The 115,343-nt window shown below is 34.3% G+C and carries 109 protein-coding genes, 1 tRNA gene, 1 pseudogene, 1 riboswitch and 1 other annotated feature (2 of these 113 only partly in view); of the genes and pseudogenes, 14 read left to right on the top strand and 97 right to left on the bottom strand.

Annotation, left to right across the window (positions count from 1 at the left end; translation table 11 throughout):
- The 3 genes in view from aroC to SPB_RS01435 are tightly spaced (at most 60 nt apart) and all read right to left on the bottom strand, a layout consistent with a single transcriptional unit that may run on beyond the window.
- A protein-coding gene (gene aroC, locus SPB_RS01445; protein ID WP_003102401.1) for a chorismate synthase crosses the window boundary here: on the bottom strand, nucleotides 1-40 show its beginning. 1,127 nt of this gene lie to the left of the window's left edge; 40 of the gene's 1,167 nt are visible here — the first part of the coding sequence; the start codon lies at nucleotides 38-40; the stop codon falls past the left edge of the window.
- 60 nt (nucleotides 41-100) lie between these two features.
- Complete coding sequence (aroD, locus tag SPB_RS01440; RefSeq protein WP_003103566.1) at nucleotides 101-781, bottom strand: type I 3-dehydroquinate dehydratase; 681 nt, start codon at nucleotides 779-781, stop codon at nucleotides 101-103.
- On the bottom strand, nucleotides 781-1,941 hold the full coding sequence (locus tag SPB_RS01435) for a class I SAM-dependent rRNA methyltransferase (RefSeq protein WP_003104611.1): 1,161 nt from the start codon (nucleotides 1,939-1,941) through the stop codon (nucleotides 781-783). The genes aroD and SPB_RS01435 overlap by 1 nt, the downstream gene beginning before the upstream one ends.
- Before the next feature lie 309 nt (nucleotides 1,942-2,250).
- Here SPB_RS01435 and SPB_RS01430 point away from each other — a divergent pair, with 309 nt between their 5' ends.
- Complete coding sequence (locus SPB_RS01430; protein WP_003105988.1) at nucleotides 2,251-4,461, top strand: LTA synthase family protein; 2,211 nt, start codon at nucleotides 2,251-2,253, stop codon at nucleotides 4,459-4,461.
- A gap of 68 nt (nucleotides 4,462-4,529) precedes the next feature.
- Here SPB_RS01430 and rplT read toward each other — a convergent pair whose 3' ends face one another.
- The 5 genes from rplT to SPB_RS01405 all read right to left on the bottom strand — a co-directional run bounded on the left by rplT (nucleotide 4,530) and on the right by SPB_RS01405 (nucleotide 7,072).
- A complete protein-coding gene (gene rplT / locus SPB_RS01425; RefSeq protein WP_003103029.1) occupies nucleotides 4,530-4,889 on the bottom strand; it encodes a 50S ribosomal protein L20 in 360 nt (119 codons plus the stop codon).
- A 52-nt stretch (nucleotides 4,890-4,941) separates the two neighbouring features.
- Nucleotides 4,942-5,142, bottom strand: coding sequence for a 50S ribosomal protein L35 (gene rpmI / locus SPB_RS01420; protein WP_003099936.1), 201 nt, complete (start codon nucleotides 5,140-5,142; stop codon nucleotides 4,942-4,944).
- A 40-nt stretch (nucleotides 5,143-5,182) separates the two neighbouring features.
- Entirely contained in the window at nucleotides 5,183-5,713 is a 531-nt protein-coding gene (infC, locus tag SPB_RS01415; RefSeq protein ID WP_003105630.1) for a translation initiation factor IF-3, read from the bottom strand.
- Nucleotides 5,714-5,727: 14 nt separating this feature from the next.
- Nucleotides 5,728-5,850 (bottom strand) — a sequence feature (ribosomal protein L20 leader region).
- A 23-nt stretch (nucleotides 5,851-5,873) separates the two neighbouring features.
- Nucleotides 5,874-6,554, bottom strand: coding sequence for a (d)CMP kinase (gene cmk, locus SPB_RS01410; protein WP_003102803.1), 681 nt, complete (start codon nucleotides 6,552-6,554; stop codon nucleotides 5,874-5,876).
- Nucleotides 6,555-6,568: 14 nt separating this feature from the next.
- The gene (locus SPB_RS01405) at nucleotides 6,569-7,072 is read right to left on the bottom strand and encodes an SAG1386/EF1546 family surface-associated protein (RefSeq protein ID WP_003103656.1); all 504 of its coding nucleotides are present in this window, start codon (nucleotides 7,070-7,072) and stop codon (nucleotides 6,569-6,571) included.
- Between the two features lie 46 nt (nucleotides 7,073-7,118).
- Here SPB_RS01405 and SPB_RS01400 point away from each other — a divergent pair, with 46 nt between their 5' ends.
- Nucleotides 7,119-7,316, top strand: coding sequence for a ferredoxin (locus SPB_RS01400; RefSeq protein ID WP_003102781.1), 198 nt, complete (start codon nucleotides 7,119-7,121; stop codon nucleotides 7,314-7,316).
- Here SPB_RS01400 and SPB_RS01395 read toward each other — a convergent pair.
- From SPB_RS01395 to dnaG, 17 genes are all read right to left on the bottom strand, one after another.
- Nucleotides 7,303-7,794, bottom strand: coding sequence for an EbsA family protein (locus tag SPB_RS01395; protein WP_003104539.1), 492 nt, complete (start codon nucleotides 7,792-7,794; stop codon nucleotides 7,303-7,305). The two genes, SPB_RS01400 and SPB_RS01395, sit on opposite strands and share 14 nt — an antisense overlap.
- Nucleotides 7,795-7,819: 25 nt before the next feature.
- Entirely contained in the window at nucleotides 7,820-9,043 is a 1,224-nt protein-coding gene (gene pepT / locus SPB_RS01390) for a peptidase T (RefSeq protein ID WP_003103632.1), read from the bottom strand.
- 90 nt (nucleotides 9,044-9,133) lie between these two features.
- On the bottom strand, nucleotides 9,134-11,377 hold the full coding sequence (locus SPB_RS01385; RefSeq protein WP_003104221.1) for a GBS Bsp-like repeat-containing protein: 2,244 nt from the start codon (nucleotides 11,375-11,377) through the stop codon (nucleotides 9,134-9,136).
- Nucleotides 11,378-11,547: 170 nt separating this feature from the next.
- Nucleotides 11,548-11,976 (bottom strand): GtrA family protein, encoded by a 429-nt coding sequence (locus tag SPB_RS01380; RefSeq protein WP_003102735.1) that lies wholly within the window; start codon nucleotides 11,974-11,976, stop codon nucleotides 11,548-11,550.
- A 2-nt stretch (nucleotides 11,977-11,978) separates the two neighbouring features.
- Nucleotides 11,979-12,911 carry a glycosyltransferase family 2 protein gene (locus SPB_RS01375; protein WP_003104402.1) on the bottom strand — a complete coding sequence of 311 codons (933 nt, stop codon included), beginning with the start codon at nucleotides 12,909-12,911 and terminating at the stop codon, nucleotides 11,979-11,981.
- Nucleotides 12,912-12,930: 19 nt separating this feature from the next.
- Complete coding sequence (locus SPB_RS01370; protein WP_003103673.1) at nucleotides 12,931-14,448, bottom strand: glycosyltransferase-like membrane protein; 1,518 nt, start codon at nucleotides 14,446-14,448, stop codon at nucleotides 12,931-12,933.
- 9 nt (nucleotides 14,449-14,457) lie between these two features.
- Complete coding sequence (locus SPB_RS01365) at nucleotides 14,458-16,086, bottom strand: LTA synthase family protein (RefSeq protein ID WP_050795554.1); 1,629 nt, start codon at nucleotides 16,084-16,086, stop codon at nucleotides 14,458-14,460.
- Nucleotide 16,087: 1 nt separating this feature from the next.
- Nucleotides 16,088-17,857: a rhamnan synthesis F family protein gene (locus tag SPB_RS01360; RefSeq protein WP_003103275.1), complete on the bottom strand. Its 1,770-nt coding sequence runs from the start codon at nucleotides 17,855-17,857 to the stop codon at nucleotides 16,088-16,090.
- A 37-nt stretch (nucleotides 17,858-17,894) separates the two neighbouring features.
- A complete protein-coding gene (locus tag SPB_RS01355) occupies nucleotides 17,895-19,247 on the bottom strand; it encodes a glycosyltransferase family 2 protein (protein ID WP_037621083.1) in 1,353 nt (450 codons plus the stop codon).
- Nucleotides 19,240-20,463 (bottom strand): ATP-binding cassette domain-containing protein, encoded by a 1,224-nt coding sequence (locus tag SPB_RS01350; protein ID WP_003104219.1) that lies wholly within the window; start codon nucleotides 20,461-20,463, stop codon nucleotides 19,240-19,242. The genes SPB_RS01355 and SPB_RS01350 overlap by 8 nt, the downstream gene beginning before the upstream one ends.
- Nucleotides 20,463-21,266 (bottom strand): ABC transporter permease, encoded by an 804-nt coding sequence (locus SPB_RS01345; protein WP_003103004.1) that lies wholly within the window; start codon nucleotides 21,264-21,266, stop codon nucleotides 20,463-20,465. The genes SPB_RS01350 and SPB_RS01345 overlap by 1 nt, the downstream gene beginning before the upstream one ends.
- Nucleotides 21,267-21,269: 3 nt before the next feature.
- Nucleotides 21,270-22,202 (bottom strand): glycosyltransferase family 2 protein, encoded by a 933-nt coding sequence (locus SPB_RS01340; protein ID WP_003105744.1) that lies wholly within the window; start codon nucleotides 22,200-22,202, stop codon nucleotides 21,270-21,272.
- On the bottom strand, nucleotides 22,192-23,346 hold the full coding sequence (gene cps2T / locus SPB_RS01335) for a beta 1-4 rhamnosyltransferase Cps2T (protein ID WP_003103766.1): 1,155 nt from the start codon (nucleotides 23,344-23,346) through the stop codon (nucleotides 22,192-22,194). The genes SPB_RS01340 and cps2T overlap by 11 nt, the downstream gene beginning before the upstream one ends.
- A gap of 115 nt (nucleotides 23,347-23,461) precedes the next feature.
- Nucleotides 23,462-24,313: a dTDP-4-dehydrorhamnose reductase gene (rfbD, locus tag SPB_RS01330; protein ID WP_003103693.1), complete on the bottom strand. Its 852-nt coding sequence runs from the start codon at nucleotides 24,311-24,313 to the stop codon at nucleotides 23,462-23,464.
- A 91-nt stretch (nucleotides 24,314-24,404) separates the two neighbouring features.
- Entirely contained in the window at nucleotides 24,405-24,743 is a 339-nt protein-coding gene (locus tag SPB_RS01325) for a metal-sulfur cluster assembly factor (RefSeq protein ID WP_003104519.1), read from the bottom strand.
- A 153-nt stretch (nucleotides 24,744-24,896) separates the two neighbouring features.
- Nucleotides 24,897-26,006, bottom strand: coding sequence for an RNA polymerase sigma factor RpoD (gene rpoD / locus SPB_RS01320; protein ID WP_003105447.1), 1,110 nt, complete (start codon nucleotides 26,004-26,006; stop codon nucleotides 24,897-24,899).
- 8 nt (nucleotides 26,007-26,014) lie between these two features.
- The gene (gene dnaG, locus SPB_RS01315; RefSeq protein ID WP_003103627.1) at nucleotides 26,015-27,826 is read right to left on the bottom strand and encodes a DNA primase; all 1,812 of its coding nucleotides are present in this window, start codon (nucleotides 27,824-27,826) and stop codon (nucleotides 26,015-26,017) included.
- Between the two features lie 126 nt (nucleotides 27,827-27,952).
- Between dnaG and mscL the strand changes: the two genes are divergently transcribed.
- Nucleotides 27,953-28,333 (top strand): large conductance mechanosensitive channel protein MscL, encoded by a 381-nt coding sequence (mscL, locus tag SPB_RS01310; protein WP_003104850.1) that lies wholly within the window; start codon nucleotides 27,953-27,955, stop codon nucleotides 28,331-28,333.
- 109 nt (nucleotides 28,334-28,442) lie between these two features.
- Here the strand turns inward: mscL and rpsU are convergent, their stop codons facing one another.
- From rpsU to rexB, 5 genes are all read right to left on the bottom strand, one after another.
- Nucleotides 28,443-28,619 (bottom strand): 30S ribosomal protein S21, encoded by a 177-nt coding sequence (gene rpsU / locus SPB_RS01305; protein ID WP_000048058.1) that lies wholly within the window; start codon nucleotides 28,617-28,619, stop codon nucleotides 28,443-28,445.
- 127 nt (nucleotides 28,620-28,746) lie between these two features.
- Nucleotides 28,747-29,559 (bottom strand): transporter substrate-binding domain-containing protein, encoded by an 813-nt coding sequence (locus SPB_RS01300; RefSeq protein WP_003104103.1) that lies wholly within the window; start codon nucleotides 29,557-29,559, stop codon nucleotides 28,747-28,749.
- Between the two features lie 14 nt (nucleotides 29,560-29,573).
- Nucleotides 29,574-30,704 (bottom strand): aminotransferase, encoded by a 1,131-nt coding sequence (locus SPB_RS01295; protein ID WP_003104056.1) that lies wholly within the window; start codon nucleotides 30,702-30,704, stop codon nucleotides 29,574-29,576.
- A 110-nt stretch (nucleotides 30,705-30,814) separates the two neighbouring features.
- Nucleotides 30,815-34,453, bottom strand: coding sequence for a helicase-exonuclease AddAB subunit AddA (addA, locus tag SPB_RS01290; protein WP_003105105.1), 3,639 nt, complete (start codon nucleotides 34,451-34,453; stop codon nucleotides 30,815-30,817).
- The gene (gene rexB / locus SPB_RS01285; RefSeq protein WP_037621282.1) at nucleotides 34,443-37,706 is read right to left on the bottom strand and encodes an ATP-dependent nuclease subunit B; all 3,264 of its coding nucleotides are present in this window, start codon (nucleotides 37,704-37,706) and stop codon (nucleotides 34,443-34,445) included. Before rexB ends, addA begins: the two co-directional genes overlap by 11 nt.
- 187 nt (nucleotides 37,707-37,893) lie before the next feature.
- On the opposite strand from rexB, the gene ypfJ reads away from it, so the two are divergent.
- Nucleotides 37,894-38,838 (top strand): KPN_02809 family neutral zinc metallopeptidase, encoded by a 945-nt coding sequence (gene ypfJ / locus SPB_RS01280; protein ID WP_003103764.1) that lies wholly within the window; start codon nucleotides 37,894-37,896, stop codon nucleotides 38,836-38,838.
- A gap of 22 nt (nucleotides 38,839-38,860) precedes the next feature.
- Here ypfJ and SPB_RS01275 read toward each other — a convergent pair whose 3' ends face one another.
- From SPB_RS01275 to SPB_RS01140, 28 genes are all read right to left on the bottom strand, one after another.
- On the bottom strand, nucleotides 38,861-39,529 hold the full coding sequence (locus tag SPB_RS01275; RefSeq protein WP_003103564.1) for an ABC transporter ATP-binding protein: 669 nt from the start codon (nucleotides 39,527-39,529) through the stop codon (nucleotides 38,861-38,863).
- Between the two features lie 8 nt (nucleotides 39,530-39,537).
- Nucleotides 39,538-40,611 (bottom strand): ABC transporter permease, encoded by a 1,074-nt coding sequence (locus tag SPB_RS01270; protein ID WP_003103215.1) that lies wholly within the window; start codon nucleotides 40,609-40,611, stop codon nucleotides 39,538-39,540.
- Between the two features lie 52 nt (nucleotides 40,612-40,663).
- Nucleotides 40,664-41,029, bottom strand: a complete 366-nt coding sequence (locus tag SPB_RS01265) for an OsmC family protein (RefSeq protein WP_003105864.1) — start codon at nucleotides 41,027-41,029, stop codon at nucleotides 40,664-40,666.
- A 72-nt stretch (nucleotides 41,030-41,101) separates the two neighbouring features.
- Entirely contained in the window at nucleotides 41,102-41,344 is a 243-nt protein-coding gene (locus tag SPB_RS01260; protein ID WP_003104897.1) for a PfkB family carbohydrate kinase, read from the bottom strand.
- A 179-nt stretch (nucleotides 41,345-41,523) separates the two neighbouring features.
- Nucleotides 41,524-43,929 carry a phenylalanine--tRNA ligase subunit beta gene (gene pheT, locus SPB_RS01255; protein ID WP_003103886.1) on the bottom strand — a complete coding sequence of 802 codons (2,406 nt, stop codon included), beginning with the start codon at nucleotides 43,927-43,929 and terminating at the stop codon, nucleotides 41,524-41,526.
- 14 nt (nucleotides 43,930-43,943) lie between these two features.
- Entirely contained in the window at nucleotides 43,944-44,468 is a 525-nt protein-coding gene (locus SPB_RS01250; RefSeq protein WP_003105886.1) for a GNAT family N-acetyltransferase, read from the bottom strand.
- Between the two features lie 85 nt (nucleotides 44,469-44,553).
- A complete protein-coding gene (pheS, locus tag SPB_RS01245; RefSeq protein WP_003105357.1) occupies nucleotides 44,554-45,597 on the bottom strand; it encodes a phenylalanine--tRNA ligase subunit alpha in 1,044 nt (347 codons plus the stop codon).
- A gap of 275 nt (nucleotides 45,598-45,872) precedes the next feature.
- Nucleotides 45,873-46,742: a DNA/RNA non-specific endonuclease gene (locus SPB_RS01240; RefSeq protein WP_003104439.1), complete on the bottom strand. Its 870-nt coding sequence runs from the start codon at nucleotides 46,740-46,742 to the stop codon at nucleotides 45,873-45,875.
- Nucleotides 46,743-46,772: 30 nt separating this feature from the next.
- Nucleotides 46,773-46,961, bottom strand: a complete 189-nt coding sequence (locus SPB_RS01235) for a DNA-directed RNA polymerase subunit beta (RefSeq protein ID WP_003104489.1) — start codon at nucleotides 46,959-46,961, stop codon at nucleotides 46,773-46,775.
- Nucleotides 46,962-46,964: 3 nt separating this feature from the next.
- Nucleotides 46,965-48,236 (bottom strand): UDP-N-acetylglucosamine 1-carboxyvinyltransferase, encoded by a 1,272-nt coding sequence (gene murA, locus SPB_RS01230; protein ID WP_003105265.1) that lies wholly within the window; start codon nucleotides 48,234-48,236, stop codon nucleotides 46,965-46,967.
- A 64-nt stretch (nucleotides 48,237-48,300) separates the two neighbouring features.
- A complete protein-coding gene (locus SPB_RS01225; RefSeq protein WP_003105566.1) occupies nucleotides 48,301-48,537 on the bottom strand; it encodes a DUF1146 family protein in 237 nt (78 codons plus the stop codon).
- 125 nt (nucleotides 48,538-48,662) lie between these two features.
- Nucleotides 48,663-49,079 carry a F0F1 ATP synthase subunit epsilon gene (locus SPB_RS01220; RefSeq protein WP_003103020.1) on the bottom strand — a complete coding sequence of 139 codons (417 nt, stop codon included), beginning with the start codon at nucleotides 49,077-49,079 and terminating at the stop codon, nucleotides 48,663-48,665.
- A 12-nt stretch (nucleotides 49,080-49,091) separates the two neighbouring features.
- Nucleotides 49,092-50,498, bottom strand: coding sequence for a F0F1 ATP synthase subunit beta (gene atpD, locus SPB_RS01215; protein WP_003104762.1), 1,407 nt, complete (start codon nucleotides 50,496-50,498; stop codon nucleotides 49,092-49,094).
- Nucleotides 50,499-50,598: 100 nt separating this feature from the next.
- Nucleotides 50,599-51,477, bottom strand: coding sequence for a F0F1 ATP synthase subunit gamma (locus SPB_RS01210; RefSeq protein WP_003105640.1), 879 nt, complete (start codon nucleotides 51,475-51,477; stop codon nucleotides 50,599-50,601).
- A gap of 18 nt (nucleotides 51,478-51,495) precedes the next feature.
- Nucleotides 51,496-53,001: a F0F1 ATP synthase subunit alpha gene (gene atpA, locus SPB_RS01205; RefSeq protein WP_003102559.1), complete on the bottom strand. Its 1,506-nt coding sequence runs from the start codon at nucleotides 52,999-53,001 to the stop codon at nucleotides 51,496-51,498.
- 15 nt (nucleotides 53,002-53,016) lie between these two features.
- Nucleotides 53,017-53,553: a F0F1 ATP synthase subunit delta gene (locus SPB_RS01200; RefSeq protein WP_003103493.1), complete on the bottom strand. Its 537-nt coding sequence runs from the start codon at nucleotides 53,551-53,553 to the stop codon at nucleotides 53,017-53,019.
- Between the two features lies 1 nt (nucleotide 53,554).
- The gene (atpF, locus tag SPB_RS01195) at nucleotides 53,555-54,049 is read right to left on the bottom strand and encodes a F0F1 ATP synthase subunit B (RefSeq protein WP_003102869.1); all 495 of its coding nucleotides are present in this window, start codon (nucleotides 54,047-54,049) and stop codon (nucleotides 53,555-53,557) included.
- Between the two features lie 15 nt (nucleotides 54,050-54,064).
- Nucleotides 54,065-54,778, bottom strand: a complete 714-nt coding sequence (atpB, locus tag SPB_RS01190) for a F0F1 ATP synthase subunit A (RefSeq protein WP_003104296.1) — start codon at nucleotides 54,776-54,778, stop codon at nucleotides 54,065-54,067.
- 91 nt (nucleotides 54,779-54,869) lie between these two features.
- On the bottom strand, nucleotides 54,870-55,067 hold the full coding sequence (locus SPB_RS01185) for a F0F1 ATP synthase subunit C (protein WP_003104945.1): 198 nt from the start codon (nucleotides 55,065-55,067) through the stop codon (nucleotides 54,870-54,872).
- 258 nt (nucleotides 55,068-55,325) lie between these two features.
- Nucleotides 55,326-57,722 carry a glycogen/starch/alpha-glucan phosphorylase gene (locus SPB_RS01180; RefSeq protein ID WP_003106125.1) on the bottom strand — a complete coding sequence of 799 codons (2,397 nt, stop codon included), beginning with the start codon at nucleotides 57,720-57,722 and terminating at the stop codon, nucleotides 55,326-55,328.
- A 19-nt stretch (nucleotides 57,723-57,741) separates the two neighbouring features.
- Nucleotides 57,742-59,172 carry a glycogen synthase GlgA gene (gene glgA / locus SPB_RS01175; RefSeq protein ID WP_003102958.1) on the bottom strand — a complete coding sequence of 477 codons (1,431 nt, stop codon included), beginning with the start codon at nucleotides 59,170-59,172 and terminating at the stop codon, nucleotides 57,742-57,744.
- Complete coding sequence (gene glgD, locus SPB_RS01170; protein ID WP_003104088.1) at nucleotides 59,169-60,302, bottom strand: glucose-1-phosphate adenylyltransferase subunit GlgD; 1,134 nt, start codon at nucleotides 60,300-60,302, stop codon at nucleotides 59,169-59,171. The genes glgA and glgD overlap by 4 nt, the downstream gene beginning before the upstream one ends.
- Nucleotides 60,292-61,431, bottom strand: a complete 1,140-nt coding sequence (locus SPB_RS01165) for a glucose-1-phosphate adenylyltransferase (protein WP_003104625.1) — start codon at nucleotides 61,429-61,431, stop codon at nucleotides 60,292-60,294. The genes glgD and SPB_RS01165 overlap by 11 nt, the downstream gene beginning before the upstream one ends.
- A gap of 70 nt (nucleotides 61,432-61,501) precedes the next feature.
- A complete protein-coding gene (gene glgB / locus SPB_RS01160; protein WP_003105694.1) occupies nucleotides 61,502-63,385 on the bottom strand; it encodes a 1,4-alpha-glucan branching protein GlgB in 1,884 nt (627 codons plus the stop codon).
- 65 nt (nucleotides 63,386-63,450) lie between these two features.
- Nucleotides 63,451-65,763, bottom strand: coding sequence for a type I pullulanase (gene pulA, locus SPB_RS01155; RefSeq protein ID WP_003104494.1), 2,313 nt, complete (start codon nucleotides 65,761-65,763; stop codon nucleotides 63,451-63,453).
- A 4-nt stretch (nucleotides 65,764-65,767) separates the two neighbouring features.
- A complete protein-coding gene (locus SPB_RS01150; protein WP_003105693.1) occupies nucleotides 65,768-66,790 on the bottom strand; it encodes a diacylglycerol kinase family lipid kinase in 1,023 nt (340 codons plus the stop codon).
- 11 nt (nucleotides 66,791-66,801) lie between these two features.
- A complete protein-coding gene (gene ligA / locus SPB_RS01145; RefSeq protein ID WP_003104335.1) occupies nucleotides 66,802-68,766 on the bottom strand; it encodes an NAD-dependent DNA ligase LigA in 1,965 nt (654 codons plus the stop codon).
- A gap of 117 nt (nucleotides 68,767-68,883) precedes the next feature.
- Nucleotides 68,884-69,390, bottom strand: a complete 507-nt coding sequence (locus SPB_RS01140; RefSeq protein WP_003103402.1) for a QueT transporter family protein — start codon at nucleotides 69,388-69,390, stop codon at nucleotides 68,884-68,886.
- Nucleotides 69,388-69,502, bottom strand: a riboswitch (PreQ1 riboswitch). (Overlaps the previous gene by 3 nt.)
- A gap of 172 nt (nucleotides 69,503-69,674) precedes the next feature.
- Here SPB_RS01140 and SPB_RS01135 point away from each other — a divergent pair.
- On the top strand, nucleotides 69,675-70,271 hold the full coding sequence (locus SPB_RS01135; RefSeq protein WP_003106112.1) for a TMEM175 family protein: 597 nt from the start codon (nucleotides 69,675-69,677) through the stop codon (nucleotides 70,269-70,271).
- Nucleotides 70,272-70,626: 355 nt separating this feature from the next.
- On the opposite strand, the gene nfsA is transcribed toward SPB_RS01135, so the two are convergent.
- The 12 genes from nfsA to SPB_RS01075 form a co-directional block, all read right to left on the bottom strand.
- On the bottom strand, nucleotides 70,627-71,367 hold the full coding sequence (gene nfsA, locus SPB_RS01130) for an oxygen-insensitive NADPH nitroreductase (protein ID WP_003105205.1): 741 nt from the start codon (nucleotides 71,365-71,367) through the stop codon (nucleotides 70,627-70,629).
- 197 nt (nucleotides 71,368-71,564) lie between these two features.
- The gene (locus tag SPB_RS01125) at nucleotides 71,565-72,182 is read right to left on the bottom strand and encodes a V-type ATP synthase subunit D (RefSeq protein ID WP_003102890.1); all 618 of its coding nucleotides are present in this window, start codon (nucleotides 72,180-72,182) and stop codon (nucleotides 71,565-71,567) included.
- 39 nt (nucleotides 72,183-72,221) lie between these two features.
- Complete coding sequence (locus tag SPB_RS01120; RefSeq protein ID WP_003103945.1) at nucleotides 72,222-73,601, bottom strand: V-type ATP synthase subunit B; 1,380 nt, start codon at nucleotides 73,599-73,601, stop codon at nucleotides 72,222-72,224.
- A 1-nt stretch (nucleotide 73,602) separates the two neighbouring features.
- Nucleotides 73,603-75,378 (bottom strand): V-type ATP synthase subunit A, encoded by a 1,776-nt coding sequence (locus SPB_RS01115; RefSeq protein ID WP_003105724.1) that lies wholly within the window; start codon nucleotides 75,376-75,378, stop codon nucleotides 73,603-73,605.
- A gap of 107 nt (nucleotides 75,379-75,485) precedes the next feature.
- Nucleotides 75,486-75,806 carry a V-type ATP synthase subunit F gene (locus tag SPB_RS01110; protein WP_003104675.1) on the bottom strand — a complete coding sequence of 107 codons (321 nt, stop codon included), beginning with the start codon at nucleotides 75,804-75,806 and terminating at the stop codon, nucleotides 75,486-75,488.
- Complete coding sequence (locus SPB_RS01105; RefSeq protein ID WP_003103592.1) at nucleotides 75,799-76,806, bottom strand: V-type ATPase subunit; 1,008 nt, start codon at nucleotides 76,804-76,806, stop codon at nucleotides 75,799-75,801. The genes SPB_RS01110 and SPB_RS01105 overlap by 8 nt, the downstream gene beginning before the upstream one ends.
- Before the next feature lie 8 nt (nucleotides 76,807-76,814).
- Entirely contained in the window at nucleotides 76,815-77,399 is a 585-nt protein-coding gene (locus SPB_RS01100) for a V-type ATP synthase subunit E family protein (RefSeq protein WP_003105512.1), read from the bottom strand.
- Between the two features lie 63 nt (nucleotides 77,400-77,462).
- Nucleotides 77,463-77,942 carry a V-type ATP synthase subunit K gene (locus SPB_RS01095; RefSeq protein WP_003104626.1) on the bottom strand — a complete coding sequence of 160 codons (480 nt, stop codon included), beginning with the start codon at nucleotides 77,940-77,942 and terminating at the stop codon, nucleotides 77,463-77,465.
- Nucleotides 77,942-79,942, bottom strand: a complete 2,001-nt coding sequence (locus tag SPB_RS01090; protein ID WP_003103755.1) for a V-type ATP synthase subunit I — start codon at nucleotides 79,940-79,942, stop codon at nucleotides 77,942-77,944. The genes SPB_RS01095 and SPB_RS01090 overlap by 1 nt, the downstream gene beginning before the upstream one ends.
- Nucleotides 79,932-80,255 (bottom strand): hypothetical protein, encoded by a 324-nt coding sequence (locus SPB_RS01085; RefSeq protein ID WP_003102480.1) that lies wholly within the window; start codon nucleotides 80,253-80,255, stop codon nucleotides 79,932-79,934. Before SPB_RS01085 ends, SPB_RS01090 begins: the two co-directional genes overlap by 11 nt.
- Nucleotides 80,256-80,715: 460 nt before the next feature.
- Nucleotides 80,716-81,738, bottom strand: a complete 1,023-nt coding sequence (locus SPB_RS01080; RefSeq protein ID WP_003103404.1) for a PTS sugar transporter subunit IIC — start codon at nucleotides 81,736-81,738, stop codon at nucleotides 80,716-80,718.
- Between the two features lie 36 nt (nucleotides 81,739-81,774).
- Nucleotides 81,775-82,134, bottom strand: coding sequence for a RidA family protein (locus SPB_RS01075; protein ID WP_003102474.1), 360 nt, complete (start codon nucleotides 82,132-82,134; stop codon nucleotides 81,775-81,777).
- 165 nt (nucleotides 82,135-82,299) lie between these two features.
- On the opposite strand from SPB_RS01075, the gene SPB_RS01070 reads away from it, so the two are divergent.
- Entirely contained in the window at nucleotides 82,300-82,974 is a 675-nt protein-coding gene (locus SPB_RS01070; RefSeq protein ID WP_003105103.1) for a helix-turn-helix transcriptional regulator, read from the top strand.
- Nucleotides 82,975-83,067: 93 nt separating this feature from the next.
- Here the strand turns inward: SPB_RS01070 and SPB_RS01065 are convergent, their stop codons facing one another.
- The 3 genes and pseudogenes from SPB_RS01065 to SPB_RS01045 all read right to left on the bottom strand — a co-directional run bounded on the left by SPB_RS01065 (nucleotide 83,068) and on the right by SPB_RS01045 (nucleotide 86,770).
- A complete protein-coding gene (locus tag SPB_RS01065) occupies nucleotides 83,068-84,258 on the bottom strand; it encodes an acetyl-CoA C-acetyltransferase (protein WP_003104257.1) in 1,191 nt (396 codons plus the stop codon).
- A 555-nt stretch (nucleotides 84,259-84,813) separates the two neighbouring features.
- Nucleotides 84,814-85,454 (bottom strand): annotated as a pseudogene (locus SPB_RS11420) (TIGR00366 family protein); the annotation flags it as partial.
- Between the two features lie 404 nt (nucleotides 85,455-85,858).
- Nucleotides 85,859-86,770 carry a hypothetical protein gene (locus tag SPB_RS01045; RefSeq protein WP_003103873.1) on the bottom strand — a complete coding sequence of 304 codons (912 nt, stop codon included), beginning with the start codon at nucleotides 86,768-86,770 and terminating at the stop codon, nucleotides 85,859-85,861.
- A 318-nt stretch (nucleotides 86,771-87,088) separates the two neighbouring features.
- Between SPB_RS01045 and SPB_RS01040 the strand changes: the two genes are divergently transcribed.
- Nucleotides 87,089-87,526 carry a hypothetical protein gene (locus SPB_RS01040; protein ID WP_003104530.1) on the top strand — a complete coding sequence of 146 codons (438 nt, stop codon included), beginning with the start codon at nucleotides 87,089-87,091 and terminating at the stop codon, nucleotides 87,524-87,526.
- A 647-nt stretch (nucleotides 87,527-88,173) separates the two neighbouring features.
- Here SPB_RS01040 and eno read toward each other — a convergent pair.
- Complete coding sequence (eno, locus tag SPB_RS01035) at nucleotides 88,174-89,481, bottom strand: surface-displayed alpha-enolase (RefSeq protein ID WP_003104921.1); 1,308 nt, start codon at nucleotides 89,479-89,481, stop codon at nucleotides 88,174-88,176.
- Between the two features lie 221 nt (nucleotides 89,482-89,702).
- On the opposite strand from eno, the gene SPB_RS01030 reads away from it, so the two are divergent.
- On the top strand, nucleotides 89,703-90,146 hold the full coding sequence (locus SPB_RS01030; RefSeq protein WP_003105906.1) for a YueI family protein: 444 nt from the start codon (nucleotides 89,703-89,705) through the stop codon (nucleotides 90,144-90,146).
- Between the two features lie 20 nt (nucleotides 90,147-90,166).
- Here the strand turns inward: SPB_RS01030 and SPB_RS01025 are convergent, their stop codons facing one another.
- From SPB_RS01025 to add, 14 genes are all read right to left on the bottom strand, one after another.
- Complete coding sequence (locus SPB_RS01025) at nucleotides 90,167-90,712, bottom strand: DUF1697 domain-containing protein (protein ID WP_003102762.1); 546 nt, start codon at nucleotides 90,710-90,712, stop codon at nucleotides 90,167-90,169.
- Nucleotides 90,712-91,143 (bottom strand): VOC family protein, encoded by a 432-nt coding sequence (locus SPB_RS01020; RefSeq protein ID WP_003103416.1) that lies wholly within the window; start codon nucleotides 91,141-91,143, stop codon nucleotides 90,712-90,714. The genes SPB_RS01025 and SPB_RS01020 overlap by 1 nt, the downstream gene beginning before the upstream one ends.
- Before the next feature lies 1 nt (nucleotide 91,144).
- Nucleotides 91,145-91,792, bottom strand: coding sequence for a phosphoserine phosphatase SerB (serB, locus tag SPB_RS01015; protein ID WP_003104464.1), 648 nt, complete (start codon nucleotides 91,790-91,792; stop codon nucleotides 91,145-91,147).
- A gap of 98 nt (nucleotides 91,793-91,890) precedes the next feature.
- A complete protein-coding gene (ezrA, locus tag SPB_RS01010; protein WP_003103143.1) occupies nucleotides 91,891-93,615 on the bottom strand; it encodes a septation ring formation regulator EzrA in 1,725 nt (574 codons plus the stop codon).
- 140 nt (nucleotides 93,616-93,755) lie between these two features.
- Complete coding sequence (gyrB, locus tag SPB_RS01005; RefSeq protein WP_003104170.1) at nucleotides 93,756-95,708, bottom strand: DNA topoisomerase (ATP-hydrolyzing) subunit B; 1,953 nt, start codon at nucleotides 95,706-95,708, stop codon at nucleotides 93,756-93,758.
- Nucleotides 95,709-96,269, bottom strand: coding sequence for an HAD-IA family hydrolase (locus tag SPB_RS01000; RefSeq protein ID WP_003104906.1), 561 nt, complete (start codon nucleotides 96,267-96,269; stop codon nucleotides 95,709-95,711).
- Between the two features lie 86 nt (nucleotides 96,270-96,355).
- A complete protein-coding gene (locus SPB_RS00995) occupies nucleotides 96,356-97,570 on the bottom strand; it encodes an FtsW/RodA/SpoVE family cell cycle protein (RefSeq protein WP_003105904.1) in 1,215 nt (404 codons plus the stop codon).
- Nucleotides 97,571-97,632: 62 nt separating this feature from the next.
- Nucleotides 97,633-97,704: transfer RNA gene (locus SPB_RS00990), tRNA-Arg, on the bottom strand.
- Nucleotides 97,705-97,765: 61 nt separating this feature from the next.
- Nucleotides 97,766-98,446 (bottom strand): beta/alpha barrel domain-containing protein, encoded by a 681-nt coding sequence (locus SPB_RS00985; RefSeq protein ID WP_003102653.1) that lies wholly within the window; start codon nucleotides 98,444-98,446, stop codon nucleotides 97,766-97,768.
- Between the two features lie 680 nt (nucleotides 98,447-99,126).
- Nucleotides 99,127-99,474, bottom strand: a complete 348-nt coding sequence (gene rplS, locus SPB_RS00980; protein WP_003102436.1) for a 50S ribosomal protein L19 — start codon at nucleotides 99,472-99,474, stop codon at nucleotides 99,127-99,129.
- Nucleotides 99,475-99,633: 159 nt separating this feature from the next.
- Nucleotides 99,634-100,863, bottom strand: coding sequence for a chloride channel protein (locus tag SPB_RS00975; RefSeq protein WP_003106118.1), 1,230 nt, complete (start codon nucleotides 100,861-100,863; stop codon nucleotides 99,634-99,636).
- A complete protein-coding gene (locus tag SPB_RS00970) occupies nucleotides 100,850-101,137 on the bottom strand; it encodes a chorismate mutase (RefSeq protein ID WP_003105161.1) in 288 nt (95 codons plus the stop codon). Before SPB_RS00970 ends, SPB_RS00975 begins: the two co-directional genes overlap by 14 nt.
- Before the next feature lie 107 nt (nucleotides 101,138-101,244).
- Complete coding sequence (locus tag SPB_RS00965; RefSeq protein ID WP_003102675.1) at nucleotides 101,245-101,700, bottom strand: flavodoxin; 456 nt, start codon at nucleotides 101,698-101,700, stop codon at nucleotides 101,245-101,247.
- Between the two features lie 68 nt (nucleotides 101,701-101,768).
- Nucleotides 101,769-102,788, bottom strand: a complete 1,020-nt coding sequence (add, locus tag SPB_RS00960) for an adenosine deaminase (protein ID WP_003102899.1) — start codon at nucleotides 102,786-102,788, stop codon at nucleotides 101,769-101,771.
- A 266-nt stretch (nucleotides 102,789-103,054) separates the two neighbouring features.
- Between add and yghU the strand changes: the two genes are divergently transcribed.
- From yghU to SPB_RS00935, 5 genes are all read left to right on the top strand, one after another.
- Entirely contained in the window at nucleotides 103,055-103,834 is a 780-nt protein-coding gene (yghU, locus tag SPB_RS00955; RefSeq protein ID WP_003104400.1) for a glutathione-dependent disulfide-bond oxidoreductase, read from the top strand.
- Nucleotides 103,835-103,920: 86 nt separating this feature from the next.
- A complete protein-coding gene (locus SPB_RS00950) occupies nucleotides 103,921-104,361 on the top strand; it encodes a GNAT family N-acetyltransferase (protein WP_003103861.1) in 441 nt (146 codons plus the stop codon).
- 3 nt (nucleotides 104,362-104,364) lie between these two features.
- Complete coding sequence (locus SPB_RS00945) at nucleotides 104,365-105,300, top strand: DHH family phosphoesterase (RefSeq protein ID WP_003103794.1); 936 nt, start codon at nucleotides 104,365-104,367, stop codon at nucleotides 105,298-105,300.
- Between the two features lie 105 nt (nucleotides 105,301-105,405).
- Entirely contained in the window at nucleotides 105,406-105,666 is a 261-nt protein-coding gene (locus SPB_RS00940) for a type B 50S ribosomal protein L31 (RefSeq protein ID WP_003104133.1), read from the top strand.
- A gap of 147 nt (nucleotides 105,667-105,813) precedes the next feature.
- Nucleotides 105,814-106,047 carry a hypothetical protein gene (locus SPB_RS00935; protein ID WP_003105475.1) on the top strand — a complete coding sequence of 78 codons (234 nt, stop codon included), beginning with the start codon at nucleotides 105,814-105,816 and terminating at the stop codon, nucleotides 106,045-106,047.
- Nucleotides 106,048-106,295: 248 nt separating this feature from the next.
- On the opposite strand, the gene SPB_RS00930 is transcribed toward SPB_RS00935, so the two are convergent.
- Genes SPB_RS00930 through SPB_RS00910 form a run of 5 tightly spaced genes read right to left on the bottom strand, consistent with a single transcriptional unit; the run spans nucleotide 106,296 to nucleotide 110,695 of the window.
- The gene (locus SPB_RS00930) at nucleotides 106,296-106,703 is read right to left on the bottom strand and encodes a PTS sugar transporter subunit IIA (RefSeq protein ID WP_003106139.1); all 408 of its coding nucleotides are present in this window, start codon (nucleotides 106,701-106,703) and stop codon (nucleotides 106,296-106,298) included.
- A gap of 1 nt (nucleotide 106,704) precedes the next feature.
- Complete coding sequence (locus SPB_RS00925; protein WP_003102927.1) at nucleotides 106,705-107,514, bottom strand: PTS system mannose/fructose/sorbose family transporter subunit IID; 810 nt, start codon at nucleotides 107,512-107,514, stop codon at nucleotides 106,705-106,707.
- The gene (locus SPB_RS00920; RefSeq protein WP_003104016.1) at nucleotides 107,501-108,388 is read right to left on the bottom strand and encodes a PTS mannose/fructose/sorbose/N-acetylgalactosamine transporter subunit IIC; all 888 of its coding nucleotides are present in this window, start codon (nucleotides 108,386-108,388) and stop codon (nucleotides 107,501-107,503) included. The genes SPB_RS00925 and SPB_RS00920 overlap by 14 nt, the downstream gene beginning before the upstream one ends.
- A 40-nt stretch (nucleotides 108,389-108,428) precedes the next feature.
- On the bottom strand, nucleotides 108,429-108,914 hold the full coding sequence (locus SPB_RS00915) for a PTS sugar transporter subunit IIB (protein ID WP_003104640.1): 486 nt from the start codon (nucleotides 108,912-108,914) through the stop codon (nucleotides 108,429-108,431).
- Nucleotides 108,911-110,695, bottom strand: a complete 1,785-nt coding sequence (locus SPB_RS00910; protein ID WP_003105685.1) for a glycoside hydrolase family 35 protein — start codon at nucleotides 110,693-110,695, stop codon at nucleotides 108,911-108,913. Before SPB_RS00910 ends, SPB_RS00915 begins: the two co-directional genes overlap by 4 nt.
- A gap of 195 nt (nucleotides 110,696-110,890) precedes the next feature.
- Here SPB_RS00910 and SPB_RS00905 point away from each other — a divergent pair, with 195 nt between their 5' ends.
- Nucleotides 110,891-111,610, top strand: a complete 720-nt coding sequence (locus tag SPB_RS00905; RefSeq protein ID WP_003102538.1) for a GntR family transcriptional regulator — start codon at nucleotides 110,891-110,893, stop codon at nucleotides 111,608-111,610.
- A 20-nt stretch (nucleotides 111,611-111,630) separates the two neighbouring features.
- Here the strand turns inward: SPB_RS00905 and lacD are convergent, their stop codons facing one another.
- The 4 genes in view from lacD to SPB_RS00885 are tightly spaced (at most 12 nt apart) and all read right to left on the bottom strand, a layout consistent with a single transcriptional unit that may run on beyond the window.
- A complete protein-coding gene (lacD, locus tag SPB_RS00900; RefSeq protein ID WP_003103597.1) occupies nucleotides 111,631-112,611 on the bottom strand; it encodes a tagatose-bisphosphate aldolase in 981 nt (326 codons plus the stop codon).
- Nucleotide 112,612: 1 nt separating this feature from the next.
- Nucleotides 112,613-113,545, bottom strand: a complete 933-nt coding sequence (locus tag SPB_RS00895) for a tagatose-6-phosphate kinase (RefSeq protein WP_037621279.1) — start codon at nucleotides 113,543-113,545, stop codon at nucleotides 112,613-112,615.
- A gap of 7 nt (nucleotides 113,546-113,552) precedes the next feature.
- Complete coding sequence (locus SPB_RS00890; RefSeq protein WP_003104866.1) at nucleotides 113,553-114,731, bottom strand: SIS domain-containing protein; 1,179 nt, start codon at nucleotides 114,729-114,731, stop codon at nucleotides 113,553-113,555.
- A gap of 12 nt (nucleotides 114,732-114,743) precedes the next feature.
- On the bottom strand, nucleotides 114,744-115,343 hold the 3' portion of the coding sequence (locus SPB_RS00885; RefSeq protein ID WP_003105407.1) for a GntR family transcriptional regulator. It continues 132 nt past the right edge of the window; 600 of the gene's 732 nt are visible here — the last part of the coding sequence; its start codon lies off the right edge, out of view; it ends in the stop codon at nucleotides 114,744-114,746.

Genomic DNA, 115,343 nt, shown 5'->3' with positions numbered 1-115,343 from the left:
ATTGACTACCATGTGATTCTCCTGCTGTTAAAAATCGCATTATTATCCTTTCATTAAAAAAGCACTATTTTAGTTTTCACTAGAATAATGCTCATTTTCATTAATTATCGGCTTCTAAAATTGCTTTTACTTTTTTCATATCTGTTAAAGAAACCTGACCTGGAGCACTGACATGGTCCATTGAAACAAAGGTCCAAGATGAACCAATGACGTCACCTGATAAACGGGACAGTCTTCCAAGTTTACCCATAGACATTGTTGCAAAGGTTTGTTCAGGATTTAATGCTTTAAATCCTCTAGTGTAGTTCATTAAGTCTAAAACATCTTGTTCACTTTTCGGCATAACAGCAATTTTTACTACCCGTGGAGCCAATTTTGTCATTTCTGAAAATGATTCCATTAAATTCTCAGGCGTTTCTTCAAAATTATGATAAGACAAAACTAAATTTGGAAATTCAAGCAATTGATTGAAGACATCTTTGTGTGAAAAATACTCAAAGTCAATAAAGTCTGGATTATAAATAGCATTAACTTCTTTAATTAAGTCAATGTATTCTTGATTTTCAAGTTCAATTCTCCCCCCCTCACGATTAGTTCGTAAAGTGAAAATAATTTCACGTCCTGAAAATTTTTCAAAAATAGCTGGTGCAACAGTCATAATATCTTCCTTAGGAAGATAATCTGCTCGCCATTCAATTAAATCTACACCATCATATTTAGAGACGTCAATTTCACGCGCCTCTTCAAAACTACTTGGCATTATCGGAGCTACTAATTTCATTATCGTACCTTTATTGTAAATACCTTTAAATAATTACTTCTTTCGTCTGATTGGTTTATTGTAAAATCTTTGGGTAATTGTTGCAAACTCATCGATTGTGGTTTCCGATTTCCAAACCCTTTAAGGAGCTGTTTTTTAAATTGTTCTACAGTTAGGTTAGATGCATTTGTAGAAGCAATAATCTGTCCTTGGGGCTTTAAAATTTCCAATGCTTCAGCGATTAACTTATGATAATCTTTAGAAACGGAAAATGTATGTTTTTTATTTCTAGCAAAACTGGGTGGATCAATAACTATTATATCAAAACTTAAGCCTTTACGCTTAGCATATTTAAAATAGTCAAAAACATCCATCACTATCAGATGATGGTTACTTGTATCAATTTGGTTTGCTTTAAAATGGGCTTGTGATAGTTCACGAGAGCGTTTTGCTAAGTCAACAGAAGTTGTTTCTCTCGCGCCACCAATAGCTGCTGCGACGGAAAATGCTGCTGTATAAGAAAACATGTTTAGTAGAGTTTTACCACTTGCCTGGCCACTTGCTAAAGCTTTTCTGACATCATGTTGGTCTAAAAAAATACCTGTCATTAATCCATCATTTAAAAATACTGCATAATTGACAGAGTTTTCTTTAACAATAAAAGTTTCTGGTGCAACTTCACCAAACAAATGGGCAGATTCGAAGTCTAAACCTTTAAATCTAATTTTTTCATAGGCACCTTTTATATCCGGGAAAACAGTTTTAAATGCATCAATTATCATACTTTTGTGCTTGAACACAAAAGTATTGTACCAAGAAAAAAGTGCATAGTCGCCATAGATGTCAATCGTTAGGCCACCAAAATGGTCTCCTTCTTGATTAAAAACACGGTAAGCAGTTGTCCTATCTGTTTTAGTATAGTTTGACCGCTTTTCTTTAGCTTTTTTAAACAACTTTTCAAAGAAAGGTATACTTAACTGATCTATATTTTTCCCAATAAACCAACCAATGCCTTTATTTTGTTTAGAAAGATAAGCAGTTCCAATTTGCCTATTTGATTTACCAAATAGGCTAACTAGTTGATCGAGTTGATCGAGTTGATCAAAGTCCCTTTCATCAAGCAATTGAACCCCAGATGATAACTTCTTTTCAACAAAAGAATTAATATAGAGTTTGTTCATAGTCTATATTATAACAAATTATAAGTAAAATTCATACTAAATTTGAACTTATGGTGAGCACAAGCTCCTATTTTTTGATATAATTTAATTTGGGATTTTTGTGCTCGATAAAATTTGCGACACAAACTTCTGAATGACAGAACTCATTAAAAATAATATTACACATTCCTAGTCCGTTAATATTTTAAAAAATGACGAGCTAAAAACTATTTTCTTAATTTAAACTTTAAGTTAGTTTTTAGTTAACATCGTTATACTTTAACATATTAACCCTTCATAACTTGGAAAATAAACGAGGATGTTCTTACTGTGAATCGATTAAAAAAACGTTTATCAAACTTAATTAACACACGACTAGGATTTATTATTATCCTAGTTACTATTTATTGGTTCAAAACAATTTGGGCCTATCACTTCGACTTTAGTCTTGAACTAGGTAATCTTTACCAAGTTCTTCTATCTTTAATTAATCCAATACCATTTGCCTTACTATTATTAGGTTGCTCCTTATATATCAGAAATACTAAGGCTTTTTATATTGTAAGTTGGATAATTTATATCATTTTAAACTTACTGTTAATTTCAAATTCAATTTATTATCGTGAATTCTCAGATTTCATAACAGTAAGCGCCATGCTTGCTTCAAGTAAAGTTTCAGCCGGTTTAGGCGATTCTGCTGTTAATCTGGTCCGAATTTGGGATATCATTTTTATTATCGACTTTATTATTTTAGGATATCTCTTTGCAAGAAAAAGAATTACACTTGATCATCGACCATTTAATAAACGTGCGTCATTTGCAATTACTGCACTTTCCTTACTTTTTGCTTCTATCAATTTATTTATGGCTGAAATTGATCGCCCAGAACTTCTTACACGTGGTTTTTCAAATACATATGTAGTAAGGGCATTAGGTTTACCAGCATTTACTGCTTATAGTGGTAACCAAACTTATCAGGCTCAAAAAGAAAGAAATGGGGCTACTGCAAACGAATTAATTGACGTTAAATCTTATGTTAAAGAACATTATGCTGCTCCAGATTCAAAATATTACGGAATCGCCAAGGGCAAAAATGTTATTGTTCTTCACTTGGAGAGCTTCCAACAATTTATAATTGATTATAAACTCCAAGCAGATGGAAAAGAATATGAAGTTACACCATTTTTAAATTCTTTATATCATTCAAACTCAACCCTAGCCTTTTCTAATTTTTTCCATCAAGTCAAAGCTGGGAAAACTTCGGATGCAGAGACAATGATGGAAAATTCATTATTTGGTTTAAATAGTGGTTCCTTTATGGTTAACTATGGTGGCGACAATACTCAGTTTTCTGCACCTACTATTTTAAATCAAAATGGCGGCTACTCAAGTGCTGTTTTCCACGGAAATGTTGGAACTTTTTGGAATCGAAATAATGCTTATAAGCAGTGGGGCTATAACTACTTCTTTGATTCTAGTTACTTCCAAAAGCAAGATAAAAATAACTCCTTCCAGTATGGCCTTAATGATAAATATATGTTTAAAGATTCCATACGCTATCTAGAAAGAATGCAACAACCTTTCTATACTAAATTTATTACAGTAAGTAATCATTACCCATATACTAGTTTAAAAGGTGAAGAACAAGAAGAAGGATTCCCATTAGCTAATACTGATGATGAAACTATCAACGGCTATTTTGCAACAGCAAATTACTTAGATGCTTCAATAAAATCCTTCTTTGATTATCTGAAAGCTTCTGGTTTATATGATAATTCAATTATCGTTATGTATGGTGACCACTATGGGATTTCAAATTCACGTAATACTAGCTTAGCTGAATTACTTGGTAAAGACCCTCAGACTTGGTCAGAATATGATAATGCAATGCTTCAACGAGTCCCTTATATGATTCATATCCCAGGATATAAAGAAGGTGGCATAAAAGAAACCTTTGGTGGTGAAATTGATGCCTTACCAACTTTATTACATATTTTAGGAGTTAACACAAGTAATTATGTCCTATTAGGACAAGATTTATTATCTCCTCAAAACAAGCAAATTGTTGCCCAAAGGACCAGCGGTACTTATATGACACCTGACTTTACAAACTATAGTGGTCGATTATATGACACCAAAACTGGTGCTGAAATTACCAATCCGGATCAGGCAACAATAGAAAAGACTAAATTAATCAGAGAAGCTATCACTAATCAATTAACTGCTAGTGACACTGTCCAAACTGGTGATTTGTTACGTTTTGATAAAGATAATGGTTTAAAACAAGTTGATGCAACTAAATTTATCTATACAAAACAGCTTAAACAAATGAAAGCACTCGAAAAGAAATTAGGAAATAAATCAACTAGTTTATATGATAAACGAGATCAGAAGACTACACGTGATTTATTTAAGGCTCCTTCATATCTAGATTTATACCCTGACGGTGGAGGAAAAGAAATTTCATCCTCTAGTTCTTCTTCCAGCGAAGAGCAAGGAGATAAAAAAGATAATAATGAGTCTAAAACAAAAACAGAATGATGCTAGTCATCATTCTGTTTTTTATATACAAAAAACAAACTAATGACTAGCATTAGTTTGTTAAGTAATTATTTACCAAGTTTGTTTTTTGCAGCGTCTGCAAGTGCTGTAAAGCCAGCAGCATCATGAACTGCTAAGTCAGCAAGCATTTTACGGTTAACTTCAATTTCAGCAAGTTTCAAACCATGCATTAATTGTGAGTAAGACAAACCATTCATACGAGCAGCTGCGTTGATACGTGTAATCCACAATTTACGGAAGTCACGTTTCTTTTGACGACGGTCACGGTATGCATAGTAATAAGAATTCATTACTTGTTCTTTTGCAGTACGGAACAAGATATGTTTTGCTCCATAGTAACCTTTTGCTAATTTTAATACACGTTTACGACGTTTACGTGCAACAACTCCACCTTTAACACGAGCCATTTATATTTCCTCCAAATAATTCTAATAAATCTAGTAAATGCTATAGGGTATCTTATTTAAGACCTGTAAGCATTGCTTTAATACGTTTGAAATCTCCTGAACTTACCATTGTAGCTTTACGAAGATGACGACGTTGTTTTTTAGTTTTTCCGTGGAAACGGTGTGAAGTGAAGGCGCGGAAGCGTTTCAAACCACCAGAACCTGTACGTTTAAAACGTTTAGCTGATGCGCGGTGAGTTTTTTGTTTTGGCATTTTAGTATTCTCCTCTTAACTTAGTATATAACAATGACAATTATTTCTTGTCGGTAATTGGTGCAAGTTGCATAAACATTTGGCGACCATCCATTTTTGCTCTTTGCTCAATAATAGAAATATCTTGAGTTGCTTCAGCAAATTCAGCTAGAACCTTTGCACCAATCTCTTTATGAGTAATCATACGCCCTTTAAAGCGGATAGAAACTTTAACCTTATTTCCTTTTTCAAGGAATTTACGACCATTACGAAGTTTTGTTTCAAAGTCTCCCTTATCAATAACAGGACTTAAACGCACTTCTTTAACAGTCACAACGCTTTGTTTTTTACGTTGTTCTTTCTGTTTCTTTTGATACTCAAATTTGAACTTTCCATAGTCCATAATCTTGGCAACCGGAGGAACAGCTTGTGGCTGGATTAAAACCAAATCAACATTTAAAGAATCAGCAAGTGCTTGAGCTTCTGATAATGTTTTAATACCTAATTGTTCACCTTCTAGACCAACTAGACGAACTTCACGAACGCGAATTTCATCATTAATGAATAGATCTTTTTTAGCTATGATCTTCACCTCTTTATTTTTTTAGAGAAAAACGAAAACGAGCCTGATAAATCAGGCCCGCACACATTTATATCCTATTGGATTTGACATGTTGGGCCAGACAACCTAAGTCGCAAGGCGAGAAGCTCTCACTTCTGCTTTTCTCATTGTTACTATAATACCATAGTAACTATTGCATGTCAATCATTTTTTTTGCTTTTTCTTCAATAAATTTTACAACACCCGATATATCAATCCCCGTTGTATCAAAAACAATAGCATCTTCTGCCGCTTTAAGAGGAGAAACTTTACGGTGACTATCTTTATAATCTCTTGCTTCAATTTCTTGTTTTAAGAGTTCTAAGTCAGTTTCGATACCTTTTTCAATATTTTCTTTGTATCTTCTTTGTGCACGTTCATCCACTGAAGCAATCAAAAATATTTTTAATTCTGCATCAGGTAAAACTACTGTTCCAATATCACGACCATCCATGATAATTGATCCAGTTTCAGCAATACGTCTTTGTTGTCTAACTAATTCTTCTCGTATTTCTGGAATAGCTGATACCCAAGAGACATTATTTGTGACATCATTTTGTCTAATATCCAATGTAACATCTTGATCACCAAGAAATACTTTTTGACTACCGTCACTTGCTTTCTTAAATGAAATAGGTGTTTGAGCAAGATTATCTAATATGTCTTGAACATCATGCTCAGTGTATTTATTTTTTAATGCGATATATGTCGCTGAGCGATACATAGCACCAGTGTCCAAATAAGTGTAGCCAAGATCTTTTGCAATAATCTTGGCTACAGTACTTTTTCCACTTGAAGCTGGACCATCAATCGCTATTTTAATGGCTTTCATAAATTCCTCTTCAACTACTTGATAATAACTGCATCTCCAGGGTTAGCATACCAATACCCTTGAGTCATATGGTCTGGATTAAGTGCTTGTAATTCTTCAACACTAATTCCAGCTCTTCCTGCGATGGAAGCTACACCCTCACCTGGTTGAACAACAATTGTTTGTCCTTCAGCACTTGAACTTGAAGAACTAGAACTGTCATCAGTACTTGTACCAGATGCTTCATCATTACTTGTAGCTTTACTTGAATCTTTAGTATTTGTTGTTTTGTTTTTATTGTCAGATTTTTTTGAAGCCTTTGAAGAAGAAGCCCCATAAAATCCAATAGTATCATTTTGTTTATTACCACCACTGTTTGAAGTGTAGAAAAAAATGAATAAAATAGCTACAATAATAACAAAGAACACACTCAAGAGTGCTGTTAACCACGGTGTACTAAGAAGTGCACTCCTCGCATGTCGTGTCCTGGATTCTCTCGAATCTTTTACAATTTTTTCTTCCCATGGTTCTTTAGCCATGTTTCTCCCCCTTGTTAAATTAACAAATTCATATTAGAATAATACTATGAAAGTATCTATTATTCCAGAAAAATGCATTGCCTGTGGGCTCTGCCAAACCTATTCAAGCCTCTTTGACTATCAAGATGATGGAATCGTTAAATTCTCAGATTCACAAAACTTAAGTCAAAATATCGACCCTACAGATCAAGACGCTATCTTAGCAGTCAAATCTTGCCCTACCAAAGCCCTTACAATCCAGTAAGAGGCTTTTTATCTTTTTTATAAATTTCGAAATAATCTAAATTTACCAAATTATCAACAAGAACGACTTCACCTCTAAATTTAGGATTAATTGCCAAGGCATCTAAAAAATATTTTTTAGGCCATTTTCGCATATAAAACAGGTGTTTTTTTCCTTTTGCAAAAATTGTAATAGTTGATTTAGTAACTTCAATTTTTCTGATATCTTTAATTTTAATCCGACGAGGACCAAAAAATTTCAAAGAAACGATTTTTATAATTCCTCGTTTTTCATCAATAATAAAATACCGTTGAAGACCAATACCAACTAGGATAATAAAGATAGCAAATAGGACAAAGACTTGACTGGGAATATCTGTCCGCTCATATAAGAGAGACAGTCCTATAAATATAGGAACAAAAGCAATTGACCAATAAATGATGGAAAAAGATAACTCAGGTTGCCAATGGTAACGAATTTTACCAAATATTTTTATCATTTGTCCCCTCCATTTTTACAGTCACTTAAGCCTCTTGAACAATGCCTATGATAACATCTACTGCTTGTTCCATAGTTTGAAGACTAACAAATTCAAAACGACCATGCATATTTTCGCCACCGGCAAAGATGTTTGGTGTTGGAATTCCCATAAAGGAAATTTTAGACCCATCAGTACCCCCACGAATTGGCTCAATAATCGGTTTAATAGAAAGATTCTCCATAACTGATTTAGCAATCGTAATTGGTGTCATATCTTTTTCAATGACTTTTTTCATATTGTAATACTGATCTGACAAGGTAACAAGCACGCGCTCAGCACCAAGTTCTTGGTTCATTCTATCAGCAATAGCTTGAACTTCAGCTTTTCTCGCTTCAAAGGCTTGATCCTCAAAATCACGAATGATATAAGAGCTTTCCGCTTCTTCTACACTGCCTGACATACCATGTAAATGATAGAAGCCTTGGTAGCCATCAGTTTTTTCAGGTCTATCTGCCTCTGGCAATTGATTATGAAAATCAATCGCCAATTGCATAGCGTTAACCATTTGCCCTTTAGCAGTACCAGGATGGACGTTACGGCCCATAAATTTAAGCTCTAGAGCTGCCGCACTGAAGGTTTCATATTGCAATTCACCAAGTGGACCACCATCGACTGTATAAGCAAAATCAACGTCAAAGTCTTCGACATCAAACTTGTTAGCTCCAACACCGATTTCTTCGTCTGGCCCAAAGGCTACACGAATTTCACAGTGTTCGATTTTTGGATTAGCAACTAAATACTCTATTGCTGTCATAATTTCAGCAATCCCAGATTTATCATCTGAGCCAAGTAAAGTAGTACCATCAGTTGTAATCAAGGTTTGTCCAAGATAATTATTTAAATTAGGAAACTCTTCTAGAACAAGTGAATAGCCTGATTGACCAAGTTCAATCTTACCACCCTGATAATTTTCAATAATCTGTGGGCTAACATTCTCTGCATTAAAATCAGCAGTATCCATATGAGCAATAAAACCAATTTTACGTGTTAATGTAGCACTATTTGCTGGTAATGTACCAATTAAATAACCATTTTCTTTAATATAATGAACATTACTTAAACCAATTGCTTCCATTTCTGGTTGCAAAATATTCAATGCAAAAGCAACTTGACTTTCAGTACTTGGTGTAGTTGTTGAGTCAGGATTACTTCGCGTATTTTCTTTGACATATTTTATAAATCTGTCTAACAAAGTTTGATATTGCATAATTCACCTCATAACTTAATCAATAACATTATAACACAGAAAGGCTTAAAAAACTCTTCTTTCAGATGATTTTTAAGCCTTTTCATTATACTAAATTGTGTAAGTCTTATAGTAGGATAAAATTCCAGAAACAATTCCCTGTGCTAGTTTTTCTTGATAAGCACTTGAGTTAATTCTTTGGAACTCTGTCGGATTTGACATGTAACCTAGTTCAAGAAGCACAGCTGGGGCTGTTGTTTCCCTTAAGACAGCAAATGTGTTCCTAAGTACGCCATTGTTTTTCGCGCCAGTATTTGACACAGTAGCAGCTTGAATGGCATTAGCCAACATTGAGCTACGAGTTAGTCGTTCAGCATCATTATGGAAAGTTTCGTTAATTTTTGATGGGTACTCTGGATAGTACTCATAGTAATATGTTTCAATACCATTTGCTGTGCTCGCTGTCGAAGCATTAAAGTGCATGCTGACAAAAAGGTCAGATAATGAGTTATTTGCTTTTTCTGAACGAGGTAATAGATCCATATAGCTATCATCTGTTCTCGTTAAGACAACCTTATATCCTGCAGCCTCTAACTTCGTTTTCACTAAATTCTGCATTGCAAGGTTCAAGGTTTTCTCTGTTTGGTTGAAATAGCTCGCGCCTGGATCATAACCTCCATGCCCAGCATCAAGATAGACAACCTTATTAATAATGGCATAATTTCCCTGTGAAGCTGATTTCCCGGTACTTTCAAAGTAATATTGACCTAGGTTAAATCCACTTCTTGTATTATCACTAAAATCGATGTAAGTATGAACTGTATAGTTGCCGGCTAAAAATTGATGTAGTGCCTCATTGACCTGAATGCTAGCTGTTTGATTAAGTAAATCAGTCGTTTGATACCAATGTATATTGGATTGGTCAGATAAGGACCAAGCAGCTACACTAACTTTTTTAATCGTTTTTGTACCACCTTGAACATCGACTGTTAAGATCCCTATATCTGCTTGGTAATTTGATACAGTAACTTTTGGTTGAATAATAACTGGTTGAATTACTTCTTTAGATATTTTAAAACTACCAAGATTAGTACCAACTTTACTTCCATCGGTATAATTAGTATAGACATGAACAATATAATTATCAGAAGTATTGCTGTGGTTGGCAATGTCAATCAATTGACTTGTGCTATTATTGGAAATTTGAGGCTTATACCATTTTAAATCATCTTGACCAGCTGATTCCGACCATACCGCCATCGAAACACTCGAAATAGTTTTAGTCTGACTAGTACCAACCACATTTACAGTGAAACTAGTTTTGGTCTCTTGATAGTTAGTTACCGAAACAGTTGCATTAGGTTTCGTTTCAACATTACTAAAAGTAGTCGTCAACAAGCCAATTTGACCACCAGTAATTGTACTTTGACCATAAATATGGATTTTGTATAATCCTTTTTCATTATTATGATTTGCAATGTTTACTAATACTTGGTAATTACCAGTTGCTACTTTACTAGCTTTATACCACTTGAGGTCATCTTGACCATTTTGATCAGTCCATACAGGAATAGAAACACTTGTAATGGTATCTGGTACGTTATTAACGTTAATTGTAAAGCTCGATGGACTAGTTTGCGTAATTTGACTTGTTACTTGTGGTTTCAATAATGTCACTTCTAAGGTAGTAATCCCTTTCATGACACCATCTGATTTTTGATAAGCATGGATATGATAGCTGCCAAATTCTTTATGTCGAGAAAAATCAACATAAGCTGCTCCTTGAGCAGAAGCTGTATACCACACTAAATCATTTTGATTATTAACATCTCCCCATACAGCATATAGTATGGAAGCATCTGTTGGAATTGGTTGGTTATAAGTAATCGATATGCCTGTATCATCAGCTGTGGCGGTTACAGGACTTGTAGTTGTTGCCGGCATTGTTACTGATGCCATTTGTTTTTCTGGAGCACTAATTTCTTCAGATAAAGAAGCCACTTGATTTACTTCATCTGCTGTGACAGTTGAAGCAATATCAGTACTCTCATTAGTTTGAATATTTGCTTCAGTTGAACTAAGCACAACTGACTGACTAGTTATAGTTGTACTTGTTGTTTGGCTAAGATTTAATTCAGAAACAGGAACCTCAGCTGTTACAGATACATCTGATGAAGAAATCTCTTGATTTGGTACACTAGTTCCTGTACCTACTATGCTGTTAGTTTCTTGAGTTAATCCAGAATCAGTAGATACTGGTGTGGTATTATTAATATTTGTAGTTGTTGTAGTAGACGGTGTATTAGGCTCTACCAAGACATCTTCTGCCAAGACATTCTTTTGTACAAAAAGCATGCTTAAAACAAAAGGTGCTATTAAAAATATGTTGTTTTTAAGTTTCAAAATGGTAACCGACCTTCAATTTAATATTTAAATAATTATAACATTAATTCATATATGCTTCAAACTGACTAACCTAAAAAAGCAATCCTAGTTCTACTGTTGAACATTGGATTACTTGTAGTTTATTTGCTATTTTTAAAAATAAATAATTTACTGAAAACGTAATTTAGAGCAATGACTAGCACTTGACCAATGATTGTCTCAACAGCATTAACAAGACTGATATTATGATTAACAAATTGACCAATAATATTTGGAAATTTTTCAACTAAAAGATAAGCCAAAGCTAAATCAAGTACTAATGTTGCTATCCTAGCAATACTAAACTTAACTAGTCGGTTAAACCAACCAGCTCTAACCTGGTTGAAAACAAAAATATCATTAGTAATAAATGCAAATACAACAGCTGCAACATTAGCAACCAAAGCTGACAAAGTTGCTTCTTTAGTCACAGAAAAACATATCATCCTAACAAGCATGTAGACAAGTGTAGTTAAAACACCAAAAAACAAATATTTAAAAACTTCATTATTCAATATCTTTTTTAGCATAATTACAAATCACTTTTTTCTTTTATTATATATACAGGACGTTTTTTAGTCTCTAAGAAAATTTTTGCAATATATTTTCCTATTATACCTAAAGCCAATAATTGAAGCCCGCCCAAGAGTAAAATAATACAAATTGTACTTGCCCAACCAGAGACAGGATCTCCAATAAAGATTTTTTTAAGGATAATAAATATTATTCCAAAAATAGCTGATAAGAACGACAGAATACCTGACCAAGTTGCTAATTCTAATGGGGCACTTGAAAAATTTATAAATCCTTCCAAGGAGTATTTCAATAGGCTAAAGAAACTCCAAGAAGTTTCTCCTGCTACTCTATCTCTATTATCAAAAGAAATATATGTAGTCTTATATCCTACCCATGCAAATAAGCCTTTCGAAAATCTATTAACTTCTCCTAGTTCAAGAATACTGTTTACAACTTGCCTAGTCATCAAGCGAAAATCTCTAGCACCATCAACCATCTCTGTATCAGAAACAATATTTATAAGTTTATAGAATAATTTGGAAAAAAATGATCTAATAACTGGCTCACCTTTTCGATCAGCTCTTCGAGTTCCTACAACATCAAAACCATCATTAATCTTCTCTAACATTGGAATTAACAATTCAGGTGGGTCTTGTAAATCTACATCCATCACAGTAACTAAATCACCATCTGATTCTTCAAGACCAGCTAGTAAGGCAGCTTCTTTCCCAAAATTTCTAGAGAAAGAGAGATAATTTACATTTAGATACTCTTTAGAAGCCTGACATAAAACATCGAGAGTTTTATCAGATGACCCATCATTGACAAAAATATAATCAAATATTAAATCATCAAGCATCAATTTCTCTATTTTTTTAGTCTCGTTTAAAAATGGATAAATTGTCTCTTCCTCATTATAACAAGGAATTATAATACTAAGTTTTTTCATTATTAAGACCTTTTCTAATTTATACAAACCGTTTTAGAGTATTTAACTTAATACTGAGATTGTTAAATCCTATACCTGATAATAATATTATTTGTGGTAAAAATTGAATCATATACCTAGATTTACCACCTTCAAAGATTAATAGAAAAAGTAAACCACCAAAAACAGCAATTGCGAGTGTCTGTGAAATTAATGAGTTATTTACTTTGATAAAGCTAATAACAAATCCAATAATCATAATAATATATATAATTTGTAAAAAGACTCGATAATAATTAAAAGTTGGTCTATCTGTATAGATAATATAATTTCTAAAAAAATTGTAAATTCTATTATCTTTATGATTTTGATACATAGGATTTATGAAGAATGCACCTTCTTTGGAAGCATCCTTATAATTCCAACCTAAACTACCATCTTTCACAGTGGCAGACTGCTTATACAACAAATGTCCAATAAATGTGTTTAAATTATATTCTTTTAATCTTCTCTTTATGTCCTTCTTGACTACTTCGTTTGAGTATCTACCATCATATTCGGAATCTACCTTAGTACTCTCGTTAACGAACATAGATAATCCATTCTGGAATTCGATTTGATTTGTACCTATATATGTTAAACCTAGGTCAATAAAAGCCAGTGGAGTTTTGGCATACTCTTTTTTTATTGAAACAACATTTTGACTATTATTAATTGATTTAGAAATTGTAATGGTCGGAACAAATATTAATGAGAAAACAGCAAAGTACACTAGGAATTGTTTATAACCTTTGTAAATAAAAGAAATGATAAAGAATGCCATTACTAATATTAATAAAGTTGGTCTTATGGTATATCCAATACCCGTGGTAATTGCTAAAAGAATGACTTTAAGGATTAAAGATTTAATCTCATTATCTTTGTTAAGAATTTCAAATATTAAATATAATTGAATAGTGATAATTGGTAAAACCATCACATCTGTATACATTGTTACAAACTGTGGTGTAAGTGTAATAAGAAATGTAAATAATAGGAATGCAATATCAGCTACATTTTGTGAAATAAACTTTTTTGAGACAATATATAGTAGATAACTAGATAGATTTACATAAAATATATTTAAAAACTGCATGATCCAAATTGCATTATTTTTAAATAAATTATAAAAAACTCTTTCATATAAAAATAAAAATAGATTATTGGGATTATATGATAAGTAAGTTGAAATAGTTGAATTATCTACAATCTTCATTGCACCATTAAATACCATTGCCGCATCAGACCGGATCATTAAGATTGTTGAAAATAATATTAGTAATTGAAAACAGATAGAGAATAGGAATATTAATATTTTGTACTCAAGTAAAACATTAATAACTTTTCTACTAAACTTTGGCATCAAAAACAAGAACATTAATAAAATTGCCAATACAAATAGTAATGGATTTGGTGCACTACCTAACAAAGTTAAACTTGAAAACAACCAGTATATACCAATTAACAACATCAAAGCTGTAAATAATTTAAGAACAAATTTTTCATATACAATATTCATTGTTTAACCTTATTTTTCTACTATTTGTTGTTTTGCTGCAAAATATTTTTGTAATTGATTATCAATAATTTCTTGTTGTGTCGCTGTTGGGGCTTGTATTGAAGCCTTATCAGAAGATAATGTATAAGAATTATCGTGGAAAATAGTATCATAACTATTATTATTATCTTTTCCAAAAAACAAACTAACTCCTAAGAAGTAATTTTCTTCAGAAACTCCAATATAATCAAGAACCGTCGGAGCTAAACTTAAAGAGTTTCTTCCTTGAACATCTAATCTTTCTGGAGAAATTCCTTTGAAATAAATTGATAATGGCATAGTTCCTAAATCTGGATTTGCGCGATTTTCCTTAGGAAAAGCACTCTTATATTCGGCATCAGCAAATGTTGAATGATCTGTTGTGAATACTAAAACTGTGTTTTTAGACAGCTTGCTTTTGTTAAATTTTTTCATAAATTTTCCAAAGTAGTAATCAGCATTATAAAAACGATTGAGTACTTTATCCTTACCATCTTTAAACTTTTTATCACTTGAATCAAATGTTTGATGGGTACCATAAGTATAAATTGAAGTAAAGAAAGGTTTACCATTTTCATTTTCTTTTTGCATTGTCTCGAATAATTTATTGTACGACTGTTCGTCAGATAGGCTATTTGCATTCCCTTTTGTATTTTTATAATCACTAATCACCTTGTCAAATCCAAAGGATTCTAAATATGAGGTGAATTGAGTATTCTTAGGTTCTGCGTTAATAAATGTTGTACTATAACCATTATTTTTTAGTATGCTTTGAATTGAAACTAAATTGTTTTTGTCATAATTTTCTAATTGATAGCCTGAATATAATTGACCAATAAGTCCTCTATATGTTGCGAAAGTATGATTATAATAGTTATTAAATGTAATAGATTTATTTTGTAAATCTTTTACATTCGGCATAATATTTCTTTCATCATCGATAACATGTTGTGATAATCCCTCAGTAAATATTACCACTACATTTGGATTTTTCGGAAGTTTTTTATCAGTATCTCGAGCACTTGAAATTTTATCTTTATAGAACTCTTTTGTTACATTCCCTTGTGCTTTAATTGCAGCTCTAAGTTCCATATTATTTTTATATTGTAATGCAATATTATAAACACCAAATGCTTGTGAATATGAATTACCATATAACATAGTAATTAATAATTCAAATGCTAGAAATGCTGATAAAAATGCAGTATTGTTTTTGAAAAATTTGACATAACCAACAGGTAAAAATGAAAATAGTAATACTAATATTGTCCCGCCAATATATATAGGAAATTTACCAGACAATCCGTCTAATGATTCAAAATTTGTTAACATAATTAAATTAACAAATGTCCCCGAAAAATATTTAACAAAAAACTGAATATTAAATATTAATAATAGTATTGAATTTAGAGAATATCCAATAATATTTCTTTTGGAAGATAATATTGCGTTTGTAAGAAAGAAGATTACTGATAACTCAATTAATCCAATAAACAATAGTAATAAACTTTTTGAAGATATATAAACTAGAATTGTTATTACTAATGGAAATAGATATTTTACTATAGTTGATATAGTTAACTTATTATTGTTGTGACTTTTTGTTTCTCTATGACTCATATCAATTCCTAACTAATTTTTCCTTTATTCTTTTTATTATATATTTTAATGCTCGAGCAGGTCCTATCACAATATATTTTAATGCTCCTTTTATACCACCCATGTAAGTGAAGTCTACAAAGGTATTTGGTGCACCATTTCCACGTTCATTCAATAATTTATTATCGATGAATGGAGTTAAGTCAACTGGATTTTTAGAAATCCTAAAATCATAATGTTGATTCCAAGCAATATAAATTAATAGCCTTTCTATTGCATGTAATATTGAATTTTGAGGTAATGGCTCAGCAGGTACATCTTCTACTGTCAGGTTCAAGTCAAATAAAGGCTTTAAAGCATCATATTTAAACCAGACAAAGGTCCCATAGGACATGACAAAAGTGTGAAGATGATTGAAATCAATGGACTTTGTTAATCCCATTTTTTTCCATAACTCATTCATTTCCGGGGCTATAAGATTTTCATTCCAAGCCGTTACTATCTTATTATAACGGAAATAAGTCGGCATATCAGCAATAACGATACCTACTTTATTTTTTTCAAGAGTTGCTAAGATGCTATCTGCTGGAAGGACCAACATTTTGATAAGCTCTTTTCTCCAGCTTTCTCCAGCCCAAAAATCAGCTTCTTTGGATTTTTTGGTGTGAAAATGACCAATGTAGTCATAAACTGACAATTTTTCTTTTAAAAGCAACATTGGTAAAACATCGCGACCAATATTACCAGTTACAAAGACCTCAGCTTTTTGATTATTTTCATTCAATACATTTTCAATTTGTGTTTTTTTCTCTTCGATATCAGTTGTAATAAACAAATCATAATCAAAATGAAAATTCTCAAATGCACTTAAAAATTCTTGTAAAAGATCAACATAAAAAGTATGTAAATGAATTGCAACTTTTTTATTAATTACTTCACTTGGCAAATCAGATTTTAGATATTTATTTGCTAATAGATATTTAAAATCCGGATAATTAATATCTGACATATGCTCAACAATCAAATCCACTGGATAAGTAGACTCTATTTTTATGTAGTCCAATAAATATGGAGTTATATGTTGATTATTATCTATTGCTTTTACTTTGATGAAAGGTACTCGATGTTGAAGAATCGCTGTGGGATGATAATAAGAAAAATCAGCATGCAGCAATTGGCTAGCATCCTCATTCACAGTATTAAAAATGACATCATATTTAAAACCTGCATCTATGAATGTCGTGGTTACTTTAGTTTCATAATTAGATATTACTTCATCAACATTTGTAAGATCCTTTATACCTAACCAAAAATTGTAAAAACTTTCAGACAGTATAACTGCCTTTTTGAATGAAATAAAATAACTTTGTATATGTTCCCTAAATCCATTATTATGAAGTGTTTTTTTATTTTCTCGATTATTAGTTAATCCCCAAAGATCAACATCTGAGTCATTTTCAAACCTTTCATAATAATCAGTCATATCCCAAATCGGTCCAAAACATGTATCATTCATTGTTGTAATAGAGTCATAAGTTTTAAGATCTTCGAAACCAATTTTCAACATTCCATCGCGCCAAGCCGCAAAATCAAATCCAATGTTTTTTCGAATAATAATATCATTGATTAATCCTTGATCATATAATTTTGACTGATCTTCACTAGTTAATTGACTATTAGAAATGAATATTACTTTTGAAAATAGAGGATTTAATTTTTTTAATTGGTACTCCACATGTGAACTCAATTTATTATATTTATTAAAGTGCACGTATAAAAGTAATCTCTTCATTTTGTTCTCCTACGGTATTTAATTTTAGTATTAATTCTCAACTTTTTCTCTGTAAAATTTTATTAAAAAAATTAATTATTTTCGTTGGAATTGTCCATCTACGTGAATGGGTAACAGAATTATAACGAACAACCATTTCTTCCAACTCATTTTTATAATAATCTCTCTCAGTTAACGTTTGTGAGAAGTTTTGTAAAAATAAATCACGTTCTGCTACTACTTCTTTATAATTAGTAATTTTTTCACCTAATATTTTTCCTATATAATCATCAGAATAAATATTAGCAATATTAAACCTTGAATACAGTAATTCAAGGTTTTTCAACTGTATTGATTTTATATCATAAATAATTTGAGGATCAAATTCATTAAAAATCATTCCATTGTTAATGTTTATCCCGTTTGAATGTATCCCAATTAATGAAGTATTCGTTGATAAATTAACTAGTGAAATGTCATTGTAAAAACTTGGTAGTTCTCCTAAATCAATTCTAATATATGTAGTATCATTAGGAACTTCAATTTTAATTTTGTCGCTTTTCTTTAGGTCATATTCTAAAATACTATCCTGTGAAAAAAATGGTTTATTTTCACTTGTATAATAAATTGTTAATTTTTGATTCTCATATTGACCATCTATATTCGAAAGATTATATAATCTTTCGAAATTTATTTTCAGAGCATTTTGAGCTAATTTAGGATTGTATGAGAAGTATTTACCAAGAATATAAGAATAAACTTGGTAATAATATTTCAAATCATCTCTAGCACTCATTGATGTATCTATTACACGATAATTTAAGTAGGTATTCTCACAGGGACCAGGAATTGCATTATTTAAAATAATTAGATTCATAAAAAAATCATAATCTTCAAGTTTCTTATAATTTAGATAATCATCATATCTAATATTTCCAATAATATTTCTCTTAATCAGTGAACAAGAATCAATAAAGTTTTCAATATAAAAGTGATCTAAATTAAACGGTTGAAGTTCAAGAACAATATTATTATTATCTGGATTCACTAATTTTGAATAAACTATGTCGAAATTATTTTCAATTGAAGTCAATAAAAGTTGTTCGATATAATTTTCTTGTAGAAAATTATCACTATCAACAAACAATAAATATTCTCCATTGATGTATTCGAATGCCCTGTTTCTAGTAGCGACTAGTCCCATATTTGAATGTTCAAAATAATTCGTATCCTTAAAAGGAGAAGCTTTCAAAATGCTTTTTATGATTTCTCCTGAAGAATCTTTTGAGCCATCATTAAAAATCAACAGTTCAATATTAGTATATGTTTGTTTAAAAATACTTCTTAAACACTCTTCAATATATTGTTCATGATTGTAACATGTAACAACAACTGACACCAATTTATTCATTTACAAATTCCCATTGTCCATTTCTTTTCAACATACCGGTAGATGAATCTAATTCTGAAAAATCATCCTCGTCAATGTCCGTTCTATTTACAATAACAATTGGACTATTTTCATTATTAGCAAATGCAATCATTTTATCATCTTCATCTCTAATTGATACTTGTAATTTTAATTTCACATTATTGAGTGTTGACACACTACACTTATATCGTTGAATTTTTTTGCCAGTTCCACTAGTCATATTGTCCATTGTATTATCATTATAAATCCATATATTTCTATCAATATCAGTTAGAGAAAAAGCAATATATGTTTTCATATCTTTTAGAACATCGTAGTGGATTTCAAATTCAATTATATCGTCTGGTCCTTGTAGACTTTTTGACAATAAGTTAACCTTTAAATCCTCAATGAATGAAATTTGCTCTTCAGTTTCATTTTCTTCATTAGATTCTTCTTCCGTCACAATAGCATTGTCAAAACTGTATTGATTGGCTACATCGTCAGGGTTACCATACGCTTTTACTAAGCCGTCTTCAATAAGCACAGCACGATTACAATATTTTTTTACAGCACCCATATCATGGGTAACTAATATTGTAGTCTTTCCACTAGCTTTGCGTTCCATAAAGTAGTCGTTACATTTTCGTTGAAATGCTTCATCCCCAACCGCTAATACTTCATCAAGTATTAGAACATCTCCTTGTGCTTTAATTGCAACAGAAAATGCTAAGCGGACTTGCATCCCGCTAGAATAATTTTTTAGTTTTTGGTTCATGAAATCATGTAACTCTGCAAAGCTAACAATATCATCATACATACCATCTACTTCTTCTTGTGTGAATCCAAGCATGGCACCGTTCATATAGACGTTATCGCGTCCAGTTAATTCTGGATTAAAGCCCACACCTAACTCAATAAATGAAACCATTTTACCATCAACAGTCACTTGACCCTTTTCAGGAACATAGATTTGTGAAATGATTTTTAATAATGTAGACTTACCAGAGCCGTTTCGTCCAACAATTCCAAAAAAATCACCTTTATGTACATCAAAATTAATATCTTTTAAAACACGTTGCTCTGTAAAACCTTTTATCCCTCTGAATCTATTGACTAAAGTTGTTCTAAAGCTTTTTGTTGCTTCTGTCGGTAATTTAAAGGATTTACTAACATGTTCTACTTTTACTGCAATTTCTTTTTTAGTTTCTGTCATTAGATAATCTCCGCAAATTTCTTAGCATTTTTATTAAATACAATAATTCCTAAAGCCAAAATGCAAAAAGGTAGAATATAGGGAATAATAACATAATACCAATTATGTGACATTTGCCAAATTGTCGCATTTGCTCTGTCAATTAACAAATATCTAAAATCTTGAATCATCTGTGCAAGTGGATTTAACATTAGAATTTTTGCTGCTAAAAGATGTTGGTCAGATACAAATGTAATAGGATAAATTATCGGTGTCGCATACATGGCAGCTTGCATCAAAACTTCCCAAACTTGAGCTAAGTCTCGATAATAAACAAATAATGTTGATAAAAGCAAAGCTACTCCGACGGCTAACACAAATAGTTCAATAAATAAAAATACTGCAAGGTATGCATGTGAAGAAATGGTAACACCATTAATGACCGCAAAGATAAGTACGACTACTAGGTTGATTGAAAAATTGATTAATGCGCCTAATACAGCAGAAAAGACAATTGTGTGCTTAGAAAAATTTAACTTTCGGAGTAAATCTCCCCTTGTTACAATCGAAACCATTCCCATACCTGTCGCTTCTGAAAAGAATGACCAAATAACATTGGCTAATAACAAGGCAACAGGGAAATGCGGTACAGACCCACCTAATCTCAAGAAGCGGATGAAGACCAAATACATAATTGTAAACATCATTAGCGGTTTTAAGATGGACCATAGATAACCGATGGCACTTCCTTGATATCTTAATTTAAAATCAGTTTTAACTAATTCTTTCAAAAGAATACGATTCTTTTTACTGAATAATTCCATTACTTACTTTCTCCTATACCCTAATTTTGTAATAATTAGAGTTCTAAATATAAATGTGTGAAATGGTCTATTTTTTTTAAAACCATACTTTCTTAATAATTCTATGCGTGTTAAAAAGGGTTGTTCAATCAGAGTTACATATGATTCAATCATAGATTTCTTAAAATTATCTATATCCAATTCAAGTAAATAACTTGCTTGTTTTTGACTTGATGTAATTAGCCACCAATATTTCTTTAGAGATTGGCTTGGATTGATCCAACTATTGATTCGTTTTGACCACGTTCTAGCTCCTAAAACGTTAGCTTCATGCTGACGATATAGCTCCGTTGGCTGATCGATATAAACTAGTTTGCCTTTTGCTGCAGCAATTAAGGCTAAATACCAATCATGCATCAATAAGTTATCAGACTGTGTCCATAATTCTGCCAAACAATGATTAATGACTGATGTCCCACCAGTCACAGAATTCTCTGTTAATTCTGATAATAAATCTGTATTAGCGTGATCAGATTGATAACGAATCATGCTTTCTTGCAAAACTTCCAATTGATTATTGACAATTGACAAGTCTGTATAAACTAAAAGTGGTTCACTTTCATTATATTTCAATGCCTCTTCAATAGATATTTCAAGTTTCCTTGGTATCCAATAATCATCTTGATCACTAAAAAAGTAGAAATCAGCTACTTCATGTTTTACTAAAGTATAAAAATTTTTGATAACTCCAAAATTTTCTCGATCATTTTCATTAATAAAAACAATTCGAGAATCTATGTCTACAAACTCTTTAATGATTTGAGGTGTCCTATCACTAGACCCATCGTCACGAATTAAAAGTTTCCAATCAGTAAGAGTTTGATCTTGGATACTTTTAATTTGTTGGGCTAGGTATTTTTCCCCATTGTATGTAGACATCAGAATATTAATTTTCATTTAAAAATAAAGCCTCGTATTCCTCTACTATTTTTTCCCATGTGTAATTTTCCTGAATAATTTTCTTAGCTTCTTGGCCTAGCGACTCATAGTTTGAACGTTCGTCGACACTATCAATTAACTGTGATAAGTCATTTTCTTTTTTAGTCCAATAGAGTGCACTGGTCCTTGCAACTGATTTATTAAAGTCAACTCCCAGTACTAAATTAAGATTGGTATGAGCTAACGCTTCTAATAAACCTGGGTTGGTTCCACCAACCTCATGACCATGAATATAAGCAAATGCATTTTCCCTGATATAATTAACAAGTTGCCTGTCATATTGTGTCCCAATGAATTTTATACGCTCATCTCTATTACAGCCGGTTTTTTTAATTAAGGTATCATAATAGGTGTTACCTTTATTATTACAAATGATAATCAAATCCCGTTCTGTGTGTGAAGTCATAAACTCATTGATAATCGTTTCATAATTATTCTCAGGTACAAAGCGACCCAAAACTAAATAATAGCCTTTTTCATTGAAGTCAAATTGATAAAAATAATCACGCACGATATCGTCTTCAAAAGATAAATTAGAGGGCTTAGTATCGGTTCCATAGGCTATGAATTTAGTCATGGCCCAAGGATAGTTGTCATTAATGTATTTTTCAATGCCAATATTGTCAGAAATAACTAAATCAGCAAGTTTGGTCATCTTCTTTTCAGCAAATTTTAAATACCATCTTACCGGAACTGTCCATTTTGACCTTTTCCATTCCAAACCGTCAGGATTGATGTAAAACAGTCCATCTCGATCCCGAATTTTTTTTACCAAAGGTCCCATAAAGCCACCTATGGTATTCCCTAATAAATAAAAAATCGGTTTGTCAATTTGATGTTGGTCAATATAAGACAGGGCATAATTTACGGCCATGATATCATAAGCAATGACTCGAGCTGGACCAAGTTTGGGAGGATTAATATAAAAACAATCCACTCCATTATATTCAAAGTGTTCATGATGTTGAGTATCGCTTAGACAAGCAACATGATAGCTAATATCAGGTGATTTTTGATGTGTCACTAATTGATCCACAAAAGTCTCGAAACCACCATATTTTGCAGGTAAACCTCGGCTACCAATAATAAAAACGTCTTGCATGTCACAATGCCCCATTCTAAATATAATCAATGATTATTATAGCATAAAAGACTAGCAATAGCGATATTTTACCAATAGAAAAAGCCAAAGAGCTATGGTCTTTGGCTAAACTTTTTTATTTTTCTTCTTGTTTGTAAAACTCTTTTAAGGCATCTTGCCAAGTTGGAATCACAAAACCTGTAGCTTTTGCTTTATCTAAATTCATTGTAGAATTTAGTGGACGTTTTGCCTTAGCCGGGAAAGCAGATGAATCAACTGGAGTAACTTCAACATTTGTATCTTTTAAAATTTCTTTTGCAAAATCATACCAAGTTGTATCTTCTTTAGCATCATTTGACAAGTGGTAATAGCCAAAATTTTTATTGTTTTCAGCTAAATAGGTCATAAATTCTGCTAACGTTCGTGTCCATGTTGGACGACCATGTTGGTCATCAACAACAGTTAATTTTGGATGTTTTTTTGCTAACTCTTGCATTGTGAAAACAAAGTTTTTGCCATAATTCCCAAAAACCCATGCCGTTCTGATAATGTAAAATTTATCTGCATATTTTTCAACTGCTTCTTCACCTAAACGTTTTGTTCTACCATATTCAGTTTTAGGATCTGGGACATCAGTTTCTAACCATTCTTCTCCAACTGGTTTTTGACCATCAAAGACATAGTCTGTTGAGATATAAACTAAGGTTGCATTATGATTTCCACATGCTTTTGCAATGTTTTCAGTGCCATCAACGTTGATTAATTGATTAAGTTTTTTGCCTTCGTCTTCAGCAGCATCTACAGCTGTGTAAGCTGCACAATGATAGACTAGAGTGGGTTTTACTTGTGAGAAAACTTCTTCTACTTTTTCAGGATTTGTGATGTCCATTTCTGCTACATCTACAGCGACATACTCTTCATTTCTTTCATCTAATAAATAACGAAGTTCTGTACCTAGTTGTCCATTGCTACCTGTAATTAAAATCATATATTTTTCTCCTTAAACTTGCTGTAATCAAGTATATAACTATCATATATTTTACAATAAAAAAAGGGATATTTCATCCCTTTTATACTTTTTATCGAATTCCTAGAGCAATTCGTGCATAACGACTCATTTTATCGACTGTCCAAGCCGGATACCAAACAAGTTTCACATCCACCGAAGTCACTTCTGGAACATCCTTCATAACATCATGAATTTGGTCAGTCAAGAGATCGGCTAGTGGACAACCCATGGTAGTTAAGGTCATATCAATTTGTGTATGACCATCATCCTTAAAATGAATTTCATAGATTAAGCCAAGATTGACAATATCAATTCCCAATTCTGGGTCAATTACCATTTCAAGTGCTTCTAAAATACGATCTTTAATTTTAGCAATTTGTTCGTCAGTATAGTTTTTATCATCAGTCATGGCTCATATCTCCATATTTCATCTATTTCAAGGATTTTATTCTTTCTTGATCTTCTAGGCTCGTTTTATATTTCAAGCTCACCGTTAAAAAGGTCCAAACCAGTTTTCTCTTTAATTTCTAGGAAAACCGCTGATAAGTGTCACTGGCATTTATCAGTCCTCAATAAAGTCTCTTAATTGTTTGCTTCTGCTTGGGTGGCGGAGTTTGCGGAGTGCTTTGGCTTCAATTTGACGGATACGCTCTCTTGTAACGTTGAAAACTTTACCAACATCTTCTAAAGTACGCATTTTCCCATCATCAAGACCAAAACGTAGTCTCAATACATTTTCTTCACGGTCAGTTAATGTATCTAAAACTTCATCTAATTGTTCACGTAAAACAACACGTGTTGTATAATCTACTGGATTTTCAATCACTTCATCTTCAATAAAATCACCAAGATGGCTATCATCTTCTTCACCAATAGGAGTTTCAAGTGAAACAGGTTCTTGAGCAATTTTTAGAATTTCACGTACTTTATCAGGTGTCATTTCCATACGCTCAGCAATTTGTTCTGGCGTTGGGTCTTGTCCTAATTCTTGTAACAAATTACGTTGTTCTCTAACTAATTTATTAATCGTTTCGACCATATGTACTGGAATACGAATAGTACGTGCTTGGTCGGCGATGGCACGTGTAATTGCTTGGCGAATCCACCATGTTGCATAAGTTGAAAATTTAAAACCTTTAGAATAGTCAAACTTATCAACTGCTTTCATAAGCCCCATATTACCTTCTTGAATTAAATCCAAAAATTGCATGCCACGACCAACATAGCGTTTAGCAATAGATACTACAAGACGTAAATTAGCTTCAGCCAGACGTTGTTTAGCTTCTAAATCGCCTTCATCAACAGCTACTGCTAATTCTTTTTCTTCTTCACCAGTTAATAGTGGAACAACCCCAATTTCTTTCAAGTACATACGAACTGGATCATTTACCTTAGCTGAATTACTTCCGATTAATTGCTCATCTGTAAGTTCTTCAGGTTTTGGTTCTTCAACAACATATTTAGATGAAGGATTTCCTTCTTTATCTGTGATAGAAATACCGCCATCAGTCAGGCGTTCTAATAAATCATCAATTTGGTCAGCATCTAAAACGAATGGGATAACTAATTTTTCTGTAATTTCATCATCAACTGCAGATCCTTCTTTTTTATGATTACGAATAAAATCTGCAACTTGAACGTTAAAAGTTGTAATATCGTTTTCTTTGGCCATTTTTTCCTCTATTCCATATTTCGTTTTTGCGCTATTAGATTTTCCAAAACTTCTAAGGCTAATTGATGGTCACCCTTATTGCTTGATTCTCTAACTTGTTTTCCTTGTTTATGAATATCTCTTTCTTTTAATAATCGCTGGCGCTTTTGCAGTAAATCATCAATCTCACCTGGTGCTACTTCTACAGGGAGACTTTCTTCTAATACGCGATAATAAGCTTGGGTGACTTCTTGAGAAAGTTGAGATAAATCCAGGGGACTAATTTCCCCATTAGTTTTTAATAACTGATACAACTCTTCTAAACTAGGTGTATCAAAATAAAAATTTTCTTTAGTTCGAAATTCATTTAATAAATAATCATTATGAATTATCCGGTGTAGTAAATGATTTTCCGTGCGAACTAAGGCTGTTATACTCTTACTAATAGGTAACGTAACCAAGGTTGATTCCGATTTAACAATCTGACCTTGTCGTTCTTGTCTATCTTGTAGTCGGTAACTGTTAACAGACTGTTCAACTTGTAAGTAATCAAAATCTGGTAATAAATCAGAAACACGATTAATGTATGAATTTTGTGCTGTTATAGATGGATCAGCTGCAATAATTTTCGCTATCTTTTCAACGTAAGCAATCTGAGACTGCAAATTATCCATATTTTCGGGTAAAAAGTAATCGATAAAAAATTCTGTGCTACTAATTCTAGAATGACTAAGTAGATTTGCCAACTCTTCTTCAGAATTCTTTTGAATAAATTCATCTGGATCCATCTGATTTGGAATTCTAACAATTTCAACTTGAAACTCTTTTAATAAATCTAGAGATTTAGCAATTGCATTTTGACCAGCACTATCACCATCGTAAGTGATAACGATTTTCTTAGTTAATTTTTTCAGATGATTGACATGCTCTTGAGTCAATGCCGTCCCCATTGAAGCGATAGCATTTTCAAAACCTGCTCGATAAGCAGCAATTACATCCATAAACCCTTCCATCAAAAACACTTCATGTGTTTTTGAAATAACAGGCTTGGCCTTATCTAAATGGTAAAATTCAAAGGATTTATTAAAAAGTACTGTAGCTCTTGAATTCTTATACTTAGCAATTTTGGCCGCTTGATCTTTTTCAGTCCATATCCGTCCTGAAAATGCTATCGTACTACCTCTTTCATCAGTTAATGGGAACATTATCCGATTTCGAAAGGCATCATAAATGGTATTAGATTGCTCCGATAAATTAAAAAGGCCCGAAGCTGCTAATTCTTCTTCACTGTATTTTTTTGATAAGCTTTGAAAAAGATAGTTACTTTCATCAGGCGCCAAACCAATATTAAAATGCTCTAATAACTCATCTGTCATCCCTCTATTATAAAGGTAGTTCCTAGCGTTTTGCCCAACAGTTGTCGTCATTAAGACAGCGTGGTAAAATTTCAAAGCATCTTCGTGAATTGCTATTAATTGTTGGTGAGCTGAGACACGTGGACTATAGTCTTGCCTTTGTGAGGCTATATTGACCGCCATACCAGCTTTTTCAGCTAAAATTTCAACGCTTTCTAAGAAAGGAACTTGCCGATATTCTTCGACAAATTTAAAAACATCTCCAGATTTGCCACAACCAAAACAATGAAAAAATTGTCGGTCTTCTATCACATTAAATGAGGGTGTCTTTTCTTTATGAAAGGGACACAGTCCTAAATAATGTCGACCTGATCGTGAAAGACTGACAACTTCTCCAATGACATCAACAATATTTAGGCTATTTTTTATTTGGGAAATCATTTCTTTATCAACTGCCAAGACTTCACCTCCCCACAAAAATCCCATTTTAATTTTATCTTTATTATATCACTTGAAAAGAATTTTGTAAATTTAAAAAAACAAGGTTAAATTGGTTGTCATTTTCATAAAATTTATGTTATGATAATCTTAATTAAGAAAAGGGGAATTCTAATGATAAAAGAATTAAAAGAATTTTTATTTAAAGGGAATGTGTTAGATTTAGCTGTAGCTGTTGTTATTGGTGCTGCATTTAAAGCAATCATTGACTCTTTAGTTGCTGATGTGGTTACTCCACTTATTTTAAACCCAGTATTAAAAGCTGCTGGTGTTTCTAACATTGCTGAATTAGTATGGAATGGTGTTAAATATGGTAGCTTCATCGCTGCTGTTATCAACTTCATAATCGTTGGTACTACTTTATTCTTCGTAGTTAAAGCTGCAAATAAAGCTATGAGTTACCGTAAAGTTGAAGAAGAACCAGTTATCGCTGGTCCTACTCAAGAAGAACTACTTGTTCAAATCCGCGACTTACTTGCAAGCAAAGAAGTTTAAGAAGATATAAAAAATGGAAGCCTTTGGCTTCTTTTTTTTTCGGGGCCATTTTGAAGAAGAGAATCAAAAGCAGTCTTTCTTACGAAAGACTGCTTTTATGTTCTATAAATTAGAATTTTTTACGTTTGCGAGCTGCTTCTGATTTGCGTTTACGTTTTACAGAAGGTTTTTCGTAGAATTCACGTTTACGTGATTCTTGAAGAGTACCAGCTTTAGTTACAGAACGTTTGAAGCGACGAAGTGCATCGTCAAGTGATTCATTTTTACGTACTACTGTTTTTGACATGTGTTTCACCTCCTCAAGATATCGTAACATTTTCACGTTCTTAACTATATTACATGACTTTTCGGAAAATGTCAATAAATTTTTCATGTATGGATTCTTTTGGAGGAATTAAACTTTGACAAGAATTTTAATCAACTGCTTTTCCTGTTAGTTTTGCTGCTTCTTTTATAAATTTTTTATAGCCATCCTTAGCTTTTAGTTTAGTTATCACTTTGTTTGTTGTAGCTTTTAACTCCTTGCTGCCTTTTGGCATTGCTACTGCTTTTGCATCACCTTCACTAGTTTTTAGCTTATAATCTGCAATTGCTAATTCAGGATTTTGAGCAAGATAACCTTCTGCTACTGGTCCTTCTAAATCAACTGCGTCAACTTGACCAGATTTTAATTCATTGACAGCTTCACTCATAGCAGTTAACGAAACGATGTGCGATGATTTCAATTGCTCTTTTGACAACCCCTCTTCTATCGTCCCTTTTTGGACAGCCACTTTTTTGTTGGCTAAACTATCCAAATTTTGTAATTGATTTTTATTTGATGCTTTAATCAAAATTGCATTTTCAGTAGAATAGTATGGTTTTGAAAAATCATAAACTTTTGCACGCTCTTCTGTATAAGAAATTCCTGAAATGGCCATATCTGCTTTACCCGTTTGAACACTTGATAAGACATTATCAAAACTCATCGGTGAAATTTCTAATTTGACACCTAATTCATCAGCAATAGCTTGTGCCAATTGAACATCAGAACCGACAATTGTATCTTTGCCATTTTGCAATGTTTTGAATTCAAAAGGTGCATAATCTGGACTAAGAGCGACGACTAATTTTCCATCCTTTTTAATCTGATCTTGGAGACTTTCCTTACTGCTGTTACCACAAGCAGATAAGCTTAAAAGAGCCATAGTTGCAACTACACTAGTTAAAATTTGTTTTTTATTCATGATAAATTCCTCATCTATTTTTTATTATCTGCTTGATACTTGTTTAAAGCTAAGCTCAAGCACTGTAAGCCCGCAATTAAGGTTTCCTTTTTGCAGGTATAGCCAATTCTGACATATGACTCACGGGCAAAGCGATTACCCGGTACAACCAAAGTCTCATATTCGTTTAAAAGGTACCGACAAAAGTTTTCAATTGGACCTTCAATATCAAGTTTGACAAAAGCTGTCGAAACTTTTTTGGGTGCGATCATACTTGCTTTGTCTTCTTGAGTTACCCACTCTTGCAAAATGGCCAGATTTTCACTTACAATCTGTTCATTCCTTTTGAGAATTTTATCTGAGTGAGAAAGGGCTAAACTAGCCACCTTGTCATCAAAGACGCCTGCACAAATCATTGTGTAATCCCGATAATTTTTTATTTTCTTACATATGCTTTCTGCAGCAGCTATCCAACCAATCCTAAGGCCAGGTAAGGAAAAAGTCTTGGATAAACTGTTGACGCTAATTCCTTTGTCATAAAGGTCGACAATTCCTAACAATTGATTGCTCTCAAAGGAATGATAAACTTCATCAGACAAGAGATAAGCGCCACAGGACCTAGCAATCTCCACCAGCTCCAGGAGATAGTCCCGATCCATATAAGCTCCAGTAGGATTGTTAGCATTATTGATAGTAATCAACTTTGTCTTAGGTCCAACCAGATTTCTTAATTCTTCTAAATCCGGCAACCAATTATTTTCTTCTTTAATGTGCCAGTAGTCAATAGATGCCCCCATTGACCGCGGAAGATCATAAAGTTGTTGGTAACTGGGATAATGAGCAATGATTTGATCACCAGGCTCAACCAAAGTAAAAAGGACGGTCAAGTTGGCACCTGTTGCCCCATTGCTCTGCAGGATATTCGAAGCTGTTTGATTCCTGTATAAATTTGCAACAGCTTGCTTGAACTGAGGTGACCCTTCAATCCACCCATAGTCCAGAGTTGTCTTGGCCAATGTCTGGTAGAATTGAGTCCTGTTTGTTCCAGTAATGTCAAATAACTCATTTAGTGAGAGAGAAGAAATGGAGACACCAGCTATATCATATTTAGCCAATTTTTCGTTTTCATTTAACCATTCTTCAACTCCAAAAATTGGTAATTGCATATCTCACCTCCTGTATAATAATTAATAGAATATAGTATATTTATTCTATTGTCAAGTCTATTTGCATAATTATTCCAAGAAAAAAAGAGCTGAATGTAATCAACTCTTTTTTATAAGGTTATTATTTCAACTTTTTTTCCACCAAGTAGGACTAAATGTTTTTCAATTTTATGAATGCCATAGGCTTTTTGGAGAGCTTCTGCATATAGTTCCATTTGGTCTTGGTAACGATGGCCAATATCAAGAGGATTCTTGTACTTGTCCGTTTTATAATCAAAAAGGATAATTCTATCATCAAAACGTAAGAAACCATCAATGATCCCACGAACAACAAATTTTTCGTGGCTGGCATTATCCATTTTGAGCATGGCAAATGGTGCTTCACGATATAAACGTTCTTTATTTCTTTGAAGCATTTGACCTAATTCAGTATGTTCAAAGAAATCAAACACCATATTGAGGTTTAATGCTGCTTTAACTTCCTCACTTGCATCAATTAACCTTTTAGCTTCTTCAACATCATCTAAGCTAAGAGAATCAGAGATGGGAATTCGCTGCATTAGTTCATGCATTGCTGAACCAATATCACTAGCCAATACTGTTTTTTCTTTTGAAAAATCAGGCAAGACAATTTCAGCCGGTAAAAATGGTGTTTTACTGATAATGTCAATCCCTTCAGAAGGCATAATTGGTTCATAAAACTTCTTAATTTGACTTGGGGTACGAACTGTTGGTAAAGTAATCGCCGCGTGGTATGTTTGATTTAGCTCTTGGACTTTATCCAACATATCAATGGCACGCGCAATCTCATCAGTCTGCCGGTTATTTTGGAGATTATCAGGATCTAAACTATGTTTGTTTTCTAAATGGCCAATTTCTTGATCAGTAAGTTGACTATCATCAATATATGCTAGATTAAAATGCAAGTCTTTTAGTGGAAAGGCAGCCTGGATAGCGAGAATCCATTCTTGAAAGCTTTGCATACTTTCTCTTAAAGCTTTCGGTAAGTGGTTTCCTTCTTTTTGACCATCAAATTTATCTACTAATTTCTTTTGACTTCCTTTACCAATCAAATACAATTTTTTCTCTGCTCTGGTCATCGCCACATAGAAGAGTCGCATTTGTTCTGATAGGGTAGCAAAGATTAACTCCTGACGATTCATTTGGTAAGGAATTGTTTCCAGATAAACTTTTAGACTAGCCAGTTGATTAGCTTGTAATTTGTCTTTTAAATCAGCTAAAAATTTAATTCCAGCCCCACGGTGGCGGCTTAAAATCATCGGTGAGTGGATATCTTTCAAGGCAAATTTTTTATCACAGTTTAAGATAAAGACATACTGAAACTCTAAGCCTTTCGATTTATGAATAGTCATGATACTAACCGCATCTTTTGGTTTCGCAACATCAACATCAGCCAAGTCATTTTGACTATTTAGAATTTTATCAATCATTCCGATAAACCGTGTTAAACCTTTAAACCCTGTCTTCTCGAATTGCTGTGCCCGTAAGGCAAGTGCGTACAAGTTGGCCTGAGCCTGTTCAGCTTTCGGTAATGTTCCAACAAAATCAAAATAGAATCGATCATTATAAATTTTCCAAATTAGGGAATACAATGATTGCTTCTGAGAATAGGTTCGCCATTGACTAAGATAACTTAGAAATTTGCCAATTTTTTCGGCTAATTCAGTAGTAATTAATTGTCGCTGCTGACCCTGTCCACTTTTTGCTAGTTTTAATTTTTCATAATAACTATCTAACTTTTGAGTTTGGCTTGTCTGCAAAGCAATTCTTGCCAATTGATCTTCGTCAAAGTTAAACATTGGCGATCGCATTAAGGCAACCAAAGCATAGTCATTATAAGGATTGTTGATGGATCGAAGGGTTTCTAGCATAACCATGACTTCTACTGACTTCAGATAGTTTTCTTGACCGCCATCTGCCACTAGTGGTATGCCGTACTGATTAAAGGTTTGAAAAATACTGTCATTACGCGTTCTGGATGAGACCAATAAGGTAATTTCTGAAAAGGGTACAGCTTCTTCTTGATGAAGACGGATTATTTCTTTTGCTACAATCTTGACTTGACCTGGGCTAAGGTTGTCATTGTCACTTTCTGAATCAGGTTCAGGATTACTTGTCTCATCTGTGTCATAAATCCAGACTTGAGCTTGATTACTTGTTTTCAGTTCTCTTTGTTTTGCACTTCCTGGGATGAGACGATGATTGTCATCATAAAGGATATCACCAATTTCTTCATCCATCAAATGAGTAAATATAGCATTTGTTACATCAAGAACTTCCGATTGACTCCGGAAATTTTCTTTTAGTAGGATTAATTTCCCTTGATTTGGATCTTCCTGATACGCTTTAAATTTACTATTAAAGATTTGTGGGTCAGCTTGACGGAAGCGATAAATCGATTGTTTTATATCACCTACCATAAAACGATTATGCCCACTTGATAATAAGTCAAGTAGTCGTTCTTGCATGTGATTGTTATCCTGATACTCATCAACCATTACTTCATGGTACTTATCTTGATACAGCTGTCTAATCTCTGGGTATGTTTCTAGAAGAGCAATTGCAAAATGAGCAATGTCTGAAAATTCAAAAGCATTCTCAATTTTTTTGCGATCTAGATAAGCATTTGAAAAATCAACAACAAAATTTTTCAGAAGGATTAAAAGTGGGATACTTTCTGCTTGATACTGAATAATGGTATCAAGATGACGTAAGTTTCTTAAGCTAGCATTAATTTGCTTATAGACTTGATAGGCGATTTTGTTAACTGTAATAGAATCTCCTGCTGGTAATAAGTTTGAAACTTCGTTAGCTAAATGACTTATCTTATCTTTATCTTCAATATAATTAAACTCATTAGCGTTCTGCTCTAAGTAATCAATTATTTTTAAGTGTCCTGTATACTTAGCCGTTGGTTTACCATCTTTTTTCTCTTTTGGATAACCTTCCATCTCAGTTAAATCACGTAATTGCTTTGCTGTTTCAGACATGATTTTGAGGAAATCAGTGATAATATAATCCGGTAAATCAGCATAGCCTTGGTAGTCTTGTGCTCCTTTTAAGAAAACCTCATCTAGCCATAATAAGGGATTTTCCGTTGATTGACTGAAGGTGTAGACCTTATTGACAATTTCCTTAAAACCATTTGAATCCTTGCGATTTCCAGAAAAGTTTTTGACTAATCTGAGGAAGTCACCAGTCTCATCTGATGCCATGTAAATTTCAAATAGGTCCTTATAAATAATATCTTTTATAACATCTTGCTCAGACTTGTCTTGCATAATGCGATATTTGGGCGCAATTCCTAAGGTATAACCATATTCTGAAATCAACTTTTGGGTGAAGGAATCCATTGTTCCTATGTCAGCTATGTGTATAGACTGGAGTTGGTAATTGAGAAAAGATTTCATCTCATAATCATCACTAGCTTTAATTGCCTCAACTAATTTCTTTTCAAGACGTTCTTTTAATTCCGTAGCTGCTTTAACAGTAAATGTAGAGATAAACATTTCCTCGATTGCAACTCCACGGAGAAGCTTATCTATGATTCGTTCAACCATAACAAAGGTTTTACCTGAACCAGCTGAAGCTGATACAAGAACATTTTGTCCACTTGTATAAATGGCTTCAATTTGCTCAGGTGTCCGTTTTTGCTTTTTATTAGAACTTGCTTCATGTAATTGCAAAGCTTTGATTTGATCAGCAGTTAAAAATGGCTTAAAGTTCATTTGGACTCACCTCCTTTTTCATCATGGTTAAAAATCCTTCCCTTTTTTCTCTAGTCGGAAGGGTCACTAATTGACGAGCTTGACCCATATCAAGATCAGATTCAAACCTTGTAATTGCTTTTAGTTGATCTCCCTTAACAGTTTTTCCATCCTCTGTATATGGATTAATCAAGAAATGACCTCTACGAATAAAACCTTCAGCTTCCTCATAGAGAAATTGATTAAAGGCGACTAATTGATTTACTTCTTCTTGGCTATACAAGTTATTTTTAGTTTGGTAGGAACCGTCTGAAAGCTTCTCTTTTTCATCTTCTAAGAAAATACCTTTATAAGTTAAATCTTTGTATACTTCCTCAACTAATTTATCATCCAACTGTTTAAAATCTTTTAAATCTAATTTAGGATCTTGTAAATGTAAGTACATAGCACCAAAAATAGAAATCGCTTTTTCTTCTGTCGACATGGCTGCCGCTTTTTCTCTTAAGGCTGCTAAATAGGTAACTAGCTGTGAATTTAAGCCATTGTAAAAACAGCCGATGTCAAATTTGTTAGCACTTGACTTGTAATCAACAATACCAATACTATCATCAACAAGTTGATCAATCCTATCAATTTTACCTTTGACTAATAAGGACTGAGTAATTGGCAATTCAAATGCTTCTTCCTGACTTAAGACTTTAAGATTCTGATTAAGTTTTAGAATGCCTGCAGTTGATTTTGCGATATCTTCTAAAACTTGTAAACTGTATCTGCCCTGCGCATCTTCCAAATAAAAATGTTTAAATTGATTGTTTTGACGTGTTACATTTAAGGCATCCTCTACCTTCTGGTCAAAATCAATTGGACGATGATCGCCCATAATTGTTTCAAATACTTTGTGTAAATAGGTTCCGTGTTGGCGAGCATCTGGATGGATAGTTTGCAATTCTTGCAGACCAAGAACATATTGCAAGAAATATTTGTATTGATTATCAAAAAAGACAGTCAAGGCAGATGTTGAAAGTGACATTGGTTTTTGCTCAGGATACCTTAATGACATGACTTCTTCACTAATAGCCTTAGTTTCCAAATGATTTTTTGCTTGTGGAAACTGAAGATTTTCATTTGCAAGGCGTTTCTTTAAGTAACGAAGCATAACTGTCCAGAAATTTTTATCTTCTTCTTGCAATTCACCTTCAATAGCACCACGATTTATTTCAACGAGTTGTGATAACAAGGACTTATAGTTACCAATATCTAAGTCAGTTCGTGACAGATTATTTTTCCCTTTTTCTTCAATCGGAATACCATATTGATGAACTGATTTCAGATAAGTAGACATATCCTCAGAGGACTCATTTAACATCAGCGGATAGCTTAAAAGTAATTCTTCTGTTGCTGCATTAAACAATGATAAGGCCGTAAAATGATTCTTTTTGGCATTATCCTGACTTGCAAGGTCAAATCGATGGAAATAATCCTGATCTTCATTAGTTTGACTTCTTTCTTGATCAGAAATAAGACTGGTATTTTTTGTCTTCTTAGGAAAATTATTTTGAGTCAATCCTAAAGCCATTACAAAGGGCTTACTGTGAGGTTCTACTAGATCATAAGATTTAACAGTGACCACATCTAATGTTGCAGGAACTGCACGGTAATTAGCAGCTTGCATAGCCATTTTCAAAAGGGATAAGGTTTGATCTAAAGTCAACTTTTCATTTGCAAAGACTAGTTGGAAATCCTCTAGAATAGATACGAAGGTTTTCCAGACTTCCTGATCACGCTCTTGTTCATTTTCATCTTGCACTGTCATCATCTCTTGAAAGTTCTTCGGCAAGTCGACTGCATTTAAGAGTGTCATTAGTTTCTCGAGAAGCGACAGCCCTTTTTGCTTCTGACTTTTGAATAACTGGGCTAAATTACTAAAGGAAAACTCTCTGATCTGGTTCACTATTTCCAAATCAAAACGAAAATGATTATTGCCATCTGTTGAGTTTACCTCAAATGGACGTGAAAACTTGGTGTAACCATTAATATCAGCAAATTCAACATAAGCTTCAAACTGATCAACCCAGTCTTTCTCAAAATGTCCAAAGAGCCCTGATTTCAAAAGGTTAACTATGTCCTCCCGACGCCAATTATAGGAACGACATCTCTCCAAAGATTCTACAAACTGAACCAAAGGATGATGTAAAATCGCCTCCGAGCGACCTAAATAATATGGAATCTCATACTTATCAAAAACGGGACCAATTTGCGCCTGATAAGCCTCAACATCGCCTAACAGAACTAAAATGTCCTTATAGCGATGACCCTGATACAACTTTTGGCGAATAGCTTTGGCGATATGCTCAAGTTCCTCTTTTTGATTGAGCGATTGCCAGATATGAATCCGCTCTCGAGCTTGCGCTGGCAACATTTTGTCGGTCTGAGTAAAGTCCGCTTCAGCCTCCAATAATTCACTTAAGAGACCAAACTCTTCATGAAATGATTGTTGACTAGTAACATACTCCATCTTAGCCTGAAAATGACCAGATAAGTCCCTCATAAAATCTAAACTGGCTTGATAAAGATTTCCTTCAATATATGATTTGGCTTGTGCTTTTTTACTGATGTAGGTTCCAATCACGACTTCTTGACACTTATCGTTCAAGGCTGCAACTAACAATTCTTCTTCTGCAGAAAAACGGGTAAAGCCATCAATAACAAGCACAGTTGTCGATAACTCTTGGTCTAAATGGCCTTGTATTATATGGTCAGTTAGAGAATTAAGAGGATTCTCTTGAACTAAGGATTCTGCTTGCAGTACTTCTTCAATTTTTGTGAAAATAGTAATTAAATCATGTGCTTTACGTTCGTTTTCAAAAGAAATATCGAATACAGATAAATTTGAAATTTTTAATTCTTTATAAAGGTCTTTTAACTGTTCGACAAAGGTTAAGTCAGCTCTCAATTGACTATAAACAGATAAATCATCCTCTGTAAGTTGCATAATACTTCTGTAAATCACCATCACTAATGCTGCGTCAGTCAATGAATTAGAATGATTATCAATATCAAGTGTAAAATAACGAGCCAATTGAGCAAATCGAGTAATCGTAATATCAAACGAGGCTTCTCTATCAAGTAATTCTAGGACCGATCGTTCCTTTTCAAAAGATAATGAATTTGGAGCAATATAAAAAACCTTGCTACCAGTTTGTGCATAATCTTGAGCATGGTTGACTAGAATCTGTGTTAAAGAATTATTTATATCAGTATATAGTAATCTCATCATTACCAACTCTCTATATTTAGTATTCTCATTATACCAAAAATAATGTTATTAAACTGTCCCCAAAATGATGATTCTATTGAAAAAAATAGCGCTTTCGATTAAGAAATCAAGCAATTCTCAGCAAAATAAATTATAATATAAACATGAACCACAAGTTATTATAAAGAGATAAAGGGGATATTACATGAAAACAGATAATATGAGAGAAAGTTCGAATGTTGAAGATAGACGCGGTGAAACGTCAGGATCCTCCTACGGTGGGGGATTTGGTGGCGGAGGCGGTGGGGGAGGCCTTGGCATGCTCCTACAACTACTCTTTTCAAGAGGCAGTTGGAAATCTAAAATCTTAATCCTCATTGTTATGTTAGTAATGGGAGGTGGCGGCCTCTCTGGAATCTTTACAGGTGGTGGACAAGAAAGCACTGGTAATAATAGTTCTTATCAATCTACAAAGGTCACTGAAACAAAAAGTGCTGATGCCTCTGAAGAACAAGTGAAATTTGTTAGTAAAGTTTTTGCTTCAACTGAAGATTACTGGACACAGCAGTTTGAAAAAGAAGGTAAAACTTATGATAAACCAAAATTGGTTCTTTATACTGGATCAATTCAAACAGCCTGTGGTCAAGGGCAAGCTGCTGCTGGACCTTTCTATTGTTCAGGAGATAATAAAGTTTATCTTGATATTTCATTTTATAACGAATTAAGTGATAAGTATGGGGCGGCTGGTGATTTTGCCATGGCTTATGTTATCGCCCATGAGGTAGGTCACCATGTGCAAAACTTATTAGGAACAACAGAGGAATATGCTCAAGCAAGACAAGGAAAAAGTGATACCGAAGCCAATCATATGAATGTCCAATTGGAGTTACAAGCTGATTACTATGCTGGAACGTGGGCTAAATATGTTCAAGGTGAAGGCCTTTTAGATAAAGGAGATATTGAAGAAGCTATGTCTGCAGCAAATGCTGTTGGTGATGATAAATTGCAAAAAGAAGCTTATGGTCGAACAATGCCAGATAGCTTCACTCATGGTACTTCCGAACAACGTAAACGTTGGTTTGATAAAGGTTTAGAATATGGAGACCTTCAACACGGGGATACATTTGCCGTACCATATGACGGATTATAAAAAAAAGGATTGCTATGCAATCCTATTTTTGTTCACTTAATTGACCGTCTTTAATTTGATAGACCCGATCACAATCAGAAATCATTCTTAAATCATGTGTAACCATTATGATAGCTTTATTTTTTTCTTTTGCTTCTTTAGCAAGCAGTTTGACAACATCAAAAGCACGTTCGGTATCCAGACTAGCAGTTGGTTCATCAGCTAGTACTAATGCCGGATCATTATACAATGCTCTAGCAATGGCTAATCGTTGTCTTTCACCCCCTGAAATTTCCTGCGGAAGTTTATGTCTTATATGTTCAATAGCCAATTCTTTAAACAGCTCATTTTGCTTGTTTATATTTTTTGTTTTATTCAATTTATCCACTAATTCCAATTGTTGTTTAGCATTTAAAAACGGAATTAAGTTTGAGGCTTGCAAGATAAAACCAATATCTTTGAAACGTAATTGTGATCGTTTCTTTTCAGATAAATTTGTATAATCATGACCATTAATCATAACTTGACCACTACTTGGACCTTGCAGCCCACCCGCAATGGTTAAGAAAGTAGACTTACCTGACCCTGAAGGACCAACTAGAGCAACGAATTCCCCTTCCTCAATTGAAAATGAGCAAGGTTTTAAAGCTTGAATCGTTTTATCCCCATCTTTAAATTCTTTTATAATTTCCTTAAATTCTAATACTGGCATAACTACTCCTATCCTATAGACTTGAGGGGGTCAATTCTGACAATGGCAATAACGGAAAAGAGACTTCCCAAAATTGCAAAGAGCATCATTAGTGCAAATATAACTGCATAGAGCACCCAGTTGCCTTGGAAAGGCACTGCTTGGGGTAAAACTATGGAGCTCAGCCATGTCCCTAAAAGCCCTAATGAACTACCAATAAAGCTAAGGATAATTGTTTGCGAGATAACGGTGTTGGCAATTGTTTTGTTAGCAATCCCTTGAGCTTTCATGATGCCAAAAATTGGTGCTTTTTGAATGGTTAAGACATACATAAATATGCCGATAATAATAGCGGAAATTAGAATCAAAAAGCCAATCATAAAACCGAAAGTCAAAACTTGGGCATTATAGCCTGGTAACTTTTGGATAAATTTTTTACTTGTCATTTTTTGAAACTTACTTTCATTAAATGACTCAATCTTTCCTTTAACCACGTATGCATTAACCTTTAGGTTGTTCTTACTTGATGGTATTTGATTAAGCTTTTGAAAGTCGTCTAAGGATAGGTGAATCACGGGAGCAACGTTAAAGGTTGCTTTTTTTGTTATCCCAACTATTTTAAATTTTTCTTTGCTATTCGCCTCTGTTAGGGTATCTCCAACTTTAAAATTTGCTTTCTGGGCTAGGGATTGGTCGATTAGAATTTCCTCTTTATTCCTCAACTCTCTTCCGTTAATAACTTTAGGAATAAGTGAAGATGTCTTATCTAGTCCAAAAAAAGCAACTTTTTCTTTGTCAGATTCTTTTGGGTCTTTTTTATTCCAAACAACGGTATTGATTTCTGCCAGTTCTTCAACCTGCTTAGCCTTAATTTCTGACTTGTCTTTAAGCGAAAGCTTGGAGAAATTTAAGCTAGCGTTAGCGTCCTTGGATAAAAGAATGGTATCTGCCTTCCAGTTATCAATAGCGGAGCGATTCTCCTCAATTAGTCCAAAGGCCAAGCCTGACAAAAAATACATAAGGTAAGCAATCAATAATAGTAAGCCCATAATTAAACTATACCTTAGCTTTGCTGTTTTCATTTCATTTAGTGCTAGAAACATTTTTTCTCCTTCATTCCCCGATTTGAAAAGGGAGAATGATAACATCACCCTTTTAATAAGTAAATTTTATATTGAAAACTAAATCCTGTCGTAGTACTTTTTTGACATTGCAACTTCTAGAAATATAGGCTAGTAAAGCTTGCTCAGTCTCTTCTTCCAGTTTCTCTGGTAATTGAATCGTTTGATTAAATCTATCATTTTCAAAACTGGTGCTAACTGTTATTGGCATTACTTCAATTGCATATTTTCGTTTATAAAAGCCTTGTATACACATGGTAACACAGGCCCCTAGTGCAATAACTACTAAGCTCATCGGTGTATCACCCTCATTGGTTTGACCAAATAATTCTATGCTATCACCGTAACCTTCTGATGTGGCATGATATAATTTATCACCGAGAACATTAGCTTGGTACATTATAATTCCTCTTTCGTTATTTTCTCTATTTTAACAAAATGAAATTTGAAAGTCTAAATAACTGTTTATGAACTAACAATCTAATCTTTGCTTTAGATTTTGGTAAGTTTCTCGACTTAGTGAAACCCCTTTATTTGCTACCACCTGACTAGCAAAATAATTGGCAAAATCCAAATCTTCTTTTATAGTTTGTTTATTTAAATAAGCTACCATAAAAGCACAATCATAACTATCACCAGCACCAACTGGTGGTAATAAAGGAATTGACATTTCTTTAAGGGCTATTGAAACATTAAAAGCACAGCCACCTAGCATCATTTCCTGCGAAATAAAATGAACATCTTCTTTTCGACTGGGGGAGACGAACCAAATTAATCATGACATCACAAAGAGTTGAACCAATTTACTAAAATCTTATTCATTATTTTCCCACAGCTGCAGTTTCAGTAATTTTATTTTACAAAAAAACCTGAACTTCCGCTCAGGTTTTCATTCTATCTGATTTCTGCATTAACTTGCTCTGTTAAAGCATTGGTAATTTTCTCAATATACTTAGCGACTTCTTCGACTGTTAAGCTTTCATTTGGATTTTGGAAAGTTAAGCTATAAGCCATTGACTTTTTCCCTTCACCAAGTGAAGGGCCTGCATAGACGTCAAAAAGTTTAACTGATTTAAGGAATTTTACTTTTGCAGAAGTGATCGCATCTAAAATAGCTTGGTGACTAACTTCTTGATCTAATAGTAAAGCAATATCACGAGAAACCGCTGGAATTTTTGGAATTTCTTGGAATATGTACTCATCCGATAAAAGTCCTTCAACTACAGTTAGATTCAACTCAACAACGTAAGTTGCCGGAACATCATAATTACTAGCCGTTTGAGGGTGAATTTGACCAACAAAACCAAGCAGATGATCATTATGATAAACACGTGCTGTCCGTCCAGGGTGCATACTTGCCATTTCTTTTTCGGCTTGATAAGTGACCTCTAGACCTAACTTTTCAAACATGACTTCAAGAATTCCTTTGGCATAGAAGAAATCAACTGGCTGTGCTTGCGTTTGGAAGTCTTTATCAGCAATCAAACCAGAGATGGCGAATGCAAAAGTATTGACTTCCTCAGGTAACTCTTCTTGAGGATTTCCAGTTTGATGGAAAACTTTGCCAATCTCATAAATAGCCATATTGTTATTTTTTCTAGCCACATTATAAGCAATAGTGTCTAACATTCCTGAAATCATGTTTTGGCGCAAAACAGAACGATCAATCGTCATTGGCCACATCAACTCAGTTAAATTACTTGCTTCAAGAGTGAATTCTTTTGCTTTATCTGGAGTAGTTAAAGCGTAAGTAATCACTTCATTTAATCCAGCACCTTCAGCAATTGTTCTAATTTGTCGACGTAATTTTTGTGTTTTTGTTAATTCACCAGCAGTGCCACCAGCTTCAGGCAAGGTTGTTGGTAAATTTTCATAACCATAAATACGGGCAATTTCTTCGACCAAATCAGCTTGGATTGAAATATCCCAACGGCGACGTGGTACAGATACCGTAAAGTTTTCAGCAGAGCCATTCAAACCAAATCCTAATTGAGCAAATACTTGTTGAATATCCGCATAAGTTAGTTCTGTTCCTAAGCGAACATTGACATAATCTAAGTTTGTTGAAACTTGAACAGGTTCTGTTGGTAATTGACCAGCTTGTATTTGACCTGATAAAACAGTGCCATTTGCTAGCTCTGTTAGCATTGCTGCCGCAAAATCTAAAGCTTCTAAAACAGTGTCATAATTTACACCTTTTTCAAAACGAGATGAACTTTCAGAGCGTAAGTTTAAACGGCCACTTGTTTTACGAACTGATTTGCCATCAAAAACTGCAGCTTCAAGAACAACGTTTCTTGAAGTATTGTCAATTTCAGTCGCTTTTCCACCCATGACACCAGCAAGTGCAACAGCTTGATTATTAACTGAGATAACAATGTCTTCTTCAATTAGCTCACGTTCTTCACCATCGAGTGTAACTAGTTTTTCACCAGCCTTTGCCTGACGGGCAATGATTTTTTTACCGTCAAATTTATCCAAATCAAAGGCATGCATTGGTTGTCCAAAATATAAAAGAACATAGTTTGTCACATCAACCACATTATTAATTGGTCTGATACCAGCATTCATCAAGAGATTTTGTAACCATTGTGGACTTGGGGCAATTGTGACATTTTCAACTATACGACTAGCATAAGTTAGTACTTTATCAGTCTCAATGGTAACTTCTAAGATATCACAAGCTTCTTGATTACTCTCTACTAGCTCTTTGTCAGGGAAAGCAACTGTTTTACCATAAATCGCAGCCACCTCATGAGCTACACCACGCATTGACAAAGCATCTGCACGGTTTGGAGTGATTGATAATTCAATAATTTCATCATCTAAATCAAGTACTGGGAAAATGCTTTCCCCTGGAATCGCATTCTCTGGTAAGATTTGTATACCTTCTGAATATTCTTTTGGAATAATTGAATCTGAAAGACCAAGCTCTTGGAGAGAACAGATCATCCCCAAAGATTCCATTCCACGGATTTTACCTTTTTTGATTTTGTAATTATCTGCAATACGAGCACCTGGAATAGCAACAATAACCTTAATACCAGCTTTTACATTGGGTGCACCACAGACAATTTGACGAGGCTCATCATCACCAGTATCCACTTGACATAAATGCAAGTGTGTATCAGGAACATCTTCACAAGATAAGATGTTTCCTACCACAAGTTTTGAGAGACCTTCAGAAGGCACTTCGACACCTTCAACTTCAATCCCAGTCGTCGACATTTTTTCAGCTAATTCTGCTGAAGGGACATCAATATCAACTAATTCTTTTAACCATTTATAAGATACTAACATAAAATTCTTTCTTTCTATTTCAATGCTTTTTTCATTAACCAATCAGTGTCTACTAAATCACCAACTGCAAATGAATGTTCCGAAAACTTTTCAAAGCCATATTTTCTGTATAAAGCTTGTGCTTTATGGTTATTTTCCCAAACACCTAACCAAGCCCAGTCACGGTCAGAATCATAAGCACGATCCAAAGCAAATTCAAAAAGATATTTACCTAATCCCATCCCTTGAACCTTATTAAGAAGATAAATGCGTTGTATTTCAAAGGCATTCTCTAACTCTTGCTCGGTTTGTGAATTATCCCAATTGACTTTTAAATGACCTACAACTTCATTATTCAATCTAATAAAGTAAACCAGACAATTTGGGTCTTTAATCTCATCAAGTAACTTTTCTAAAGTATAATCTTCATCAAAAAATTCTTGTAACTGTTCATCAGTATTATGGCCACCAAAGGTTTCAGTGAATGTTTGAATAGCTAGCGCCTGTAACTCTTCTACCTCTGTTGACTTAACCAAGTCGATTGTAACATCATTATTCATACTATCTCCTTCTAGCACACACCTTAACTAAAGAAAGGACATAGTGTGTAACTTAAAACAAATTTCCATTTTTGGACTCTGCTACTTACTTAAATTGATCTAAAAATCGAACATCGCCTTGATAGAATCCACGGATATCATTAATACCGTATCGGAGCATAGCAATTCTTTCTTGACCTAATCCAAAAGCAAATCCTGAGTAAATTTCTGAGTCTACTCCTGACATTTCAAGGACACTTGGATGAACCATACCAGCACCTAGAATTTCAATCCAACCCGTTTTCTTACAAACATTACATCCCTTACCACCACATTTGAAACATGAAACATCTACTTCAACTGATGGCTCTGTAAATGGGAAGAAAGATGGACGTAAACGAATTTTTCGTTCATCACCAAACATTTTTTTGATAATCATTTCTAAGGTCCCTTTTAAATCTCCCATAGAAATATTTTCACCAACAACCAGACCTTCAATTTGATGAAATTGATGTGAGTGAGTTGCATCATCTGTGTCTCGACGGAATACACGGCCTGGTGAGACCATTTTAAGAGGACCCTGAGCAAAATCATGTTGATCAAGAGTACGTGCTTGTACGGGACTTGTATGGGTTCTTAAAAGGATTTCTTCTGTGATATAGAAAGTATCTTGCATATCTCTTGCAGGGTGGTCTTTTGGCAAATTCATACGTTCAAAGTTATAGTAATCTTTTTCCACTTCATAACCGTCAACAATTTGGAAGCCCATCCCCAAGAAAATGTCTTCAATTTCCTCACTAGTTTGGCTAAGAAGATGACGATTGCCTAAGTTCATTTGACGACCTGGTAAAGTTACATCAATACTTTCAGCATCTAATTGGGCTTTAATTTTAGCAGCTTCAACAATTTTTGCTTGCTCTTCAAATGCTTGTGTCAAAACATCACGTACTTCATTAACTTGTTTCCCTACCACTGGTTTTAAATCATTTGATAGATTTTTTAAGCCTTTTAATAAATCTGTCAAAGAACCTTTTTTCCCTAAAACAGAGACACGTAAATCTTGTAATTCTTTTGTATGATTCCCTGATAGAGATTTTAACTCTTCTAAAGTTTGCGTTTTTAATTGCTCTAATTGTGTTTGTAAATCCATTGTATTCCCTTCTTTTGGAAAAATAAAAAGCGTGCCAAAACTCCATAAAATGCGGAGCGTTGACACGCGGTACCATCCGTTTTCGTCTGATCATTCAGACCTTAATTTCAAGTCATAAATGAGTGAATTCATGACGCTTTCATTAAGAAGGCTTACAGTCTATGGCCTTCACTCCCTGTTAATGTCTCTGTCATTACTAGTCTCACTGACTACTATTCAATTATAACTATTCTATCAGAAAGTTTAAGTCTTGACAATAGACAATGCTATTATGCCTAGCGTTCTATATCGACCTGACCAGTCTGATAATTGACTTTTATTCCTTTTTGAATATTTGGAATGAACACATTAAATTCTAAGCTTCCATCATCAGATTTTGCTTCCAAATGACTTCCTTTAGATAAAATATTGTTCCCTTCATAAACTAAAGTTACACGATAGCGCACACGCTTATTTTGATCAAGTGCATGTCGTATTAGCGTCTCATAATAGTTTTGACCAGTTGAATCTTCATCTGCTGCTTGATTAGCCCATGATAATTGCGTTGCTATGTTGCTTGGGTTACTCGTTGAGGCATCAAACCCCTTAAGTCCACCAACTATGGCATAGCCTAACAGGTGACCTCTGTCCACCGCATGGTCATATTCCCCCAACAAACCATGTAACTGATGCCATCCGGCAGGTTTCCAATTGGTGTAACCATTACCTGTTTCATTACGATTTTGATATTGTCTTGTTGACTTTGCTAATAAGGCATTTGCGACAAGTGGCACTTTTCGACCTTGTACATATTTAATTTGATTATTAGCATAAGGGGCACTAGACACCTTAGCATTTAAATTTGTTTTGTTATTATTGATAATAAAAGCACCCGCACCGTTCCATGTAATTTTACCAACTAATTGATTTTTAACATGACTAGTCATTACCGTCAATGCTTGAGCTTTACTTGGCGTATCAGGGTTATTATTATCCTTGGTAAAAGGCTTTCCATCACTTTCACCGGTTACTGATTGATAGATTTGTTTAATCGGATTATTATCCGAAATGACATCGTTCTTACTTAGATAGGAACCTGCTAGAACGAAAATTAGCAAGATAAGACTACCTATATTTTTCCAATTTTTGGAATTGTGATTTGACATTTGACCTCTCATATAAAAAGTAGGCAAAGCCTACTTTCCAGTAAATTTATTAATTAATTCGGTCCATTTATCCGTGGATAATATTGCAGTGGGGTGTTGACCATCCCCCATAAAACTATATCCAATCATTAAACCTATTGCTAAAAATAGGCAGGCTAATAAGGCAACAACAATAATTAGGATAAATAGCTTCAAGACGTATTTCCATCCTTTTGTCATTTTCTAATCCTCACTAACACGTTGAATAGTTGCTCCAAGACCTTTTAATTTTTCATGGAATTGATAATATCCACGATCTAAATGGCTTAATTGTGTTACTGTTGTTTGACCTTGTGCAACTAAACCAGTAAGAATAAGGGCAGCACTTGCACGTAAGTCAGTAGACATAACAGGTGCACCTTGTAATTCTTTTCCTCCATGAATCATGGCAGTATCACGCAAGATTTCAGCCTGTAATCCCATACGACGCATTTCTTCTAAATGTTGGAAACGATTTTCAAAAACTGTCTCAACCATTGTCGACTCACCTTTGACTGTGGCCATTAGGGCAGTAAATTGCGCTTGCATATCAGTTGGGAAGCCTGGATGAGGTAATGTTTTAACAGTCACTGGTTTTAAACTGGCAGTATCCACTTTGACTCTTATTCCACTGTCTTCTTCAGTAACAGACACACCCATCTCCATTAATTTAGAAATCAATGGGCGATTATGTTCCCAGACTGCATCTTTCACTAGCACGTTGCCTGAAGTCATTGCCGCAGCAACCATAAATGTTCCAGCTTCAATTCTGTCTTGAACCACATCATGTTCAACACCACGTAAACTGTCAACTCCAGTAATCGTTAATGTTTCCGTACCAGCACCACGTACTTTAGCTCCCATTTTATTTAATAGCTGCGCTAAATCAACAATTTCTGGCTCTCTTGCAGCATTCTCAATGGTAGTCACACCATCAGCAAGCGTTGCTGCCATCATTAAGTTTTGTGTTGCTCCAACAGATGGGAAATCCATATAAATAGTTGCGCCTTTTAAACGATCTGCAGTTGCTGTAATATCACCATTTTTTTGGGTAATTTTAGCCCCCATTGCTTCAAGTCCTTTTAAATGCAAATCAATTGGACGACTTCCAATTGTACAACCGCCAGGCATTGAAACTTGTGCATGACCTTTTCTAGCAAGGATAGGTCCTAATACTACTATAGAGGCACGCATTTGACTGACAAACTCATATGGTGCAACATCTAAGATATCCCCAGATGCATCTACCACTACCTTATTATTTGCTTCATCAAATGAAACATCAATATCTAAACCTCTAACAACATTATTCATTGTATAGACATCAGATAAGATTGGTACATTATATAAGGTTGTTTTTCCCTCAGAAGGTAAAACAGTGGCTGCTAACAAAGGAAGAACTGCATTTTTTGCACCTTCAATCACAACTTCTCCTTTAAGTCGTGTTTGTCCGCCTTCAATAATAATTTTATCCAATTTTTTCTCCATTCTTCACTATTCATTAATATTAAAATTATAACATAATTTATATTTTGAATCTTTAACCGAACACTAAAAAGAGGCTTTGCCCCATTTGGATTAACTCTAATATAAAATGACTTACTAAATAGCCCATAATAATAGCAATGAAGAAGACAAATAATTGAATTTTTCCTAAATTTTCAGCTCTATTTTTTACTAATTTTGACCAATCAAATAAAGACATCAATAATTGATAACTGATGCCGATAAAAAGTAAATGACAAAACAAACCTAATAAATTATTGATATATTCCATAAATATATTATAACAAAACAAGGAACTAAAGAGAATAACTTGAACATAAAAAAAAGACTCAACCAAATCTGTCTTAAAGTTAGAGTAACACATTCCAACTTTTTGACAGACTAGGAGTCTAATTTTTATTTTTTACCAACTTTAAGACGGTTAAGGGCACGAAGCAATGCAACTTCTGCACGTTCAACTTCATGAATATCATGAGAAGTTTTAGCTTCTGCTATTTCTTTTTCTGCTCTTAACTTCGCACGTTCCGCACGACTTATATCAATATTACGATCACGTTCAGCAGAATCTGCGACAATTGTGACCATATTATTTTTTATCTCAATGATACCACCATTTATTGCAATCCAATCAACATGTTTTTCATCATCTGTACGACGAATTTTCATTTCGTGGATAACAAGCGGCGCAATCAAATTGATGTGATGTGGTAAGATACCCATTTCACCATCAGGTGTTTTAACAGAGATAAATTTAGCATGATGGTCATAAACAATACCATCTGGTGTTACCACTTGTACAGCCATTTCTGTCATGATATCACCTCATTAATAGTTCATTTTTTTTGCTTTTTCGATAACATCTTCGATTCGTCCGACTGAACGGAAGGCATCTTCTGGGATATCATCGTATTTACCATCAAGAATTTCTTTAAAGCCACGTACAGTTTCTTCAACTGGAACATAAGAACCAGGTTGACCAGTAAATTGCTCCGCAACGTTGAAGTTTTGTGATAGGAAGAACTGAATACGACGTGCACGTCCAACTAATGTTTTTTCTTCATCAGAAAGTTCATCCATACCTAAGATTGCAATGATATCTTGCAATTCACGGTAACGTTGAAGAACACGTTGAACTCCTGTTGCTACATCATAATGCTCTTTTCCAACAATTTCTGGTGAAAGTGCACGTGAACTTGAAGCAAGTGGGTCAACCGCTGGATAGATACCAATTTGAGTCAATTTACGTTCCAAGTTGGTTGTTGAATCCAAATGGGCAAATGCTGTTGCTGGCGCTGGGTCAGTATAGTCATCGGCTGGAACATAGATAGCTTGAATTGAAGTAACTGATCCTTTTTTGGTAGACGTAATACGTTCTTGCAATTGTCCCATTTCGGTAGCAAGTGTTGGTTGGTAACCAACTGCTGAAGGCATACGTCCTAATAAGGCTGAAACCTCAGAACCTGCTTGTGTGAAACGGAAAATATTATCAATAAATAAGAGAACGTCTTGTCCTTCTTCATCACGGAAATATTCAGCAATTGTCAAACCTGTTAAGGCAACACGCATACGTGCTCCTGGTGGCTCATTCATTTGTCCGAATACCATTGCAGTTTTTTCAATAACGCCAGATTCTTTCATTTCGCCGTATAAGTCATTACCCTCACGAGTACGTTCACCTACTCCTGCAAAAACAGAAATACCACCGTGTTCTTGTGCAATATTATGAATTAATTCTTGAATAAGAACGGTTTTCCCAACTCCGGCACCACCGAAGAGACCAACTTTCCCACCTTTTAAATAAGGGGCAAGTAGGTCGATTACTTTAATACCTGTTTCAAGAATTTCTGAAGATGTTGATAGTTCATCGAATGCTGGTGCTTGTTTATGGATTGGTTCACGTTTTGCATCTGCTGCAAAAGGTTCTTCCAAGTCGATGGTATCACCTAATACATTAAACACACGTCCTAGAGTTTCAGTACCTACTGGAACACTAATCGCGCGTCCAGTATCTAAAACTTCTAATCCACGAGTAAGCCCATCAGTTGATTCCATAGCGATTGTTCTAACCATTCCATCACCCAATTCAAGGGCTACTTCAAGAACAACTTTTTGTTTCTTGTCGCTATCTTTATAAACTATCAATGCATTATTAATCTCAGGTAATGTCGCACCATTGTCGAAAATAACGTCAACAACTGGTCCAATAACCTGAGCAATTTTGCCTGAGCTCATTAATTTCTCCTTATATAAGTTATAAAGGAAGAACTACTGTGTTCTAATCCTTTAATTATTGTTATCAATCAGAAATCTACAAATTAATAACTATTACAGTCTATTCTAATGCATTAGCCCCTGCAACAATTTCCGTAATTTCCTGCGTAATTGCTGCTTGTCGTGCACGATTGTATTGAATTGTTAGTTCATCAATAACATTTTTTGCATTATCCGTAGCTGTTTGCATAGCTGTCATACCTGCTGCGTGCTCTGCCGTTTTTGCATCAACAATTGCTCCATAAATCATACTTTCAGTAAACTGTGGTAACAATTGATTAATAATCGTATCTCGGTCTGGTTCGATTTCAAATCCAGTTACACCTTCATCAGCTGCTTCTTCAGCAACTAAGTCAGAAATAGGTAGCATTCTTTGAACCCGAACTTGGCTTGTCAAACTATTAACATGATGGTTATAACAAACATATAATTCATCAAAAATTTCACTTTGGAACATCTTAACTGATTTTTCAATGATTTTGCCAACTTCATCATAAGTCGGTTGATCATTAAGTCCTCTCAGTTCAAAAGAAACATTCATTCCTCTAGATTTAAAGAAATCAGAACCAACACTACCAATTGAAACTATTGAATAATCTCCATCCTGATGATATTCTTCAATCATTTCCATAATTGATTTTAAGATTTTTGAGTTATAACCACCGACAAGACCTTTATCAGAAGTAATAACAATATAACCAGTTTTTTTAACAGGACGTGAAGCTAACATTGGATGCGTAGATGACCCATTTGTTAACTCAGCTTTCAAAAAATCAGTAGTGATTTGTCTTATTTTGGATGCATATATTTGAAAATTACGAGCAGCTTGCTCTGATTTTACCAGTTTAGCTGAAGAGACCATACGCATGGCACTAGTTATTTTACTTGTTTTCTCTGTTGAATTAATTTTATCTTTAATCTCACTTAGAGAGCCTGCCATACCAAAAACCTCCCATTATTATTTAAAGTTCGATTGATCTTTAAATGCTTGAATTGCATTATTCAATTCTGTTTCTTCAGGTAGATCTTTAGTCTGACGGATTGTATCAAATAAATTAGCATAATGACTATCAAAGTACTCATATAAAGCTTCTTCGAAGACTAAAATATCATCAACAGGAACATCATCCAAGAAACCATGTGTTAATGCATATAAAATAACAACTTGTTTTTCAACCGGAAGTGGTTTATGTAATGGTTGTTTTAAAATTTCAACAGTACGACGACCGCGATTCAGCTTAGCTTGTGTAGCAGCATCCAAATCAGAACCAAATTGAGTAAAGGCTTCTAATTCACGGTATGAAGCTAAATCAAGACGTAAAGTCCCTGCAACTTTTTTCATGGCTTTAATCTGTGCTGAACCACCAACACGTGATACAGAAGATCCTGCATCAATAGCTGGTCGAATACCAGAGTTGAATAGATTTTCTTGTAAGAAAATTTGTCCATCTGTGATTGAGATAACGTTTGTTGCTATATAAGCTGAAATATCACCAGCTTGCGTTTCAATAAATGGAAGAGCAGTAATTGATCCACCACCTAACTCATCTGAAACTTTTGCAGAACGTTCAAGCAAACGACTATGCAAATAGAAAACATCCCCTGGATAAGCTTCACGACCTGGAGGACGACGAAGTAAAAGAGAAAGTTCACGATAAGCTACCGCTTGTTTTGACAAATCATCATAAACGATTAAAACATGTTTGCCATTATACATAAATTCTTCTGCCATCGCTACACCAGCATAAGGTGCAATAAATAGTAATGGAGAAGGTTGTGCTGCAGATGCAGTGACAACAATTGTATAATCTAAGGCACCATATTTACGAAGTGTTTCAACTTGTGTTCTAACTGTTGATTCTTTTTGACCAATGGCAACATAGACACAAATCATGTCTTGACCTTTTTGATTCAAAATAGCATCGATAGCAACAGATGTTTTACCTGTTTGACGGTCACCAATAATAAGTTCACGTTGACCACGACCAATTGGTACTAAAGCATCAATCGCTTTCAAACCTGTTTGTAGAGGTTCAAAAACTGATTTACGTTGCATTACTCCAGGAGCTGGTGTTTCAACAGGTCTGAATCCTGTAGTTGCAATTTCTCCTAAACCATCAACGGGCTGACCAAGTGGATTAACAACGCGTCCAATTAGGGCTTCACCAACTGGTACTTCCATAATTTTTCCTGTGCGTTTAACAATGTCTCCTTCACGGATACTTGAAAAATCACCAAGAATAATAATACCTACATCATTAGACTCAAGGTTTTGAGCCATACCAAAGGCACCATTAGAAAATTCTAGAAGTTCACCACTCATGGCATTATCTAATCCACGAGCACGTGCAATACCGTCACCAATGTAGGTAACGACACCAGTTTCAGTGACATCGAAATTTGGCTGGAAGTTTTCAATTTGCTTTTTTATTAAAGCGCTAATTTCTTGAGCATTAATTGCCAAAAGTCACACCACTTTCTATATTAATTTCTTTTTAAATTCTGATAATTGACGTTTTAAACTTGTATCAATTACATTATTATTTACATTGATAATGAATCCACCTAAAAGTGCTTCATCGATAGTTTCAATAATTCTACCGGTCTTAAAACCAAACTTTTTTAAAACGATATTTCTAATCTGAAATTTTTGTTTTTCAGTTAAAGGCACAGTAGTCGAAACCTGAACATCGTATTCATTATTAATTTGACTTAATCTTTCTAAACTATTTTGTACAATCTTTGCAAAATAGTTCATTCGATCATTTTGAATCAGTAGTTCTATTAAATTGTTTATATAAACTGTACTAGGATCTTTTAGTAACCTAATAAGATTTTCCTTTTCACCCTGTGAAACGGCTAAACTTGCTAATTTTTGTTCAAGCTGTGTAGCTTCAAATGTCTCCAAAATAGCAAGTAAATCAGTTTTAAGTGCCTGACTTACATTATGCTCAAAAGCAACTTCAACAAGGCTTTTTGCATATTGCCCAATGAGAGTCTCTTCTTTTTTGGTCATATTAAGCTTCTCCTAAATCATTAAGATAACTATCAATGAGTTTACTTTGAGCATCCTTATCAAGGTTTGCACCAATGATTTTTTCTGCTAATGAGATAGATAAATCTGACATTTGATTTTTCACATCAGACAAAGCTTCTGCTTTACTACGTTCAATATCAATATCAGCTTTTTCTTTTAGACGACTAGCTTCATCATTAGCCTCTTCAATAAGTTTTGTACTTTGAGCTTGACCAATTTCTTTTGCATCTACAATAATCTGACTAGCTTCTGATTTTGCGCCATCTAATTCTTTTTGTCTTTCAACTTGAAGATTTTCAGCATTAATACGCGCATTTTCCGCTTTATCAATATCATTTGAGATTTTTGCAGCACGTTCATCTAAAATACCACTTATTTGACCCCATGCAAATTTCTTTAGTAAAAGATATAAAACAAGAATTGAACCTGTTACTAAAATAAAATTTCCAATAAGTTCACCAACTGTTAATTCCATAGAGGCTCTCCTTTCTTATTCTTCTTCTTCATTGACTTTTTTACCAAGATACATTGATGTTAGTTTGGTAAATACATAGGCTTGTATACAAGAAATAAAAATTGAAAATGCAACCCAGACCATATTCAAAATAAATGCAACTGGGAACCACGCCATATTGGCGGCAATTAATTTCATGATTAAGCTCATAACAACTTCACCAGCAAATATATTTCCATAAAGACGCAAAGCTAATGAAAGTACATTAGTTACTTCTTCCAAAATATTCATTGGAGTCATAATCGATGGTGTAGCAAACCTTTTTAGATAGGGAAGAAAACCGCGTTGACGAATTCCTTCTACCTGACAAAGAATTGAGATTAGTAAAGACAAAGCAATATCAAAACCTACATTTGCAGTAGGTGATGTCCATAAGTTCATCTTATCCATTGTTTCAATCTTTGTTACCAAACCAAGGTTATTAGCTACCATCACAAAAAGAAAAATTGTGAAAAAGAAAAGTGAATATGTTCTACGAAATGGTCTTTCAATATGTTCATCAGTAACACTGGAAACAAAATCTAATAAAAATTCTAAGACAGTTTGTTTTCCTTTAGGACGGATTGACATATGACGACTTGCTGTATAAACAAAGGCAAAAATAAGTAGGATAGTTACCAAGCACATTGCAAGCAGGGTTAAATTAAAGGTCACAGGACCTAGTATCAGTGTTGGACTATGTTCTTCCAACGGATTCCCTCCTATCTACCTTACAATTGAAATAGTATGCCTAAATTATAAAATACATACCATCCAAATTAATTTGTTAAAATTTCAGCATTTATTTTAAAATAAATGCCATTGCAAGTGTTACGAAGAAAGTACCTTCAATAAAGGCAATACCTAGAATCATGATAGAACGTAATTGATTCAAAATTTCTGGTTGACGAGCAGCTGATTTAAACAAATTAGCAATCAGGAAACTCTCACCTAATGTAACACCAATACATGCTAATACTAATGCGAAAAACGAAGTCATAATAAAATTCTCCTTAAAATTTTTTTTACTTTGCTATTCTATTCCTTAAAATAAAGAATGTCAATACAAAATTGTAGTTGAGTGTGCATAATTCAACGAATACTTAACATTACAAAAAATGATTAAATAATAAGTCAATTTAAACAATCAATAGCCTATGATTATTATACCAATAATAGTAGACTTTATCAAAGATAGCTTTCAAATTGAAAAACGGCTTTCGCCGTTTTCTGGTCTTATCAGATTTTGATAACTAGATTACTGTTCAAGTTGCCAAATTTCTTTAGCATACTCTCTGATTGTATCATCTGAAGTGAATTTATCAGATGTAGCAATATTGACTAAGCTCATTTGAGCCCAACGCGTTTTATCTCGATACAATCGATCAATTTGTTCTTGAGCAGCTATATAAGATTCTAAATCTTCTAATAAGAAGTATTCATCATTATGAGTGATTAATGCTTCGTAGATTTCCATGCCTTCATGTTGGCAATTAGGAATTGTTCCATTCACAAAACTGTCGACGATACGACGTATTTGGGGATTAGACTCATATAAACCACGTGAGAAATAATCATGTTTTGCATAATGATCATAAACTGCATCTTTATCCATACCAAAGATGACAATGTTGTCGTCTCCGACTTCATCTTTGATTTCAATGTTGGCACCATCGAGAGTAGCTAGAGTGACGGCACCTGTCATCATAAATTTCATATTTGATGTACCGGAAGCTTCTTTAGAGGCTAATGAAATCTGTTCTGACACGTCAGCAGCCGGAATAATTAATTCAGCCAAGCTAACATTGTAGTTTTCAAGGAAAACAACTTTAAGCTTATTCTGAAGACTTTGGTCATTATTAACAAGATTTGCAATTTCATTAATAACTTTAATTACGGATTTAGCAAAATGATATCCTGGCGCTGCTTTTGCCCCGAAAATAAAAACTCTTGGAACCATGTCTAAATCTGGATTTTCTTTCAAATCAAGATAAATCCTCATAATGTTTAAAACATTTAACAGTTGACGTTTATAAGCATGAAGACGTTTAACTTGAACGTCAAAAATTGCATTTGTGGATAATACTATTCCTGTTTTCTCAAGGATATATTTAGCTAATCGTTCTTTAGCGACTTGTTTCACTTGATAGAAGTCATCTAGAACGGCTTGATCATCTTTAAATGCCAATAATTTGCGTAATTCATGGATATCTTTACGCCATTCATTACCAATTGTTCGGTCAATTGCCACTGATAATTCGGGAGCTGCAATCTGTGTCCATCTTCTTTGAACAATACCATTTGTTTTATTGTTAAATTTTTCGGGATACAAAGTATAGAAATCTTTCAGTGTATCAGTTTTTAAAAGCTCTGTATGAAGTTTTGCAACGCCATTAACAGAATGTCCACCAATGATTGCCAGGTTAGCCATATGAACTAAATTATCTTTGACAATACGCGTGTTTTCAATAATATCTGGACGGATACCTTTTTTAGCCATTTCAGCGACAAAACGATTGTCAATTTCTAAGATTATTTGATAAACGCGAGGTAAAACATTTTTGAAGAGGTCAGCATTCCATTTTTCCAAAGCCTCAGAAAGGATTGTATGGTTGGTGTAACTCATCGTTCTGATAGTAGCTTGCCAAGCATCTTCCCATTCGATTCCGTATTCATCAATTAATAGTCGCATAAATTCCGCAGGTGCTACTGCTGGATGGGTATCATTAATATGGACTGACACTTTTTTATAAATCTCTTCTAAAGGTAAGCCCTGTTTAAGGTAAGCTTTAATAATAGTTTGCAATCCAGCACTGGTCATGAAATATTCTTGAATAAGACGCAATTCTTTTCCTTCATAACTTGTGTCATCTGGATAGAGGATTGCTGTAATATCTTGAATACGACGACGCGACTCTAATGTTGGGTAATCTAATTCATACTCTTCAGGAATTTCAACATCCCAAAGACGCAAATTATTAATAACATCATTTTCAAAACCGATTTGTGGTACATCATAAGGAACTGCATTTAAAATCTGAGCTCCATCATAAATCGGTTTTAATTTACCATCATCATCTGCTTTTAAATAAACATTTCCAAATAGTTTAACTGTAACAATATCATGATCTTTTCTTACTTCCCAAACATTTCCGCGTGAGCCAAACCAGGCATCAGGCAATTCTACCTGATAGCCATCAATGATGCGCTGCTTAAATAATCCGTATTGGTAGCGTAAGCCATTTCCAAAACCTGGATAACCAGTTGTTGCTAAAGAGTCCATGAAGGCTGCGGCTAGTCGGCCGAGGCCTCCATTCCCAAGAGCCATATCATGTTCTGCATCTTTAACAGTTTGAAAATCAACGCCTAGGTCATTAAAAGCTTCTTTTGCTAAATCTAAAATACCAAGATTTAGTAAGTTTGTTTCTAACATTCGACCTGGTAAAAATTCAATTGAAAAGTAATAAGCTACCTTTTGTTTGTTTTCTGTCAATTGACGATTTCGATCAATCCAAATATTGGTGTAATATTTTTTTACTAATTTAGCTAGGGCATAGAATAACTCTGTATCACTAGCCACTGGGATTTTAATTAATTGTTCCTCATGTAAGGTATCTTTAAAATCACGTATAAATTGTTCTTTTGTGACTTGCATTTCTCTCTCCAAATTAAACTTAAACTAAACTAGTGTATAGTTCTAAATAAACAAGACTGGCAGTTTTCCATGAAAAATCACTAGTCATAGCATTTTTTTGAATTATTTTCCAATCCTCAGGTTGATTCTTATATACATCTAAAGCATGTAGCAAGGTATTGGTCATCCAGTAACCAGTAAAATGGTTAAAGCCAAAGCCAGTACCAGCCTTCTCATAAGCATTAAATGGTGTTACGGTATCTCTTAATCCACCAATTTCATGAACGACTGGAATCGTTCCATAACGCATAGCCATCATTTGTGATAAACCACATGGTTCAAATGCGCTTGGCATAAGGAAAATATCCGAAGCTCCATAAATTTCCTGTGCTAAACCTAAATCAAAGGTTATATTAGCAGACAGTTTTTCTGGGTATTGTTGAGCAAACCATGAGAATGCTTCTTCATATTGGTGATAACCTGTTCCAAGAAGAACAATTTGCAAATCTTGTTGCAATAAATTATCTAATTCTTGAACTACTAAGTCAAACCCTTTTTGGTCTGTCAAACGAGAAACAATACCTATTAAAGGTACATCAGCATTAACAGGTAACCCAACTCGTTTTTGTAGTTCTGCTTTATTAACTGCTTTACCAGATAAATCTGCTACTGAAAATGGTTCACTCAAGTAAGGATCGTTTTCTGGATTTAATAATTCAGTATCGATACCGTTAACAATGCCACACAGTTTGCCAGATTCCATACGCATAATTTGATCTAGACCTTTACCAAAGGCTGGTGTTTGAATTTCTTGAGCATAGGTTGGTGAAACTGTAGTGACACGATCAGCATATAGTACACCTGCTTTCATCCAATTTAAACAATTGTTCCAGCGTAAGGTACCATCTTCGTATCGTTCTGCACCAACACCAAATAAATCACTCAACATTTCAGGTCCAAATTGGCCTTGGAATTCAATATTGTGTATTGTGAATACTGATTTGATATTATTATACGTTTGAATCCAACGATATTTTTCCTTTAATAAGAATGGGATCATCGCTGTATGATAATCATTGACATGAATTACATCAGGTATAAAGCCAATCTTTTCCATTGCTTCTATAGCTGCTAATTGGAAATAGGCAAAACGTTCACCGTCATCCCAATCCCCATAAACATGCCCTCTGAAGAAGTAATACTGGTTATCAATAAAATAGAAATTGACATCATTTTCAACGATCTTTTTTATGCCAACAAATTGATGGCGATAACCAACATTAATGTAAAATTGTGTAATTTCTTCGACTCGGTCAGAAAATTTGGCATCTACCATATCATAATAAGGCATGATGACAGAAACCTCATGGCCATTTTTAACTAGTGATTTAGGCAATGCTCCAATAACATCGCCTAATCCACCTGTTTTAGCAAAAGGAGCTCCTTCTGCTGCTACAAATAAAAGTTTCATTTAATGTGATCCTCAATAACATGACTACCTTTTGCGACAACGACAGGATTTTCTGGTGTACCTTTAACGGAAACACCATCTGCAATTCTTACTGATTTATCAATTATTGCATATTCGATTCGAGCATCCTTACCAATTTTAACTTTGGGTGAAACAATACTATTTTTAACTACTGCACCTTCTTCAAGGTAACAATTCCGCGAAATAATAGAATTATTTACAGTTCCTTTAATAACTGATCCTGATGCAAATTGAGAATTGTTAACAACGGAAGTTTTATCAAAGTAAGTTGCTTCTTCATTTTTCACACGCGTATAGATACGTTGATTTGAGTAAAGAAGTGAATAAAATTTATGAGGTTCTAACATATCCATATTGGCATCATAGTAAGATTTAACTGAATGAATATTTGCCATATAACCTGTATACTCAAAAGCTAATGCACCTTCGTCAACAGTTAGATCTCTTAATAAGAAACGTAATTTTTTAGGGCGTTCCTTTTGAGCTTCAATTTCCATTTTTTCAATCAACCAATCTGTATTGACAACATAGATCCCAGCAGACATTTTCTCGATGCCTTCTTTTTCATGAATGGTACTTCTGCCAACAACTGTATCAGTCTCATCAATTTCTAAAATATCATTTTCAGGTGAGATTGAAGAAACAGGTGTTTTTTTATAAACAGCAGTGATATTACGGTGGTTTGCATTATGTAAATGAATAACTTGTTCTAATTCGATATTACATAAAATATCACATGACATGTAAATGGTTTGATCTGACCCAGAACGTTTTAAATATGTCAGGATTTGTTCATAATAATCCCCATCTGCTTCTTGATCACTTTCCTTAGTGTTATAAAATCCTAGAAAATAATGGCTTAGTAATGAATTAAGCCCCCATTCACGACCACTACGGACATGATCAAATACGGAACGAATGTTTTCTCCACGGAAAATACCATAAATACTTCTAATTCCAGCATTTGCCAGATTTGATAAATTAAAGTCTATGAGCCGATATTTCCCGTCGAAAGGTAAGTTTGCTAATGGACGTTTGTCAGTTAAACCTTCCATTTCAGGAAAACCAATTGCACTACCTAAAATAGCTGAATACTTATCACTCTTCATTTGAAACCCCCACAATTTCATTATAGCCTACAACTTGAATCTCGTCACTACCATCAATAATGACATTGTTTCCGATAACAGCGCCTTCACCGATGATGGCTTTAAAAATTTTCGCACCCTCACCGATTGTAGCACCACTCATAATAAATGAATCTTTAATTTCAGCATCTTTTTTGACCTGAACATTAGCTGAAAGAATTGAATGGTCAACAGAACCTGTGACAAAACAACCATCGACAACTAATGAATCTCTAACTTTAGCCTCTTCAGATATAAAATTTGGAGGTGCAATATGATTTTTAGAATAAATTTTCCATGAACGGTCACGGCTATCTAATTCATTGTCCTCAGCAATATATTCCATATTTGCTTCCCATAATGATTCAATAGTACCAACATCTTTCCAGTAACCTGCAAAGTTATATGTATAAACACGTTCACCTGCTTCAAGATAGGCAGGAATAACATTCTTTCCAAAGTCATCCATGTCTACATTGTTTTTTTCAGCATCAACGAGCATGTTTCTTAAACGTTTCCAGTCAAAGATGTAAATCCCCATTGATGCTTTTGTAGATTTTGGATGCTCAGGTTTTTCATCAAATTCAACGATACGATCATTAGTATCAGTATTCATAATTCCAAAACGACTTGCTTCTTTAAGAGGCACATCGATAACAGCAACTGTTAAGCTCGCTAAGTTATCTTTATGTGTTTGAAGCATTTCGTCATAGTCCATTTTGTAAATATGGTCCCCTGATAAAATGAGAACATATTCAGGATTGATACTATCAATATAGTCAATATTTTGATAAATCGCATGACTCGTACCTTGGAACCAACGATTTCCCTCAGTTGCTGAATAAGGTTGTAAAATTGTGGCACCGCTATCAATTCCATCCAAGCCCCATGATGAACCATTACCAATATGACTATTCAAAGCGAGTGGTTGGTATTGTGTGATTACTCCAACGTTATGGATACCCGAATTTGCACAGTTAGACAAAGCAAAATCGATAATACGATAACGTCCACCAAATTGTACTGCAGGTTTTGCAATGCTTTGTGTCAATTTCCCTAAACGGGTACCCTGACCACCTGCTAGTATGAGAGCTAACATTTCATTTTTCATTTATTTCCCCCTTTGATTTTTTTAAAAATCAATAAAAATGTGATTAACAAAAATTAGAAATAACTATATCTTATTTTCTCCTAATGCGACGTTTAACTTTCCAAATACTAGCACCTAATGCTGGTAAAGTAAATGTCAATGTCTCATGATAAGATTTCCAATCTTCATTTTCAGTTGTTTTGTTTGGATTCGTTTCTTTCCATACACCACCGAAAACTTCAAGTTCAGTATTAAATATTTCTTCATATTGACCAGCTACTGGAACACCAATTGTGAAATTAGGACGTTCTACTGGTGTCATATTGAAAACACAAAGCAATAAATCACCTTTATCGTTTTGACGACAGAAGGATAGGACTGTCTGATCCAAGTTATCTGCATCAATTATTTCAATACCATCATAATTTTCGTCATTTTGCCAAAGATTATTATTATCTTTGTAAAATTGATTTAAGGTTGCAGTGAAATATGCCATTTTTTGGTTAAGATCATCATTTAAACTATCCCAAACCAATTGATCATCATATTTCCATTCGAGAAATTGGCCAAATTCAGATCCCATGAATAATAATTTTTTCCCTGGATGACAAATCTGGTAGGTTAGTAAATTTCTTAATCCACTAAATTGGTTATTTCGGTCACCCCACATTTTATGCATTAGACTTTTTTTACCATGTACAACTTCGTCATGTGAAAAAGGAAGAATAAAATTCTCATCAAAACAATACATGAAGCTAAAAGTCAACAAGTTAAAATTAAATTTACGGTAAAATGGATCTTGTTCGTAAAACCTTAAAACATCATTCATCCATCCCATATTCCATTTATAATCAAAGCCAAGTCCACCTTCTGAAATTGGTTTAGTTATTGGAATATCTGAAGTTGCTTCTTCTGCAATCATCATGACATCAGGATATTTATCTTTAATTGTTTGATTCAATTTTTGCAAAAATGCAATTGCTTCTAGATTATGGTTACCCCCATTAACATTTGGTTGCCATGGCCCTTGATCATAATCAAGGTAGAGCATATTACTTACAGCATCAACTCTGATACCGTCTAAATGATAGGTTTCCAACCAAAACATAGCGCTTGAAATCAAAAATGACTGTACTTGATTCTTACCTAAATCAAAATTTAGTGCATCCCAACCATAGTTATGTGCCCGATCATGATCTTGATATTCATATGTAGGTGTCCCATCGAAATAAGCAAGGGCATCATCATTTTTTGTATAATGTCCTGGTACCCAGTCAACTAAAACTCCAATGTTATTTAGATGACATTCTTCAACAAAATCCTGGAAATCTTCTGGATTGCCAAATGTAGTTTCGAAAGCAAAATATCCCATTAATTGATAACCCCAACTCATACCTAATGGATGAGCCATAAGTGGCATAAATTCGACATGGGTATAATTCATTTTCTTAAGATAAGGGATTAATTCATTTTTCAGCTCTTTAAACTGATAAGGTTGGCCTTCATTGTCATTTTTCCAAGAGTTAGCATGCATTTCATAGATATTAACGGGACGTTTTTTAAAGCCAAAACGTTTCCGTCTTCCCATCCATAAACCATCTTGCCACTTTTTAGGAGTAAGTGTTTTAACTTTTGCTCCAGTTCCTGGACGGTTTTCGAATACAATAGCTAGCGGATCGATTTTTTCAATAACATGTCCACCTTGCCTCTTGACTAGATATTTATATATTTGGCCTTCTTTGGGTAAGTTGCTTATAACTTCCCAAACTCCAGCTTCATTTACTTCCATTGGAACTGGATTTTCAAACCAATTAGTAAAATCTCCAATTAAACTAATTGTCTCCGCATTTGGTGCCCAAACTCTGAAGACATACGCTTGTTCGCCATTTTGACTTGTTTTATGTACTCCAAAGTAATCTTGAATATGAAAATTTTCCCCAGTCCCAAAAGTATAAAGATCTAAGTCATTTGTCATTACATCACCCTTTCTTAAGTTATTAAAATGATAAAAATGATACTTGATAGCAAAAAAAACCTGACTTACTCAGGTTTTTCAGTAATATCAAGGATCATAGCTGTCAAGTTATTAATAATTAAATTATCATTGTGAAAGCGCTTATCATTGGTAATAATTATATCATTTTCTTTAGCCTCTCGCAAACGTTTCCCATAAATACTGAAAATAAATTGATAATTTATTGAATTTTTTATCGTAAAACTTATAAAACCGCTACCTTTTGTTGCACTCTCAATATATACATGACGCCGAATCTCATCAAAAGTTGAAAATGAAAACATATCTGATTTAGTTTTCATAAAAATCAATTTTTTTACAAAATCTATGGTATCTTTTTCATAAGTTACCAAATTCCAATCAACCTGATTAACACTATCCGAAGCATTGTATGAATTCATCGCTCTATGCTTGTCTTCTTGAGTTAACTCATTAAGTGGCCCAGTTGCATGTAGCTTAGTTCTTAGAAATTCTTGTCCTAACTGCATAAAGGTAATACCTTGCATTAAGATGTTCATTGCTGTTGCTAATTGAACACGTTTGGTATGAATTTCAATACTATCATTTTCATTTAAGGCCCAGAATAAATCATTTAGATTGTAATTATCATGCGCTTCCACATAATTAATAACTTGTTCAGGACTAAGGAATGGGTTTAATTCGTCACTACCTAATATAGCTTTAGCAATAACATCTTCAGTTGCAGCACCAGATACAAATCCTTCTACAAAAGCACCATAGACTTCTGCTCCTTTTATTGCATTTCTTTGGGTATCATTGAAGAAACCAATTCTAGGCATTAAATTAGCATTTTCTTTTTTAGCTTTTTGGTAATCAGCTAAGCCAGTTCCCATGTCCCAACCTTCACCATATAAAATAATCCGAGGATCAACTTTATCAACTGCTTGTCTAATCTGATTCATCGTTTCAACATCATGCAGACCCATTAAGTCAAATCGAAAGCCATCAACATTGTATTCATGTACCCAATACAATATAGAGTCAATCATATATTTGCGAAACATTTCTTTTTCACTAGCAGTTTCATTACCACATCCAGATCCATTTAGGAATAATCCGTTTGGGGCCATGCGGTAATAATAATCTGGCACTGATAATTGAAAGGCTGAATCTCGGCTTGAATATGTGTGATTAAAGACGACATCGATTACAACATTCAAACCCGCATCATGGTATGCTTGAATAGCCTCTTTCAGCTCCAAAATACTACTTGCTGGTCCATGCGCAGTACTCGCATAGCTAGCTTCTGGAACATTGAAATTCTCAGGATCATAACCCCAGTTATAAGCGTAGTTGCCTTCTTCATCAATATTCTGATGATAGTTAAAAATAGGTTGTAGTTGAATATGTGTAACACCTAAATTAGTCACATAATCAAAACAAGTTGCATCACCTTGCGGATTTTTAGTACCTTTTTCAAAAAGGCCTCTAAATTTTCCTCTATTTTCTGGGCTTACTCCTGAGGTTTCAGATATTGAAAAATCACGAACATGCATTTCATATATTACTGACTGATTCGGGTTATCTAAACGCCAAGTCGCTTCTTGATTGTGCTTAACAGAGAATCCTTCGGGAACTAAATTTGTGGGATCTATTACGACAGATCGCCGACCATTAGCAGTAGTCGCAATCGAATATGGATCACGGGTTTCCACGAAAGTTTGTTTTCGATAATGAACACGGTAAACATAAGATTGATAATTATGGTTACCATAAATAGTTATCTCCCAGATCCCATGACGGTTCAAAATGTGATTGTCTGGATTCTTCCCTTTACCGCGCGCCATATGATAGACTCGATGGACACTAGCAGTATTATCCGTCGAATCAAAAAAGATTAAATCTACTTTTTCAGCTGTAGGAGCCCAAAGTCTAAAGGAAGTTTGGTTTTCTAAGTAACGATAGCCAAGCCAGCCAGAAAATCCCCACTTTTTATCAAAGCGTTGACTATTAACAGCCATGTCATAGGCATGAGCGTTGCGGACCCGATAGTTACGACTGGAGATAGCAGCCTGTCTGGAATAATAAGGGGTGGGATCATCGCTAACAATCCAAACTTCACTTTTTTCCAGACCATATTCTCTTTCAATCCGATAATCAACAGTCTTTTTCTTCCAAAATTGGTCTTTTACAATCACATAGGCATGACTAAGAAAATAGGGAGCTTCATAATCAAGAACTGCAACAGCTCCAAAACTATCAAATTTTGAAAAATAAGCATCATTTCCTAACTTACCATCTTGCCATTGCCATAAGCTCAAGTCAAAATATTTCCCAGCTTGACTATGGTAATGAACGATGACTGTATTATTTATCATTCTATTATTCCCCTAATTCACCTTCTAAGTCTTCAACTTCATGGGCAAATTTTTGAGCAATTTCTTCAATTTCTGGTTCATCAGCAATTACACTATAAGCATCATTTGATATTAAATCGGTATCAGCAAAAAATGTAATATGATTCTTCAAGTTTATTAGCTTAAGAGGGGCGTCACCACCGTATTCCCCATCGAGATTGATCATCATTCGTTTATCCGATTTTGGTTGGATATCTACTTTACTAGTTTTAATATATTCTATTCGTCTATCTTTTAAATGTTTACCACCATCAATAACTAAACGTAACAAGTGTACAATTTCAAATAGGTTAGCTGTTTTGACCAGGATTAATGTAAATTTTCCATCATCCAATTTAGCATCAGGAGCAATCATTTCAAAACCACCAACTGAATTTGTAATTGCAGCAAATATCATGGACACATTGCCTTCAAAGACACCATCGTCATAGGTTATTTTAACTGGTACATTACTAACTCGAGGAAGTAATTCTACTCCTTTTGCTAAGTATGCAAGATAACCAAACATGGTTTTTAATTGACTTGGAACACTATAGGTTAATTCCGTTAAACTACCTGCAGCAGCAATATTGATGAAATATACATCTTCTCTTGCTTGTCCAATATCCATTTTTATGGTTTGGTTTTTACCAATTAATTTAGCTGCTTGAATTGGGTTTGCTCGTGGAATTTTCAATGCTCTAGCAAAGTCATTTGTTGTCCCTGTTGGAATGATGGCCATCATTGGACGTTTTTTCAAAGGAGCAATTCCGCTAACAACTTCATTAATTGTGCCATCACCACCAGCTGCAATTATTAAGTCAAATCCTACTTCACCAGCTCTTCTAGCTTCATTTTGTGCTGAATGCTTCGCTGCAGTTGTTTGAAACGCAGATGTTTCATAGCCAAACCCTTCCAAAATATTAAGAACATCAGCCACATTTTTTTTCATAATTTCTTGGCCTGATGTAGGATTATAAATTAGTCTAGCTTTTTTTCTTTTTTTCATTTTTTCTCCATTTATGACAAATTCACTAGCCAGTCTTCATCCTCAATTCTAATTCCGAGAGTACTGGCTTTGTCTAATTTTGACCCAGCATCACTTCCAGCGACTAATAGGTCTGTTTTTTTTGAAACACTTGAGGTAACTTTTGCCCCAAGAGATTCTAATTTTGCTTTGGCTTCATTCCTAGTCAATTGTTCTAGTTTTCCTGTTAAAACAACTGTCATACCAAACAATTTTGCTGTTTTATCAATTTTCTTACCTAAATAAGAAAGATTTAATCCAGCACTTTTTAATTCTGACAGTAATAATTGGGCTTCGGCTTTTTCAAAGTATCGAGCGATGGATTTGGCAATCACTGTGCCTAATCCATCTATCTGACTTATTTCTTCTTGGTTGGCCTCAACTAGCGATTCGATATCACCAAATTCTTCCAATAATATACGGCTGGCTTTAGCACCGACATGCCGAATTCCTAAACCAAACAATAGTTTATCAGCTGAATTTTTCTTTGAATTAGTTATCGCTGTTAATAATTTTTCGGCAGACTTTTCTTTAATACCTTCTAAAGCTAATAATTGTTCAAGATTTAATTTATAAATATCAGCTACATCATGAATTAGGTTTGCTGAATAGAGCTTCTCGACAATTGCGGGACCCAAGCCAGAAATATTCATTGCATTTCGGCTAGCAAAATGTTCTAAACTTCTTTGAATTAAATTTGGACATAGTGGATTGATACATCTTAAGGCCACTTCATCCTCAAAATGAATCAATTCACTCTGACAAGACGGACATAGACTGGGAATCGGCATTGGTTCAGAATCATCTCGACGTTTATCTGTAACGACCCGTAAAACTGCAGGTATTATATCTCCTGCTTTATAGACAATTACTGTATCTCCAATTCGAATATCTTTATGTTCGATGTAATCGACATTATGCAAGGTTGCTCGACTTACTGTCGTCCCTGCCAATTTAACCGGTGTTAAATTGGCTGTTGGCGTTACAACACCTGTTCGACCTACTGTCCAATCGACTGATCGAATTTCTGCTTCTTTTTCTTCAGCTTGAAACTTATAAGCAACAGCCCATCTTGGTGCTTTGATGGTAAAGCCCAACTCTTCTTGCATTGCTAGACTGTTTACTTTAATAACAATCCCATCAATATCATAAGATAATTGGTCTCGTTCAATTTCAATTGCTTGAATAAAGTCCCAAATCTCATCCATAGATTGCGTGATAAGGCGACGTGGGTTAACTGAGAAGCCTAAGTTGTCTAACTTTTCTAGAACTAACTCTTGACTTAATTCATCTGTGGGGCTAGCTTCTTGATATAGGAAGCTTGCTAACTCTCTCTTAGCAACAATTGATGTATCTAACTGACGTAATGTTCCAGCTGCCGCATTCCTTGGATTGGCAAACTCAGTTTCACCATTTTCTTGCCGTTCTAAGTTAATTTGTTGGAAAGATTTCCGTGACATATATGCTTCACCACGGACAGTAATATCAATTGCTTGATCTAACTGGTGAGGAATATCTTTAATCCGTTTGATATTCTCTGTAATGTTTTCACCAATACTACCATCACCACGTGTTGCTCCTGTGACTAACTTACCTTCTTGATAATTAAGGGAAATTGATAAGCCATCTATTTTCAATTCTGCTACATACTCAGCACTTGGAAATTCTGCTTTAACTCGTCGGTCAAATGAGTACAACTCTTCCGGTGAAAAGGCATCCTGTAAACTATAGAGCGGATATGCGTGTTGATATTTTTCGAAACCTGTTAAAACTAGTCCACCGACTGCTTGTGTTGGACTATCTTTTAAAGCATATTCGGGATATTCTTCTTCTAATTGAACCAACTCATGATATAGCCTATCGTAGTCTTGGTCACTAACACTCGGACTATCATTGGTATAGTACTCCAGACGGTATTGGTTTAATAAATCCGTTAATTCTTTTATTCGTTTTTCCATAATCTTATTTTATCATAATTCACCTAATTTGCTAGGTTCTATACTTACTATGAAAAAAAGTAACTTCACTTGTAGTGAAGTTACTTTGTTTATAGGACAAATTTAGTAACTGATTCTTTAAACAGTCAAATCAACCTGTTTTGACAATTTATCAATAATGATTGAACCAATAATTAAAGATACAAATTCTCCTAGGGCTGTCGTAAACCATGTTAGGAATAATGGTGAACCAAAGAAACTCAGTTCAATAGCTACTGTAATCATTGATAGTGCAAAAAAGATTGAAAAATAAAGAAAAGCTTTATTTAACATCCCATTAAATAAATAATCTGATTTATATTTCTTGAATAAGTAGACTCCTAAGCTAACAAATACTAAGGTTGAACCTCCTCCAATAAATACATCAATTAAACCAAAACTGTAAAAATTAGCAATCATACAGCCGATTGTTACAGCAATAATGTACTTTTTATTGTAAAAAGCTAAAAAGTTCATCATTTCAGAAACGCGAAATTGATACATTCCATAAGAGATTGCGTTGAGTGGCGGGGTAATCGTTAAAACGACATATAAAGCTGCAACTAATGCAATTTGGACATAATCACGTACTGTAAAATTTTTCATAAGATTCTCCTTTGGCGTAAAATAAAGATACTTCTTTATCTCGCGTATAATATGCTTGGTGAAAGGAACTTAAGCACCAAGGGTTGCACGGCAACTCAATTATTATAGCATAAAAAGATTAGGAAATGAAACTTTCCAAAAAAATTGCAAGACTTTGGTCTATTATCAAATAATGGTAATGGAAAGCAAAGTTATGTTAAAATAAGTGTTGTACATTAAAGTGTGTCTAAATTTAATGAAAATGCAAATTTTTATTAAATTTATAGAATTGATAGGAAATCCTCATGCAAAGTTCTCGTTTAGAAGCATTTAGTGACGCTATATTAGCAATTGTAATTACAATTATGGTTTTACAATTTCAAATGCCAAAAGGTCCCCGCATATATGATTTACTTCCCTTATTACCAAAACTGTTGGCATATACCTTAAGTTATTTCTTTGTTATCCTATATTGGATTAACCATCACCATATCCTCTTAAGCGTTAAATTGGTTAATGCGAAAATCATTTGGGCAAATGTTATCTGGTTATTCTTTATGTCATTTATTCCTTTTACTACTTCATGGGTTAGTAAGTACCACATGTATCGTATGCCTTCAATGGTTTATGGAATACTTTTACTTTTTACAGGAATGTCTTATGTCTTTTTACAAAAAGAAATCTATAACATGACAGATGAAAAAGACCAATTAGGTCAAACAATTGGTCAAGATAAAAAAGGGACTCTGTCATTAGCACTTTGTTCTATTGGAATCATCTTAAGTTTTTTCTCTTCTCATCTAGCCATGGCATGCTACTTATTAACAGCCATTTTCTGGTTTGTCCAAGGCAAAGTTTTTTCAAAAGTAATTACAACTACTCAAACGGATACAGATGAATAGTTAACAAACTTCCTATTCTTGATTCCAATTATGCTCTCAATTGAAGAATTGGGAGCTTTTTAAAACCAAACGTAACTTATAAAAAGCTATACTATGTTAAAATAAACAAAGTTTAATCTGATTAACCAAAAAATTGTAGCAAGCAGTCTAATCAAAATAGAGTTGCAACAGGCAATTGGCAATGACAGTAAAGGGATTCTTTCAATAGTTTTTTACAGTTCAGGAATTTTACTTAGTTACTTTTCACCAACCCTAACAATTGCTTGTTATGTCATTACAGCAATTATGTGGTTTATCCCAGACCGTCGTTTTGCGGCTGTCCTAAATAAAAAAATAGAGCACCTTCGGATGCTCTTTAATGTTTGTCTAAACCTCGTTGTTTTAGATAATCTTTCATAAATGGGCGTGGCGAATTAATTAGTGTTTTAAAAGCCGTGTCAGACCATGTTCTTTGCATTTTACCGTTGGACCGTTTCAAGTAATAGTCCTCACTAATTTTTTCATAAGCTAAGGTGCTAGTTAAGGTCTCATTGGGATATTCATTTCGATGGTGAATGGCATCCGCAGGAAAGCGAGGTTTGGTCTCATATTTAATTGCTGGGTAACCAACAACTAATCCGAAAACAGGAAAGACATAATCTGGCAGGTCAAGAAGCTCTGAGATTGCTTCAATACCATCTCTAACACCACCAATATAACAAACACCCATACCCAATGATTCAGCTGCTATTGTCATGTTTTGAGCTGCTAGACTAGCATCAATTGCCCCGACCATTAAAGCATCTACTCCACCAATTGTTTCTTCTATGGCAATCTCTTTTTCTTTAGCAAAATCATGATGTCGCTTAAAATCACCACAAAAAATAAAAAAGTGACCTGCTTCCAAAATAAATGGCTGTAGTTTTCCAACTTTCACCAATTCTTTTAATAACTTTGGATCATCTATACTCATGATCGAATAGGCTTGTAAGAAACTGGCTGAAGAGGCCGCCTGTGCCGCTTCAACAAGCACCTCAATCTCCTTTTCAGACAATTTTTGGTCTATAAAGTTTCTTACAGAAACATGGTCTAATATAGTGTGGATTGTTTGATTCATATATCTTTACTTTCTACTTTTTCTATTAAATGATAAGCAATAGTAAGCCTGCTACAAACATAAAATAACTGTCATTCTGACTCTATCAGTAATTGCAGACAATGTCAATTCATGAGAATTTATTAAACAATTTTGTGTACAAAAAGACTTGAATCTTGATCCAAGTCTTTTTATTGTTCAAATAAGAGAGATTATACTTATTTCACCTTCATAATACGTACTAAATTAGAACGTTCTGCTTCTTCAAGTTTTAATTCAATATAATGAATTGTCTCTTCCAACTGAGGAATAATTGCATATTCCAGACCATTAACTCTTCGACGAGTCTTTTCAATTTCATCAGCCATCAATTGGCAGACCTTTTCCACCTCAGCCAGTCTTAGTAAACTTTCCATCAGTGATTCCATCTGTTCGATGGTTCGATCCATTTCACTATTTGAACTTAAGAAGCTATATGTAAATTCTCTTTGAGAATTATCAATCTCTTCTTTTATGTGAAATTTGGGCACGTGGACGCTCATAATATTTTCTTCTTCAATAAAAAGGTTTGCTTGTCGAACTGGTAGAGCAAATAATTCCTCAACCATGGCGTCACTTTCAACTGATTTAGCCAAGACAAATTCCTGCATAGTGCCTTGCAGACTGTCCTCGACTGTCTTCCGAAGACTATCATTTTCTCTTATCAAAGCAATAAAACGACGCATGAGTTCATCTCGTTTATCTTTTAATAACTTATGACCTCTTTTAGCGGTTTTCAGTCTTTTTTTTAAGTTATTTAATTCCATGCGCGTCGGTTTAACATTTAATCTAACCATCTGTGATAAACCTTTCTGTCACTGCGTTATAGCTAAATCTTACTCTTTACCAAGATATTGATCCAACATATCATCTTTAATCCGCTTTAATTCGGTCCTTGGCAGAATAGCTAATAACTTCCAACTGAGATTTAAGCTTTCTTCAATACTTCGATTATTATAGAAACCTTGATTGATATATTCCTTTTCAAAACGATTTGTAAAGTCTACATAAAGTTTATCAGTATCAGACAAGGCTGATTCTCCAAGGACAACAGCTAATTCTTTAGCTTGTTTTCCTTGAGCATAAGCGGCAAACAATTGATTCATTGTTGCAGCATGGTCTACTCTAGTTTTCCCTTCACCTGAACCCTTGTCTTTCAAACGTGATAAGGATGGCAAAATATTTATTGGAGGTCTAAAACCACTATTATACAATTCATGAGATAAAATGATTTGACCTTCTGTAATGTAACCCGTTAAATCTGGGATAGGATGGGTAATATCATCTTCAGGCATGGTTAAAATTGGAATTTGGGTTACAGAGCCTTTTTTTCCAACTAATCTTCCAGCGCGTTCATAAAGTGTTGATAAATTGGTATAAAGATATCCTGGATAACCACGTCGACCAGGAACTTCTCGTCTAGCAGCTGAAATCTCTCGAAGTGCCTCGCAATAGTTAGTCATGTCAGTCATAATAACCAAAACGTGCATATCTTTTTCGTAAGCTAAATATTCTGCGGTTGTTAGAGCTATTCGTGGTGTTGCTATCCGTTCAATTGCTGGGTCATTAGCTAAATTCATAAATAAGACTGACCGGTCAATTGCCCCTGTTTCACGGAGATCATTCATGAAGAATTCTGCCTCTTCAAATGTGATGCCCATGGCTGCAAAGACAACAGCAAAATTATCATCGGCGTTTAATACAGTTGCTTGTCTGGCAATCTGCGCAGCTAATTCATTATGAGGAAGCCCAGAACCTGAGAAAACTGGTAATTTCTGTCCGCGGACAAGTGTATTCAGATGGTCGATGGCTGAGATTCCTGTTTGAATAAATTCATCAGGATAATCACGCGCCACGGGATTTATTGCTTGCCCATCAATATCTAAATATTTTTCAGGTAGCAAATCAGGTCCCCCATCAATCGGTTTCCCCATGCCATCAAAAATCCGCCCAATCATATCCTCTGAAACGGCAACTTCCAGTGGATGTCCTGTAAATCTAACCTTAGTTTTGGCAAGATTAATCCCACTAGAACCTTCAAATAATTGAACCATGGCCTTATCCTCATGAACCTCTAAGACTTGTCCTTGGCGCTTTTGACCATCATGCATACTGATTTCGACTAGCTCATTATAGTGGACGCCTGAAACTTGGTCCACAATCATTAGAGGACCAACCACTTCACTGACTGTTCGATATTCTTTTATAGCTGTCATATTAGAGTCCTCCTTTCTCAATGATACTTTGAATGTCTACTTTTATTTGCTCACTGATGGCACTTATTTGTTCAAGTTCAGTTTCAGCAATATATTTGCTTCTAGCCAATCTATCACGATTGGTAACAGTCCCATCCATAATCTCAGTAAAATAAGCGCCCAATGCTAAGGCTCTCTGTGCTTCTTTTTGGAAGGTAAGGATATTTGTTAACATAGCATCTTGCTTTTTGAATGATGTGAATGTATCAACTGTATCAAATGCATTCTGCTGTAAAAAATCTTCTCGAATTTGGCGGGCAACTGCCATTGTTAATTTATCTTGTTCAGATAATGAATCTAAACCAACCAAACGCACAATTTCTTCTAAACTTGCTTCTTCTTGCAGTGTATTCATAGCACTGGTCACTTTTTCAGACCAATTTGTATTTTCCTTCTTACTAATCACTTTTGCTAATTCATCTTTATATAAGGAGTAAGAATTCAACCAATTGATTGCCGGAAAATGGCGACGTTGAGCCAGTGGTGCATCAAGACCCCAAAAGACTTTAACAATCCGCAATGTATTTTGCGTAACTGGCTCAGAAATATCCCCTCCTGGAGGTGAGACAGCTCCAATAGCCGTAATTGAACCTTCACGTCCATCAGTTCCTAAAACTTGAAAACGTCCTGCACGTTCATAATACTCAGCAATCCGACTACCTAAATATGCAGGATAACCTTCATCACCAGGCATTTCTTCTAAACGGCCTGACATTTCCCGAAGCGCCTCAGCCCATCGAGATGTTGAATCTGCCATAATAGCCACTGAATAACCCATATCTCTAAAATATTCAGCAATTGTTATCCCTGTATAAATCGAAGCTTCACGCGCAGCTACCGGCATATTCGATGTATTCGCTATTAATACTGTCCGTTCCATAATTGATTGACCTGTATTGGGATCAATTAATTCTGGAAACTCATTTAATACATCGGTCATCTCATTACCACGCTCACCACAACCTACATAGATAACAATATCGACATTAGCAAATTTTGCAATCTGATGCTGTACGACTGTTTTTCCTGCACCAAATGGTCCTGGAACAGCTGCAGCTCCTCCTTTTGCCACTGGGAAAAAGGTGTCGATGACACGTTGACCTGTAATCAGTGGTTCAACTGGAATTAATTTTTTAGCAACAGGACGTCCTTTACGGACAGGCCATTTTTGCATTAAACTTCCTTTGTATATACTACCATCAGCTTGTTTAATTTGATATACACATTCATCAACAGTGAACTGACCTGATGAAATGGCAATCAACTTACCTGAAACCTGGTTTGGAACCATGATACGATGTTCAATAACTTTTGTTTCTTGAACACAACCTAGTATATCACCTGGGTTAACCTCACTGCCAATTTCTATACTAGCATCAAATGACCACTTTGCTTCACGATCTAAGCTTGGAACTTCAGCTCCACGAATTAAAAAGTTACTTTTGGTAACTGATTTGAAACGATCGAGTGGTCTTTGGATACCATCAAACATTTCTGAAAGTAATCCTGGACCTAATTCTACTGACAAAGGTTGGCCAGTTGATGAAACTGGTTCACCAGGACCTATCCCAGAAGTTTCCTCATATACTTGAATAGAAGCCTGATCTTTTCTCATTTCAATGATTTCACCAATTAGTCCTAAACGACCTACTCGACAAATATCTTGAATATTAGCTTCTTCCATTCCAGAGGCCACAACTAATGGTCCTGAAACTTTTATAATTTTTCCTTGACTCAAGTTTGTCTCCTTTAAAATCTATCTTTAAATATGCATTTATTTAATCTACTTACTGACAATCTCAATTAATTAAAAATTGGCTATTCATATAATGTATCTTAAAATGCTTATAATATATTTTGCCCAACTGCTCTTTCCACTCTTTCTTCCAAAAATTGCCGACCTAGTTTTGCCTTACCTTTGAAGTTTGGAATTAAGATAATGGCTGGCATAATTTGATTGTCATAGAAAGCAATGGTATCAGGTATTTTTTCTGCAATATCTTCTGTAATATAAATGATGCCAAAATTATCCATGGCTAATTGACGGAGAGTATTTACTGCTTCTTCCGCACTAACAACAGGATAAGTGAAAAAACCAATAATTTGAAAAGGTAGAATGGCATCCCGATTTCCTATGACACCAATTTTATAAGTTGTATTATTCATAAATAGGTCTCATTCTTTCTTTAACAAGTTCAATTGGCAAATCATTGACAAGTGCCGAGATTAAGAGTCTGAAATTTTTAATCTCAAACTCCAGTCCTAAAAGATATCTTAAAAGCTGATAAGGACCATCTGCATTATATTTTCCACTTTCAAAAGCACTAAATAAGAGTTGATCAACTAGCCTTTCAAGTTCTGGCAGGGTTAATTTATCATTAACTAAAGCAGTCTGAGCCTCTTTAAATTGCAACGAAAACACATCCGGATTTAATTGATTAAACCAAGTGGATACTTCCTTGCCCTCGGCTAGATCAAGATAAGTACTCAGGCCTAAATGACCTTGATCACTTATCAATTGTTTCATAAAGCCTTGATTTTTGTGTAAAGCCTCAGCACGTTTAACTGTTATTAGGTTGTAAAATTGAATGATAAGACTTGTTGCTTGATAAATTTTCTGGTCGTCTAACTGCTCAGCAATTCGCTTAAGGTGTTTAAAGTAAGCCAAATCACAGCCAACTTCTAAGACCCTGTAATCCTGATAGTTTAGGTGTTCTTGCCAAATAGCAGCTACCTCATTTACCAAATGGTCAGGTAAAACATCTGAGGATAGAGTTCTTACCAGATGGTCTAAATGACTCAAAGAAACTTTTCCAATCGGGATAAGGAGCTTACTCAAATCTTGCTTGCTAGCCTTTTCTTTCAGGAGAACCTTCAAATTATGATAGAGATAAGGGAGAGCTAAAACTTCCACAACCTCACCCGAAGGAGACTCTTGAAAAGCCCATTGATAAGCAACAATTAATTTAGACATCAGCGCCTTTTCGACAAGATCCAAATTCTCAAAATTTTCAACTTTAATGGCGTAACCTTTCTCCTGCATAAGATTAATAATTGTCTCTTTATTCGGATTTAAAAGGATTTTTTGGAATTGCTGAGCTGAAATCATTTCTTTTTCTTTAACTGCAATCGTCGTATTGATTTGGGCGAATTGTTCTTTTTCCATAACGCCTCCTATCGATCACTAAATAATTGATTTGAAATCTCCGCGCATTCACTTTTAAAAAGGGAGTTTACTAGAAGACTGTACAAGTATGTATAATCAACCTTGTCCATCGAAATAACAAACCCAGCTTCTCCATCAATAAAATCTTTTGAAAATTGACAATTAGGGTATGTTTCTTCAAATTTTCGAAAATCATCCTGATTAAATTTTTGAGCGGTGATTTGCCCAAAAGTTACCTGACAGCTTTCGGTTTGGTATTTTGTCAGAATTTGATCCATAAATGATAATTCTTCACCTTTTTCCCAATTTTCCATTTTGGACAAAGCCCCATTAAATAAAGATTTTAATACCTCTTGCTTAATGGCTAAGCTAGATTGCCGTTCTTGATTACGTAATTGTTGCATCTGGACCTGATAGCCACGGTCAAGCTCTTTTAACTGAATCAATTTTGATTCTTTTTTTTCAACAATTACTTTTTCTTTTTCCAAATCGAATTGTTGATCGATAGCTAGCAAGTCTTTATCTAGTTGAGCCTGCCCTTCCTGATAAGCTTTTTCAAGAACACTAGCTTTTAAATTTTCAATAGCAGTCATTAACCTGTACTCCTTTCAAGCCTTCTTTCAGTTCTTGTATTATTTTCATAAAAGTTAGGCCTATTAACCAACACGAAGAGTTAAAATGAAGGAAATAACAAAGGCTAAAATAGCATAGGTTTCAACCATAGCTGCCAAAATGGCACCTTTCATAAAGTCCTCTGGACGTTTGGCAAGAATTTGCATTGCTGAAACAGAAACATTACCTTGGTGTTTAGCTGAAAAATAACCAACAATTGCTACTGGAAGTGCTACAAAGAAATAAGCTACTCCTTTTTCTAGAGACAAATCTGGTGTTAATTGCAACCAAATCAAGATACCAATAACAAATCCATACAAACCTTGTGTACCTGGTAAAAGCTGTAATATTAAAGCTGAGGCAAATTTTTCTGGCTCTTCTTTTAAAAGCGCTGCTGCAGCTTGTCCTGCCTTACCAACCCCATGGGCTGACCCCATACCACTCAAACTGACCGCGATAGCAATTCCCATAGCTGCAAAAAAAGCGCCCCCGTGAGTTGCAAAATATGATGCTAAGTTTTCCATTATTTTTCCTCCAATTGTTCTTCTCTATTAATTTTAAGATACTTTTCTGAATATTTAAGTGGTTGAAAAGCCTGCCCGCCACCTTGATAAAATTTACCAAAAAATTCTACAAACATTAATCTTGCCCCGTGAACATATCCTGACAAGAGTGATAAAAAGATATTTATAGCATGCAATAAGATAAATAGGATAATCCCAATGGTAAATCTACCGACTGGAGGAAAAATCCCAACAATTAAATTAAATGCAGAACCAATGCTCGCCCCTGATAATCCTAGCGCCATCAGTCTGGTAAAAGAAACCAAATCTCCAATATAGGAGCTGATATTATAAAGATTATACAGGCCTGAACCAATCCCTTTTAGGCTCTTAGCTTTAACAACAGCCACAATCACAATACCAATGGCATTAATTATTGCTAACCATTTACCTATAATTAATAAACCAACAAATTTTGGTATTGCTAAACCTATTGCAATCAATAGTAAGCCGATTAAGATGAAACACCAAGCAAATCCTGAACGATAGGCTTCACCGTAATCTTTCATTTTTACTTCTTGTAAACCACCCAATACCAGTCCAACTATGACTGTGATGAATCCGAATATAACGGATAATATCAATATTGACATGACATCAGTTTGAGTGGATAATATTGCAAAAGGAAGATTGAAGCCAAAAAACGAGCCATAAATCAGACCCCAAAGTGAAACAGCAAGTCCTAAGATATTGAAAAATGATAAAAAACGTTTTTGTTTTTCTTGCAATGAAAAGAGTTTCAAAGCTAAGAAAGTAGCTACAAACAAGAGTAAGCCGTAACCTAAATCCGCTACCATCATTCCAAAGAAGGTAAAGTAAAATGGTGTTAAAAATGGGGTTGGATCTTTTTCATTGTATTTTGGTAAAGCATACATCTCCGTAATCAATTCAAATGGACTAATTAGTGGATGATTCTTAAGTTTAATTGGTACTTTTTCCCAATCTGCCTCTGTAACTTCTTGGTCATCAATCATAATAGCTTGACCAAATTTTTTAGTGAGGACTTCTTTAACTCTAGCTATTGACTGAGTTTCACTCCATCCTTGGATTGTCACCAAGTGGCTAGTACTAGCCATTTTAGATTTTGATTGATGAAGATTATAAGTATCAATAACAGCATCAGTAGCTATTTGTAATTGCAGTAATTCCTGCCCAGAAGTTCCTAATTGACTTTCTAAGGCAATTTTCTCTTTTTCTAGTTTTGCAAGATTGTCATTATTAATTTTTATTACTTCCTCAGGCAATTTTGATTCCTGATAGTCGAGAGAGATAAAATGGTATTCCTCAAGATTAACCTCATCTTCCTTATTCCAAAAAAGTAACAATCCAATTTCAGTTTCATCATGAAATATCTCTTCACAAACCATTTGCGAATTCTTTTTTAACTGCTCATAAATTTTGCCATCAGCAGTATTTGGTATTGTGCCGATTGCTCCTTGAAGAAATTGGTATTGACTAAGTTGGATGGGTAAGGTTTTCAGTGGAAGCCATTTAGAGAGACTTGCATTTAATGCTTTCAACTCAGATATCTTTTTGTTAACATTCTCTAACTTATTGATTCTTTGCGTTAATAGTTCTTGGACTAAACTAAATCTTTTATCAGCATCCTCTGCAAATAATTGTTCTAGCGAGACAGTTTGCTTCCCTTTTTTTAATGCTGAAATTTTACTTTCTTTAGGTAAAAAGTTTGAAAGAGAGGCTATTAATTTTTCTAGCTCTGCTTGCCTTGTTTGTAATACATGCAAATAATCATGTTCACTAATCGGACTTTCACCCATCAAATTATTAGTCTTAACTTGAGGAATTGTAACCTCTTGACTTTCGAAAGCGCTTTTCCAAGAATCTAACTGACTGATATCTCTTATTTCAACCGACTCCAATTCTTGCAGTGTCACTAGTAAATCATCTAAAATCTCTTTATTAAATAGAAAAGAAATTTTTCTCATTTGACTAATAGCCATAGGTACTTACCACCTTGTCTACTATTTGATTGATAATGGTTTCTTTATTATCCTTCATAATAGCTTCAGCTTTTTCTTTATTCATTTCTTGAGTATTTAGCACTTTGCTTTCCAGAAGTTTCAGCTGATTGATTAAGTCAAATTCTTTTTCTGTTAAAGCATTTTGAATTTCGACATCATAGGTAGCTTTCAACTTTGTAATCTCTTCATTTTTTTGAATTTTGTAGTCTTTTTTCTTTTGTAAAAAGCTATCGCTGATTGCTTTTGCTTCAGCTTCAATGCTTGTCATTTCTGTCAAAATTGATTGAGACATAGATTTCTCCTTTCTTACAAGACTTCAATTTAAAATTCACCAATTAAATTTAAGTAAGAATTTATTTTTGATATGCCATTCAAAAAAATTAAAAACCCAAATTTTAGGGAAATCTGGCAGACTCATTCTGCCATGCGATATCCCATAAAGTTTGGATCACTGATCATCTCAAAAATTTGGTTCAAACTCATTTGGGAGCTTGTAAAGACAAGCCAATTATTCACGCACTTAATCCTTACATAAATTGTATAAAATTATACTATTTATTTGTTTCGTTTTTAGTTGACCTGACACTGTCTAAAATTCTTTGTCTTGTACGATATTTATAAGTATACAATACTCCTTTTTTCTAAAAAAAGTAAGCTTTTGCATATTAAGTTGTATATTTTTTTATTTTTTTGATTAACTTAATATCCGGTTTAAGTCTTCATTAATATTTTAATTGATAAGCTTTCTGCTCTTAATGATCCATAGCTTGTAATTCTTGTTTTGTAATTACTTTGAAGTTTTTAAAGACAACGCCACCTAAGTAACCTGCTAGTAGACTTAAGATGATGCAGCCCACTGCTGTAATTAAAACCTTTACCATCGGGTTATATGCAAACATAACTGCAAATCCTGCAATCGGAGTGGCTGTTCCTGGCGTGTCATTTACAAGCCTCATCAAAGCAATTAACACACCACATGCTGCTCCGCCAAAGAAGTTGGTTACATATATTGGAATAGGATTAGCTGAAGTTACATCGGCCTGAGTCAAAGGTTCAATCGCAAATGCGATATTGTCTTTTCTTTCACCAAGCTTAAGTTTATAAAATAGGACACCGTTCATAAATGAAGAACCAAATACTGATAAGGCACCAATAGCCATTGGAATACCAGTGAGTCCTAGCATAGCTGTCAAAGCCATTGAAGATAATGGAGCTGTTGCTACGACAACAATTGTTCCTCCAAGTATAATCCCCATAATTATTGGAGAACTTTGGGCAGTTGAAGTTAAGATTTCACCAATTGTTAAAAGTGTTTTATCAACTATTGGAGAAATTACTTTAGCAATAAGTCTTGTCATTGGTGCAGCAAAAACAATAATTGAAATTAAATCTAAACCACCGGGAATTTTTCTCTCCATCCATTTAACAACAAATGACATTAAATAACCAGCTATAAAACCTGGTAAAATTCCAAAACTAGTTACTGATAGACCAATTAACACTGCATAACCTGGTGTTACACCTACTGCAATAGCAACTAAAATAGCTGCTGCCACACCTCCCATTGATCCATTAGCAGCACCAACTTCACTTAGGAACTTAAATCCTAAAACTTGTCCAAAAAAAGAGTCTTGAAATACTTCTACTAAAAATGAAGCACAAGCTGCTGCCGCAAGCGCACCCATTGCTTTAGTACCATGAGGTGCTTTATAGTTAAAAAGAGAAAATAATGCTAAAACGAGTAAAAGAAGACCTGTACCAATAATAATGTCCATAAAAGATTTTCCACCATTCTTTAATAAAATTTTTTATTATAATAATTTTGCACATGCCTCTATACAGATAGAAGCATCATATGGGAATGCAGCCACTTGAACAACTGTTCGTGTGGGATAAGGCTTTTCAAATAAATGCAACATGATTTCATTTAAATGATTAAATTGTGATATATCATTTAAATATATCGTTAGTTTAAAAATTGCATTCAAATCAAGATTATTTTCTTGTAGAATACCTTTAATATTTGTGAAGGCTTGTCGACACTGCTCTCTAAAATCACTGGATACATTACCAGTTTCTGGATTAACTGGTAATTGACTAGAAAGATATAGGACATCCCCTTCAATTCTGGAAATAGAATATGGCCCAATTGGATTGGGATACTCACTCATAAATGAACCTCCTTTTTGATATAAATAAATTTTACATGAAATCGGATACATAGTCAATAAAAATTTATCATTTTAATAATTTTTTATTATCACGATAACTATTGTTTGTCTTTTAGGAGGAAATATATTACTATATAAGTAACAGAGCTGTAAAGGAAAATCAACATGAAAAGTGAACAATTAAATCATTGGAAAACTGTTATTGCATTTTTAAGTGGTGTTTTAGGAAAAAATTATGAAATTATTCTTCATGTGATTGATGAAGATGATATTTATATTGGTGAGATTGTCAATAATCATATTAGTGGTCGAACAAAGAATTCCCCTCTTACTACTTTTGCTTTAGATTTGATAAATAAAAAGGTTTATTTAGAAAAGGACTATGTTACAAATTATAAAGCAATTGTTAGCCCTGAAAATAAGGAAGTCCGTGGATCAACTTATTTTATAAAAAATGATCAGGGACATTTAGAAGGTATGTTATGTATTAATTTGGACATTTCCGCTTATAAAAATATAGCTGCAAATGTTTTATCATTGGCTAATTTAGACCTAGGTCAACTGATTCCTGATTTAACTCAAAAAGCAACGACTATGACCCAAGAAGAAACAGTTGAAGTTTTATCTAACAATATCCAAGATATTATTAGTGAAATTATTGACCCTTCACTTATTAATCAAAACATTCAATTAAGTCAAGATGTCAAAATTGAAATTGTAACTAAATTATCTGAAAAAGGTGTCTTCCAACTCAAAGGAGCTGTTTCCAAGGTTGCTGAGATATTAAAAATCTCTGAACCTAGTGTTTATCGTTATCTAAAAAAAGTTGAAATGGATTGATTACGAATACTTAAAAGAAAAAGACTTCTAATAGTTTAGAAGTCTTTTTAATATCTATTGTAACCCAAAAATTAGCAAGACATAATATGATTTTTATTTAGATTTTTGAACAATAACAGCTTGTCCCTGACCACCGCCGATACATAAAGTTGCAAGTCCATATTCTACATCACGTTTATTCATTTCGGAAATCAAGGTCACTAAGATACGTGCACCAGAAGCCCCAATTGGGTGCCCAAGGGCAATTGCTCCGCCGTTAACATTGATTTTTTCTGGATCAAGATTTAATTCTTTTGCAACTGCAAGAGATTGCGATGCGAAAGCCTCATTTGCTTCAATCAAATCAATTTGTTCCATTTTTAAATTCGCTTTACTTAGAGCTTTGCGACTAGCAGGGATTGGACCACATCCCATTAGACTTGGTTCTACACCCGCACTAGCTGAGCTCAGAATGGTCGCTAAAATAGGCAAGCCTAACTGTTCAGCTTTTTCTCGACTCATAAGTAATAAAGCTGCAGCACCATCATTGATACCAGATGCATTACCTGCAGTTACAGTACCATCTTCCTTAAGGAAAGAAGGACGTAATTTTGCTAACTTTTCAAGACTACTATCTGTTCTTGGGTACTCGTCCTGATCAACTATCAGATCCTCTCCACGACGTTGAGGAACTCTTACTGGAACTATTTCTTCATTAAAACGGTTTGATTCAATAGCTACTTTTGCTTTAAGTTGACTATTTAAAGCAAATTGATCCTGCTCCTCTCTACTTATATTGTACTGTCGAGCAATATTTTCAGCAGTAATTCCCATGTGGTAGTTATTAAAAGCATCACTCAGACCATCTGAAATCATGGTGTCAACGACCTTGGATTCGCCCATTCGTGAGCCCCATCTTTGGTTAGTAATGACATATGGAGCCTGGCTCATATTCTCTGTACCACCAACTATAACAACCTCAGCATCACCAGAAAGAATTTTTAGGGCACCTAATTCCACGGACTTTAATCCAGAACCACAAACCATATCTAAGGTAAAGGCTGGCGTGGTAACAGGCAATCCGGCATAAATTGCAATCTGTCTTGCAACATTTTGTCCTAATCCTGCATGTAGGACATTTCCAAAAATAACTTCTTCCACTAAACCAGGAGCAATTTTTGTATCTTGTAAAATTTTCTCAACTACTGTCGTACCTAAATCTACGGCTGAAACAGTTTTAAAGGCACCTCCAAAGTTTCCAATTGGGGTTCTTAAAGCTGAAACGACAACTACTTCATTTGACATATATACTCCTTTTTCCTATTAATGAAACGCTTATATTTATATTATGTAATTATTGGTATTAATTATGGCTATAGTTTGGTTATAAAAGATATCACAAAAATTTATTAAAGATAAGGTGTTTACGAACATTATCAAACTAATCTATTTTATAAAAATTGTTATTTGAAATTATAACTTAACCAAGGCCACTGCCAGGTGTCACAACTCACAACCTGCCCTTAGTAATTATATAAAAACAATTGAATTTGAGGAAGACATAACCCTTTTTTTCGGAAAAAAGGTAGATTAGTTGGTTTAGCCAGTATTGGGGAAAGATTTTATGAAAATGCAAAACTAGTCATTTCATCTCACGAACAATTAACAGCTTTTTAAGGATTGCTTCTAAGAAATACAAAGAACAAACCACATTTGGTATATCTGAATTGATCTCTGGTATTGTCTTTTCTGAACTAATTCCTTTATTAATCGAAAATATCCCAGATATTAAGTTTACCATAATTAAAGTCGGATCATATGAATTGCAGAAGAAATTAATTTTGAAAGAAGTTAATAAAGAGTACCAGAGTTTAAACTTTTTTGATAAATCACTTCATCAAGTTCAATGATTTTACTGTTCTCCTTTGGATGAGCAAAAGAGGCAAAGCAAATAGGAATCACCATGCATACCACAAAAAAAGCTGATAAAAGGTAAATTGAGAACTGAGTCAGTTAGAGGAACAATATCTAGAACCAAATTTTTATAGGATTTTGCAACCCTATTTTTTAAGTAATTGGGAGTTGCATCATATAAAACGGCAGCTCCTCCCGACATCCCAAAGAATAGGGTTGAGACAAACAACCTTATTCCCCTAAAAACGAGCTTGTACAAGTAATTCCTTACCAAGAACAATAGCAACCATCATTTTCAAGCCCCAATGTAAAAATCCCAAAATAGAGCTCACAAGAACGGAGAAAATGATAATCTGTGTACTTGTAATCGGAACTTTCGCCAGTGCTTTAAGAAATAACTGGACAGATGGTGAGCTGGCAACAGCATTTCCTGTTACTAACAAAATAGTCATTTGCATTGCAAAAAATAAGAAACCCGAGAAATCATTTACCCAACCAATGGTAATTCCACCCGCCTTCTTATCACTTATTAAAGGTGCTTTAGTCAATGCCATCATAACAACTAAAAAAGTTAATATAAAAGTTATGAGTCACTCAAGAAGTGAAAAGTTATCATGCTTTGCTATTTCAATCATTACTTAATAATAAAACCGTTCTCATATTTTTGAAAATTTCAGTATCTTATTCATTCTATACTTCATAGTTATGAAAATATATTCCTGTATTAAATAAACAAAAAAAGCACTAATTCTAAAATTAGTGCTTTTCAAATTATCTAAGATAATCTAAATCAAATAGTTAAATTATTTTTTTAGGTTATCTACCTATTAAATAACACTTCAAAATATCACATTTTACAGATTGTTAATATCACTTTTTATACCACTAGAAATTTGGAATAACTAATTATCAAAAACTTAGTTGGTAACAAAAAAGGTAACAATTTTATGAGTTCAGCAGGCAAGAAAAGGCACATTGATTTGTGCCTCTTTTATGTTATGTTTTTATAAGTTAATTCTTTTAATTCACTATGCTTATTTTTTATTTCAAAAGGAATTACTCTTTGATCAAGATTTAATACCTTTTCATATATTTTTAAGGTCGGTACAATATTATCAAAGTTTTCTGACTTATGCTCTGAGTACTTTTTATAAGAATTTTGTATATTATTTTCCCACCAAATTTCTACTAAATTTGTCTCATAAAACTCTAGTCCAAATTCACCTCTTACAAAATCAAGTATATGCTTTGATAAACCAGTATCGAACAATTCAGAAAATACAATTAATTTATTTGAAATTTCATGGATTTCTATTGAAAATTTATAGTATTCCAAGTACAAAGCTTCTATTTGGGGTAAATTTTTTTTAAAATACAAATGAAATAACTCTTTATTTTGATTGCTACGCAAATCAGTTTGTAGTTCTGTCATTCTGATTGTGAGTGGCTTGAAGCCATTTTCAGTGATCTCCTTAACTCGTAATAATAAATTATTCACCTCTTGCACTTTTTCTAAGTAGTATTCTATCTCAATTTTTTTAAATTCAAAAATCTGCTGTTTATTGAATTGCTCGGTTTGTACTTCTATTTGAGTTTGAAATTGTAGCTTTGCCATTTCTTGCTGATCCTTGAATTGAATATTAGAAGATTCAAGTTGTTGATTTAATTGATTTTCTTGAGTCTCTATTTGAGTTTTCATTATATTCTCAGCCTGTTTAGACTGTTTAAAAAAGACATACAAAGTTATGCATGCAGCTACTGCAGCACCAAAGAAACTTGAAAAAAATTCTCGAGAGAAGACTGCTTTTGTCATTAAAACTGTAGTTTCTTTTGAAAATTTAAACCTTGAAATAAATAATATAATAATTATTGCTGTTAATCTCCAGTAATTTCGTTTTTTCATATTTAAAATTTGTCCTTAATATTTTTAAAAGCACCCAGTTATCTGGATGCATTAACACAATAGTCAGGATTCGAATCGGCATCCCATCAATAAAGGGGCAATCTCTATATACTACTCTTGTGTTAAATAATAGTCAGACGGATTTGCATCGCCATATCATCATAACATGATGCGTCATCCATATTAGACCACTGCCCTATTATCTATATTATATCACTAATATCAAGTACCATATCTAGAAAACACAAGAACTAATTTAACATATGGAAATTTCAATCATATTTATTGTGATATAATTAATAAAAAAGGATATAATATATGACAATCGAATTGCTTATCGGAAGTTTAACATTACTAGTTGCAATACTGACTCTAATATACTCAATAAAAGAAAATAGGATTCTTATCGAAATTGTTAATTCAGTATACCTCTTTTTCGATGATCAATATCAAAATCTATTAATGTTTGATATTTTAAACTATTCAACATCTGGTATAAAACTTTTAGGTCTTGAAATTACTAATGCAAATAATAGAAAACCAGTTACATATTTGATTGACTATAAAGAAGATAGTCCTGTGACCAGTAATGTTTTATCTGACGATAATTTTCCAAGAATTCTACTACCTAATGATAGAACCTCATTCTCATTCTATCTAACAGAGAGAATAGAACAACTAGAATTTAAATTGACATTTGATAAACGTATCAGTCTATTTTCTAAAACTAAAAATATCAAAGTTACCATAAAATAAAAATTAAATAATCAAAATAATACACATATTTATAAAGCACCTATCATTTGATAAGTGCTTTTTATAATAGATTGATCGGATTTCAACCGATATCTTGATAATGACATCTGCATCCCGTTTATTGCAAAAGTAACAGATGAAACTTAATACAAACCAGTTCAATCAGCTCTTTCGAGTATTATGCCATACCATATTCTCACTCTTAAACTACTCATCTATTAATAATATAATAGCAGATTTTGAGATATTTCAAAAGTACATACAAAACATTTTTATATAAATTAAAAATCTATTCATCATCAAGTTATTTATCTGTATTATTTCTCCATCTTTCTATTGATAAACGCAGTAAAAATTGATTTACTGGATGATCAGCTGGAAGCATCAATGCATTTTTTTCGAACTCATCTGATGAGAATTTTGTTTGTTATGTTAAAACAGTCCCATCTTTCAATTTTGATCCTGCCGGTAAAATAGTAATAATGTTAAATTTGGTATGTGTCATAACTTACCTCCAATATATTTAATAATTACTTGATTATCTTATTTCATTGAAATAAATGCAACAAAAAAAGAAAAAGCATCCTAGGTCAGTTCCCTAGAATGCTTTAAAATCAATGTTTCAGAACACTAATCAAATAATTAGATTATTTTTTTAGGTTATAGAATGATTTGATACCTTTGTATTGAGCAACTTCACCAAGTTGATCTTCGATACGAAGTAATTGGTTGTATTTAGCAATACGGTCAGTACGTGATAATGAACCAGTTTTGATTTGTCCAGCGTTAGTTGCAACTGCGATGTCAGCGATTGTTGAATCTTCAGTTTCACCTGAACGGTGAGATACAACTGCAGTGAATCCAGCTTCTTTAGCCATTTCAATAGCTTCAAAAGTTTCTGTCAAAGTACCGATTTGGTTAACTTTGATAAGGATTGAGTTAGCAGCTTCTTCTTTGATACCACGAGCTAAGTATTCAGTGTTTGTAACGAAGAAGTCGTCACCAACTAATTGAACACGTCCGCCTAGGCGTTCAGTAAGAGCTTTCCAACCATCCCAGTCATTTTCATCCATACCATCTTCGATAGTAATGATTGGGTATTTGTTAACTAATTCTTCAAGGTAATCAATTTGTTCTGCAGAAGTACGAACTGCTCCGCCTTCTCCTTCAAATTTAGCGTAGTCGTATACTTTACGTTCTTTATCATAGAATTCAGATGACGCACAGTCAAAACCAATCATGATTCCGTTTTCGCCAGCTTCATATCCAGCAGCTTCGATAGCTTTAAGGATAGTTTCTACACCATCTTCAGTGCCATCAAATTTAGGTGCGAATCCACCTTCGTCACCAACAGCTGTTTCAAGACCACGTTCTTTAAGGATTTTCTTAAGAGCATGGAATACTTCAGCACCCCAACGTAGAGCTTCTTTAAATGTTGTAGCACCTACAGGCATGATCATGAATTCTTGGAAAGCGATTGGAGCATCTGAGTGAGATCCACCATTGATGATGTTCATCATTGGAGTTGGAAGTACTTTAGTGTTAAATCCGCCAAGATAGTTGTAAAGAGGTACTTCAAGGTAGTCTGCAGCAGCACGAGCTACGGCAATAGAAACACCAAGAATAGCGTTAGCACCTAATTTACCTTTGTTAGGAGTTCCGTCAAGAGCGATCATAGCACGGTCGATAGCTTGTTGATCACGTACATCAAAACCGATGATAGCTTCAGCGATAATGTTGTTTACGTTGTCAACTGCTTTTTCAGTTCCTAATCCGTTATAACGAGATTTGTCACCGTCACGTAGTTCAACTGCTTCATGTTCACCAGTTGATGCTCCTGAAGGAACCATTCCACGTCCGAAAGCACCTGATTCAGTATAAACTTCTACTTCAAGTGTTGGGTTACCGCGTGAGTCTAAGACTTCGCGAGCGTAAACATCAGTAATAATTGACATTATAATACTCTCCTTATGAGTTTTAATTTTTTACATGTTAATAATACCACAAAGTACTAGTATTTTCAACTTAAAAACAGCCATTATGAAAATTTGTATTCGTTTTCATGCAAATGTTTTATAGTTTTCAATAATATTTCAAATCCTTACAAATACATGTTTTAATGGCTTTTTCTTTTAAAAATCAGTATAATGAACTTAAATGGATTAAGGAGGCTACTATGGAGTCATTAGATCATAAGATTTTAAAAGGTGCATTAGGTGAAAATAGACTTGATCCTGATCAACAACGCTACTATTTAGGCACTTATGCTGAACGTGTCTTATTAACTATCCCCTTGGTCGGCATTGAAGAAGAAATTGCTAAGAATGAATTTGAACGCTTATTGCCTTCTTATGTTAAAGACTATTCTCCTTTATCACTTAAATTATCAGCCGACTTAGATTCTGAATTTCAAATGTTCTTTATGAAGTTAGCTAGCAAAAAGGGTATTCCTTCAACTATAATAGACGAAACCAGTGCTACCTCTCCTTTTGCGCTTGTTCTCCATACAGACCATGCAGTTAACCTGAATCAAACTTCAATTGCTGATAATCTACCAAAAGATGAAACACCTTCTAAAGAAAAAAAAGCTAGTTTTTGGGATAATATTTTCGGAAAATAAAAAAGAAGCTTCGGCTTCTTTTATTTGTGTTTTTGTTTAAAGGCCAGGTAGTAGGCAGTTTTGAAATTGCGAATGCTGACTAGTTTATATAGTTTGGTTTTAATGAATTTAGTATGATAGAAGGATTGGGGATAGGCCCCTTCTTTTTTTATTATCCAATAGATAGCAAATTCCCCAATATGAATTAACTCATCCTGACTAAAATTAGCTATTTCAAGAAAATTGTCAATATCTTCATTTTTGGTATTAGGTAAAAAAAATAAAGCATTTTTTCGAAAATAGTCTTCTTGCCACCATTCCGGTAGTGCTTCAAATTCTTTTTGATAGTCAGTTTGACTAATCAGTAAAAATGGAATATCAAAGGAATAGTTATTTTTAAAATAAGATTCTAACATTACTTGTAAAGCATCTTGGGATTCTAAACTTGAAAAGAAGAGATTACCACTATTAATATATGAAGTAACATTGTCTAGTTCTAAGTTAGTTAAGTTCTCCTTTAGCTCTGCCATTTTTACAGAATGATTGCCACCGACATTTATCCCTCTTAATAAGAGTATAAAGTCCACTATATTATCACCATTTCATTGTCGTCAAAAGGCATCCCTGGATTCCAGCAAACTTCCCAAACATAGTTGTCTGGGTCTGCAAAATAAGCGTGGAAACCGCCCCAAAAAACCTCTTGTGGCTCTTTTAAAATCCTTGCTCCTGCTTTTGAAGCAAGTTCAAAAATAGCATAAACTTCAGTTTTAGATGTGGTGTTATAGGCAAGTGTCATTCCATTGAATTGATTAGCTTCTAACGTAGGAAGACTATGGCCAAAATCCTCCGCGAGTAAATCAATTGGATAAAGTTCTAGCTTGGTTCCTGCATTATTAAAAAATATGACATTTGGAGAATCTGCAGTTTCTTTTGTTTCAAAACCTAGACCATCTCGATAAAAGGCGACACTTTTAGCCATATCTCTAACACCTAAACAAATAAGATTAATTCTATTCATCCTAACCTCTCTCCTTATTAATAATAGTTAAGGCTTCCATTAGATTAGGAACATCAATCTGATAGAGTGCTTGATTTTGAACAATAGGTTTAGCACAAAAAGCGATGCCTATCCCAGCAGCTTTTATCATAGGTAAATCGTTTGCCCCATCACCCATTGCGACAGTCTGGGATAAATTTAAGTTATTTTCTAATGCCCAATCTTGTAATTTCTGTAATTTCACCTCTTTTGTAACTATTGGACCTTCAAGTTCTCCTGTCAATTTACCATCTTTATTAGCGAGTTGATTGGCGTGGACATAATCGATACCCAATTCATCAGCTAAACGATCCACTGTTTCATGGAAACCACCAGAAACCAGACCAACTTTATACTGTTGATCATGTAATTGATTCACTAGTTCCTGCGCGCCACTATTGAAATGAATGGACTGATAAACTTTATCAAAAATTGATAAGGGTAGTCCTTCTAATAAAGCAACCCTCTCTTTCAAGGCTGCCTCAAAATCCAGATGACCATTCATTGCTAGTTCTGTAATTTGTGCTACCTCTTTTCCAAAACCAGCCTCTTGTGCTAATAAATCAATCACTTCTTCTTTAACTAGAGTTGAATCGACATCCATAACAAAGAGTCCTAAAATTTTTCCCATAATATCTTCCTTACTAGAATAGATTTTTAATATATTTTACTAGAAATTTTCATCTCCTGCAATAAAATAAAAAACTTGAGTGTACCACTCAAGTTTTTTTAGAATCGAATATATTCTCTTGTTTTTTCATATGATGAAACAAAACGACTTGTTACACCAGGTTCAACTGTTTCCAAAGCATATGATATTTCATCAAATGATCCTTGGTAGTCATACTCAACTTCAAATAAATGCATAGCAATTTCAAATGAATTTTGAACACCAGCTTCAAAGCTACGGTAACGATTTGAATATTGTAATAATTGTTCAGTTAACGTTGCATTTTGAACGACTTGATAACTATATTCTTCTAAGTTCGCAATAGAAGATTTAGCTATAGTGTTTAAGCGACCAACAGCTTCAATATTTATTTTACCTTTACTTAATTCATCCATTAGGGCTTCAAGTTGTGTACTTGTTGTGAAGAATGCAGTTAAATAATCTTGTGGGATACCTGGTAAATGACGTTTTTCCATAAAACGTTTGATCATATGTAATTGTGCTACATAAATATCAATATCTCTCCGAGCAGATTCTTCTGTCTTTTCAATGCCTTTAATTTCTTCAAAGACATCCAACTGACCAGACTCAACTGCTGAAAGTGTTTTAAGAGCTTTATCAAATATCACTTCTAATTCTGAAAAAGGTACTTCTTGAGAACCAAAACTTTGTGCATTGTCTAAAGTTGACTCTTCAAGTTTAGTAATATCTTTATCAAAACCTTTGACGGAAAGTGCTTGGTTTTCATTCAAAATGTACTTATGAGCAAGTCGTGATAATTCATTTTTAAGTTTGTCATTATTTTCTCGAACGTGTGCTATGTACTTAGGAATAATTTTACTGTCTCTAAGAGCATTTTTATGTGCAACAATTTCACGTTCAAATAATTGATACAATGCATCAACACGTTCTTGAATATGTTCGTTATCTTCTCGTGCACGATCTAAATCTAAAGTTACTAATTCATCAGCATTACTGCGAATTGCTTCACGAACTTCTTGGAAACGCGTTTCAATGTTGTTTTCAGGAAAATGATAGTTTTCTTCGAGTAAACGACGGTAACCAGATTCCAAATCATCCATTTGCTCAGGAAGGTCTTCTTCTAGTTTCGCTACAATTTCTGGAATCTGTTCTGTAATTTGGCCTAAAGCAATTGTATGCTCTTCAGCTTTATCCAAAACTTCAGAAGCTTCAACTGGGTCACCTGATGAATTAAGAGTCACAAATTGAGAAAATTCAGTTTCGATATTCTTCATTTGCTTATCAATTTCAGGTTTAGTACTTCCATATTTTCCTATATTACCATTAATAGATTCTTGTAATTGCTCATATAAATCTAAGGCATGCGTAACGCGAGCACTATTTTTTTCTTCTTGTTCTTTCAGAATGCCAAGTGCTTCACGAATTGAAGTAATATCTTCTTCAACTAAGTCCAATTGACTTTCTACATTAATTATCTCATGTTTAGCACGAATAAAATTGAAAGTATCATTTAGTTTTTCTGCCTCAAATAAATGATTTTCAATATCTGCAAATGAGTTCATTGTTAAATCAACCCATTTTTGATTCCATTCTCTAAAAGATGTTTGACTTTGTCCTATTAAATGTAGTGATTTAACTTCTTCAATTTCTTCGTTAATAGGTAAACCAAAAAGTTTTAGTTTTCTTTCTTCTAAATTTTTAATTAACGAATCATTTCTTTTACGAATAATTACGCCAACTAGGTAAGCAATAATCACTAATAAGACTATCGCTACAATCAGCAAGATAATTCCGCTTGACATCCTATTCTCCTTAATATGTTTTGCGATTGAAGATAGCCATTTTAAAATACCATCAAACGCCCTTTATTAAATTTTATATTAAATACATTATAACGTTACGATTATAACATACTTTAAAGCGCTTTTCAAAGTAAAATTGACTAAATATCAAGCGTACTATAGACCGCATTTTCCTCAATGAACTCACGTCTTGGCTCAACACGATCACCCATTAACATGTCGAATACTTTATCAGCTTCTGCAGCATCATCAACTGTTACACGAGCCATTAAGCGGTGTTCCGGATCCATGGTAGTTTCCCATAATTGGTGATCGTCCATTTCTCCAAGACCTTTATAACGCTGTACAGTTGGTCTTGAACGACCTACACTATATTTTTCAAGAGAAGCTTTTAAAAGTTCCTCTTGGTTAGTACCAGGCTGAATATACTCTTTAATTTCGCTACCAACCTTCACACCATAAATTGGTGGTTGTGCGATATAAACAAAACCGGCTTCAAGGACTGGTCTCATAAAGCGATAGATCAAAGTTAACAAAAGTGTACGGATATGAGCACCATCGACATCGGCATCAGTCATAATAACTAACTTGTGATATCTTGCTTTAGCTACATCAAATTCTGCACCAAAACCAGTTCCCATCGCTGTAAATAAACTGCGGATTTCCTCATTAGCAAGAATTTTATCCATTGTTGCTTTTTCCACGTTTAAGATTTTACCACGAATTGGTAAAATTGCCTGAAATTCACGGTTACGACCAGATTTTGCTGAACCTCCAGCAGAATCTCCTTCGACGATAAATAGTTCGTTTTGACTGGCATTATTTGATGAACAGTCAGCTAGCTTACCTGGTAAATTAGAGATTTCTAAGCCAGATTTCTTTCGCGTTACTTCACGTGCACGTTTTGCAGCAATTCTAGCTTTCGAAGCTAAAATTCCTTTATCTACGATTTTACGGGCAACTTGTGGATTCTCAAGTAAGAATCGTTGTAAGGCATCACTAAATAATCGATTAGTAATTTTAACAACTTCTGAGTTACCTAATTTTGTTTTAGTTTGTCCTTCAAATTGAGGATTAGGGTGTTTGACAGAGATAACAGCAGTCAATCCTTCACGAACATCCTCACCAGTTAAGTTATCTTCATTTTCTTTGAGAATCTTATTCTTTTTAGCATAATCATTAATAACACGTGTTAGGGCAGTTCTAAAACCTTGTTCATGGGTTCCACCTTCATGTGTATGAATATTGTTGGCAAAACTCATTACATTTTCATGATAGCCTGTTGTATATTGCATCGCAACTTCGACAGCAATGCCATCCATCTCTCCATCAGTAAAGATAGGATGTTCGATAATAACATCTTTTTTCTCATTTAAAAATTCAACATAGCTAGCGATACCACCTTCATAATGGTAATCTTTGACTTGTTCAATTCCATTACGTTTATCGGCAATTGAGATTCGTAATCCACGGTTTAAAAATGCTAATTCTTGGACACGCTTAGCAAGCTTCTCAAAATCAAATTCAACTGTTTCTGTAAAAATTTCTGGGTCCGGAGTAAAGTGAACTGTTGTTCCTGTTAAATCCGTTTCTCCAATAATTTTCAAATCGTCATAAACGATTCCACGTTTAAACTCTTGATAATGAATGCTACCATTTTTGAAGACACGAACATCTAACTGAGATGATAAAGCATTAACAACTGATGATCCAACACCATGGAGCCCACCTGAAACCTTATAACCGCCACCGCCAAACTTACCTCCAGCATGTAAAACAGTAAATACAGTTTCAACAGCAGGACGACCTGTCTTAGCTTGGATATCGACTGGAATACCACGCCCATCATCGACAACTGTGATTGAGTTGTCTTCTTCAATGTATACTTCAATATGACTAGCAAACCCTGCCAAGGCCTCATCAATTGAGTTATCGACAATTTCCCAAACCAAGTGATGAAGTCCTTCTTTAGATGTTGAACCAATATACATCCCAGGACGCATCCGAACGGCTTCTAATCCTTCTAAGACTTGAATCTGACTAGCATCATATTCTTGAGCTTTATCATTTGACTGTTTAATATCTTCAACCATTTAATTAACTATCTCCAAAAGGGACTGATTTTCTTGAACAAGTAAAGTACTAAGACCCGCAGCTTGTCCTGCCTGTTTATCGATTTCCCTGTCACCGATAACTAAGGCATTTGTTATTTCGTATTTATTTTTTAAGTAATAAATAGATTCTGGATCTGGTTTTCTTTTAAAACCATTTTCAGATGTCACAACTTCAGTAAAATACTGTAAAAGATTAGCATGAGCTAAAAGGTAAACCACCTGTTTATCACGATGAGAGACTAAAAAATTCCGTCCTCCATCTGCTACAACATTTTTTAGTAACTCTTCTGCTCCACTTTTCCAAGCAGGCTTGGCCAATGCTTGCGCTTCATTTAATTTATAAAAATGCAAAAATCGTGGCTCATAAGGAGCAAATGTAGCGATGGCTGTCGCTGTCGATTCTTTCAATTTTGAAAAAACAGCATCATGACTGGCGGAAAGATTAAATTGTTCTAAAGTTTTTAGGAATGCAGTAGTCGAAGTCTCATAATTATCAAGGAGAGTTCCACCTAAATCCCAAATATAATCCTTATAATTCATACCCTTTATTATAACATATTTTGCTGTATTTTTATAGTATATGACGCAAAAATAAAGGAGCTTGTTCACATGACAAGCCCCAGCTTTTAATCATATTTTAGTGAACGACGAAGTTCAGCTTGACTTTGCTTTTCCAGACCGAGTTCATGTTGGAAATTCATTGAAAGAATTATGCCAACACCAATGAGATTTGAGATCAATGATGACCCACCTTGTGAAATAAATGGGAGAGGAATCCCAGTCAATGGTAAAATACCGACAGCCGCTCCAACATTTTCAAAAATGTGGAATAAAATCATCATAATAAAACCAGTTGAAATATAAGTATAAAATAAATTATTTGAAGCCAAAGTAAGTCGCAACATTCTATAAATCAGTAACAAATAAAGAATAAGTAGGACGGCTGATCCAAGAAAACCAAAATTTTCAGAAATAACTGTAAAAATCATATCACTTTCTCTTACTGGAACTGGCAAATCAATATGATTAAATCCTTTTCCGAAAAAGCCACCACTACCAATTGAAATCATACTTTGTGTTTGCTGATAAGCAATTGTCTCAGAAAAATCAAATGGCGTTAACCAAGCCGATATACGATTGATTTGGTAAGTATCCATCCCTATTTTGAGCAGAAATTCTTTTCCCTGTGGAAGGAAAAATATCATGAAAAAAGCTAATCCTGCAAATAGAAAGAGACCAAGTAAAGGTAAAATAAACCACCAACTAATTCCAGAGACTAATACTACCCCAGCTAATATAGCTATAAAGACCATTGCGGTACCCAAATCTTTTTGCAAAGCTAACAAAATCATTACTGGTAAGGTAATTAAGACATAAGATAGAATTAATTTCCAATCATCAGAAAACTGATTCCTTTCCTTCTTTCCTTTAAACCAAACAGTGAATCTTGCTAAAGCTAAAATATAAGAGATTTTCATAAATTCTGAGGGTTGAAATAAAGTAACTGATCCAATTGTTACCCAGTTTTTAGCACCTGTCGCCGCGACTAGCTGAGGACTGTAAAAGACTAATGGTAGTACCATAAGTCCAAGCCCTAACAAATACAAAAAAGGCGTCAATTTCCATAATAAACTACGACTAAAAAACATTAAAATAAATGCAAATAATGAGCCAAAACCAATCCATAGGACTTGTTGCATCATTACTTTGGTCACATTATGAGGATAATCATGGAAAGTGGCCACGTAAACTGAAAAGAGGCCAATGATGATTAGACAAAATACTGGCCATACAATGCCATAATCAATTTTGTTATCTAATTTGCTTCGTTTTCCAAACATCTTACACCTGCTTTCTCAATACAATTAAATGAAAAAAGGACCAATAAGATGGTCTCTTTTGATGACCCCTACTGGAATCGAACCAGTAACTACTCCTTAGGAGGGAGTTGTTATATCCATTGAACTAAGGGGTCATAAGGTATAATTACCTTATCTATTTTAGCCTACAAATTTGGGAATTGCAAGGGCTAGTCTTTAGTCTTTTTGACTTTCTCTGTACTTTTCCATTTTTGCTCGGAATAGTTGCCCATTGGTTGGTGGCGTTATAGTGATCGCATTGGCACCAGCTTCAATTACCTCAAGAATAGTTTCCGCGCTTGGTCCACCAGTCGCCATAATTGGAAAGTCTGGGAACTCTTCTCTAATTTTCCGTACAATAGTTGGAGTATTTACACCTCCACTAACATTCAATATGTCAACGCCCGCTTCAATTCGACTTTTAATATCAGTCTCTTCTGAAACAACAGTATAGATAATTGGAATATCAATAATTTCTTCGATGTGACTTATCGTGTCGACCTTAGTTGGTGCATTAACCACTACAGCATAAGCACCCTCTGATTCTGAGAATAAACTCATATTTGCAGAACGGTAGCCCGTTGTTAAGCCACCACCAACTCCCGCAAAAACCGGAACAGAAGAAACCAACATAATACTTTTTAGAATTGTTGGAGTAGGTGTAAAAGGATACACAGCTAAAATTGCATCTGCATTATGGTTGGCAATGACCGAAACATCTGTGCTAAACAAAACTGATCGAATCCTTCTGCCATAAATATATATACCGGAACATTGACGGATGATATCTGGCATACGTACAATCTCTTTTCTTAAGTCAGACATGACATTAGGTGCATTTTCTTTTGAAATCTTCATCTTTATCCTCAAATTGTTTGTTTTGTTATTCTATTTTATCATAGTGTCATTATTTAACACCTTAAAAACAAAACAATTAGTTTTCTTTTTAAAAGATTCCCCACTACAAGCTCACTCTATTATTTTCAATCTTAAGCAGATACATCTACTTGACTATTTCTATATCAAAAATCTCGCAGTGACTTTGAAGTCTGTTATCTTCATCAGTATTGCTTATGTTTTATTCGAAAATTTCAGGCTGGCTCAGTATCCTTAATTGAACTCGGGCTGAAATCTCGGAAAAAAAACACACTTGAAATCAAGTGTGTTTTAGTTGAACTCGCTCTTCCCTCGCTTTCCCTTTTTCAAGCTCAGGCAGAATTTGTTCACTGGACTAATTCTGTCTCAAAAACCTCACAATGTCTTTGAGTCTTTTGACACAAAAAAGACTCCACTGTGGGAGTCCTCAAATCCTGTATTTGAATAAATCCTACAATCTTGGCAAAAAGATAGCTTTTCCTAGAAAGTAAACTTTCTTCGTCAAAACTCCTATTTTTGCTGTGATTGCTTAACGACCTTTTCATCATAATGAACTGAACCCGGGCTGAAATCTCGGAAAATAGAAAAACTGCCTTGTGACTATGTCACAGCGGCAGTTTCCTAATTTTCTGTCGATTTCTAGACGCCCTTGGTATCTTGAATTAACGACGGATTTCTTTGATACGTGCTGCTTTACCTTGTAATGCACGTAAGTAGTAAAGTTTAGCACGACGGACTTTACCGTAACGAACTACTTCAATTTTATCAACACGTGGAGTGTGGATTGGGAAAGTACGTTCTACACCGATACCGCCAGAAATTTTACGAACTGTGTACATTTCTGAGATCCCTTGACCTTTACGTGCAATAACTACACCTTCAAAAATCTGGATACGTTCGCGAGTTCCTTCGACAACTTTCGCGTGAACGCGAACAGTGTCACCAGCGCGGAATGTAGGGATGTCAGTACGAAGTTGACTTTCAGTCAAGCTTTGGATTAATGGATTCATTTTATATTCTCCTATCTTACCAATCTTAAGTACTTGTCTCAGCGGATTAGCTTATTTATATGTGTCCATTACACACAAAGAGTATTTTATCATATTCAAGAGAACTTGTAAAGAAACTTCACAGTCTATTTTATTAAAAAAATTTAATCAAAAATTGCTTTAAATTTGAAATTTATTTTTTACCTCTAAGAGTTCCTGATTGGCATAAATACTATGTTTCTGATTAAGTAAGGTAGCAATCAATACAACAATCAGAAAAGAAATCATATTTTCTGATCCAAAGACTTCATATCCAATAAAAACAGAAGCTAAGTAGGTATTTGTCGCACTGGCAAATACAGCAGAATAGCCAAGTGCTGCTACCAAGAAAACTGGTAAGCCAAATAATGGCGCTATAAGGGCACCCAGACTAGCTCCAATAGAAAAGAGTGGAGTCACTTCTCCCCCTTGGTAGCCTGCTGCAATGGTAAGAACTGTTAACATTATTTTTAAGAACCAATCATAGGAATAAATCGTCTCACCAGAAAAAGACATATTTATTAAGTTTGTACCTAGTCCACTATAGCGACCTGAATGTAAAACGAAAACAAGTACTGTCACAACTATACCTAAAACTAGAACTTTTTGATATGGGTTAGATAACTTCTCTGAGAAAAATGTCTTTGCTTTCCCTAAAGTATAAGCAAAAAGATTACCCGCTAGACCAAAGATTAATCCTAGTAATACCAATTTACCAATCATTATCGGACTAAGAGCTACTGTCTCCTTAATGATAAAAGAGAATTTTTCCAGTCCTAGAGCATGAGAGAACGTAGAGGCTGTATAAGCAGCGACAGCTACAGGGATAAATAATGCAAAGAAGGCAAAATGTGTCATTGCTAAGACTTCAAATGCAAAGAAGATAGCTGCTAATGGGGTTTGAAATAAACCCGCAAAACCGGCTGCCATACCAATTGCCAAGAATATGCGCGAGCTATTCTCCACTTTTAACCAAGAATGGCAATAATGGGAAACCGTCGCTCCTAATTGAACAGCTACACCTTCACGGCCAGCGCTACCTCCAAAGAGGTGGGTCATCCAGGTCGAAAACATAATCAGTGGAATCAAAACTAAAGGTATTTCTTTTTCTTTTCCCTGGCTGACAAGGAAAATTAAACTCATCCCCTTGCTAGCCTTACCTCCAAATTTATGGTAGAGAAAAACCGTTAAGAGTCCAGCTCCAGCTAAAAACGGTAGCAAGATCGTTAGATGCTCAGTCCTAAAATCCGAGACTAACAAAAGTACAGAACCAAAAACGAAGTCTAAAGCACCAACCACTAAACCAATCCCTAAAGCTAAGACCACTAAGATTAAGCTATCCTTAATAGAGAGAAGCTTAGCTTTCAGCATCTTTGCCTCCCTTAATTGCGCCTTCCTGATAATTCCTAGAGGCTGCCATAATAGCTGCAAAGGTCGCAATCACAGCTTCCTTATAGTCCTGATTTTTCACTTGATTACCAATTTCTTTTAGGATGAATTGCTCGCGCGATGCATCCAAAACTGGCAACTGATGCTGACGCTTATAAGTAGTGACGTGTTGGACCAAGTCCATCCGCTTTTCAATTAATTTAAGCAGGTCTGCATTGACCAAATCAATTTCTTTTCTTATTTCTTCTAATTCCATTGTATCCTTCTAACTTACTTCTGCTCAAGAAAAAAGGTTAGTGACTTAACACCTTAAAAACAAATTCGTTCTTAAAGCAATTAGGCTACTAACATTTGATTATCTGGTTATTGCAATAAACTTTCTGCTGACTTGGAAATTGCTTCCGCAAATGCTTCCAGATTGGCAATGTCTTCATCTTCTGCTGCCAAGTCAACTTTAACTGATTCAGCACCTTTAATGGCTCCCGTTAGAGCAAATTGTTCTTCAAATTCATCTACTGACTTACAGAAGTAATCATAGAAAGTATCCCCTGATCCAACCACCCCATAGATACGATCTGATAAGTCTAAATCCTGTAAATCTTCGTAGAAATCGACAATTTCATCTGGTAAGTCACCATCACCATAAGTATATGTCGCAACAATCGCTATTTCGGCATCTTCAAAATCTGAAGCCTCAACTGATGTGCACTCGTCAACTTCAACATCGTGTCCGAGTTCGGTTAACTTATTTGCAACTATATCAGCAATTTCTTCAGTATTGCCTGTCATACTAGCATAAACGATTTTTACTATGGCCATATTTTCCTCCAAAAAATAACTAAACTTCATTTATTTTAACATATTTAATGGATAAAATCACTATGATATTAGAGATAGTATTGATAGGAAAATTTTAATCGTTCCAGTAGTTCCTTCTTTTCAGAGGGACTCGCAAATGAAGCTTCAATAGCGTCACAATTATGACGATAAAAATCAGCGACACTAGTCCCAAAATAATAGTTATATAATTGATACTCTTTCGTTAAATTAGTATCTGAGACAGTTCGGTTATCAGTATTAATACTCAGTTTGACACCTGCTTGCTTCATCATAAGATAGGGAAAATCAGCAATTGTTGGAGCTGCTTTAGTTTGAAGGTTACTTGTTAAACATAGCTCCGCGGTCACCCCTTCTTGTCTCAAACGTCTTAAAAGGTCTGGATTTTTTGAGACTGCAGTAACATGCCCAAGACGCTTTATGCCAAGATCAATAGCTTGTGAAATATAATTAGCACAGCCACATTCCCCTGCATGGAGGGTAAAAGGTAGTCCTAATTTTTGTGTCTCCTCAATAATTGTGCTTAAGTACTCTGGAGGAAAATCAAGCTCATTTCCCGCAAAATCAAATCCAACTAATCCTTTTTCAGCCCATCGAATAACTTTCTTAAAAATCTCTTCTGTTAAAGTAAGCGATGATTGTCGCATACCACAAACAATAATTTTGGTGACTATCCCAAAATCTCTGGTTGCATTATTTGCCCCCTTTAAGACAGCTTCCATTATTTCTTCTAAAGTTAACCCCTGATCCATTGAAAGTTCTGGTGCAAAACGGATTTCCATATAAATAACACCTTCCTGAGCTGCCGACTTGGCTAAGTCATAGCTTGCTAGCTGAAGAGCCTCTTTTGACTGTAAGAGTGGTCTAATAAAGTCAAAGGTCTTTAAATAATCCATTAAGGAAGTAGCTGATTTAGGTGCTTTAATAAGCTGTTTTAAATCGTCATCGTCATCTGGAATTTCTATCTTGGCAAGTTTTAATAATTTCTTAATCGTTCCAAACGGAATGGAGCCATCCAAGTGGCAATGTAGCTCTGTTTTTGCAAGTTTTTCAAAATCTATTTCTTCCATTCTTATTTTACTCCTTTGCAGCTTTTTAATATGATAACAAATGTATTAAATAAATCAAGGCATTTTTCCTAAAGATTTTATACCTAAATATTTTATTAAGGTTAATTATTAGACTGAAATCAAATAGTATAAACAAAAAATGTTAAATGTTTTTACATTAGAAAATCAAATAATCAATAAATAACTTGTACAAAACTTAACTTTTGTGATTCAACTTTTTATTTGTTATGATAATCCTAATTAGTAGCAATAGAGAGGACAAGCCTATGACAACTTATCAATTACCAAAAGTATGGAAAAATACCCATAAGATTCCAGGCTCAAATCAAGAGACAGCTGGAAGTCGTTTCGAACAAAAACTACCTCGAGGAGAAAATCCATATCAATTATTTACCTTAGGAACACCTAATGGGATTAAACCAATTATCATGTTTGAAGAATTAAAAGAGCTTGATATAACTGATGCTCCTTATGATGCTTTCAAAATCAATTTAGGTAAGCAAGAACAGTTCGGTAGTGATTTCACTGTAATCAACCCCAATTCAAAAATTCCTGCTTTATTAGACTTGTCTGATTCTGAAACCATCAATATTTTTGAATCTGCAAATATTCTTCTTTACTTAGCAGAAAAACATGATGCTTTGATTAGCCAAAATCATGCGACCAGAACACAAGAATTAAATTGGCTATTTTGGCAGACCGGTGCTGCTCCTTTTGTCGGTGGTGGCTTTGGTCACTTCTTCCATTATGCACCTGAAAAATTAGAATACCCAATCGATCGTTACACCATGGAAACAAAACGCCAATTTGATTTATTAGATAAAGAATTAGCCAAGAGACCATATATTGCTGGTGATGACTACAGTATTGCAGACATTGCTATCTGGTCTTGGTATGGACAATTAGCACAAGATCAACTTTATGACAATGCTGCAGAATTTCTTGACCTAAAATCTTATAAATATCTCAACCAATGGACAGATAAAATAGCTCAAAGGCCAGCAGTAAAACGAGCTTTAGAAGTAACCTTAAAAGAAATAAACTAAGCAAATTGACCTATAGTAAATCTATAGGTTTTTTGGCACTTATGGTATACTATTAAAAAGACTTTTAGAGAAGGCTAGGTGTGATGATGAATTGGAGTATTAAGGCATTTGATCAATTGACCAGAGATGAATTATTTATTATTTTAAAAGAGCGGGTTGCAGTCTTTGTTGTGGAACAAGCCTGTGCTTATCCTGAAATTGATGAATTGGACCAAAAATCAATACACATTTTCAAACAAGACAGTTCGGGTCAATTATTAGCATACTGTCGCATTATACCAACCGAAAAAATGATGAAACTGGGCCGAGTTCTGACAACTCAAACAGTTCGTGGTAAAGGCTTAGGGCAAGAACTAGTTGCCACCGCACTTAGCTATTGCCAAGAAAATTATCCTCAATTACCAGTCTATGCACAAGCTCAAGCTCATTTGCAAGACTTTTATGGACAATTTGGTTTTAATGCTACTTCTGAGGTCTACTTAGAAGACGACATTCCCCATATTGATATGATGAAAGAAAAAGATTAAACAATGACAATTTATAAAGAAATTTTAGAACAAATAAAAAAACATCAAACAATTATCATCCATCGTCATAAAAATCCGGACCCTGATGCCATTGGTAGCCAAGCTGGTTTGAAAGAAATTATTAAAGCTAATTTCCCAGATAAGAAAGTCTTGATTACTGGTTACGACGAGCCAAGTCTTGATTGGGTCGCAATGATGGATACAGTCCAAGATTCTGATTATTCCGGCTCATTAGTTATCATTACAGATACGGCTAACCGTCCTCGGATAGATGATGCTCGTTATTTAGATGGCGACTTTACCATTAAAATCGACCATCACCCAAATGATGATGTCTATGGAGATATCTGTCATGTTGATACGATGGCTTCAAGTGCTAGTGAAATTATTGCTGACTTTGCTTTCGAAATGAACCTTAAACTATCAAACATAGCTGCGCAACTGCTCTATGCTGGGATTGTTGGAGATACGGGACGCTTCCTCTATCCTGCTACTAGTAGCAAAACCTTCTTAATTGCCAGTAAATTACGCCAGTACGAATTTGATTTTTCTGCCATTGGCCGAAAAATGGATTCTTTCTCTTTTAAAATTGCCAAGCTGCAAGGCTATGTTTTTGATAATCTCGAAATTGATGAAAACGGAGCTGCACGAGTTGTGCTGACGCAAAAAATTCTCAAAGACTTTGATATCACTGATGCTGAGAGCTCAGCCATTGTTTCGACTCCCGGAAAAATTGATTTAGTCCAAGCTTGGGCAATCTTTGTCGAGCAAGCTGATGGGCATTACCGTGTCAGAATGCGTAGCAAAACAAAATTTATCAATGAAATTGCCAAGCGTCATCATGGGGGTGGTCATCCACTTGCTAGCGGAGCAAATTCATATAGTCTAGAGGAAAATGAAGTCATTTTCCAAGAAATAAAAGATCTCCTAGCAAATTAAAAGAATTACTCCAAAAAGCTTGTCAAATACTTTTAATTTTGTTACACTAGTCTAGTTAATAACTATGGGGCACAAGTGCCATGGCAGAAAGGAAATATTTTAAAGATGAGAAAAAACATTCATCCAGATTATCGTCCAGTTGTATTTCTTGATACAACTACAGGTTACCAATTCCTTAGCGGTTCTACTAAAAATAGTAATGAAACTGTTGAGTTCGAAGGGGAAACTTACCCACTTATCCGTGTAGAAATTTCTTCAGATTCACATCCATTCTATACTGGACGTCAAAAATTCACGCAAGCAGACGGACGTGTGGACCGTTTCAACAAAAAATACGGTCTCAAAGACGAAAACGCAGCAAAATAAGACTTACGCTTTTATTAAAATCTTCCCATTACTATGGGGAGGTTTTTTCTTGTCTTCTACTTTTCCCCAGATTATCAAATAAATAAAATACAAACAATTGTAAGCGTTTTATTTATTTGGTAGAATAGGTTTAAGGAGGATATTCAGATGAAAGCATTTATTATTAGTATATTAAAAGAAAAAGAAATCTTACAACTAACTTTTGTAACAGGTGAAACAATGACCGTTGTTAAAGTTGCCAATGAAATGGAATTTGATTCTACTGCCATTGAATTGATTTCAGAAAAAACCAACAAAAGTGTCTTAATTAACTTAAGAAACTTGGTCTATGCAACTCCGAAAGTAAAAACTAAAAAAACAAGTGACAAAAAGAAAAAATAACTTGTCATATATTAGCTTAAATGATATTATCTTTCTATAAGTGAGGTCATCAAATGACAAAAGAAGAAAATAAAGAACTTCATACAATCAGTGGTAAAGTTAAACAAACTAAACCTACAGAAGAAAAGAAAAAAAAGAAAGAAGAGAAATAATTTAATTAAAAAAAAGAAGACAAAGTAATTGTCTTTTTTTTTATTTATCTTTTTACAACACTCTTGAAGTACAGATAAAAAGGTACACCGGAATTTTTATCCCTCATCATCATCAATTTGTAGAAGGATGTCATTTACTTTATGGATATTTTCACATGCAAAGCTTTTTAAGTCAACTGCTTCTCCAATTAATTCTGAGTTGATAAAACCTATAATCATTGGCATATTCATACCAGCATATAAGTCAAAGTCATACCCTTCCAAAATTAGTCTTGAAACAACATTACATGGTGTTCCTCCCATCAAATCCGCCAATACAATGAATTCATTGTCAGAAAATTGGGCAACAATTTCTAAAAATTTGCGTTTTAAATCATCTGGTCCCTCATCTGGAAGTAGACCCACAGTAAAAATATTATCTTGGGGTCCCATAATCATTTCAGTTGATTTTTTTAATTCATGACAAAAATTGCCATGACTCACTAGAATTAAATTTTTCCCCATATTACACACCTAATACTTTAAAGTATGACATCAGTAAAGCAAAGATGATAATCATAAAAATAGTTTTTGTCGGCGTCATACCTTTTCTTCCAAGAATCCAGAAAATTAACCCTGTAAATAAGGCAGGAACAAGACGTGGGAAAATTTGATCAAATAAATCTTGAACATTGATTACTTTTTCACCAATTTTTGGTGCAGCAATAAATTTAAAGTTAATCATTGTAGCAATTAAAGCACCAACCATGAAGACACCCATAACAGACGCAGCATCAACTAATGAAGATAATTTATCTCGCATAGTTGTTACAAGTTTTGTACCTTCTTTATAGGCGATTTCTAATTGTTTCCAACGGAAGATATTAATTAAGCACGTTACAGAAATCCAAAGGAGAATTCCAATAGGATTACCATTAATAGCTAATGATGCAGCAATTGATCCCATGATCGCAGGGACTAATGATGCAAATACTGAGTCACCAATTGGAGCAAATGGTCCCATTAAGCCAGTTTTAATACCATTAACAGCGTCTTTTGCTTCCAAACCTTCGTTTTCTTCCAAAGCTAAATCAATACCTGTAATGATTGTATGGAAAAAGTTTGATGTATTGAAGAATTGGGTATGAGTTTTCATCATTTCCTTTAATTCAGGTGTTCCATCTCCATACATTTTACGAAGTTGGGGCAAAATCATATAAAGATAACTGGAACCTTGCATACGCTCATAGTTCCAACCTAATTGGAAGGTAAATAAACTACGTTTATTAACTTGCTTAAAATCCTCTTTAGTTAATTTATAATTAGATTTCGTCATCTTCAATTTCCCCACTTTCTGAAATTGTTACTTCTTGTTTTTCAATTGGCTGTGCTAGAACTTGGTGATTTTTGTAATGCATTGTTGCAAGTGCTGCACCAATTACAGCAATACCAATCATTGGAAGACCTTTAAATGGTGTTGCATCAAAACCTTTAGAGACAGTTGCTAGAGCAGTTCCAGCATTTGCTAGGTTAGTATAAATAGTTGTTAAGATTGCAGTTATTGCAAAACCTAATCCTAGATAATGGAGATTACGTTTAACTGGTAAGTAATGCAATAAGATAGCAAACCCTAAACCTGGTAACATTTTACCAGCAAGTGTTAAACCATCAGCAACCCATTGAATATCACCAATGCCTGAAACTAAAGCTTTAACAAATCCTCCCCCTAGTGCTAATGCTAAGAAAACTGGTAATGCCCTAGATAATGCCCAAGGAATAGCTCCAAGTAAATAATTACGTTCAATTCCTTTATAATTAAAATCCTCTACATGTTTATCAATGCGATGAGCAAAATAGGTTGTAGAGAAACGACCTAAAATGTCAGTGTAAACTAATAAAGCTGCTACTGGTACGGCAATTGTTGATATTGCAAGCTCTGGTTTGATACCTTGTGATACTGAGAAGGCAGTTGCTAAAATAGCACCAGATGTCGCATCTATACGAGATGCACCACCAAAAGTTCCAACTCCCAGTACCATTAATTGTAAGCTACCACCAATCCACAAACCTGTCTTGATGTCACCCATAATGATACCTGCCATCAAACCTGCAAATACAGGTGATCCTGCTGAAGTATTGACAGTTAACTCATCACAAATCTGATATGCAGAATAAAGAGTTAGTAATAGAATTTGCCACCATTGAATCATAGTGAATGTCCTCCAAATATTTTTAGTTTTAATCCCTAAGTTATCTTACTTTATTTAGTAAGGTCATAAAGTCTGCTGGACTATCGCCAGGTACCATTTGTGCAATTAATTTAACACCTTTTGCTTTAATTGCATCGAAGTCTTGAATATCTTTATCGACAACATTAACTGATCTAGTAACTGAGCGCGTTTCTGAAGTTTGAGACATGTTTCCAACATTTAGTTCAGTAATCGGAACCCCCGCTTCAATTAGGTGTAAAAAACGATCAGGACTTTTAGCAACAATCATCAAACGTTGAGAATCATATTTACCAGCAGTAATATTGTTAGCTGCTTTTTCCTCATTTAAAACTGATAATTTAACACCAGTTGGTGTAGCTAACTTAAGAGCTGTTTTTTCTAAATCACTATTCACAATATCATTATCAACGACCATGATTCGGCTAATGTTTAACTTTGTTGTCCATAAATTTGCGACTTGACCATGAATCAGTCTTCCATCAATACGGGCTGCAATTATTGTCATAAGTTTTCTCCTTTAACATATATGATTATTGGATGTTTTACTAAATTTATTTTATTTCTATATTTACCTTCTGTTTCAAAAACAGTTAACTTATTGTTTCCAGTTATTAAATAAGATTTTGGAAGATAAAGACTTACTATGGGACCTACTTCCCAAAATCTGCCTAAATTTTTGCCATTGATAAACACAAGGCCTTTTCCAAATCCTGTCATATCAATATAAGTATCCTGACAATCTTGACAGTCAAATTGAAATTCATAGAAAGCCGGAGTATTTGGTAACCACTGATTCGTATAATCAATAGCTGAAATGTCATCCATAGGCAACGGATAAATCCCCCAGTTCCCTACAAAATGAAGATCGGCAATCAATCCACTTCCTAGACCTTTACTTTGACTAGGTGCTGTAAGTCGAGGTCCATAATTAATGCGCCCCATATTTTCAATTAGCAAATCAAGATTATTTTCCTCTTCGAGGTTTATCAAAACTTCTTGACCAACTTCCTCTTGATATTGAGTTGCTAGCCATTGATTATTTTGGAAAATCTGCACGCGATCTCGAGCATCGATCAAAGAAATTTTTTCAACTTCTGCACTTTCTTTATTAATTTTTGTACGGTAGAAAATGTAACCAGTTGATTGTCCAAGATCTTCCATATTAAGAGGGTAATATGTCTTCGTGACATCCGAAAGCTTGTCAAGAGTTGAAACTAAAGAAACTTTGTTAACTAAAGGAATATCCTTAATTTCCATTGTTTCTTTCACCAGTGGTTCATGATAATCATGATTGGGAAATAATTCTTGCATGCTCTTTTGCAATAGTCGGTATTTCTTTGTTGGATTGCCAGCTTCGTCCAATATTGCGTCATAATCATAAGAAGTAACTTGTGGTAAATCAATCTTTCCTCTAGCAGAGCATCCATTCATAAAAGCAAAGTTACTACCACCATGGAACATGTATAAATTAATATTGCCCAGAGCTATCGTTTCCATGATTGTATCAACAGTCTCTTGAGGATCTCTTTTGATTATTGGTTCTTTATAACGATTGAACCAACCATCCCAGAATTCCATACACATCAAGGGCCACTTTTTACCATGGTCTTCCAAAAATAAAGATAAGGCAGCAAAATTTTCTTGCGGTCTGGAGCCAAAATTTCCGGTAACCAGAACATCTTCGTCAATTAAACTTCCAGCACTTAGTGCTGCCTGCCATGAACCATCTGATGTAAATAAGGGAGCCTGTAAACCTTTTTCAACCATCATCGTTTTTAAAGCTTTCAAGTAGGCTTTTTCATCACCATATGACCCATACTCATTTTCTACCTGATGCATAATGATGTTACCACCATTAGCTAATTCATGCTTCTTAAGAATTGGTATTAATTTGTCATAGTATCGATTCACATAAAAAAGGTAATTGGGATCCGTTGATCGTACTTTAACCTTTTTGGTCAGTAGCCAAGCGGGTAAACCACCAAATTCCCATTCTGCACAAATATAAGGTGATGGTCTAAGAAGTACATATAATCCTAGTTCTTGGGCTTGACTTAAAAAGAAATCTAGGTCATGATTATCTGAAAAGTTATAAGTTTCTTCTTTTGCCTCATGATAATTCCATGGAACATAGGTTTCAACAGTATTAAAACCAAGGGCTTTCAGATTATAAAGTGAATGATACCAAGATTCTTTTGGTATTCTAAAATAATGAATCGAACCAGATAAAATTTTAAAAGGTTTACCATCCATATAGAATTGATCGGAAATAGTAAATGTTGACATAGCCACCTCACATTAAAATGATACGTATTGCTTCTATAATTTATAGATTAAATATTTGTCAGTTCAGTATATGTAACCGTTTTCTTTTTTTGCTTTAATATAATATCATTGTGAACTTGTTATATAAAAGTGATTTTCTATTTTTTATTAATAAATTTGATATAATGATTATATTCACAAAGAAATGAGTTACTAATGTTAACAATCAAAAAACCAAAATATCAAATAATTAAAGAAGATTTGTCTAATCTAATCTTGTCACAGCATTATAAACGAGGGGATCGCTTTTTTACTGAATCTGAATTAATAGAGAAATACCAAGTGAGCTCCATTACTGTTATCAGAGCACTTAAGGAATTAGAAAAAGAAGGTTATATTACACGAAAACAAGGGTTAGGTACCTTTATTGAAAATACAACTAAAGATCGGTTAGTCCATTTTTCATACAATTCTCCAACAAGAAATCTTCAAGAAGAAATTCAAGTTCTCAGTCTGACCAAAGGCAACAACCCTACCTACTTGAAACAATTAGGACTTCATAAATCTGAATTTTATTACACCCTCTGTCGGAAACGTTTGATTGATGGACAACCCTATCTATATCAAGAATCTTATATCCCGCATGATTTCATCTTGAATCCAGAAGCAGATCTATCTGTCTACAATTCCCTATATAATCGTTTTTTTGTTGATTATAATATTCAAATGGCCAAACAGCCCTTCTCCCAAAAAACAGATATCAAATTAGAATGTCCATCTATTGTTAGAGATTTCTTTAAACTTGCAAGTCGTGAGCCGTGTGTTCGTCAAATTAAAGTTACACGACATCAACAAACTGGTCGTATTCTAGAATATGCTCTTGTCTATAAACATTGGAAATTCTTTTCAACTGAAATTCAATCTAGTCATTTTTAACAAGCTTTTTTAGCTTGTTTTTATTTTAACTTCTCAGTCCAAGGACTTGCTGTTTTTTCAAGGACTTCATTTAATTCATCAATGTTCTTGAATCCTTCTGTGCGGAGCCATTGACGCGCCGCATTTTCTCCCTTTTCGATGTAGACTGGCACAGATCCTGACCAGGTTGCACGGCCACAGAGGACACCATTGAATTTAGCTCCCGATTCAGATGCAAAGACTAAAGTTTCTTGGAATAGCTCTGCTGATACCCCAGCGCTTAGGTAAATGTATGGAAGGTGACTAGCAGCTTCTTGGTCCTCAAAGGCCTGAGCTGCTTCTTCTTTGCTATAAACCACTTCTCCTTGGGCAAAGCCTTCGACATACTTCATGTTGACAGGCACTTCGACTTTGAGGACATCAATTCCAAAACGGTCATCCGAGAAGACTTTCATTGCTTCATTTACTTTATGAGCCTTGACTTTGGCAAAGTCGACACTGCCATTATCTGTAATCTTTTCATCATAAGTTAAGATTTCAAGGAAAAATGGAATGTCTTCGGCTTGACATTCAGATCCAATCCGTTCGATGTAAGCTTTCTTCTGCAAGTTGACATCGTCATCGCCATCCACATCATAGTAAAGTAAGAATTTTACAGCGTCCGCTCCTGCTTCTTTAATCCGTTTTGCCGACCACTCAACAAGACAGTCTGGTAAGCGACTCGTCGTTGTCGTATCATAGCCTGTTTTTTCATAGGCTAAGAGTAGTCCAGCTTCTTCAGCTTTGACTTTTGTCGCAGGTAAGCCATATTCTGGGTCCAACAAAATTGAAGAGGCGTAAGGTGTCAATTCTTCTGAGACCATCACTTTCAAGGCTTCCATTTGTTCAACACTTGGTTCTTCTGTTTGATGAGCTGCCATCATTCGTTTTAAGGCGCCACGTTGGTCAAAAGCTAAGGCTGAGATGATTCCATCTTTACTTAATTTTTCTAAATACTGTTTTTTGTTTGGTGTTAATGTCATTCTATACCTCTTCTACTCTGATTTGACTATATAGTATTTCATAGTTGTCCATATTTACATGACCGGTCATGGCTTCTTGGGCGTTCAACATACCTAGGACATTGCATTTCTTAAGCAAAGTGTTATCATCATCTTTACTTGATAGTGCCCAAGCAATACCTGCAACTGTAGAATCTCCTGAACCTACAGGGTTCGTGGTTTGTATTTTGGGAATGGTAACCCGGTAAAACTTATCATTGTGTTTGGCAAAAGCTCCTTTGGAACCTAATGAAACAATGACCCATTCGATACCTTTAAATAAGTCAACTGATAATACAGTTTTTATACTGTCATCATCGTCTGTTACCTTCTGTCCTATTAAACCTTCTAATTCTTCAAGATTTGGTTTTATCACAGTTGGCTTGTAAGCACCTTTTAATACAGCCATGAGTGGTGCACCTGAGCAATCAAGGACGACTTGCTTGTGATGACCGTTTCCCCATTCTAGAATATATTCATAAAAATTATTATCTAAACCTTTGGGTAAGCTACCAGAAATGGTAATTACCTCAGCCCCATTACCCACTAGTTTCAAATGGTCGAGAAAGCCTTTAGCTTCTTTCGTGGTAATTGTTGGTCCACTTTCAAGAATCTCTGTTTGCATTCCCTCATGTAAGATAGCAATACAATTTCTGGTTTCACCAGCTATGGGATAAAAGTGATTTTTTATCTGTGACTGATCTAATTGCTCTGTTAAAAACTGTCCAAGTCTGCCACCAATAAACCCCGTAGCTAATATATCTTGATTAACTTCTGAGAGAACACGACTAACGTTTAGGCCTTTCCCGCCAGCTGTTTTACTTGCCTCTTCTACACGATTGACAGTATCTAAATGAAAGCTTTCTAGAGGATATGAGATATCAATTGAGGGATTGAGTGTTATTGTTAAAATCATAAGATTATCATTTGTGGTAGTCATGGATAATAACACCTTTTACAACACGATTAACTGTACCGGTTGATGAAGGAGTATCCGGTAAATTTTTCACCTTAATAGATGTTAATAAGGCTAATGTTTGTGCAAATACGATCATTGGTAAAGCCAAATAAGCATCAGCTAACTGTACATCTGAGGTTAGTTCAAATGTTTCTCCTGAAAAGTTAACTTCACCTTTTTGAGCAACTGCAATAGTTTTTAAGGCAATCTGATCAGCATCTACTTCTTCCAAAATATCAAGGTCATACTGTCTGGTATATGGATGATTATTTACAAAATCAAAAAGTAAGGTTTTCTCATTTACAAATGATTTTGGTCCGTGTCTAAATCCCATCGATGAATCAAAAATTGTAGCAATCTTTCCAGCTGTCAATTCTAAAATTTTTAACTGTGCTTCTTTCGTAAGTCCTGCCAAACTTCCAGAACCTAAATAAACAAGGCGGTTAAAATCAAGATTGACATAAGATTGAATTTCATCTTCTCGCTTAATGACATTTTTTGCCATTGAAGCCATTGCCTTTAAATTTAATTTTTTATCATCAATGGATAAGGATTGGTCAAAAATTAAGAGAGCAGCAAACAACATGCAACTAAAACTACCTGTCATAGCAAATCCTGCATCATTTGATCTTTCTGGCATTAAAAAGACATAATGGTTTTTAGGCATCTCTTTTCCACGAACAGCTAATTGACCATCTTTAGCACAAGTTATCGCTAAATGGTATGCATTTGGAACAAATTGATTCACTAAATTTACAGCTGCAACACTTTCTGGGCTATTACCACTTCGAGCAAAAGAAACAAGAAGAACTGTGTCTTCAGGATAAAGAAAATTTTGTGGAGACGCCACTAAGTCAGTTGATGCAATACTATAGAATAAATAATTTCCTCGATCCCCATTGGTTTGAAGATAAGAACAAATAGTATTTCCAACATATTCAGATGTTCCAGCTCCAGTAAAAATAACTTTAATTTTTTTACTGTTAGCGCTTTCAATTATCTTTTTTAAAAAAGAAGAAATTTCTTCCTTTTCTTTAAGATAATTATCAAAGGTCTCTTGCCAAAGTTCTGGTTCTTGTTTTATTTCACGAGTAGTGATTTCAGCTCCCATAGTTTTTAAAGTGTCACTTGATAATTGAAACATATTTTCTCCTTCTTAAAATTGATTAGGTTGTGGTTGATGTGTTATATGATATCTAAATTGGTCAGCCCTTGCTATACTATAGGTATACTCGATAAGTATATTTTTTTCATTATAAGTTTTTCTGATAATATGTAATACTGGATCACCTTTTTTTATCTCTAATAGTTCAGCTTCATAATCTAAAGCTAAACTTGCATAAAACTCCTCATCCGCTAAGCGAATTGTTTGCTCATAATCTTCAGAAAAAATATCATATAAAGGTTTTTGTTTCAGCAATTGAACAGTTAAATCAGGAAATAGATTTTCTGGTAAATAGGATCTTTCAAACATTAATGGCTTTGAATCCGCAATCCGAAGACGTTCTAATTCATAGACTTGACTATTTTCATCCATCCCCAATTTTTTAGATAAGTAAGACGTTACTAGTGTTTGTTCAAATGAAAGGATAGTTGTTTTAGGTATTTTTCCAAGTTTTTTCATTTGCTCAGTAAAACTGAAAGATGTTGATAGATCCGTAGCTGGTTCTACAATATTGGAAACATAACTTCCCTTACCTTGCTTACGGTAAATCAATCCTAGCATCTCAAGTTCTTTAAGAGCTTGTCGCACAGT

The organism is Streptococcus parauberis NCFD 2020, from assembly GCF_000187935.1.
GTDB lineage: Bacteria > Bacillota > Bacilli > Lactobacillales > Streptococcaceae > Streptococcus > Streptococcus parauberis.
The sequence above is the reverse complement of the archived record's forward strand: the minus strand, read 5'-3'. Positions and strand labels throughout refer to the sequence as shown.

What these genes read in the sequence shown, in the direction of transcription:
- aroD (WP_003103566.1), bottom strand. Translation starts at nt 781, where the DNA reads ATGAAATTAGTAGCTCCGATAATGCCAAGTAGTTTTGAAGAGGCGCGT.
- SPB_RS01435 (WP_003104611.1), bottom strand. Translation starts at nt 1,941, where the DNA reads ATGAACAAACTCTATATTAATTCTTTTGTTGAAAAGAAGTTATCATCT.
- rplT (WP_003103029.1), bottom strand. Translation starts at nt 4,889, where the DNA reads ATGGCTCGTGTTAAAGGTGGAGTTGTTGCACGTAAACGTCGTAAACGT.
- rpmI (WP_003099936.1), bottom strand. Translation starts at nt 5,142, where the DNA reads ATGCCAAAACAAAAAACTCACCGCGCATCAGCTAAACGTTTTAAACGT.
- cmk (WP_003102803.1), bottom strand. Translation starts at nt 6,554, where the DNA reads ATGAAAGCCATTAAAATAGCGATTGATGGTCCAGCTTCAAGTGGAAAA.
- SPB_RS01405 (WP_003103656.1), bottom strand. Translation starts at nt 7,072, where the DNA reads ATGGCTAAAGAACCATGGGAAGAAAAAATTGTAAAAGATTCGAGAGAA.
- SPB_RS01400 (WP_003102781.1), top strand. Translation starts at nt 7,119, where the DNA reads ATGAAAGTATCTATTATTCCAGAAAAATGCATTGCCTGTGGGCTCTGC.
- SPB_RS01395 (WP_003104539.1), bottom strand. Translation starts at nt 7,794, where the DNA reads ATGATAAAAATATTTGGTAAAATTCGTTACCATTGGCAACCTGAGTTA.
- pepT (WP_003103632.1), bottom strand. Translation starts at nt 9,043, where the DNA reads ATGCAATATCAAACTTTGTTAGACAGATTTATAAAATATGTCAAAGAA.
- SPB_RS01385 (WP_003104221.1), bottom strand. Translation starts at nt 11,377, where the DNA reads ATGCTTTTTGTACAAAAGAATGTCTTGGCAGAAGATGTCTTGGTAGAG.
- SPB_RS01380 (WP_003102735.1), bottom strand. Translation starts at nt 11,976, where the DNA reads ATGCTAAAAAAGATATTGAATAATGAAGTTTTTAAATATTTGTTTTTT.
- SPB_RS01375 (WP_003104402.1), bottom strand. Translation starts at nt 12,911, where the DNA reads ATGAAAAAACTTAGTATTATAATTCCTTGTTATAATGAGGAAGAGACA.
- SPB_RS01370 (WP_003103673.1), bottom strand. Translation starts at nt 14,448, where the DNA reads ATGAATATTGTATATGAAAAATTTGTTCTTAAATTATTTACAGCTTTG.
- SPB_RS01365 (WP_050795554.1), bottom strand. Translation starts at nt 16,086, where the DNA reads ATGAGTCATAGAGAAACAAAAAGTCACAACAATAATAAGTTAACTATA.
- SPB_RS01360 (WP_003103275.1), bottom strand. Translation starts at nt 17,857, where the DNA reads ATGAAGAGATTACTTTTATACGTGCACTTTAATAAATATAATAAATTG.
- SPB_RS01355 (WP_037621083.1), bottom strand. Translation starts at nt 19,247, where the DNA reads ATGAATAAATTGGTGTCAGTTGTTGTTACATGTTACAATCATGAACAA.
- SPB_RS01350 (WP_003104219.1), bottom strand. Translation starts at nt 20,463, where the DNA reads ATGACAGAAACTAAAAAAGAAATTGCAGTAAAAGTAGAACATGTTAGT.
- SPB_RS01345 (WP_003103004.1), bottom strand. Translation starts at nt 21,266, where the DNA reads ATGGAATTATTCAGTAAAAAGAATCGTATTCTTTTGAAAGAATTAGTT.
- SPB_RS01340 (WP_003105744.1), bottom strand. Translation starts at nt 22,202, where the DNA reads ATGAAAATTAATATTCTGATGTCTACATACAATGGGGAAAAATACCTA.
- cps2T (WP_003103766.1), bottom strand. Translation starts at nt 23,346, where the DNA reads ATGCAAGACGTTTTTATTATTGGTAGCCGAGGTTTACCTGCAAAATAT.
- rfbD (WP_003103693.1), bottom strand. Translation starts at nt 24,313, where the DNA reads ATGATTTTAATTACAGGTAGCAATGGACAACTAGGTACAGAACTTCGT.
- SPB_RS01325 (WP_003104519.1), bottom strand. Translation starts at nt 24,743, where the DNA reads ATGACTGATGATAAAAACTATACTGACGAACAAATTGCTAAAATTAAA.
- rpoD (WP_003105447.1), bottom strand. Translation starts at nt 26,006, where the DNA reads ATGGCCAAAGAAAACGATATTACAACTTTTAACGTTCAAGTTGCAGAT.
- dnaG (WP_003103627.1), bottom strand. Translation starts at nt 27,826, where the DNA reads ATGGGATTTTTGTGGGGAGGTGAAGTCTTGGCAGTTGATAAAGAAATG.
- mscL (WP_003104850.1), top strand. Translation starts at nt 27,953, where the DNA reads ATGATAAAAGAATTAAAAGAATTTTTATTTAAAGGGAATGTGTTAGAT.
- rpsU (WP_000048058.1), bottom strand. Translation starts at nt 28,619, where the DNA reads ATGTCAAAAACAGTAGTACGTAAAAATGAATCACTTGACGATGCACTT.
- SPB_RS01300 (WP_003104103.1), bottom strand. Translation starts at nt 29,559, where the DNA reads ATGAATAAAAAACAAATTTTAACTAGTGTAGTTGCAACTATGGCTCTT.
- SPB_RS01295 (WP_003104056.1), bottom strand. Translation starts at nt 30,704, where the DNA reads ATGCAATTACCAATTTTTGGAGTTGAAGAATGGTTAAATGAAAACGAA.
- addA (WP_003105105.1), bottom strand. Translation starts at nt 34,453, where the DNA reads ATGAACTTTAAGCCATTTTTAACTGCTGATCAAATCAAAGCTTTGCAA.
- rexB (WP_037621282.1), bottom strand. Translation starts at nt 37,706, where the DNA reads ATGAGATTACTATATACTGATATAAATAATTCTTTAACACAGATTCTA.
- ypfJ (WP_003103764.1), top strand. Translation starts at nt 37,894, where the DNA reads ATGAAAACAGATAATATGAGAGAAAGTTCGAATGTTGAAGATAGACGC.
- SPB_RS01275 (WP_003103564.1), bottom strand. Translation starts at nt 39,529, where the DNA reads ATGCCAGTATTAGAATTTAAGGAAATTATAAAAGAATTTAAAGATGGG.
- SPB_RS01270 (WP_003103215.1), bottom strand. Translation starts at nt 40,611, where the DNA reads ATGTTTCTAGCACTAAATGAAATGAAAACAGCAAAGCTAAGGTATAGT.
- SPB_RS01265 (WP_003105864.1), bottom strand. Translation starts at nt 41,029, where the DNA reads ATGTACCAAGCTAATGTTCTCGGTGATAAATTATATCATGCCACATCA.
- SPB_RS01260 (WP_003104897.1), bottom strand. Translation starts at nt 41,344, where the DNA reads ATGCTAGGTGGCTGTGCTTTTAATGTTTCAATAGCCCTTAAAGAAATG.
- pheT (WP_003103886.1), bottom strand. Translation starts at nt 43,929, where the DNA reads ATGTTAGTATCTTATAAATGGTTAAAAGAATTAGTTGATATTGATGTC.
- SPB_RS01250 (WP_003105886.1), bottom strand. Translation starts at nt 44,468, where the DNA reads ATGAATAATGATGTTACAATCGACTTGGTTAAGTCAACAGAGGTAGAA.
- pheS (WP_003105357.1), bottom strand. Translation starts at nt 45,597, where the DNA reads ATGGATTTACAAACACAATTAGAGCAATTAAAAACGCAAACTTTAGAA.
- SPB_RS01240 (WP_003104439.1), bottom strand. Translation starts at nt 46,742, where the DNA reads ATGTCAAATCACAATTCCAAAAATTGGAAAAATATAGGTAGTCTTATC.
- SPB_RS01235 (WP_003104489.1), bottom strand. Translation starts at nt 46,961, where the DNA reads ATGACAAAAGGATGGAAATACGTCTTGAAGCTATTTATCCTAATTATT.
- SPB_RS01225 (WP_003105566.1), bottom strand. Translation starts at nt 48,537, where the DNA reads ATGGAATATATCAATAATTTATTAGGTTTGTTTTGTCATTTACTTTTT.
- SPB_RS01220 (WP_003103020.1), bottom strand. Translation starts at nt 49,079, where the DNA reads ATGACAGAAATGGCTGTACAAGTGGTAACACCAGATGGTATTGTTTAT.
- atpD (WP_003104762.1), bottom strand. Translation starts at nt 50,498, where the DNA reads ATGAGCTCAGGCAAAATTGCTCAGGTTATTGGACCAGTTGTTGACGTT.
- SPB_RS01210 (WP_003105640.1), bottom strand. Translation starts at nt 51,477, where the DNA reads ATGGCAGGCTCTCTAAGTGAGATTAAAGATAAAATTAATTCAACAGAG.
- SPB_RS01200 (WP_003103493.1), bottom strand. Translation starts at nt 53,553, where the DNA reads ATGACCAAAAAAGAAGAGACTCTCATTGGGCAATATGCAAAAAGCCTT.
- atpF (WP_003102869.1), bottom strand. Translation starts at nt 54,049, where the DNA reads ATGGAATTAACAGTTGGTGAACTTATTGGAAATTTTATTTTAGTAACA.
- SPB_RS01185 (WP_003104945.1), bottom strand. Translation starts at nt 55,067, where the DNA reads ATGACTTCGTTTTTCGCATTAGTATTAGCATGTATTGGTGTTACATTA.
- SPB_RS01180 (WP_003106125.1), bottom strand. Translation starts at nt 57,722, where the DNA reads ATGCAAGTCACAAAAGAACAATTTATACGTGATTTTAAAGATACCTTA.
- glgA (WP_003102958.1), bottom strand. Translation starts at nt 59,172, where the DNA reads ATGAAACTTTTATTTGTAGCAGCAGAAGGAGCTCCTTTTGCTAAAACA.
- glgD (WP_003104088.1), bottom strand. Translation starts at nt 60,302, where the DNA reads ATGAAGAGTGATAAGTATTCAGCTATTTTAGGTAGTGCAATTGGTTTT.
- SPB_RS01165 (WP_003104625.1), bottom strand. Translation starts at nt 61,431, where the DNA reads ATGAAAAATGAAATGTTAGCTCTCATACTAGCAGGTGGTCAGGGTACC.
- glgB (WP_003105694.1), bottom strand. Translation starts at nt 63,385, where the DNA reads ATGACAAATGACTTAGATCTTTATACTTTTGGGACTGGGGAAAATTTT.
- pulA (WP_003104494.1), bottom strand. Translation starts at nt 65,763, where the DNA reads ATGATAAATAATACAGTCATCGTTCATTACCATAGTCAAGCTGGGAAA.
- SPB_RS01150 (WP_003105693.1), bottom strand. Translation starts at nt 66,790, where the DNA reads ATGAAAAAAAGAAAAAAAGCTAGACTAATTTATAATCCTACATCAGGC.
- ligA (WP_003104335.1), bottom strand. Translation starts at nt 68,766, where the DNA reads ATGGAAAAACGAATAAAAGAATTAACGGATTTATTAAACCAATACCGT.
- SPB_RS01140 (WP_003103402.1), bottom strand. Translation starts at nt 69,390, where the DNA reads ATGAAAAATTTTACAGTACGTGATTATGTCCAAATTGCATTAGTTGCA.
- SPB_RS01135 (WP_003106112.1), top strand. Translation starts at nt 69,675, where the DNA reads ATGCAAAGTTCTCGTTTAGAAGCATTTAGTGACGCTATATTAGCAATT.
- nfsA (WP_003105205.1), bottom strand. Translation starts at nt 71,367, where the DNA reads ATGAATCAAACAATCCACACTATATTAGACCATGTTTCTGTAAGAAAC.
- SPB_RS01125 (WP_003102890.1), bottom strand. Translation starts at nt 72,182, where the DNA reads ATGGTTAGATTAAATGTTAAACCGACGCGCATGGAATTAAATAACTTA.
- SPB_RS01120 (WP_003103945.1), bottom strand. Translation starts at nt 73,601, where the DNA reads ATGACAGCTATAAAAGAATATCGAACAGTCAGTGAAGTGGTTGGTCCT.
- SPB_RS01110 (WP_003104675.1), bottom strand. Translation starts at nt 75,806, where the DNA reads ATGAATAATACAACTTATAAAATTGGTGTCATAGGAAATCGGGATGCC.
- SPB_RS01105 (WP_003103592.1), bottom strand. Translation starts at nt 76,806, where the DNA reads ATGGAAAAAGAACAATTCGCCCAAATCAATACGACGATTGCAGTTAAA.
- SPB_RS01100 (WP_003105512.1), bottom strand. Translation starts at nt 77,399, where the DNA reads ATGACTGCTATTGAAAATTTAAAAGCTAGTGTTCTTGAAAAAGCTTAT.
- SPB_RS01095 (WP_003104626.1), bottom strand. Translation starts at nt 77,942, where the DNA reads ATGGAAAACTTAGCATCATATTTTGCAACTCACGGGGGCGCTTTTTTT.
- SPB_RS01090 (WP_003103755.1), bottom strand. Translation starts at nt 79,942, where the DNA reads ATGGCTATTAGTCAAATGAGAAAAATTTCTTTTCTATTTAATAAAGAG.
- SPB_RS01085 (WP_003102480.1), bottom strand. Translation starts at nt 80,255, where the DNA reads ATGTCTCAATCAATTTTGACAGAAATGACAAGCATTGAAGCTGAAGCA.
- SPB_RS01080 (WP_003103404.1), bottom strand. Translation starts at nt 81,738, where the DNA reads ATGGACATTATTATTGGTACAGGTCTTCTTTTACTCGTTTTAGCATTA.
- SPB_RS01075 (WP_003102474.1), bottom strand. Translation starts at nt 82,134, where the DNA reads ATGAGTGAGTATCCCAATCCAATTGGGCCATATTCTATTTCCAGAATT.
- SPB_RS01070 (WP_003105103.1), top strand. Translation starts at nt 82,300, where the DNA reads ATGAAAAGTGAACAATTAAATCATTGGAAAACTGTTATTGCATTTTTA.
- SPB_RS01065 (WP_003104257.1), bottom strand. Translation starts at nt 84,258, where the DNA reads ATGTCAAATGAAGTAGTTGTCGTTTCAGCTTTAAGAACCCCAATTGGA.
- SPB_RS01045 (WP_003103873.1), bottom strand. Translation starts at nt 86,770, where the DNA reads ATGAAAAAACGAAATTACTGGAGATTAACAGCAATAATTATTATATTA.
- SPB_RS01040 (WP_003104530.1), top strand. Translation starts at nt 87,089, where the DNA reads ATGACAATCGAATTGCTTATCGGAAGTTTAACATTACTAGTTGCAATA.
- eno (WP_003104921.1), bottom strand. Translation starts at nt 89,481, where the DNA reads ATGTCAATTATTACTGATGTTTACGCTCGCGAAGTCTTAGACTCACGC.
- SPB_RS01030 (WP_003105906.1), top strand. Translation starts at nt 89,703, where the DNA reads ATGGAGTCATTAGATCATAAGATTTTAAAAGGTGCATTAGGTGAAAAT.
- SPB_RS01020 (WP_003103416.1), bottom strand. Translation starts at nt 91,143, where the DNA reads ATGAATAGAATTAATCTTATTTGTTTAGGTGTTAGAGATATGGCTAAA.
- serB (WP_003104464.1), bottom strand. Translation starts at nt 91,792, where the DNA reads ATGGGAAAAATTTTAGGACTCTTTGTTATGGATGTCGATTCAACTCTA.
- ezrA (WP_003103143.1), bottom strand. Translation starts at nt 93,615, where the DNA reads ATGTCAAGCGGAATTATCTTGCTGATTGTAGCGATAGTCTTATTAGTG.
- gyrB (WP_003104170.1), bottom strand. Translation starts at nt 95,708, where the DNA reads ATGGTTGAAGATATTAAACAGTCAAATGATAAAGCTCAAGAATATGAT.
- SPB_RS01000 (WP_003104906.1), bottom strand. Translation starts at nt 96,269, where the DNA reads ATGAATTATAAGGATTATATTTGGGATTTAGGTGGAACTCTCCTTGAT.
- SPB_RS00995 (WP_003105904.1), bottom strand. Translation starts at nt 97,570, where the DNA reads ATGTTTGGAAAACGAAGCAAATTAGATAACAAAATTGATTATGGCATT.
- SPB_RS00985 (WP_003102653.1), bottom strand. Translation starts at nt 98,446, where the DNA reads ATGAAGATTTCAAAAGAAAATGCACCTAATGTCATGTCTGACTTAAGA.
- rplS (WP_003102436.1), bottom strand. Translation starts at nt 99,474, where the DNA reads ATGAATCCATTAATCCAAAGCTTGACTGAAAGTCAACTTCGTACTGAC.
- SPB_RS00975 (WP_003106118.1), bottom strand. Translation starts at nt 100,863, where the DNA reads ATGCTGAAAGCTAAGCTTCTCTCTATTAAGGATAGCTTAATCTTAGTG.
- SPB_RS00970 (WP_003105161.1), bottom strand. Translation starts at nt 101,137, where the DNA reads ATGGAATTAGAAGAAATAAGAAAAGAAATTGATTTGGTCAATGCAGAC.
- SPB_RS00965 (WP_003102675.1), bottom strand. Translation starts at nt 101,700, where the DNA reads ATGGCCATAGTAAAAATCGTTTATGCTAGTATGACAGGCAATACTGAA.
- add (WP_003102899.1), bottom strand. Translation starts at nt 102,788, where the DNA reads ATGGAAGAAATAGATTTTGAAAAACTTGCAAAAACAGAGCTACATTGC.
- yghU (WP_003104400.1), top strand. Translation starts at nt 103,055, where the DNA reads ATGACAACTTATCAATTACCAAAAGTATGGAAAAATACCCATAAGATT.
- SPB_RS00950 (WP_003103861.1), top strand. Translation starts at nt 103,921, where the DNA reads ATGAATTGGAGTATTAAGGCATTTGATCAATTGACCAGAGATGAATTA.
- SPB_RS00945 (WP_003103794.1), top strand. Translation starts at nt 104,365, where the DNA reads ATGACAATTTATAAAGAAATTTTAGAACAAATAAAAAAACATCAAACA.
- SPB_RS00940 (WP_003104133.1), top strand. Translation starts at nt 105,406, where the DNA reads ATGAGAAAAAACATTCATCCAGATTATCGTCCAGTTGTATTTCTTGAT.
- SPB_RS00935 (WP_003105475.1), top strand. Translation starts at nt 105,814, where the DNA reads ATGAAAGCATTTATTATTAGTATATTAAAAGAAAAAGAAATCTTACAA.
- SPB_RS00930 (WP_003106139.1), bottom strand. Translation starts at nt 106,703, where the DNA reads ATGGGGAAAAATTTAATTCTAGTGAGTCATGGCAATTTTTGTCATGAA.
- SPB_RS00925 (WP_003102927.1), bottom strand. Translation starts at nt 107,514, where the DNA reads ATGACGAAATCTAATTATAAATTAACTAAAGAGGATTTTAAGCAAGTT.
- SPB_RS00920 (WP_003104016.1), bottom strand. Translation starts at nt 108,388, where the DNA reads ATGATTCAATGGTGGCAAATTCTATTACTAACTCTTTATTCTGCATAT.
- SPB_RS00915 (WP_003104640.1), bottom strand. Translation starts at nt 108,914, where the DNA reads ATGACAATAATTGCAGCCCGTATTGATGGAAGACTGATTCATGGTCAA.
- SPB_RS00910 (WP_003105685.1), bottom strand. Translation starts at nt 110,695, where the DNA reads ATGTCAACATTTACTATTTCCGATCAATTCTATATGGATGGTAAACCT.
- SPB_RS00905 (WP_003102538.1), top strand. Translation starts at nt 110,891, where the DNA reads ATGTTAACAATCAAAAAACCAAAATATCAAATAATTAAAGAAGATTTG.
- lacD (WP_003103597.1), bottom strand. Translation starts at nt 112,611, where the DNA reads ATGACATTAACACCAAACAAAAAACAGTATTTAGAAAAATTAAGTAAA.
- SPB_RS00895 (WP_037621279.1), bottom strand. Translation starts at nt 113,545, where the DNA reads ATGATTTTAACAATAACACTCAATCCCTCAATTGATATCTCATATCCT.
- SPB_RS00890 (WP_003104866.1), bottom strand. Translation starts at nt 114,731, where the DNA reads ATGTTTCAATTATCAAGTGACACTTTAAAAACTATGGGAGCTGAAATC.